This window comes from Streptomyces sp. NPDC104371 (assembly GCF_055583785.1).
The window spans coordinates 230,687-345,264 of sequence record NZ_JBVJNF010000005.1; the positions used below are offsets into that span (position 1 = coordinate 230,687).

General features: G+C 71.3%; 101 protein-coding genes and 1 pseudogene (2 of these 102 running past the window's edge). 44 read left to right on the forward strand and 58 right to left on the reverse strand.

The window, feature by feature from the left end; genetic code table 11:
- The 6 genes from ACZ60T_RS18080 to ACZ60T_RS18105 form a co-directional block, all read left to right on the forward strand.
- Positions 1–643, forward strand: partial view of an ROK family transcriptional regulator gene (locus ACZ60T_RS18080; RefSeq protein ID WP_365623608.1) — the 3' portion only. It extends 557 nt beyond the left edge of the window; the window shows 643 of its 1,200 coding nt (coding positions 558–1,200); the start codon falls outside the window, past its left edge; its stop codon occupies positions 641–643.
- Positions 644–776: 133 nt separating this feature from the next.
- The gene (locus ACZ60T_RS18085) at positions 777–1,880 is read left to right on the forward strand and encodes an ABC transporter substrate-binding protein (protein WP_469666969.1); all 1,104 of its coding nucleotides are present in this window, start codon (positions 777–779) and stop codon (positions 1,878–1,880) included.
- Between the two features lie 208 nt (positions 1,881–2,088).
- Entirely contained in the window at positions 2,089–2,880 is a 792-nt protein-coding gene (locus ACZ60T_RS18090; protein WP_252426241.1) for an ATP-binding cassette domain-containing protein, read from the forward strand.
- Complete coding sequence (locus ACZ60T_RS18095; RefSeq protein ID WP_365623606.1) at positions 2,877–4,172, forward strand: sugar ABC transporter permease; 1,296 nt, start codon at positions 2,877–2,879, stop codon at positions 4,170–4,172. Before ACZ60T_RS18090 ends, ACZ60T_RS18095 begins: the two co-directional genes overlap by 4 nt.
- 174 nt (positions 4,173–4,346) lie before the next feature.
- A complete protein-coding gene (gene dxs, locus ACZ60T_RS18100) occupies positions 4,347–6,281 on the forward strand; it encodes a 1-deoxy-D-xylulose-5-phosphate synthase (protein ID WP_469666753.1) in 1,935 nt (644 codons plus the stop codon).
- Positions 6,282–6,426: 145 nt separating this feature from the next.
- Positions 6,427–7,917 (forward strand): amino acid permease, encoded by a 1,491-nt coding sequence (locus ACZ60T_RS18105; protein WP_469666754.1) that lies wholly within the window; start codon positions 6,427–6,429, stop codon positions 7,915–7,917.
- A gap of 17 nt (positions 7,918–7,934) precedes the next feature.
- Here ACZ60T_RS18105 and ACZ60T_RS18110 read toward each other — a convergent pair whose 3' ends face one another.
- Positions 7,935–8,339, reverse strand: coding sequence for an NTP pyrophosphohydrolase (locus tag ACZ60T_RS18110; protein WP_469666755.1), 405 nt, complete (start codon positions 8,337–8,339; stop codon positions 7,935–7,937).
- Positions 8,340–8,529: 190 nt separating this feature from the next.
- Here ACZ60T_RS18110 and ACZ60T_RS18115 point away from each other — a divergent pair, with 190 nt between their 5' ends.
- Positions 8,530–9,621, forward strand: coding sequence for a PLL family lectin (locus tag ACZ60T_RS18115; RefSeq protein WP_469666756.1), 1,092 nt, complete (start codon positions 8,530–8,532; stop codon positions 9,619–9,621).
- A 14-nt stretch (positions 9,622–9,635) separates the two neighbouring features.
- Here the strand turns inward: ACZ60T_RS18115 and ACZ60T_RS18120 are convergent, their stop codons facing one another.
- A complete protein-coding gene (locus ACZ60T_RS18120; RefSeq protein WP_365623596.1) occupies positions 9,636–10,724 on the reverse strand; it encodes an LCP family protein in 1,089 nt (362 codons plus the stop codon).
- Positions 10,725–11,096: 372 nt separating this feature from the next.
- Between ACZ60T_RS18120 and ACZ60T_RS18125 the strand changes: the two genes are divergently transcribed.
- Positions 11,097–15,014 carry a bifunctional glycosyltransferase/CDP-glycerol:glycerophosphate glycerophosphotransferase gene (locus ACZ60T_RS18125; protein WP_469666757.1) on the forward strand — a complete coding sequence of 1,306 codons (3,918 nt, stop codon included), beginning with the start codon at positions 11,097–11,099 and terminating at the stop codon, positions 15,012–15,014.
- A gap of 166 nt (positions 15,015–15,180) precedes the next feature.
- Here the strand turns inward: ACZ60T_RS18125 and ACZ60T_RS18130 are convergent, their stop codons facing one another.
- The gene (locus tag ACZ60T_RS18130; RefSeq protein ID WP_469666758.1) at positions 15,181–16,092 is read right to left on the reverse strand and encodes an endonuclease/exonuclease/phosphatase family protein; all 912 of its coding nucleotides are present in this window, start codon (positions 16,090–16,092) and stop codon (positions 15,181–15,183) included.
- Between the two features lie 127 nt (positions 16,093–16,219).
- On the opposite strand from ACZ60T_RS18130, the gene ACZ60T_RS18135 reads away from it, so the two are divergent.
- Positions 16,220–17,749, forward strand: a complete 1,530-nt coding sequence (locus ACZ60T_RS18135; protein WP_469666760.1) for a hypothetical protein — start codon at positions 16,220–16,222, stop codon at positions 17,747–17,749.
- A gap of 81 nt (positions 17,750–17,830) precedes the next feature.
- On the opposite strand, the gene ACZ60T_RS18140 is transcribed toward ACZ60T_RS18135, so the two are convergent.
- The 5 genes from ACZ60T_RS18140 to ACZ60T_RS18160 form a co-directional block, all read right to left on the reverse strand.
- The gene (locus ACZ60T_RS18140; RefSeq protein WP_469666761.1) at positions 17,831–19,960 is read right to left on the reverse strand and encodes a 3-hydroxyacyl-CoA dehydrogenase NAD-binding domain-containing protein; all 2,130 of its coding nucleotides are present in this window, start codon (positions 19,958–19,960) and stop codon (positions 17,831–17,833) included.
- The gene (locus ACZ60T_RS18145) at positions 19,957–21,174 is read right to left on the reverse strand and encodes a thiolase family protein (RefSeq protein ID WP_365623586.1); all 1,218 of its coding nucleotides are present in this window, start codon (positions 21,172–21,174) and stop codon (positions 19,957–19,959) included. Before ACZ60T_RS18145 ends, ACZ60T_RS18140 begins: the two co-directional genes overlap by 4 nt.
- Before the next feature lie 164 nt (positions 21,175–21,338).
- Entirely contained in the window at positions 21,339–22,616 is a 1,278-nt protein-coding gene (locus tag ACZ60T_RS18150) for an HRDC domain-containing protein (RefSeq protein ID WP_469666762.1), read from the reverse strand.
- 170 nt (positions 22,617–22,786) lie between these two features.
- Positions 22,787–23,449: a response regulator transcription factor gene (locus ACZ60T_RS18155; RefSeq protein WP_043444816.1), complete on the reverse strand. Its 663-nt coding sequence runs from the start codon at positions 23,447–23,449 to the stop codon at positions 22,787–22,789.
- Between the two features lie 364 nt (positions 23,450–23,813).
- Positions 23,814–24,482 (reverse strand): DUF3000 domain-containing protein, encoded by a 669-nt coding sequence (locus tag ACZ60T_RS18160; RefSeq protein ID WP_365623581.1) that lies wholly within the window; start codon positions 24,480–24,482, stop codon positions 23,814–23,816.
- A 120-nt stretch (positions 24,483–24,602) separates the two neighbouring features.
- Between ACZ60T_RS18160 and hemE the strand changes: the two genes are divergently transcribed.
- On the forward strand, positions 24,603–25,670 hold the full coding sequence (hemE, locus tag ACZ60T_RS18165; protein WP_365623579.1) for a uroporphyrinogen decarboxylase: 1,068 nt from the start codon (positions 24,603–24,605) through the stop codon (positions 25,668–25,670).
- 36 nt (positions 25,671–25,706) lie between these two features.
- Here hemE and ACZ60T_RS18170 read toward each other — a convergent pair whose 3' ends face one another.
- From ACZ60T_RS18170 to ACZ60T_RS18200, 7 genes are all read right to left on the reverse strand, one after another.
- Complete coding sequence (locus ACZ60T_RS18170) at positions 25,707–26,450, reverse strand: DUF6182 family protein (RefSeq protein WP_469666763.1); 744 nt, start codon at positions 26,448–26,450, stop codon at positions 25,707–25,709.
- Positions 26,447–27,637: a hypothetical protein gene (locus tag ACZ60T_RS18175; protein WP_469666764.1), complete on the reverse strand. Its 1,191-nt coding sequence runs from the start codon at positions 27,635–27,637 to the stop codon at positions 26,447–26,449. The genes ACZ60T_RS18170 and ACZ60T_RS18175 overlap by 4 nt, the downstream gene beginning before the upstream one ends.
- Position 27,638: 1 nt before the next feature.
- Positions 27,639–28,496, reverse strand: a complete 858-nt coding sequence (locus tag ACZ60T_RS18180) for a class I SAM-dependent methyltransferase (RefSeq protein ID WP_469666765.1) — start codon at positions 28,494–28,496, stop codon at positions 27,639–27,641.
- Entirely contained in the window at positions 28,493–30,160 is a 1,668-nt protein-coding gene (locus tag ACZ60T_RS18185; RefSeq protein WP_469666766.1) for a GH3 family acyl-acid amido synthetase, read from the reverse strand. The genes ACZ60T_RS18180 and ACZ60T_RS18185 overlap by 4 nt, the downstream gene beginning before the upstream one ends.
- Positions 30,161–30,182: 22 nt before the next feature.
- The gene (locus ACZ60T_RS18190) at positions 30,183–30,878 is read right to left on the reverse strand and encodes a hypothetical protein (RefSeq protein ID WP_469666768.1); all 696 of its coding nucleotides are present in this window, start codon (positions 30,876–30,878) and stop codon (positions 30,183–30,185) included.
- Between the two features lie 469 nt (positions 30,879–31,347).
- Complete coding sequence (locus ACZ60T_RS18195; protein WP_365623510.1) at positions 31,348–32,175, reverse strand: rhomboid family intramembrane serine protease; 828 nt, start codon at positions 32,173–32,175, stop codon at positions 31,348–31,350.
- Positions 32,176–32,223: 48 nt separating this feature from the next.
- Positions 32,224–33,234, reverse strand: coding sequence for a DUF4349 domain-containing protein (locus tag ACZ60T_RS18200; RefSeq protein WP_469666769.1), 1,011 nt, complete (start codon positions 33,232–33,234; stop codon positions 32,224–32,226).
- Between the two features lie 215 nt (positions 33,235–33,449).
- Between ACZ60T_RS18200 and hemG the strand changes: the two genes are divergently transcribed.
- On the forward strand, positions 33,450–34,907 hold the full coding sequence (gene hemG / locus ACZ60T_RS18205; protein WP_469666770.1) for a protoporphyrinogen oxidase: 1,458 nt from the start codon (positions 33,450–33,452) through the stop codon (positions 34,905–34,907).
- A 4-nt stretch (positions 34,908–34,911) separates the two neighbouring features.
- Positions 34,912–35,643 (forward strand): hydrogen peroxide-dependent heme synthase, encoded by a 732-nt coding sequence (gene hemQ / locus ACZ60T_RS18210; RefSeq protein ID WP_365623504.1) that lies wholly within the window; start codon positions 34,912–34,914, stop codon positions 35,641–35,643.
- An 81-nt stretch (positions 35,644–35,724) separates the two neighbouring features.
- Here the strand turns inward: hemQ and ACZ60T_RS18215 are convergent, their stop codons facing one another.
- The 6 genes from ACZ60T_RS18215 to zapE form a co-directional block, all read right to left on the reverse strand.
- Complete coding sequence (locus tag ACZ60T_RS18215; protein WP_469666970.1) at positions 35,725–36,981, reverse strand: MbnB/TglH/ChrH family RiPP precursor modification enzyme; 1,257 nt, start codon at positions 36,979–36,981, stop codon at positions 35,725–35,727.
- 183 nt (positions 36,982–37,164) lie between these two features.
- Positions 37,165–37,887, reverse strand: coding sequence for an aminoacyl-tRNA hydrolase (locus ACZ60T_RS18220; protein WP_469666771.1), 723 nt, complete (start codon positions 37,885–37,887; stop codon positions 37,165–37,167).
- 79 nt (positions 37,888–37,966) lie between these two features.
- Positions 37,967–38,803, reverse strand: a complete 837-nt coding sequence (locus ACZ60T_RS18225) for a polysaccharide deacetylase family protein (RefSeq protein WP_365624011.1) — start codon at positions 38,801–38,803, stop codon at positions 37,967–37,969.
- A 136-nt stretch (positions 38,804–38,939) separates the two neighbouring features.
- On the reverse strand, positions 38,940–39,854 hold the full coding sequence (locus ACZ60T_RS18230; RefSeq protein ID WP_469666772.1) for a slipin family protein: 915 nt from the start codon (positions 39,852–39,854) through the stop codon (positions 38,940–38,942).
- Between the two features lie 198 nt (positions 39,855–40,052).
- Complete coding sequence (locus ACZ60T_RS18235; RefSeq protein WP_469666773.1) at positions 40,053–41,522, reverse strand: SulP family inorganic anion transporter; 1,470 nt, start codon at positions 41,520–41,522, stop codon at positions 40,053–40,055.
- 546 nt (positions 41,523–42,068) lie between these two features.
- Positions 42,069–43,211, reverse strand: coding sequence for a cell division protein ZapE (gene zapE, locus ACZ60T_RS18240; RefSeq protein ID WP_469666774.1), 1,143 nt, complete (start codon positions 43,209–43,211; stop codon positions 42,069–42,071).
- On the opposite strand from zapE, the gene ACZ60T_RS18245 reads away from it, so the two are divergent.
- From ACZ60T_RS18245 to msrB, 4 genes are all read left to right on the forward strand, one after another.
- Positions 43,210–44,034, forward strand: coding sequence for a pyrimidine reductase family protein (locus tag ACZ60T_RS18245; protein WP_469666776.1), 825 nt, complete (start codon positions 43,210–43,212; stop codon positions 44,032–44,034). The genes zapE and ACZ60T_RS18245 overlap by 2 nt on opposite strands.
- Positions 44,035–44,124: 90 nt before the next feature.
- A complete protein-coding gene (locus ACZ60T_RS18250; protein WP_252426211.1) occupies positions 44,125–44,598 on the forward strand; it encodes an indole-3-glycerol phosphate synthase in 474 nt (157 codons plus the stop codon).
- Between the two features lie 81 nt (positions 44,599–44,679).
- The gene (gene murC / locus ACZ60T_RS18255; protein WP_469666777.1) at positions 44,680–46,065 is read left to right on the forward strand and encodes a UDP-N-acetylmuramate--L-alanine ligase; all 1,386 of its coding nucleotides are present in this window, start codon (positions 44,680–44,682) and stop codon (positions 46,063–46,065) included.
- A 50-nt stretch (positions 46,066–46,115) separates the two neighbouring features.
- Entirely contained in the window at positions 46,116–46,523 is a 408-nt protein-coding gene (msrB, locus tag ACZ60T_RS18260) for a peptide-methionine (R)-S-oxide reductase MsrB (protein WP_469666779.1), read from the forward strand.
- Positions 46,524–46,536: 13 nt separating this feature from the next.
- Here msrB and ACZ60T_RS18265 read toward each other — a convergent pair whose 3' ends face one another.
- Positions 46,537–47,154 (reverse strand): hypothetical protein, encoded by a 618-nt coding sequence (locus ACZ60T_RS18265; protein ID WP_469666781.1) that lies wholly within the window; start codon positions 47,152–47,154, stop codon positions 46,537–46,539.
- Positions 47,155–47,174: 20 nt separating this feature from the next.
- On the opposite strand from ACZ60T_RS18265, the gene ACZ60T_RS18270 reads away from it, so the two are divergent.
- From ACZ60T_RS18270 to ACZ60T_RS18285, 4 genes are read left to right on the forward strand one after another with little or no spacing between them, the layout of a single operon-like run.
- Complete coding sequence (locus tag ACZ60T_RS18270; protein ID WP_469666783.1) at positions 47,175–47,366, forward strand: hypothetical protein; 192 nt, start codon at positions 47,175–47,177, stop codon at positions 47,364–47,366.
- 38 nt (positions 47,367–47,404) lie between these two features.
- Positions 47,405–48,535 (forward strand): ABC transporter ATP-binding protein, encoded by a 1,131-nt coding sequence (locus tag ACZ60T_RS18275; RefSeq protein WP_469666784.1) that lies wholly within the window; start codon positions 47,405–47,407, stop codon positions 48,533–48,535.
- A complete protein-coding gene (locus ACZ60T_RS18280) occupies positions 48,532–49,239 on the forward strand; it encodes an ABC transporter permease (protein WP_469666785.1) in 708 nt (235 codons plus the stop codon). Before ACZ60T_RS18275 ends, ACZ60T_RS18280 begins: the two co-directional genes overlap by 4 nt.
- On the forward strand, positions 49,236–49,904 hold the full coding sequence (locus ACZ60T_RS18285; RefSeq protein ID WP_469666787.1) for an ABC transporter permease: 669 nt from the start codon (positions 49,236–49,238) through the stop codon (positions 49,902–49,904). The genes ACZ60T_RS18280 and ACZ60T_RS18285 overlap by 4 nt, the downstream gene beginning before the upstream one ends.
- 98 nt (positions 49,905–50,002) lie before the next feature.
- Here the strand turns inward: ACZ60T_RS18285 and ACZ60T_RS18290 are convergent, their stop codons facing one another.
- The 4 genes from ACZ60T_RS18290 to ACZ60T_RS18305 are packed head-to-tail and all read right to left on the reverse strand — an operon-like array spanning position 50,003 to position 54,127.
- Positions 50,003–50,644: a GTP-binding protein gene (locus ACZ60T_RS18290; protein ID WP_469666788.1), complete on the reverse strand. Its 642-nt coding sequence runs from the start codon at positions 50,642–50,644 to the stop codon at positions 50,003–50,005.
- Positions 50,631–51,071, reverse strand: a complete 441-nt coding sequence (locus tag ACZ60T_RS18295; protein WP_469666789.1) for a DUF742 domain-containing protein — start codon at positions 51,069–51,071, stop codon at positions 50,631–50,633. The genes ACZ60T_RS18290 and ACZ60T_RS18295 overlap by 14 nt, the downstream gene beginning before the upstream one ends.
- A 36-nt stretch (positions 51,072–51,107) precedes the next feature.
- Positions 51,108–51,584 (reverse strand): roadblock/LC7 domain-containing protein, encoded by a 477-nt coding sequence (locus tag ACZ60T_RS18300; protein ID WP_365623473.1) that lies wholly within the window; start codon positions 51,582–51,584, stop codon positions 51,108–51,110.
- Complete coding sequence (locus tag ACZ60T_RS18305) at positions 51,581–54,127, reverse strand: ATP-binding protein (RefSeq protein ID WP_469666790.1); 2,547 nt, start codon at positions 54,125–54,127, stop codon at positions 51,581–51,583. The genes ACZ60T_RS18300 and ACZ60T_RS18305 overlap by 4 nt, the downstream gene beginning before the upstream one ends.
- Positions 54,128–54,525: 398 nt before the next feature.
- On the opposite strand from ACZ60T_RS18305, the gene ACZ60T_RS18310 reads away from it, so the two are divergent.
- The 3 genes from ACZ60T_RS18310 to ACZ60T_RS18320 all read left to right on the forward strand — a co-directional run bounded on the left by ACZ60T_RS18310 (position 54,526) and on the right by ACZ60T_RS18320 (position 58,213).
- On the forward strand, positions 54,526–55,518 hold the full coding sequence (locus tag ACZ60T_RS18310) for an ABC transporter substrate-binding protein (protein WP_469666792.1): 993 nt from the start codon (positions 54,526–54,528) through the stop codon (positions 55,516–55,518).
- Between the two features lie 5 nt (positions 55,519–55,523).
- On the forward strand, positions 55,524–57,020 hold the full coding sequence (locus tag ACZ60T_RS18315) for an aromatic amino acid ammonia-lyase (RefSeq protein WP_469666793.1): 1,497 nt from the start codon (positions 55,524–55,526) through the stop codon (positions 57,018–57,020).
- Positions 57,021–57,415: 395 nt separating this feature from the next.
- Entirely contained in the window at positions 57,416–58,213 is a 798-nt protein-coding gene (locus ACZ60T_RS18320) for a VOC family protein (protein ID WP_365623465.1), read from the forward strand.
- Positions 58,214–58,317: 104 nt separating this feature from the next.
- On the opposite strand, the gene ACZ60T_RS18325 is transcribed toward ACZ60T_RS18320, so the two are convergent.
- Entirely contained in the window at positions 58,318–58,761 is a 444-nt protein-coding gene (locus tag ACZ60T_RS18325; RefSeq protein ID WP_469666794.1) for a DUF6114 domain-containing protein, read from the reverse strand.
- Positions 58,761–59,438, reverse strand: coding sequence for a DUF6230 family protein (locus ACZ60T_RS18330; protein ID WP_365623461.1), 678 nt, complete (start codon positions 59,436–59,438; stop codon positions 58,761–58,763). Before ACZ60T_RS18330 ends, ACZ60T_RS18325 begins: the two co-directional genes overlap by 1 nt.
- A gap of 569 nt (positions 59,439–60,007) precedes the next feature.
- Between ACZ60T_RS18330 and ACZ60T_RS18335 the strand changes: the two genes are divergently transcribed.
- Both ACZ60T_RS18335 and ACZ60T_RS18340 read left to right on the forward strand, forming a co-directional pair.
- Positions 60,008–60,664, forward strand: a complete 657-nt coding sequence (locus ACZ60T_RS18335; protein ID WP_469666795.1) for a Tat pathway signal sequence domain protein — start codon at positions 60,008–60,010, stop codon at positions 60,662–60,664.
- A 191-nt stretch (positions 60,665–60,855) separates the two neighbouring features.
- On the forward strand, positions 60,856–61,872 hold the full coding sequence (locus ACZ60T_RS18340) for an alcohol dehydrogenase (protein WP_469666796.1): 1,017 nt from the start codon (positions 60,856–60,858) through the stop codon (positions 61,870–61,872).
- Between the two features lie 7 nt (positions 61,873–61,879).
- On the opposite strand, the gene ACZ60T_RS18345 is transcribed toward ACZ60T_RS18340, so the two are convergent.
- Together ACZ60T_RS18345 and ACZ60T_RS18350 are read right to left on the reverse strand one after the other, a co-directional pair.
- A complete protein-coding gene (locus ACZ60T_RS18345; protein ID WP_469666797.1) occupies positions 61,880–63,142 on the reverse strand; it encodes a cytochrome P450 in 1,263 nt (420 codons plus the stop codon).
- Complete coding sequence (locus ACZ60T_RS18350) at positions 63,139–63,915, reverse strand: alpha/beta fold hydrolase (RefSeq protein WP_365623453.1); 777 nt, start codon at positions 63,913–63,915, stop codon at positions 63,139–63,141. Before ACZ60T_RS18350 ends, ACZ60T_RS18345 begins: the two co-directional genes overlap by 4 nt.
- Positions 63,916–64,103: 188 nt before the next feature.
- Between ACZ60T_RS18350 and cyc2 the strand changes: the two genes are divergently transcribed.
- A complete protein-coding gene (gene cyc2 / locus ACZ60T_RS18355) occupies positions 64,104–66,287 on the forward strand; it encodes a germacradienol/geosmin synthase Cyc2 (protein ID WP_469666798.1) in 2,184 nt (727 codons plus the stop codon).
- A gap of 233 nt (positions 66,288–66,520) precedes the next feature.
- Positions 66,521–68,428 carry an O-aminophenol oxidase PhsA gene (phsA, locus tag ACZ60T_RS18360; RefSeq protein WP_469666799.1) on the forward strand — a complete coding sequence of 636 codons (1,908 nt, stop codon included), beginning with the start codon at positions 66,521–66,523 and terminating at the stop codon, positions 68,426–68,428.
- Between the two features lie 37 nt (positions 68,429–68,465).
- Here phsA and ACZ60T_RS18365 read toward each other — a convergent pair.
- A pseudogene (locus tag ACZ60T_RS18365) lies at positions 68,466–68,969 on the reverse strand (CTP synthase); the annotation flags it as partial.
- Here ACZ60T_RS18365 and ACZ60T_RS18370 point away from each other — a divergent pair.
- The 3 genes from ACZ60T_RS18370 to ACZ60T_RS18380 all read left to right on the forward strand — a co-directional run bounded on the left by ACZ60T_RS18370 (position 68,895) and on the right by ACZ60T_RS18380 (position 71,256).
- Positions 68,895–69,053 (forward strand): hypothetical protein, encoded by a 159-nt coding sequence (locus ACZ60T_RS18370; RefSeq protein WP_469666800.1) that lies wholly within the window; start codon positions 68,895–68,897, stop codon positions 69,051–69,053. The pseudogene ACZ60T_RS18365 and the gene ACZ60T_RS18370 sit on opposite strands and share 75 nt — an antisense overlap.
- A 108-nt stretch (positions 69,054–69,161) precedes the next feature.
- Entirely contained in the window at positions 69,162–70,298 is a 1,137-nt protein-coding gene (locus ACZ60T_RS18375) for a M24 family metallopeptidase (protein ID WP_469666801.1), read from the forward strand.
- A gap of 19 nt (positions 70,299–70,317) precedes the next feature.
- Positions 70,318–71,256 (forward strand): phosphotransferase, encoded by a 939-nt coding sequence (locus tag ACZ60T_RS18380; protein ID WP_469666802.1) that lies wholly within the window; start codon positions 70,318–70,320, stop codon positions 71,254–71,256.
- Positions 71,257–71,272: 16 nt separating this feature from the next.
- On the opposite strand, the gene treZ is transcribed toward ACZ60T_RS18380, so the two are convergent.
- Positions 71,273–73,015, reverse strand: a complete 1,743-nt coding sequence (gene treZ / locus ACZ60T_RS18385) for a malto-oligosyltrehalose trehalohydrolase (protein ID WP_469666803.1) — start codon at positions 73,013–73,015, stop codon at positions 71,273–71,275.
- A gap of 232 nt (positions 73,016–73,247) precedes the next feature.
- Between treZ and ACZ60T_RS18390 the strand changes: the two genes are divergently transcribed.
- Positions 73,248–73,799, forward strand: coding sequence for a DUF1707 and FHA domain-containing protein (locus ACZ60T_RS18390; protein ID WP_365623441.1), 552 nt, complete (start codon positions 73,248–73,250; stop codon positions 73,797–73,799).
- Between the two features lie 53 nt (positions 73,800–73,852).
- Here the strand turns inward: ACZ60T_RS18390 and lpdA are convergent, their stop codons facing one another.
- Positions 73,853–75,286, reverse strand: a complete 1,434-nt coding sequence (gene lpdA / locus ACZ60T_RS18395) for a dihydrolipoyl dehydrogenase (protein WP_469666804.1) — start codon at positions 75,284–75,286, stop codon at positions 73,853–73,855.
- Between the two features lie 131 nt (positions 75,287–75,417).
- Here lpdA and ACZ60T_RS18400 point away from each other — a divergent pair, with 131 nt between their 5' ends.
- Positions 75,418–76,317: a LysR family transcriptional regulator gene (locus ACZ60T_RS18400; protein WP_469666805.1), complete on the forward strand. Its 900-nt coding sequence runs from the start codon at positions 75,418–75,420 to the stop codon at positions 76,315–76,317.
- An 11-nt stretch (positions 76,318–76,328) separates the two neighbouring features.
- Here ACZ60T_RS18400 and treY read toward each other — a convergent pair whose 3' ends face one another.
- Positions 76,329–78,701, reverse strand: a complete 2,373-nt coding sequence (gene treY, locus ACZ60T_RS18405; RefSeq protein ID WP_469666806.1) for a malto-oligosyltrehalose synthase — start codon at positions 78,699–78,701, stop codon at positions 76,329–76,331.
- The gene (gene glgX / locus ACZ60T_RS18410; protein WP_469666807.1) at positions 78,698–80,857 is read right to left on the reverse strand and encodes a glycogen debranching protein GlgX; all 2,160 of its coding nucleotides are present in this window, start codon (positions 80,855–80,857) and stop codon (positions 78,698–78,700) included. Before glgX ends, treY begins: the two co-directional genes overlap by 4 nt.
- Before the next feature lie 408 nt (positions 80,858–81,265).
- Here glgX and ACZ60T_RS18415 point away from each other — a divergent pair, with 408 nt between their 5' ends.
- On the forward strand, positions 81,266–82,504 hold the full coding sequence (locus ACZ60T_RS18415; protein ID WP_469666808.1) for an SAV2148 family HEPN domain-containing protein: 1,239 nt from the start codon (positions 81,266–81,268) through the stop codon (positions 82,502–82,504).
- 100 nt (positions 82,505–82,604) lie between these two features.
- Complete coding sequence (locus tag ACZ60T_RS18420; RefSeq protein ID WP_469666809.1) at positions 82,605–83,327, forward strand: exonuclease domain-containing protein; 723 nt, start codon at positions 82,605–82,607, stop codon at positions 83,325–83,327.
- A gap of 44 nt (positions 83,328–83,371) precedes the next feature.
- On the opposite strand, the gene ACZ60T_RS18425 is transcribed toward ACZ60T_RS18420, so the two are convergent.
- Complete coding sequence (locus ACZ60T_RS18425) at positions 83,372–84,235, reverse strand: phosphotransferase enzyme family protein (RefSeq protein ID WP_365623427.1); 864 nt, start codon at positions 84,233–84,235, stop codon at positions 83,372–83,374.
- Positions 84,236–84,445: 210 nt separating this feature from the next.
- On the opposite strand from ACZ60T_RS18425, the gene mgt reads away from it, so the two are divergent.
- On the forward strand, positions 84,446–85,648 hold the full coding sequence (mgt, locus tag ACZ60T_RS18430; RefSeq protein WP_469666810.1) for a macrolide-inactivating glycosyltransferase: 1,203 nt from the start codon (positions 84,446–84,448) through the stop codon (positions 85,646–85,648).
- 80 nt (positions 85,649–85,728) lie between these two features.
- Here mgt and ACZ60T_RS18435 read toward each other — a convergent pair whose 3' ends face one another.
- Complete coding sequence (locus ACZ60T_RS18435) at positions 85,729–87,996, reverse strand: MMPL family transporter (RefSeq protein ID WP_365623423.1); 2,268 nt, start codon at positions 87,994–87,996, stop codon at positions 85,729–85,731.
- Between the two features lie 277 nt (positions 87,997–88,273).
- Between ACZ60T_RS18435 and ACZ60T_RS18440 the strand changes: the two genes are divergently transcribed.
- The 3 genes from ACZ60T_RS18440 to ACZ60T_RS18450 all read left to right on the forward strand — a co-directional run bounded on the left by ACZ60T_RS18440 (position 88,274) and on the right by ACZ60T_RS18450 (position 90,201).
- Positions 88,274–88,822 (forward strand): DUF1697 domain-containing protein, encoded by a 549-nt coding sequence (locus ACZ60T_RS18440; protein ID WP_469666811.1) that lies wholly within the window; start codon positions 88,274–88,276, stop codon positions 88,820–88,822.
- 97 nt (positions 88,823–88,919) lie between these two features.
- A complete protein-coding gene (locus ACZ60T_RS18445) occupies positions 88,920–89,528 on the forward strand; it encodes a TIGR03086 family metal-binding protein (RefSeq protein WP_469666813.1) in 609 nt (202 codons plus the stop codon).
- Positions 89,529–89,583: 55 nt separating this feature from the next.
- Positions 89,584–90,201 (forward strand): mycothiol-dependent nitroreductase Rv2466c family protein, encoded by a 618-nt coding sequence (locus ACZ60T_RS18450; protein ID WP_469666814.1) that lies wholly within the window; start codon positions 89,584–89,586, stop codon positions 90,199–90,201.
- Here the strand turns inward: ACZ60T_RS18450 and ACZ60T_RS18455 are convergent.
- The 13 genes from ACZ60T_RS18455 to ACZ60T_RS18515 all read right to left on the reverse strand — a co-directional run bounded on the left by ACZ60T_RS18455 (position 90,164) and on the right by ACZ60T_RS18515 (position 103,274).
- Positions 90,164–90,937, reverse strand: coding sequence for a sirohydrochlorin chelatase (locus ACZ60T_RS18455; RefSeq protein ID WP_469666815.1), 774 nt, complete (start codon positions 90,935–90,937; stop codon positions 90,164–90,166). The two genes, ACZ60T_RS18450 and ACZ60T_RS18455, sit on opposite strands and share 38 nt — an antisense overlap.
- A 15-nt stretch (positions 90,938–90,952) precedes the next feature.
- Positions 90,953–91,855: an ABC transporter permease gene (locus ACZ60T_RS18460; RefSeq protein WP_469666817.1), complete on the reverse strand. Its 903-nt coding sequence runs from the start codon at positions 91,853–91,855 to the stop codon at positions 90,953–90,955.
- Positions 91,848–92,666, reverse strand: a complete 819-nt coding sequence (locus ACZ60T_RS18465; protein ID WP_469666818.1) for an ABC transporter ATP-binding protein — start codon at positions 92,664–92,666, stop codon at positions 91,848–91,850. The genes ACZ60T_RS18460 and ACZ60T_RS18465 overlap by 8 nt, the downstream gene beginning before the upstream one ends.
- Positions 92,667–92,693: 27 nt before the next feature.
- Entirely contained in the window at positions 92,694–93,809 is a 1,116-nt protein-coding gene (locus ACZ60T_RS18470; protein ID WP_469666819.1) for an aliphatic sulfonate ABC transporter substrate-binding protein, read from the reverse strand.
- A gap of 266 nt (positions 93,810–94,075) precedes the next feature.
- Positions 94,076–95,419, reverse strand: coding sequence for a sulfate adenylyltransferase subunit 1 (locus ACZ60T_RS18475; protein ID WP_469666820.1), 1,344 nt, complete (start codon positions 95,417–95,419; stop codon positions 94,076–94,078).
- A 2-nt stretch (positions 95,420–95,421) separates the two neighbouring features.
- Positions 95,422–96,360, reverse strand: coding sequence for a sulfate adenylyltransferase subunit CysD (cysD, locus tag ACZ60T_RS18480; RefSeq protein ID WP_469666821.1), 939 nt, complete (start codon positions 96,358–96,360; stop codon positions 95,422–95,424).
- A gap of 92 nt (positions 96,361–96,452) precedes the next feature.
- Positions 96,453–97,163 carry a phosphoadenylyl-sulfate reductase gene (locus ACZ60T_RS18485; protein ID WP_469666822.1) on the reverse strand — a complete coding sequence of 237 codons (711 nt, stop codon included), beginning with the start codon at positions 97,161–97,163 and terminating at the stop codon, positions 96,453–96,455.
- A complete protein-coding gene (locus tag ACZ60T_RS18490) occupies positions 97,160–97,339 on the reverse strand; it encodes a hypothetical protein (RefSeq protein ID WP_365623401.1) in 180 nt (59 codons plus the stop codon). The genes ACZ60T_RS18485 and ACZ60T_RS18490 overlap by 4 nt, the downstream gene beginning before the upstream one ends.
- Positions 97,336–99,027, reverse strand: a complete 1,692-nt coding sequence (locus ACZ60T_RS18495) for a nitrite/sulfite reductase (protein ID WP_469666824.1) — start codon at positions 99,025–99,027, stop codon at positions 97,336–97,338. Before ACZ60T_RS18495 ends, ACZ60T_RS18490 begins: the two co-directional genes overlap by 4 nt.
- Before the next feature lie 127 nt (positions 99,028–99,154).
- The gene (locus ACZ60T_RS18500) at positions 99,155–99,238 is read right to left on the reverse strand and encodes a putative leader peptide (protein ID WP_365624005.1); all 84 of its coding nucleotides are present in this window, start codon (positions 99,236–99,238) and stop codon (positions 99,155–99,157) included.
- A 106-nt stretch (positions 99,239–99,344) separates the two neighbouring features.
- A complete protein-coding gene (locus ACZ60T_RS18505) occupies positions 99,345–99,914 on the reverse strand; it encodes a GNAT family N-acetyltransferase (RefSeq protein ID WP_469666826.1) in 570 nt (189 codons plus the stop codon).
- Positions 99,915–100,000: 86 nt separating this feature from the next.
- A complete protein-coding gene (locus tag ACZ60T_RS18510; RefSeq protein ID WP_365623395.1) occupies positions 100,001–101,380 on the reverse strand; it encodes a hypothetical protein in 1,380 nt (459 codons plus the stop codon).
- A gap of 241 nt (positions 101,381–101,621) precedes the next feature.
- A complete protein-coding gene (locus ACZ60T_RS18515; protein WP_469666827.1) occupies positions 101,622–103,274 on the reverse strand; it encodes an acyl-CoA dehydrogenase family protein in 1,653 nt (550 codons plus the stop codon).
- Between the two features lie 123 nt (positions 103,275–103,397).
- Here ACZ60T_RS18515 and ACZ60T_RS18520 point away from each other — a divergent pair, with 123 nt between their 5' ends.
- Positions 103,398–104,573 (forward strand): YihY/virulence factor BrkB family protein, encoded by a 1,176-nt coding sequence (locus tag ACZ60T_RS18520; protein ID WP_365623391.1) that lies wholly within the window; start codon positions 103,398–103,400, stop codon positions 104,571–104,573.
- Between the two features lie 7 nt (positions 104,574–104,580).
- On the forward strand, positions 104,581–105,324 hold the full coding sequence (locus ACZ60T_RS18525; protein ID WP_469666828.1) for a helix-turn-helix domain-containing protein: 744 nt from the start codon (positions 104,581–104,583) through the stop codon (positions 105,322–105,324).
- Here ACZ60T_RS18525 and ACZ60T_RS18530 read toward each other — a convergent pair.
- The 3 genes from ACZ60T_RS18530 to ACZ60T_RS18540 all read right to left on the reverse strand — a co-directional run bounded on the left by ACZ60T_RS18530 (position 105,307) and on the right by ACZ60T_RS18540 (position 107,709).
- Positions 105,307–105,738: a VOC family protein gene (locus ACZ60T_RS18530; RefSeq protein WP_469666829.1), complete on the reverse strand. Its 432-nt coding sequence runs from the start codon at positions 105,736–105,738 to the stop codon at positions 105,307–105,309. The genes ACZ60T_RS18525 and ACZ60T_RS18530 overlap by 18 nt on opposite strands.
- Before the next feature lie 67 nt (positions 105,739–105,805).
- On the reverse strand, positions 105,806–106,729 hold the full coding sequence (gene mmuM / locus ACZ60T_RS18535; RefSeq protein ID WP_469666830.1) for a homocysteine S-methyltransferase: 924 nt from the start codon (positions 106,727–106,729) through the stop codon (positions 105,806–105,808).
- 146 nt (positions 106,730–106,875) lie between these two features.
- Entirely contained in the window at positions 106,876–107,709 is an 834-nt protein-coding gene (locus tag ACZ60T_RS18540; protein ID WP_469666831.1) for an alpha/beta fold hydrolase, read from the reverse strand.
- 59 nt (positions 107,710–107,768) lie between these two features.
- Here ACZ60T_RS18540 and ACZ60T_RS18545 point away from each other — a divergent pair, with 59 nt between their 5' ends.
- On the forward strand, positions 107,769–108,152 hold the full coding sequence (locus tag ACZ60T_RS18545) for a MerR family transcriptional regulator (protein ID WP_469666832.1): 384 nt from the start codon (positions 107,769–107,771) through the stop codon (positions 108,150–108,152).
- Positions 108,153–108,173: 21 nt separating this feature from the next.
- Here the strand turns inward: ACZ60T_RS18545 and ACZ60T_RS18550 are convergent, their stop codons facing one another.
- A complete protein-coding gene (locus ACZ60T_RS18550) occupies positions 108,174–108,896 on the reverse strand; it encodes a TetR/AcrR family transcriptional regulator (protein ID WP_469666833.1) in 723 nt (240 codons plus the stop codon).
- A gap of 62 nt (positions 108,897–108,958) precedes the next feature.
- On the opposite strand from ACZ60T_RS18550, the gene ACZ60T_RS18555 reads away from it, so the two are divergent.
- The 3 genes from ACZ60T_RS18555 (at position 108,959) to ACZ60T_RS18565 (ending at position 111,193) form a co-directional block, all read left to right on the forward strand.
- On the forward strand, positions 108,959–109,588 hold the full coding sequence (locus ACZ60T_RS18555; protein ID WP_469666834.1) for a class I SAM-dependent methyltransferase: 630 nt from the start codon (positions 108,959–108,961) through the stop codon (positions 109,586–109,588).
- A gap of 388 nt (positions 109,589–109,976) precedes the next feature.
- Positions 109,977–110,390 carry a hypothetical protein gene (locus ACZ60T_RS18560; RefSeq protein ID WP_365624003.1) on the forward strand — a complete coding sequence of 138 codons (414 nt, stop codon included), beginning with the start codon at positions 109,977–109,979 and terminating at the stop codon, positions 110,388–110,390.
- Positions 110,387–111,193 carry an isocitrate lyase/PEP mutase family protein gene (locus ACZ60T_RS18565; protein WP_469666835.1) on the forward strand — a complete coding sequence of 269 codons (807 nt, stop codon included), beginning with the start codon at positions 110,387–110,389 and terminating at the stop codon, positions 111,191–111,193. The genes ACZ60T_RS18560 and ACZ60T_RS18565 overlap by 4 nt, the downstream gene beginning before the upstream one ends.
- Before the next feature lie 70 nt (positions 111,194–111,263).
- Here the strand turns inward: ACZ60T_RS18565 and ACZ60T_RS18570 are convergent, their stop codons facing one another.
- From ACZ60T_RS18570 to ACZ60T_RS18585, 4 genes are all read right to left on the reverse strand, one after another.
- Positions 111,264–112,346, reverse strand: coding sequence for a lytic polysaccharide monooxygenase (locus ACZ60T_RS18570; protein WP_469666837.1), 1,083 nt, complete (start codon positions 112,344–112,346; stop codon positions 111,264–111,266).
- Positions 112,347–112,381: 35 nt separating this feature from the next.
- A complete protein-coding gene (locus tag ACZ60T_RS18575; RefSeq protein ID WP_469666838.1) occupies positions 112,382–113,518 on the reverse strand; it encodes a glycoside hydrolase family 12 protein in 1,137 nt (378 codons plus the stop codon).
- A 216-nt stretch (positions 113,519–113,734) separates the two neighbouring features.
- Positions 113,735–114,529, reverse strand: a complete 795-nt coding sequence (locus ACZ60T_RS18580) for an alpha/beta fold hydrolase (protein WP_469666840.1) — start codon at positions 114,527–114,529, stop codon at positions 113,735–113,737.
- Positions 114,526–114,578: the end of a TetR/AcrR family transcriptional regulator gene (locus ACZ60T_RS18585; RefSeq protein ID WP_469666841.1), read on the reverse strand. 556 nt of this gene lie beyond the right edge of the window; only the last 53 of its 609 coding nucleotides appear in the window; the start codon falls outside the window, past its right edge; it ends in the stop codon at positions 114,526–114,528. The genes ACZ60T_RS18580 and ACZ60T_RS18585 overlap by 4 nt, the downstream gene beginning before the upstream one ends.

Below are 114,578 nucleotides of genomic sequence, written 5' to 3' on the forward strand. Positions count from 1 at the left end.
CGTGGACAACGACGCGAACCTCGGCGCCCTCGGTGAGCTGGTCTGGGGCAGCGGCCGAGGGGTCAAGGACCTCGCCTACATCAAGGTCGCGAGCGGGGTCGGCGCCGGGCTGGTGATCGACGGGAAGATCTACCGCGGCCCCGGCGGCACCGCCGGGGAGATCGGCCACATCACCCTGGACGAGTCCGGTCCCGTCTGCCGCTGCGGCAACCGCGGCTGCCTGGAGACGTTCACGGCGGCGGGGTACGTCCTGCCGCTGCTCAAGCCCGGTCACGGCCCCGATCTGACCATGGAGGGCGTCGTCCGGCTGGCGCGGGAGGGCGACCCGGGCTGCCGCCGGGTGATCGCCGACGTGGGCCGCCACATCGGCAGCGGCGTGGCCAACCTCTGCAATCTGCTCAACCCCAGCCGGGTGGTCCTCGGCGGAGACCTCGCCGAGGCCGGGGAGCTGGTGCTCGGCCCCATCCGCGAGTCGGTCGGGCGGTACGCGATCCCCAGCGCCGCCCGTCATGTCTCGGTGCTGCCGGGCGCGCTCGGAGGCCGCGCCGAAGTGCTCGGCGCACTCGCTCTCGCGCTCAGCGAGATGGGCGATTCGACCCTTTTGGACGGAACCCTGTCCCCCAATTCCCCTGCCTTCACTTAGAGAACGGATGGCATCGTTGCCATCTCGTTAAGGATTTACTTCTTGACGTCGTACGTATGGCCGACTTGACTTCCTGTCACCTCGGCCGCACCGTCGCGGCCTCGTCAGGGAGGTTTCTGAAGTGAACACGCGTATGCGTCGTGCCGCCGTTGCTGTTGCCGTGGGTGCGATGGCCGTCTCGCTGGCCGCCTGTGGCAGCGCCAAGGAGTCGGGTGGCGACTCTTCTTCTTCGTCGAGCGCGAAGAAGAAGGGTGACGCTATCAAGGTGGGCCTGCTGCTGCCGGAGAACAAGACCGCGCGGTACGAGAAGTTCGACAAGCCGTTGATCGAGAAGAAGATCAAGGAGCTGACGGGCGACAAGGCCACGCTGGAGTACAACAACGCCCGGCAGGACGCCAACCTCCAGGCGCAGCAGGTCGACACCATGATCACGAGCAAGGTCGACGTCCTGATCATCGACGCTGTCGACTCCAAGGCGATCGCCAACTCGATCAAGAAGGCCGATGACGCGGGCATCCCGGTCGTCGCGTACGACCGCCTGGCCGAGGGCCCGATCAAGGCCTACACCTCGTTCGACAACACCGAGGTCGGCAAGACGCAGGGCGCGGCTCTGCTCAAGGCCCTGGGCGGCGACGCCAAGAAGGGCAAGATCGTCATGATGAACGGCTCGCCCACCGACCCCAACGCCAAGCAGTTCAAGACGGGTGCCCACTCCGTCCTCGACGGCAACGTCACGATCGGCCGCGAGTACGACACCAAGGAGTGGTCGCCGGACAACGCCAACTCCAACATGGAGGCGGCGATCTCGGCGATCGGCAAGAAGAACATCGTCGGTGTCTACTCCGCCAACGACGGCATGGCCGGCGGCATCATCACCGCCCTCAAGGCCGCGGGCATCTCCGGTGTCCCGGTCACCGGCCAGGACGCCGAACTCGCGGGTGTGCAGCGCATCGTCACCGGTGAGCAGTTCATGAGCGTCTACAAGTCCTACCCGCAGGAGGCGGAGGTCGCCGCGGAGATGGCCGTCCTCCTCGCCCAGGGCAAGTCGCTGGACTCCATCGCCAAGGACAAGGTCGACAGCCCGACCGTCAAGCAGGTGCCCTCGCTCCTGGTCCCGGTCGTCGCGCTGACCAAGGAGAACATCAAGGACACGGTCCTCAAGGACGGCATCTACACCACCGCCGAGATCTGCACCGCGCAGTACAAGAAGGACTGCGACAAGATCGGTCTGAAGTAACCGGTCCAAGCCCCTATCCCCGTACGGGACTTCCCCTTTGAATTCCCGTACGGGACGGGTGCTCCGACAGGCGGCGTTCGCCCTGTCGCACCGAGACTCCCCCCGGCGCCCCGCATTCACCAGCCCCGCAAGCTCATGGCGGGGCGCCGGAGGGGAACCCTTCCCCCATACTCTGCACAACCTTCCGCCGGGTCAGGCGGCGAAGGAGATGGTTCACGTGTCCGCTACGCCCGTGCTGGCGTTGCGCGGGGTCTCCAAGCGGTTCGGTGCCGTTCAGGCGCTCACCGACGTAGAGCTTGAAGTCCACGCCGGTGAAGTGGTCGCCCTGGTCGGCGACAACGGCGCCGGAAAGTCCACGCTGGTCAAGACGATCGCCGGCGTGCACCCCATCGATGAAGGCGCCATCGAATGGGACGGCAAGACCGTCCAGATCAACAAGCCCAACGACGCCCAGCAGTTGGGCATCGCGACGGTCTACCAGGACCTCGCGCTGTGCGACAACATCGACGTCGTCGGCAATCTCTTCCTCGGCCGTGAGCTGACGCGGCGCGGCGTCCTCGACGAGGTCGAGATGGAGCGGCGCGCCCGCGAGCTGCTCACCACCTTGTCGATCCGCATCCCGAGCGTGCGCATCCCGATCGCCTCGCTCTCCGGCGGCCAGCGCCAGACCGTGGCCATCGCCCGCTCGATGCTCGGCGACCCCAAGCTGGTCATCCTCGACGAGCCCACCGCGGCCCTCGGTGTCGAGCAGACCGCCCAGGTCCTGGACCTGATCGAACGGCTGCGGGAGCGCGGCCACGCGGTGATCCTCATCAGCCACAACATGGCCGATGTGAAGGCCGTGGCGGACAAGGTCGCGGTGCTCCGCCTCGGCCGCAACAACGGCGTCTTCGAGGTGAAGACCACCTCGCAGGAGGAGATCATCTCCGCCATCACCGGCGCCACGGACAACGCGGTGACCCGCCGTGCGGCGCGCGCGAACGGGGAGGATTCCCAGTGAGTACCGACAAGACCTCCGAGGCACCGCAGGACGCGCGGACCGCCGAGAACCCCGAGGCCGCCGCTGCCGCGGTGACCGCGGTCGACCCCCGCCTCCTGGTGCGCGAGCAGGGACTCGCGGGCTATGTGGGGGAGTTCAAGCGCAAGATGCGCGCCGGTGACCTGGGCTCGCTGCCCGTCATCGTCGGCCTGATCGCCATCTGTGTGATCTTCCAGAGCCTGAACTCCGCCTTCCTGTCCGCCGAGAACATCAGCAACATCACCATCACGATGGTCGGCACGGGCATGATCTCGGTCGGCATCGTCTTCGTGCTGCTGCTCGGCGAGATCGACCTGTCGGTCGGTTCGGTCAGTGGTGCGGCCAGCGCCCTCACGGCCGTGTTCGCCGTCAACCAGGGCTGGCCCGAGTGGGTCGCCGTGCTCACGGCCGTCGCGGCCGGCGCGGCCATCGGCGCGGTGCACGGCTTCTTCTTCGCGGTGCTCGGCGCCCCCGCCTTCGCCGTGACCCTGGCCGGTCTGCTGTTCTGGCTGGGCTTCATGCTCCAGGTGCTGGGCGAGAACGGCACCATCAACCTCAAGAGCGACGGTCTCATCGGCCAGCTCACGACGTACTTCTTCGCCGACGTGGCAGCCGCCTACGGTCTGGCCGCGCTCGTGGTCGTCGTGTTCTTCGCCACCTCCTACCTGGGCAACCGCCGCCGTGAGGCCGCGGGCGTCCCGACCCGCCCGCTCAGCGAGACCGTCCTGCGTACGGTGCTGCTGGCGGTCGTCTCCTTCGCCGCGGCCTATATGTACAACCAGTACAAGGGCCTGCCGCTGGCCACGGTGATCTTCCTGGCCTTCCTGGTGCTCACCGACTTCCTGCTGCGCCGCACCACGTACGGCCGCAAGGTCTTCGCGCTCGGCGGCAGTGTCGAGGCCTCGCGCCGTGCCGGTATCAACGTCACGGCCATCCGGATCTCCTGCTTCGCGATCTCCGGACTCTTCGCGGCCATCGGCGGCCTCTTCCTGGCCTCCAAGATCGCCTCGGCCAACCAGAGCGCCGGTACCGGTGACCTGCTGATGAACGCGATCGCCGCCGCCGTCATCGGTGGCACCAGCCTCTTCGGCGGGCGCGGGCGCACCTGGAACGCCCTGCTGGGCGTGATGGTGATCGTCTCGATCCAGTACGGCCTCCAGTTGGAGTCCATCGCGGAGCCCGTGAAGTACATGATCACGGCGGGCGTGCTGCTCACCACGGTCGTGATCGACTCGATCACCCGCAAGACCCAGAAGACCGCGGGTCGCGCGTGACCCACCGGTCGTAAGGCCCTTGTCCGTGCCCGGTACCCCGAGCGGTACCGGGCACCGGCCTGTGCGGTCGGACGCGTGGCCTGGAATACGAGACCCGCCCGTGATCCGCGCAGGCGGAACATTAGACTCACCCCGGCGACAGCTCTATAACAGCTCGACTTCAAGGAGGCACGGGTGCCGCTGCTGACCCGCATCAGGGGACCGCGCGATCTGGACCGGCTCAACCTGGAGGAGCTGGACAAGCTGGCAGAGGAGATCCGGACCTTCCTCGTCGGCGCCGTCTCCAAGACCGGCGGCCACCTCGGCCCGAACCTCGGCGTCGTCGAACTCACCATCGCCCTCCACCGTGTCTTCGACTCCCCGCGGGACAAGGTCCTCTTCGACACCGGCCACCAGGCCTACGTCCACAAGCTGCTCACCGGCCGCCAGGACTTCTCCAAGCTGCGCAGCAAGGGCGGGCTGTCCGGCTACCCCTCGCGTGCCGAGTCCGAGCACGACATCATCGAGAACTCGCACGCCTCCACCGTCCTCGGCTGGGCCGACGGCCTCGCCAAGGCCAACCAGCTCCTCAAGAAGGACAGCCATGTCGCCGCCGTCATCGGCGACGGCGCCCTCACGGGCGGTATGGCCTGGGAGGCGCTCAACAACATCGCCGACGCCAAGGACCGTCCGCTGGTCATCGTCGTCAACGACAACGAGCGCTCGTATTCCCCCACCATCGGCGGCCTCGCCAACCACCTGGCCACCCTGCGCACCACCGACGGCTACGAGAAGTTCCTCGCCCGCACCAGGGAGGTGCTGGAGCGCACGCCCGTCGTCGGCCGCCCGCTCTACGAGACCCTGCACGGCGCCAAGAAGGGCCTGAAGGACTTCATCGCCCCGCAGGGCATGTTCGAGGACCTGGGCCTGAAGTACGTCGGCCCGATCGACGGCCATGACATCGAGGCCCTGGAGTCCGCGCTGGCCCGTGCCAAGCGGTTCGGCGGCCCGGTCATCGTGCACTGCCTGACCGAGAAGGGCCGCGGCTACAAGCCCGCCGAGCAGGACGAGGCCGACCGCTTCCACGGCATCGGCCCCATCCACCCCGACACGGGCCTGCCCATCAAGGCCGCCGCCGCGAGCTGGACCTCCGTCTTCGGCGACGAGATGGTCAAGCTCGGCCGTGAGCGCGACGACATCGTCGGCATCACCGCGGCGATGCTCCACCCGGTCGGCCTGAAGAAGTTCGCGGAGGCGTTCCCGAACCGCATCTACGACGTCGGCATCGCCGAGCAGCACGCCGCGGTCTCCGCCGCGGGCCTCGCCACCGGTGGACTGCACCCCGTCTTCGCGGTGTACGCGACCTTCCTCAACCGCGCCTTCGACCAGGTCCTCATGGACGTCGCCCTGCACAAGTGCGGAGTGACCTTCGTCCTCGACCGGGCCGGTGTCACGGGCGACGACGGCGCCTCCCACAACGGCATGTGGGACATGTCGATGCTCCAGGTGGTCCCGGGCCTCCGGATCGCCGCCCCGCGCGACGCCGAGCAGTTGCGCGCCCAACTGCGCGAGGCCGTCGACGTCGACGACGCGCCGACCGTGGTGCGCTACTCCAAGGGCGTCGTCGGTCCGGCCGTCCCCGCGGTCGGCACGGTCGGCGGCATGGACGTACTGCGCAAGGCCGACGCCCCTGTCCCGGACGTCCTGCTGGTCTCCGTCGGCGCGTTCGCTCCGATGTGCCTGGAGATCGCCGACCTCCTCGACAAGCAGGGCATCTCCACCACCGTCGTCGACCCGCGCTGGGTCAAGCCCGTCGACGAGGCCCTCGCCCCGCTCGCCGAGCGGCACCGCGTGGTCGTCACCGTCGAGGACAACTCCCGTGTCGGCGGCGTCGGTTCGGCGGTCGCGCAGGCGCTGCGCGACGCGGGCGTCGACGTCCCGCTGCGCGACTTCGGCATCCCGCCGCGCTTCCTCGACCACGCCCTGCGCAAGGAGATCCTCGCGGAGATCGGTCTGACCGCGCCGGACATCGCCCGCCAGGTCACCGGGCTGGTCTCCAAGCTCGACGGCCGGTTCGACCGCGCGGGCGCCGCGCGGACCGCGGACGCGGTCGAGTCCGCGCGCGACTGACCCGACCCACAGGTCTCCTCGGGCCGGTTCCGCCATCCTTTCCGGTGGCGGAACCGGCCCATTCGCGTGAATCCCCCTGCTTGAGGGCATATGGGGCACGCCCCCTCTCGATCATGTCGGGGACGACGAGCGTGGGAGGAAGCCCGTGAGCAGTGCCCTCTTCCGGACGAAGAACGTCGAGCAGTCGATCCAGGACACCGAGGAACCCGAGCACGCGCTCAGGAAGACCCTGTCCGCCCTGGATCTGACCGTCTTCGGCGTCGGGGTCATCATCGGCACCGGCATCTTCGTCCTGACCGGCAAGGTGGCCAAGGAGAACGCGGGCCCCGCGGTCTCCCTGGCCTTCGTCGTGGCCGGGGTCGTCTGCGCGCTGGCCGCGCTCTGCTACGCGGAGTTCGCCTCGACGGTCCCCGTCGCCGGTTCCGCGTACACGTTCTCGTACGCCACGCTGGGCGAACTGCCCGCCTGGATCATCGGCTGGGACCTGGTCCTGGAGTTCGCGCTGGGCACGGCGGTGGTGGCGGTCGGCTGGTCCGGGTACATCCGCTCGCTGCTCGACAACGCGGGCTGGCATCTTCCCGCCGCGCTCAGCAGCCGGGAGGGCGCGCACGGGTTCGGCTTCGACATCCTCGCCGCCGCGCTCGTCCTGGCGCTCACCGTCATCCTCGTCGTCGGTGTGAAGCTCTCGGCGCGGGTCACCCAACTCGTCGTCGCCGTCAAGGTGACCGTGGTGCTGATCGTGATCGTCGCGGGCGCGTTCTTCGTCAGCGGCGCCAACTACCGGCCGTTCATCCCCGCGCCCCAGCCGGTCCCGGCGGGCGGCAACCTCAAAGCCCCCCTGATCCAGCTCATGTTCGGCTGGGCGCCGTCCAACTTCGGGGTGATGGGCATCTTCACCGCCGCGTCCGTCGTCTTCTTCGCCTTCATCGGCTTCGACATCGTGGCCACGGCGGCGGAGGAGACCAGGAACCCGCAACGGGACATGCCGCGCGGCATCCTCGGCTCCCTGCTCATCTGCACCACGCTGTACGTGGCGGTGTCGATCGTCGTCACGGGGATGCAGCGCTACGCCGATCTGTCCGTGGACGCCCCGCTGGCCGACGCCTTCAAGTCCGCCGGGCACCCCTGGTACGCGGGCGTGATCAGCTTCGGCGCCGCCGTCGGTCTGACCTCCGTCTGCATGATCCTGCTGCTCGGCCAGACCCGTGTGTTCTTCGCGATGAGCCGTGACGGGCTGCTGCCGCGCTTCTTCTCCCATGTCCACCCGCGGTTCAAGACCCCGCACCGGCCGACCATCCTGCTCGGCGTGATCATCGCCATCGTCTCGGGCTTCACGAGCCTCAGCGAACTCGCCGAACTGGTCAACATCGGCACGCTCTTCGCGTTCATCGTGGTCGCGATCGGCGTGGTCATCCTGCGTCGGACCCGCCCCGACCTGCCCCGCTCGTTCCGCACACCGTTCGTGCCCTGGGTACCGATCCTGTCGGTGTGCGCCTCGCTGTGGCTGATGCTGAACCTGCCCGCCGAGACCTGGCTGCGGTTCGCGATCTGGCTGGTCATCGGCGTCTTCGTGTACGCCCTCTACGGCCGCTCGCACAGCCGCCTGGCCGAGCGGGAGGCGGCCCCGGCGAAGTAGGACTCAAGGCGGGGCCGTCAGTCGAGCACCGTACGCGGCCCGGCCACCTCCGCGCCCAACTCCCGTACGCGGCGGCGCAGTTCCCGGTCCGCCGTGATGACGAGGCAGGTTCGTCCCGCGGCGCGGGCGGTCACCGCGACGATGTGATCGTCCCCGCTGCCGGGCGCGTCCTCGACCCGTACACCGGGCACGGAGGCGACACCTCGGGCCGCGCCCTCGACCACGAGGACCACCTCCAGGGGCCCGGGATGTCCCGGCACCCCTGACTCCGCGCGGGGCACCAACCGGTCCCGCAGCCGCTCGGCGGCACCCCGCCGGTCCCGCCACCAGCCGTCCGGCACGGAGCCGACGACGTTCGCGCCGTCGACGACGAGCAGTGTCGGGGCCGCCTCGCCCCGCTCCACGCCTTCGGATCCGTCCATGCCCTCAGCCTGACACGGAGCGCGCGACCCCGGCGACGGCGTCCGTCACGCGCGCGTGAACGGATGAACGCCGCCTGGGGAACTCCTGAGCGAACGAATTATGATGTCCCGAGTCTCAGGGGTCCCGTGTTCGTGACGCGACGGGTTCAGGAAGGTGCACCAGGCTATGCGCAGAGGGTCGTCAGACCGCGTGGGTGCCGCGCACCCGACCGGGCTCACGGCCGCGGCACGCGAGCGGATCGCGTCCGGGGCCGCCCACGGCGACTGGCTCACGCTCGGCAAGTCCGGTCGGCTCAGCCTGTACGCCCCCACCGACGGGGGCTTGCTGCGCTGGACGGAGGTCACCGCCGGCGGCCCTGAGTGGAGCGGACCGCACTTCGTGGCCGCACCCGGGCTGACCCACCTGGCAGTGGCTCAGGGACCGGACACCTATGTCCACTTCCTCGGCCGCAGAGAGCGAGCCGCCGCCGACGGCGCGCGGAGCGTGGACCTCGTGCACGCCATCCAGTACCAGACGGGACTGGCCTTCACCGACTGGCGCTCGCTCGGCAATCCGGACAAGGACCGTGAGCGGGGGCGGCAGATGGGCGCACCGCTCGGAGCGATCGCGTCCGACGGCACGGTGCACGTCTTCGTACGGAACGCGCAACGCGGCTTGTCGCTGCGCCGGGAAGGGCCGGGCGGCAAGTGGAAGGCCTGGGAGGACCTGCACGGCGTCGGCATCGACGCGCTGTGCGCGCCGGTCGCCCTCGCCACCGGCCGGATCGAGGTCTGCGCCGCGGCCGAGACCGGCGTGTTCCTGTGGCGGCAACTCGAGCCGGGCGGTGACTTCACCGGGCCGCGCGGCTTCTCGCTGCGCCCGTCGCCGGGCACGGTCAGCGCTGTGGAGAGCGGACCGGAGCGCGCCACGTTCTTCTGGACGGACGCCGACAGCGGCGGTGCCGCGGCCTGGCGGGTGGGCCGCTGGCCGACCGCGCTGGGCGGCTCCCCGGCCGACCGTCCGTACGCGGCACTGCGTACCTCATTGGACGGCTACGACTGTGTCGTCCTCGCCTACCGGGACCGCGACGGCTCGGCGGTGCTCGGTGTGGGGGGTACCGAGGACGAGGACAACGGCTTCTGGTGGTACACGCTGGCGGAGTCCTGCCAGGGCGCGCCCGCCCTGGCGCGGGACGGGCACGGGCGGGTGGTCATGGCGCTGATCGATCCCGACGGCGTACCGAAGGTGGCCCGGCAGGAGAACGCCGCCGGGCTCACGTTCAGTCAGTGGCACAGACTCTGAGGAGTCCGCGGGCATCAACCACCCGTCGCCGGTGACTTCTTGGCCGACTCGGGGATCTGCTCGTCGGTGCGGAGCGCCTTCCACAGCGTCGTCGCCTGCGGCTCGGCGGCCACGACCCGGTTCGGGTCGATCTTGTCGTAGGCCACCGGGAGCATGATCGTCTCCATGGTGGACGGATCCACGCCGTTCATGCTCCGGCCGAACTCCGCCAGCTTGGTCAGGGAGGCCAGTTCCGAGTCCGTCGTGAGCGCCGTCGTCAGTTCGTCGGCGATCTTGTAGGTCTTGGTGGGGCTGCCCATCAGGTCCTGCTTCTTGATCTCGCTCAACAGCGCGAGCATGAACTGCTGTTGCAGGCCGATCCGGCCGAGGTCACTGCCGTCCCCGATGCCGTGCCGGGTCCGTACGAACTGAAGGGACTGGGTGCCGTCCAGGCGATGGGTGCCGGCGGTCAGATCCAGGCCGCTGGACTTGTCGTGGATGTCCTTGTCGACGGTGACGGTCACGCCGCCTATCGCGTCCACGAGACCCTTGAATCCCGCGAAGTCGATCTCCATGTAGTGGTCCATCCGTACCCCGGACATCTTCTCCACGGTTTTGACCACACACGCCGGACCGGCCTGGGAATAGATGGAATTGAACATCACGCGGTTCGCCGAGGGCACTTCGGTGCCGTCCGTCTTCGTGCACTCGGGGCGCGTCACCAGGGTGTCGCGCGGAATGCTGATGGCGACGGCCTGCTTACGGCCCTCGGGTATGTGCATCACCAGCGCGGTGTCGGAACGCGCCCCGGCGACATCGCCCGTGTGCAGCGCGGCGTTGGCACCCGCACGCGAGTCGGAGCCCAGGATCAGCACGTTCTGCCCCGAGGTGGGCAGCTTCTCCGGCCGGTCGTCGCCGAGCGCCTTGTCGATGTCGACGCCGTCGATGTTGCCGTCCAGGTTGCGGTACAGCCAGTAGGCGGTGCCACCCGCGGCCAGCAGCAGGACCAGAACCGTCAGGAGCACGATGCGTCCCCAGCGCCGCTTGCCGCGCTCGGGCGGCCGTCGCCTGCCGGTGGCGGACCCGCGAGTTCCTCGCGGCTCCGTGGTCGCGCTGTGCGTCATTGACTTCGGTCCTCTCCTCATGGGCTCCGCGCCTGCGGAGTTGCGGGGCCCGGGTGGGGGGTGACCGGCCCACTGATGCGATCGTCCAGCGGGAGAACTATAGGCCTACGTGTTGTCGCGTATTAAGGGCGGTTGACCACCGTACGAGACAGCGATGAAGGACACATTTACTCATCTTGACCAGACGTTATGTTCGAATAGTATGTGGAAAACCTGTGGTTGAAGGTTGGAGGGGGCTCACATCTTGGTCACAGGTTCGGATGATGCCAAGGCGGCAAGGGGGTTGGCCGGGCACGCCGAGTAGGGGTGGACGCCCGAGGTGGGATGTCTGTTGTCCCCATGGGTGAAATGTCTCGGTAGGAGTGCGCGTTGGTGGATCATCCGCGTCTGAGTGTTGTCGTTCCCTTTCAGGACGTCGAGGTCTACCTCGCCGAGTGCCTGGAGTCGATCGCACGTCAGTCGTTCCGTGACTTCGAGGTCATCCTCGTCGACGACGGTTCCACGGACGGGTCCACGCGGATCGCGGCCGACTTCTGCGCCGTCGACCCCCGTTTCCGACTGATCCGTCAGCACTCGCAGGGACCGGGTCACGCCCGGAACACCGGGCTGCGCGCCATGCATCCCCGAGGCGAGTTCCTCGCCTTCGTCGACGGCGACGACGTCATTCCCGAGTACGCCTACGACTTGCTGATCCGCACGCTGGACGAGTCCGGCTCGGACTTCGTCTCGGGCAACGTGCAGATGATGAACTCCACGAAGAAGTGGCAGTCTCCGCTGCACAAAGGCCCGATGCAGAAGAACCGGCGCGGAACGCACATCACGAAGTTCGACGCGCTGATCTACGACCGCACCGTCTGGAACAAGGTGTTCCGGAGGTTCTTCTGGGACCACAACTTCATCCAGTTCCCCGAAGGCGTCCTGTACGAGGACTCGTGGGTCAACATGTTCGCCCACTTCCGCGCCGCCAAGGTCGATGTCATCACGGACATCGTCTACTACTGGCGCCGCCGGGAAGGTGGAGCCGCCCCCTCCATCACCCAGCGCCACACCGAACTGTCGAACCTGCGCGACCGTGTCTCGGCGGTCCAGTCGGTCAGCCGATTCCTCGCGGAACGGCGCTCCCGGCTGTACGAGGAGAGCAAGCGCAAGTACGACCTCGCCTGTCTGAAGTCCGACCTGATGCTGCATCTCAAGGTGCTGCCCGACGCGGACGAGGAGTACCGGCAGGCCTTCATGGAGTGGGCCAACGAGTTCCTCGACGAGGCCGATGCCGACATCATCGACGAACTCCCCGCCGACGCCCGGGTCAAGTGGCTCCTGGTGCGTGACTGGCGGCTGCCCGAACTGCTCGAGGTCATCGAGTTCGAGCGCCGCGGCGGTCCGATGCCGGTCCAACGGCGGTTCCACCGCTATCTGAAGTACCCCTACCTGGGGGACCGGGAAGTCGGCATCAGCAAGAAGGCGTACCGGCTCGACAAGGAACTCTCCTTGCACGGCTCGCTGACCGGGGCGCGGTGGAGCACCAACTCCGACTCCTACCTGCTGACGCTCACGGGAACGGCGTACGTCCGCTTCATCAACGTGCACAAGAAGCACATGTCGGTGAAGGCCATCGCCCTGCGGAACAAGAAGCAGGGACGCATGGTGATCAGCACGGCGAAGACCACCTACGCGCCCCAGGCCACCGAGCACTCCAACCAGAATCGTTACTGCTACGACTGGGCGGGCTTCGAGTCCCGGCTCGACCTGACCCGCCTGAAGCGCAAGGGCCAGTGGGTCGAGGGGACCTGGGACGTCGCCGCGGGTGTCCTCAGCCGCGGGCTGTTCCGGTACCGGGGCATCGACCGGGGCGGCGCGGGAACCGCCGCCAATCCGCCGTACCGGTACGTCGACAAGAACACCCGTATCCTCCCGCTGTTCCTGCAGGGCAAGCTCAAGCTACGCGTGGAGACCGTGCGCTGCCGGATCACCGGTCACCGGGTGGCCGGGGACCAACTGGAGCTGCGTGGCGTCTATCTCGGCCCGAAGGTCCCGGAGTGGGGCAAGTTCCGGGTCACCAGCATGAGCGGGGCCGGGCGGCACGACGCCTGGGTCCGCTTCACCCCGGGCGGTGAGGGCTGGTGCACCTTCACCACCCGGCTTCCGCTGCGTTCGCTGGTGCCGGGATACCGCGCGGACATCCAGGCCGGGGCCCAGATCCCGGAGTCCTGGAGCATGGGCAGCAACGGCTGGAAGACCACCTTCCATGTCGAGGGCCGCAAGATGACCATCTATCCGGTCATGGCGGAGGAGACGACGGACGGGCACTACCGGATGCCCGATTCCCTGCAGACCCGCGAGGGCGACCGGGAGGTCGTGGTCCACCGCAACGGCTCGGGCTACCTCGTCCTCTTCGAGCGCGCGACGCTGCCCATGGCCACGAACTTCGCCTGGCAGCCGGACGGCTCACTGGACATCACCGGCCGCTACCTGGCCGCGGACCAACTGTCCGCGCAGGAGTACCGCAGCACGCACATGGTGGTGCGCTCGCGTGCGCACGGCGCGGAACGAAGCATCCCCCTCGCCTGGAGCGGCAATGAGTTCCGCTGCGTCCTGACCCCGGCCGGCATGAGCACACTCGCGGGCGAGATCCCGCTCGCGGCGGGCCGCTGGGACTTCTTCCTGCGTCGCCAGGACCTCTCGGCGGTGGCCCGCGAGGACCGTCTCGAAGACCTGATGGTGAAGATCGAGCAGGACCTCATCGAGGCCTGCCCGCAGGACTACGAGGAGAACGAACGCCGCTACGAGCTCCAGGCCGAGGCCTTCGACCGGCTGTCCCTCCTCGTCCACTCCGCCATGCCCGACGACGCCCGCGGCCCGTACCGCCAGAAGCTGCTGCGCACCAAGGCCTACCCCGCGGCACGTCGGCAGGCGGTACGGCCCGCGATCCTCTTCGACGCCTTCAAGGGCACCCAGTACTCCGACAGCCCCCGCGCCCTGCACGAGGAACTGGTACGTCGGGGCGTCGACCTCGACCATCTGTGGGTCGTGCGCGACGACCAGGTCCATGTGCCCCCGACCGCCACGCCGGTGCGTATGTGGTCCCCCCAGTGGTACGAGGCGCTGGCCACCAGCCGCTACGTCGTCGCCAACAACCACCTTCCCGACTGGTTCCAGAAGCGGGACGGCCAGACCGTCGTGCAGACCTGGCACGGCACCCCGCTGAAGAAGATCGGCCACGACATCGAGTCCATCCACTTCGCCGACCAGCGCTATCTGGAACGGGTCGAGAAGGAGGTGCAGAACTGGGACATGCTGGTCTCGCCCAACAGCTTCTCCACACCGATCCTCAAGCGCGCCTTCGGCTTCCCGGGCGAGATGGTGGAGTGCGGCTACCCGCGCAACGACATCCTGCGCCTGCCCGGTACGGAGGCGCGGGAGCAGGAGATACGCCGCCGTATCGGTCTGCCGGACGGCAAGCGCGTCGTCATGTACGCACCCACCTGGCGTGACGACCAGTTCTACGCCCCCGGCAAGTACAAGCTGGACTTCCGCATCGACCTGGAGGACGCCCTCGCCCGCCTCGGTGGCGACCATGTGCTCCTGGTCCGCCGTCACCCCAACGTGGTGGACCCGGTGCCAGGGGCCGGCGACGGCTTCGTGTTCGACGTCTCCGACTACCCGGACATGGCCGATCTGTCCCTGATCACCGACGTGATGATCACCGACTACTCGTCCCTGATGTTCGACTACGTCAACACCGGGCGTCCGATCCTCTTCTTCACCTACGACCTGGACCACTACCGCGACACCCTGCGCGGCTTCTACTTCGACTTCGAGGGCAGCGCTCCGGGTCCGCTGGTGTACACCTCGCAGGACCTGGTCACCGCGATCCGCGAGATCGACCGGATCCAGGACGCGTATACCGAGCGATACCGATGGTTCCAGCGCGAGTTCTGCGACCTCGACGACGGGTACGCCGCCGCACGCCTCGCGGACCGGATGCTGGTCGCGGGCGGGGACCTCGCACCCCAGCAGGCCATGGCTCCGGCGGTCGGCACCGTCGACACCCGCCACACCGGGCGCGCGCTCACGCCCATCCAGTGGAACTCCCCGGGCTGGTTCGCGTCGCGGCAGGGCCCGGCGCAGGCTCCTGCCGGGTCCGACGGGCTGGTGGGCGCGATCCCCGTACAGCCCGGCCCCGCCGACCGCGAGGTGTCGCCCGCCGCGCTGGGAGGTCCGCAGCAGGCTTACGCGCCCGCGGACCACCAGCAGGCTTACGCGCCCGCGGGCGAGGGCGTGATCGTATGACGGCGTCGGCCGGGTGTGGGGGCCGTGGCCGTAGCGCACCGCCGCATCCGGACCGGCCGGACGGTCGCGGCGCTCGATGACCGCGCCCCCGTACGTGCCCGAAGCGCTCACTGTCACCGTCACCGTCCCGGCGCGGCTGTCGGCCGAGCGCTTCTCCCGCGTCGCCTCAGTCGGTCCGTACGCGCAGGAGCAGGGCGAAGTGGTCGGAGGCGCCGGTGTCGTGCAGCGTGCACCGCGTCCTTCGCAGCCCGGTGAACAGATGGTCCAGCTTGTGACCGGAGACATGGGTCGCCCGGCCCGAGCGGGCGGACGCGGAGGCCTGATCGCACTCCCGGTGGACGGTGTAGGGCACGGAGGGCCACACCCACGCGAGGGGGTTGCGGGCCCCCGGCGGATCCACGTTCAGATCACCGCCGTACACCGTCCGCCGCATGGGCACCGCGGCGATCAGCGCCTTCAGTTGATCGTCGCGCAACTCCCAGCGCGGATGCGCCAGATCGCTTCCCCGCGGACTGAGATGGGCGTTGCACAGCCGGATGTCCCGCGCCGCGACGGAGGCGCACAGGATGCCGCGCCGCACGCCCACGGAGGGCTGTTCCGAGGGCACCGTGGCGATGTGGGACAGGGGGTACGCCGAGAGGATCGCGATACCGGCGGCACCCTGCCCGGCCTCGGCACACCGCACCGTGGTGTTGTGGCCCGCCTCGTCGCGTCGGCTGTAGGCCCGGAACGCCGTCTGCCAGGAGGACGGGCCGAGTTCCCCGCGTACCGCTTCGACATCGGCGGCACAGGCCTCCTGAAGGAAGACGACCCGGGCCCCGTACCGGGTGACGAGGCCCTTCAGCTCCCTTTGCTTGAGGGCACGGCTTCCGGTGCCTTCACAGTGCCACTGCCGTACGCCGCACATGTTCCAGGTCGCCACGGTCAGCGTCCGGTCCGAGGAGGCGGAAGCCGTCGGCCGGGCCGGATGCGCCACGGTCACCGCTGCCACGAGTCCCAGCAGGAGCACCACCGCGCTCACGACCCCGCGCCGCCGCCGGAATCGGCCGGACAGGGACAGGGATCGCACGGACAGCATCCCGCCATGATGACCGACCGGCCGAACCAACACCAAAGTTCCGATCTACCACCCCGCCTCGGGCCCCCGTCTCACGGGGGTACTGCACCGCCCGACGCCGAAGCACAGCACAGAGTGGAATACGCACATGGCCAAAGCACCCTCGAACGGGCGGCAGTTGCTCAACGGGATCGAAGCCTCCGGGACGTTCCCGGTCGAGTACCGGTTCACCCATGCCAAGAGCGGCAACCGGCATCTGGTCGTCGTCTTCGCCAACTTCTCGGCGCCCCACGACTACGGATGGTCGAACGGCGTCTTCGACAACGTCAGGGCCAACATCCTGTGGATCCGTGACCGGTTCGACGGCATGAACAGCTACTACCTCTGCAAGGAGATGGACTTCTCCCTGGAGAGATCCGTCGCCGGGCTCATCTTCAACGTCATGAAGGCACTGGAGCTCACCCCGAACGACGTCACCATGTGGGGCGGGTCGAAGGGCGGCAGCGCGGCCCTGTACTTCGGGCTGCGCTACGGCTTCCGTAACATCGTCGCCCTCGTGCCCCAGTTCCTGATCGGGACCTATGTGGCCACGATCCACCCGAAGGTGGCCCAGTACATGCTGGGAGAGGGCGTCCCGGAGGAGAACGTGCGGATCGTGGACGCGATCCTGCCCGACCTCGTCCGGTCGGAGACCAACCGTGGCGCCAACATCTATCTGCTGTCCTCGCCCCAGGACGAGCAGTACACGAACCAGGTGGAGCCCTTCCTGGGGCTCTTCCAGAACTACGAGAACTTCAACTTCATCTACAGCGAGTCCCCGTTCATCACCGACCACACGCAGGTCACCCGGCGTAATGTCCCCGCCCTCATGGGCATAGTGAACCTCCTCGCCGACGGCACCCCGCCGCGCCTGGGCTATGTCCGCAACGGCTACGAGGAGCCCGACCGCGACCGGTCCGCCATCAGCGCCTACCTTGACGCCACTTCGGTGGTGAGGGGAACGGAGTTCCCGGCGCCCGTGGTGACGGCACCGGCGTTCCAGGACGAGGTGCGCCGGGACGCCGTACGGTTCACGGGCTATGCCCAGGGCGCCGTCCGCGTCGTCGTCTGGGAGCACGGCAAGTACCTGGGGCGGACCGATGTCGCCGCCGACGGAAGCTGGTCCTGGGAGCTGGGCCGGGCCTGGAGCGTCGGCAAGCATCCCGTGAAGATCTACGCGGTGGACGCGGCGGGCTTCCAGACCGAGCGGACCGAGGTGCTCTTCACGGCGGTCGAGGGTGCGGCGGGGGCCGGGGCCGCCGTTCCGCCGGGAGCCGGGATGCCGGGCGCTGTTGTGCAGGGGGCCGTGCCGTCGACGGTCGGGGCCGACTCGGCCTCGCCCGTGGTGCTGGAGCCCGTGGCCCATGAACAGGTGATGGGCTCCCGGGTGGTCTTCACCGGGTCCGCCACGGGCGCCGCACAGGTGGGAATCCGGGAGAACGGCGTGTTGCTGGGCGCGGCCGCGGTCGCGCCCAACGGCAGTTGGTCCTGGGACTCGGGCTGGGCGTGGAGCGCCGGCATGCATGTCGTCGACGTCTTCGCCGTCGACGCCTCCGGCGGCGAGTCCCCGGTGACCCAGGTCCCCTTCACCGTCATGAACGCCCCGGCCGGGGCGGGGGCGCACCAGTACTACGGCTAGTGCCTCAACGGGCACCAGGAACGCGAAAGAGGGCCTCCGCACAGAGCGGAGGCCCTCTTCAGCAAGGGGAACGCAGGACGGTTACGCGGGAACCGACGCCACACCCGGCGCCAGGAACTTCTTGCCGTTCACCCGCTCCGAGACGCCCTCGCGGTCCAGGTACGGCGTGATGCCGCCCAGGTGGAAGGGCCAGCCGGCGCCCGTGATCAGGCAGAGGTCGATGTCCTGGGCCTCGGCGACGACACCCTCGTCGAGCATCAGGCCGATCTCCTGGGCGACCGCGTCCAGGACCCGGTCGCGGACCTGCTCCTCGGTCAGGACGGTGTCGCCCTGCTTCAGCAGCGCGGCGACCTCCGGGTCCAGCTCCGGCTTGCCGCTGTCGTAGACGTAGAAGCCGCGCTTGCCCGCCTCCACGACCGCCTTGAGGTTCGGGGAGACCGTGAAGCGCTCCGGGAACGCCTTGTTGAGCGTCTCCGACACATGCAGACCGATCGCCGGACCGACCAGCTCCAGCAGCACCAGCGGCGACATCGGCAGACCCAGCGGCTCGACCGCCTTCTCCGCGACGGCGACCGGGGTGCCCTCGTCGATGACGTTCTGGATCTCGCCCATGAAGCGGGTGAGGATGCGGTTGACGACGAACGCCGGGGCGTCCTTCACCAGAACCGCCGTCTTCTTCAGCTTCTTGGCGACACCGAACGCCGTGGCCAGCGAGGCGTCGTCGGTCTGCTCACCGCGGACGATCTCCAGCAGCGGCAGGATCGCGACCGGGTTGAAGAAGTGGAAGCCGACGACCCGCTCGGGGTGCTTCAGCTTCGAGGCCATCTCGGACACCGAGAGGGAGGAGGTGTTCGTCGCCAGGATCGCGTGCGCCGGGGCGACCGCCTCGACCTCCGCGAACACCTGCTGCTTGACGCTCATCTCCTCGAAGACCGCTTCGATGACGAAGTCGGCGTCCGAGAAGCCCTCGGCCTTGTCCAGCACACCGGACACCAGCGCCTTGAGGCGGTTGGCCTTGTCCTGGTTGACGCGGCCCTTGCCCAGCAGCTTGTCGATCTCGGCGTGGACGTAGCCCACACCCTTGTCGACGCGCGCCTGGTCGATGTCCGTGAGGACGACCGGGACCTCGAGGCGGCGCAGGAAGAGCAGCGCGAGCTGCGAGGCCATCAGACCGGCGCCGACCACGCCCACCTTCGTCACCGGGCGCGCCAGGCTCTTGTCCGGGGCACCCGCCGGGCGCTTGCCGCGCTTCTGGACGAGGTTGAACGAGTAGATACCGGCGCGCAGTTCGCCGCCCATGATCAGGTCCGCGAGGGCCTGGTCCTCGGCGTCGTAGCCCTGCTGCAGGTCGCCGTTCTTCGCCGCGGCGATGATGTCCAGGGCGCGGTAGGCGGCCGGGGCCGCGCCGTGCACCTTGGAGTCGGCGATGAACCGGCCGCGCGCGACGGCCTGGTCCCAGGCCTCGCCCCGGTCGATCTCCGGGCGGTCGACCACGGTCTCGCCCTTGAGGACGGAGGCCGTCCAGAGCAGCGACTGCTCCAGGAAGTCGGCGCCCTCGAAGATCGCGTCGGCGATGCCGAGTTCGTGGACCTGCTTGCCCTTGAGCTGCCGGTTCTGGTTCAGGCTGTTCTCGATGATGACCGAGACGGCCTTGTCGGCGCCGATCAGGTTCGGCAGCAGGGCGCAGCCGCCCCAGCCGGGGACCAGGCCCAGGAAGACCTCGGGGAGCGAGAACGCCGGCAGCGCCTTCGAGACGGTCCGGTACGTGCAGTGCAGACCGACCTCGACGCCGCCGCCCATCGCCGCGCCGTTGTAGTACGCGAAGGTGGGAACGGCCAGCTTCGACAGCCGCTTGAAGACCTCGTGGCCGCCCTTGCCGATGGCCAGCGCGTCCTCGTGCTTCTTCAGCAGCTCGACGCCCTTGAGGTCGGCGCCGACGGCGAAGATGAACGGCTTGCCGGTGATACCGACACCGACGATCTCACCGGCCGCGGCCTCCCGCTCGACCTGGTCGATCGCGGTGTTGAGGTTCGCGAGCGAGGCCGGGCCGAAGGTGGTCGGCTTGGTGTGGTCGAAGCCGTTGTCCAGGGTGATCAGGGCGAAACGGCCCGCCTGGAAGGGGAGTTCGAAGTGGCGTACGTGCGCCTGCGTGACGACCTCGTCGGGGAACAGCTCGGCCGCACCCTTCAACAGCTCAGCGGTGGTGCTCACTTGTCCCCCTCGAAGTGCGGGTTCTCCCAGATGACGGTCGCGCCCATGCCGAAGCCGACGCACATGGTGGTCAGGCCGTAGCGGACCTCCGGCTGCTCCTCGAACTGGCGGGCCAGTTGCGTCATCAGACGGACGCCGGAGGAGGCGAGCGGGTGGCCGAAGGCGATGGCGCCACCGTACTGGTTGACGCGCGCGTCGTCGTCCGCGATGCCGTAGTGGTCGAGGAAGGCCAGGACCTGGACGGCGAAGGCCTCGTTGATCTCGAACAGGCCGATGTCCGAGATGGACAGGCCCGCCTTGGCGAGGGCCTTCTCGGTCGCCGGGATCGGGCCGTAGCCCATGACCTCCGGCTCGACGCCCGCGAAGGCGTACGAGACGAGGCGCATCTTGACCGGCAGGCCGTTCTCGCGCGCGAAGTCCTCGGACGCGATGATCGACGCGGTGGCGCCGTCGTTCAGACCGGCCGCGTTGCCCGCGGTGACCCGGCCGTGGACGCGGAACGGCGTCTTGAGGCCCGCGAGGTTCTCCAGCGTGGTGCCCGGACGCATCGGCTCGTCGGCCGTGACCAGACCCCAGCCGGTCTCACCGGTCTCGGGGGTGGTGCGGCGCACGGAGATCGGCACCAGGTCCTGCTGGATCTTGCCGTCGGCGTACGCCTTGGCGGCCTTCTCCTGCGAGCGCACCGCGAATTCGTCGGCGCGCTGCTTGGTGATGTGCGGGTAGCGGTCGTGCAGGTTCTCCGCCGTCATGCCCATGAACAGGGCCGACTCGTCGACCAGCTTCTCGCTCACGAACCGCGGGTTGGGGTCGACGCCCTCGCCCATCGGGTGGCGGCCCATGTGCTCGACACCACCGGCGATGACGGCGTCGTACGCGCCGAACGCGATGGAGCCCGCGGTGGTCGTCACGGCCGTCAGCGCGCCCGCGCACATGCGGTCGATCGAGTAGCCGGGCACCGAGGTGGGCAGGCCCGCGAGGATGCCCGCGGTACGGCCGAGGGTCAGGCCCTGGTCGCCGATCTGCGTGGTCGCGGCGATGGCGACCTCGTCGATCTTCTTCGGGTCCAGACCCGGGTTGCGGCGCAGCAGCTCCCGGATCGCCTTCACGACGAGGTCGTCGGCGCGGGTCTCGTGGTAGATGCCCTTCGGGCCCGCCTTGCCGAACGGGGTGCGGACGCCGTCGACGAAGACGACGTCCCTGACGGTACGAGGCACGATGGCTCTCCTCCAGGGTGCGGGATGGCACTGCTGCGACACGCTGAGCGCGCGCTCAGGCCCATGCTACTCATGGGTAACCATGCTGCCCAGTCCCGCGGCCCCAAGCGGCGAAGGTCACACACCATCGGCGCACCCCGCGACCCCTGCCGCCGCAGTCGTCGCTAGACCCGCTTGATCGTCATCGCGGCGACAAGAGCCGGTGTCACGAGTTCGATCTGCCACGTACGGGCGCCGTACCCCAGCAGCGCGGACGCGACCGTCGTCTCGTCGGTCTGTGTCGGCGGCTGCCAGCACACCCGTCGCACCGTGTCCGGGGTGATCAGGTTCTCCTGCGGCAGGTTCAGCCGCTCGGCGAGCGCGGACACCGCGGCGCGCGCCGCGGTCAGTCGCGCGGCGGCGAGGGGGTTCTTGTCGGCCCACGCGCGCGGCGGCGGGGGCCCGGCGACCTGCTGCCCCGGCTGCGGCAGCTCGGCCTCGGGCAGCGCCCTCGCGCGGTCCACGGCGGCCTGCCACTGGTCGAGCTGGCGGCGGCCCATGCGGTTCCCGAAGCCGCTGAGGGAGGACAGGGCGTGGACGTTCGGCGGGATCGCGAGGGCGGCCTCGATGATCGCCGCGTCCCCGAGCACCTTGCCGGGGGAAACGTCACGGCGCTGGGCGATCCGGTCCCGGGTCTGCCACAGCTCCCGGACGACCGCCATCTGCCGACGGCGGCGCACCTTGTGCATGCCGGACGTACGGCGCCAGGGGTCCTTGCGGGGCTGCGCCGGCGGCGCGGAGGCGATCGCGGCGAACTCCTCCAGGGCCCATTCCAGCTTGCCCTGCCGGTCCAGGTCCTTCTCCAGCGCGTCGCGCAGATCGACGAGCAGCTCCACGTCCAGGGCGGCATAGCGCAGCCAGGGCTCGGGCAGGGGCCGGGTCGACCAGTCGACCGCGGAGTGCCCCTTCTCCAGGACGAACCCGAGGACGTTCTCCACCATGGCCCCGAGCCCCACGCGCGGGTACCCGGCCAGGCGCGCGGCCAGCTCGGTGTCGAACAGCCGCGTCGGCAGCATGCCTATCTCGCGCAGGCACGGCAGATCCTGGGTGGCGGCGTGCAGCACCCACTCCGTCCCGGCGATCGCCTCGCCGAGGCCCGACAGATCGGTGCAGGCCGCGGGGTCGATCAGGGCCGTACCGGCGCCCTGGCGGCGCAACTGCACCAGATAGGCGCGCTGGCCGTAGCGGTAGCCGGAGGCGCGTTCGGCGTCGACGGCGACGGGGCCGGTGCCGGCGGCGAAGGCGGCGATCACCTCGGCGAGCGAGGCGTCGTCGACGACCACGGGCGGGATGCCCTCCCGTGGAGCGAGCAAGGGGAGCGGCGCCGTTTCGACGTCGTCCGGAGGAGCGCCTCCGGTGGTACGCAGTGGGCTGTCTGCTGCGGTCTCTTGGGCGTCGGTCACATGTACCAGGGTATCCGTGGATGTGCCGCGCCCGCCGACGGAACGTTCCGTCGGCGGGCACGGGAAGGTCGTGAACCAGTCATACGACCACGGGTCGAGGGTGGATCGGGCGGTATCGGGGGCTATCAGGGGGTATCAGGTAGATCGGCGGGTCGGTGTCGGGATCAGGGTCAGTGGATGATGCCGGTGCGCAGGGCGACGGCCACCATCCCGGCGCGGTCGCCCGTGCCGAGCTTGCGGGCGATCCGGGCGAGGTGGCTCTTGACGGTCAGCGCGGACAGGCCCATGGAGACGCCGATCGCCTTGTTCGACTGGCCTTCGGCGACCAGGCGCAGCACCTCGACCTCACGGCCGGACAGTTCGCGGTAGCCGCCCGGGTGGCTCGGGGCACCCGGGGGGCGGCGGTGCAGACGGGCGGCGGCGGCACCGATGGGGGCGGCGCCGGGCCGGGTGGGGAGCCCGATGTTCGTGCGGGTGCCGGTGACGACATAGCCCTTCACACCGCCCGCGAGGGCGTTGCGCACGGCGCCGATGTCATCGGCGGCGGACAGGGCGAGCCCGTTGGGCCAGCCCGCCGCACGGGTCTCCGACAGAAGAGTGAGGCCGGAGCCGTCGGGAAGATGGACGTCGGCGACGCAGATGTCGCGCGGGTTGCCGATACGGGGACGGGCCTCCGCGATGGACGACGCCTCGATGACGTCGCGCACTCCGAGCGCCCAGAGGTGGCGGGTGACGGTGGAACGGACCCGAGGGTCGGCCACGACCACCATGGCGGTCGGCTTGTTCGGGCGGTAGGCGACCAGGCTTGCGGGCTGCTCGAGGAGAACGGACACCAGGCCTCCTGGGGGTGCGGGACGGGGCCGGCTCTGGGGGTGAAGCCGGGACGAACCGTGCTTTCAAGGTCACAGTCGTCTTCGGCATCACACACGTGCTCCTTTAGGGAATGATCACGATTTGGTGAGTAACAATCCGTGCAATTCGGACGAGCGAGCGATCAGGCGAAGATCGATCGGGAGCGTTCCTTTGTCGATATCGGGTCGAAAGTGGCCGTATCGACAAAGTGATGACAAGGATCGTCAAGATCGTCCGGTGGGTCGACGGGGGCGACCGGCGCGGGCACGGGCGGGTGTCGGCGCACGCGAGAGCGCGCCGTGGCGACATAGCGGCACGGCGTGTCCGAGACGGGGGAGCGGGGTGTCAGCGGGGGCGTGGGCCCCGGCGCTGGGGCAGCGTCACCACCGAGGTGTCGCCCGGAGCCGCCGGGGGCAGGCCCGCCACCTGGGACAGCAGATCGGACCAGGACGCCAGGTGCGCGGCCGTGTCCGGGGCGCCGCCGAGGCCCTCGTGGGGTGTCCAGGAGGCGCGGATCTCGATCTGGGAGGCGGCCGGGCGCGCGGAGAGCCCGCCGAAGTAGTGGGAACTCGCGCGCGTGACGGTCCCGCTCGCCTCGCCGTACGACAGCCCGCGGGCCTGGAGCGCGCCGGTCAGCCAGGACCAGCAGACGTCCGGCAGCAGCGGGTCGGCGGCCATCTCCGCCTCCAGCTCCGCGCGCACCAGCGTCACCAGACGGAAGGAACCCTGCCAGGCGGCGTGCCCGGCCGGGTCGTGCAGCAGGACGAGGCGGCCGTCGGCCAGGTCCTCGCCGTCCTGGACGACCGCGGCCTCCAGCGCGTACGCGTACGGGGCGAGCCGCTGCGGCGGACGGACGGCCTCGATCTCGACCTCCGGTCGCAGCCGTGTGGCCCGCAGCGCGTCGACCGCGGCACGGAAGGGCGGCGGAGTCGTATCCGTCGTATGCGCCTCCCCCTCCTGCGCTTCGTCCATTCCGTCAGCGTCGTCCGTCAGTCGTCCCTGAGCCGCAGCCATGCGGGGAAGATTAAGCGGAAGAAAGCGGCTTCGCAGGGATTGCCTGCGGCGGTTTGGCCGGGAACGGCCGGGGCCTTGCCCCTGATGTTCCCCGCCTGTGCGCCGTGCGAGACTTTCGGTGTGAGCGCGAACCTCCGCCCCGCGACGGGCCAGCCGACAGCGACGTACGACTCCGCCTTCCTCAAGGCGTGCAGACGCGAGCCTGTGCCGCACACCCCGGTGTGGTTCATGCGCCAGGCCGGACGCTCCCTGCCCGAGTACCACCGGGTGCGCGAGGGCATCCCCATGCTCGAGTCCTGCACGCGGCCCGACCTGATCGCGGAGATCACCATGCAGCCGGTCCGCCGGCACGGCGTGGACGCGGCGGTCTACTACAGCGACATCGTCGTCCCGCTCAAGGCCATCGGTATCGAGGTGGACATCAAGCCCGGCGTCGGCCCGGTCATCGCGCAGCCGATCCGCTCCCGCGCCGACCTGGCCCGGCTGCGCGAGCTGACCCCCGAGGACGTCTGGTACGTCACGGAGGCCATCGGCCTGCTCACCGCCGAGCTGGGCGCCACCCCGCTGATCGGCTTCGCGGGCGCCCCGTTCACGCTGGCCAGCTACCTCATCGAGGGCGGCCCCTCGCGCACGTACGAGAACACCAAGGCGATGATGCACGGCGACCCGCAGTTGTGGGCCGACCTGCTGGACCGGCTCGCGGAGATCACGACCGCCTTCCTCAAGGTCCAGCTCGACGCGGGCGCCTCCGCGGTGCAGCTCTTCGACTCCTGGGCCGGCGCGCTCGCCCCGGCCGACTACCGCCGCTCGGTCATGCCCGCCTCGGCCAAGGTCTTCAGCGCTGTCGAGGAGTACGGCGTCCCGCGCATCCACTTCGGTGTCGGCACCGGTGAGCTGCTCGGTCTGATGGGCGAGGCGGGCGCGGACGTCGTCGGCGTCGACTGGCGGGTGCCGCTGGACGAGGCCGCCCGCCGGGTCGGTCCCGGCAAGGCCCTCCAGGGCAACCTCGACTCGGCGATCCTCTTCGCCCCGCGGGAGGTCGTCGAGGCCAAGGCGCGCGAGGTGCTCGACGACGCCGCCGGGCTCGAGGGCCATGTCTTCAACCTCGGCCACGGTGTCATGCCCAACACCGACCCGGACGCCCTCACCCGCCTCACGGAGTACGTCCACACGCAGACGGCCCGCTGACCACCCCGCCACCGGCCCACCCGGCGGTGGGCCGGATCAGGCATCGTGGATCTCCTCGGTGAGAGCGGTGTAGGCGCGGAGGCGGTCCGGGTGGTCGGGCGTGCCGTCGATCCGCTGGGCCGCGAAGAGGCCGGGTGAGGTCGGCAGCCACGGTGCCTGGCGGACGACCAACTCGTCCCCGGGGCCGACGACTTCGTCCAGTACGGCCTCGACGAGCAGGTGGTTGAGGTGGACCAGGCAGTCGGCGACGGTCACCCCGGCGGTGGCCACATGCAGCTCCCGCCGGACGGGAGCGCGGCCTCGCGGGTCCTGGTCGGCCAGGACCCGTACCACCGCGGAGGGCCGGGTCGGCAGTTCGGCCGCCCCGTCGAAGAGCTTCAGCAGCCGCCGCAGGGTGGTGCTCTCCTCGGCCGGTGCCGGGCCCTGCCAGGCGGCTGACCCGTCGTCGGCCACGTAGTCGAAGGCGAACCGGTCCTTGAGGTTGTCCGGGTTTCCGGCGAGGAAGACGGTCCGGGTGAAGTCGCGGCGCCAGTCGACGGCCGCGGACGCGTCGACGCGCGCGGCGAACGCGCACGTGGCGCGCGCCCAGGACGGCAGGTCGAAGTCGCGCAGCACGCAGACCGCCTGCACCCTGGCGTCCTGCGCGGCCCCGGTGATCTCCCGCTGCGCGGCGAGCAGCCCGTCGGCGGTCAACAGGTCGAAGCGCGCGGCCAGTTCGGGCCGGGCGGTCGCGATGCGCCGCGCCACCTCCGCACGGAGCAGTTCCTGGGAAGTGGTCACAGGTAGACCGCCGACAGCAGGTCGTGACTCGGTGCGGGCCGGTGTCTGGCCAGCAGACTGGACGTCAGCCGGTACGGATTGACGTAGAGATGGTCACCGCGGTGCCGGGCGAGCACCTCCGGCAGTGGTGCGGGGTCGGTCGTCCTTGTGCCGGACAGCAGCCGGGCGGCACGCGCCAGACTCTGGCGCAGCGCCTCGTGACGGAAGGACTGCTGCTCGCCCTGGCCCAGCCCGGCGATGAAGTACAGCCGCATGCCCAGCCGGAGCACCGGCTCGTCGTACTCGGCCGCGGCCCTGCTCAGCAGCGCGCCGGTGGTGTGGTCGTGCCAGTCACCATGGCGCGCGGAGCGGATCCGCCCGTCGATGGGGACCCGGCCGAGCGTGATCCTGCGGATGGTTGCTCCGAACTCGGACAGGGTGCGCTCCAGCAGCAGGTAGTCGGGTTCCAGCTCGCGGTCGTAGAGCAGCACCGTCTCGTCGAACCGCGGTGCCAGCGGTATGAGTTCGCGCAGCGCGCAGGCCAGGTAGTTGGGCCGGCCCCGGGCATCGACGATCTGGCGCAGCGGCAGCCCGTACCGGGTGGCGTCGAGGAAGACTGGGCCGCCGTAGGCGCGTTGGTCGAGACACATGCCGAGGGTGCCGAGGCGGTCGATCGCCTCCTCCAGTCGCAGTCCGGGCGGCTGATGCGCGAGCAGCCCGGGGTCGTGCATGCCGAGGCGTGCGTAGTGCGCCGTCCACAGCTCCAGGACCCGGGCGCTCGCCGGGTGGACCCAGCCGTGCAGCTCGACCGCCTCCACGTACGGACGCAGGGCGGCGAGGCCGGCCCGCTGTCCTGCGGCCCGGTAGCCGACGTACAGCTCGCCGATGGCCTCCTCCGTGAGACCGGAGTAGTCGGTGTCCCCGGCGGTGCGGTCGAGGTACTCCCAGAACCCGAGGGTCTGCTCCGTGGGGTGGTAAGTGGTGGGGCTGTACCGATAGGTCACCTCGGCCAGGCGCGCGGTGGCCCGGTACATCACGTCGGTCCACAGCAGCCCCTTGAGATGGCTCGGGGTCAGGGGCTTGGACGGGGTCACGGTGATCGGGGCCAGCAGCACCCGGCGCCGCGCCGCACCGCGGGGCAGCGGCGCCGGGTCGTGTGCGGGCACCGGACCGGCGGTGTTCCCGCCGGTCACTGTCGCGCTCGTCATCTCAGCTCCGTCGCCCGTGGACGAAGAACACCCGGCGTACGGCGGTCACGGAGCGGTCCGGTACCGGGTCGGGCCAGCGTCCGTAGTCGGCCGCCGGTTCGCCCGGCTGCGTGGCCTCCACGGTGAAGCCGTGCGCGCCGAACAGCGCTTCCGGCTCGTCCGTGCCGGACACCCATGGGCAGCCCCAGTCGGCGAACACGTCGAGCAGGTCACGCATGTCCGGCAGGGTCAGCGAGGCCGCGTTGACGACGTCGGCGGCGATCCGGCTGCCCGGTTTCATGATCGCCGCAACGCGGTCGAGGACGCGGCGCGTGTCGTCGTCGGGGAGGTAGTAGAGCAGCCCCTCCAGCAGCCAGGTGGACGGTCGGTCCGGGTCGTAGCCGGCGGCCGTCAGCTCGCTCTCCCAGTCGGGCGAGGTGAGATCGAGGGCGATCGAGCGATGGTCGACCCGCGGTCGTACGTCCCGCAGCACCCCCTCCTTGTAGGCCAGGACCGCGGGCCGGTCGACCTCGAAGTAGCGGATACGGGAGGGCCAGTCGAGCCGGTAGGCGCGCGAGTCCAGCCCGGCGGGCGCGAGCACGATCTGGTTCATCGCCGGGTCCTCGGCCGCCTCCTGGAGGAAGTCGTCGAAGAACCGCGTGCGGATGGCGTTGTAGTCCGGGGTGCTCGGCACGGTGCGGTCCGCGTCCTTGGGGAAGGTGGCCTCGCGGACCGAGCGGAGCAGATCCGGGCCTCCCTCTCCGGCCAGTCGGGCCGCGTAGGGGTCGTCGTAGAGCCGGTCCTCCCGCGCGGTCTCCGCCGCGCGCAGCGCTGCCGTCAGGAGCGCGGTCCGCTCGACGGCGTCCAGCTTCTCGGTCATGCCGTGCCTCCCCCGCCGACCGGATCGGTGCCGGTCAGTCGCTCCCAGAGTTCGTGGTCCTGCCTGAACAGCCGGTCCTTGACCTGGGTCGGCCGGATGCCGGTGGCGACGCGGGCGTGCCAGTCCCGCAGGAAGGCGTCGCCGTCCAGGCGCCGTACGGTCACAGGGCCGAGGCGGCCGGTCGAACGCGCCGTCCGATACGCGGCCGACTCCCGGCCGATGGCCGTGTCCAGCTCGGAGGCGAAACGATTCGTCTCCTGCGCGCTCCACAGACCGCGGGCCGCGACGGCGAACTCGTAGTGCGCGACCGCGCCTTCGGGCCGGTCCGCCACCCGGCAGGCGGCGTTGCGGACATCGAGACCGGTCGCCCGAGCGGCCTCCGCGAGCGCGCGGATGACCTGGGCGTCGCGCAGCCGCTCGCCGACGGCGTCCGACCGGGTGCTCCGGCCCGCGTACTCCACCCGTGGGACGCCGCCGACCCGGTCGACGACCCGGACCACGTCGCCGACCGCGTAGCGGTACAGGCCGCCGATGTGGCTGAAGATCACGTGGTAGTCGCGGCCCGGCTCCAGCTCGTTCATGGTCAGGGTCGAGGAGTCGGGCCTGATGTCGGCCTCGGCGTCCAGGAACTCGTAGGCCGAGGCGGTCACCACCAGGGAACCGGCGGAGCCGTGCCGGTCGAGCGCGACACCGACGGGCCCCTCGGAGGCGGCCACGGGCGCGGGCAGCGCGGTCACACCGGGACCGAACTCCTCACGCAGCCGCTCCAGATAGAGCGACGCCATGCCCGTCGTCCAGAAGAACAGCGCCCGCATATGAGGCCAGACATGGGCCGGGCGCACCGTCCCGAAGTGGTCGGCCAGCCGCTCCAGCGTGGCCGCCCGCTCCGGGTCGGGACTGCCGTACGGCACCCCGCCGAGCGTGCCGTCGCGGATCTCCTTGACCAGCCGGGGCCACCAGAGCCCCAGCTGATACGGCAGGGCGGCGACCATCGCCGGGTTGATCCCGATGACGCAGCGGACATCGCTCTCCACCGCGAGACGCAGCCGCAGATAGGCCTTCTCCAGGTGGTCGTTCTCCTCGACGGCCACCGGGAGCGTGCCCCATGACGCGAACGTGCCGGGCTCGGCGGACAGCGGCTCGCCGAACTTGCTGCCGAGGTCGACCTGGCTGGCGCCGACATGGGGCCGGCCCGAGGCGGTGGTCGGAGGCGCGGGACGCGGGTCGTGCTTCAGGTTCAGGACGGCGTCCGGCCGGTCGAGCACATCGGGGAAGTGCTCGATCAGCGGGGCCCAGGCCGCGTAGTAGAAGGGGAAGAAGGTCCGGCGCATGAAGCCCGGGGTGACCGGGATCTTCTTGTGGGAGCCCGTGGTGCCGCTGCTGGTGAAGTACACCGCCGGGTCGTCCGCACTCAGCAGATTGCTCTCGCCCGCCGCCATCCGCTCGATCCAGGGTGCCAGCGCCGCGTAGTCGTTGATCGGCACCGCTTTGCGGAAGTCGTCCATGGAGCGGATCGCACCGAAGGAGTGGGCGCGGCCGTACTCGGTGTCGGCGTTGTGTTCCAACAGTTCGGACAGGACCCGGCGTTGGTGGTCGTCCGCGTTCGTGAGCGCGGCTTCGAGGGTCGCGCGTTCTTCGAGGACCCGCTTCCGGTAGTCACGCATCCTGGACGGGTCCGTCCATAACTCAGCCGATTTCACGGTCCATCACCTCTCCTAGTATCTGTACGGTCCGCGCGATGTGTTCCTGCTCCTCGACGACGGTGACCGGAAGGTGCCGGACCTCTTCCCACATGGCCGCGCGCAGGTCGGACTGGAACTTCTCGAACGATGTCTGGTCGGGCTGTTCGCCGTAGTACTCCAGGGAGTTGGTCCAGGCCCCTTCGCCGCAGCGCTGCCAGGCGGTGGCCGTCGACACCTCGAGGAAGACCACGCGGTGCGGCTGGGGAAAGGTGCGCCACCAGTCGAACACCGGATGACGGTCGACACCGGCCAGCCGGCACTTGGCGAGGATCTTGTAGTAGTACGAGTCGACCAGAACCGGTGCTCCGCCCGGACTCCGCTCGATGCTGTCGCGCAGATGGACCGTCGCTGTCTGCAACAGGCTGACCATGAAATCGAGGGAGTAGCCGTGGTGGAGATCGGGCAGGACATCGGCGACCAGGTTGCGGCGCAGCCGTCCGATCAGGGAGTGGCCGGACTCCAGGAAGTCGTCGTCGAGGGAGACGATGTGCCAGGACGGCGCGTGGTCGGCGAGTTCCGTCAGCGCGGACGACTTGCCGGCGTAGTCGGTGCCGAGCAGCACGACGAACGGGGGTGTGGTGCGCAGTGCGCCGGATGCGGGGTCGCGGGTGCCCGTGAGGGTCGTGGCATCCCGCGTCATCAGCGGGCCTCCGCGCCCGGACAGTGTTTCCCGGCGCCGTGAAATCCGCGGCGTACGGGGTATCCGGAAGCGGGCACCGGTCGGTGGACCGGAGGGCAGTGCCTTCTCCGTGTGGAATTACTCAATGAGTCAGGGACGGTGGATCGTAAACCGGAACCTGCCGAAGTCGACATGCTTTCCCCCAATTTCGATGTGCGGTTCCATCGGCTCGCGCGGTTCATCCCCCTGTGCCGAGCCAATGACTTGACCAACCGGGCAGACCATATTGCACGTCGCATTGTGGATCAAGACCCCGATAGTCCCCCGTCCGATGGGCCGAAAGGGATCGTTGCACGCTGAATGCGCCCCTGGTTATGGTTTCCACAAGGGGCGTTCCGCTTTCCGGAGATCGGACCCGAAGGCTCTTCACAGGAGCGGCTTTGCATCGCCTTCAGCGGCGTTTCTTCTTCGCCCTTACCGGGCCTCGCCCCTACCAGGACCCCCGCGCCTGCCTGCCCCATTGGGGGCCGGGCGGTCGGGCGGGCTGTGGTGGCGGTGGGGTGCCCCGGCGCAGCGGCCAGGCGATCAGCATGCCCACGATGAACCCGACGACATGCGCCGCGTACGCCACGGTCCCGGCCGAGGAGACGGCGCCCCCGGACGAGTAGATCGCCTGGAGCACGAACCAGAAGCCGAGCACGATCCACGCGGACAGCCGCAGCGGCAGGAACAGCAGGAACGGCACCAGGATCCAGACCTTGACCCGGGGATAGAGCACCAGATACGCGCCGAGCACGCCCGCGATGGCCCCCGAGGCGCCGATCAGCGGGTCGCGCGAGCCGGCGTTGAGGAGCGCGAAGCCGTACGCCGCCGCGTATCCGCAGGCCACGTAGAACACCAGGTACCGGATGTGGCCCATGCGGTCCTCGATGTTGTTGCCGAAGATCAGCAGGAACAGCATGTTGCCCAGCAGATGCAGCCAGCTTCCGTGCAGGAACATCGCCGTGAGGACGGAGACCGGCGGCGACTTGTCGTAGTCCGGCGGCGCGACCACACAGCCCGCGCCGTGCGGGCCGACGCCCACCTGGCCCGTGGGGACCAGGTGGGGTAGCTGGCCGTGGATCAGCTCGCGCGGCACCGCCGCGTACTGGTCCAGGAACGCCTGGAGATGACAGAGCTGCGCGAGGTTGCCCTGCCCCGCCACCGAGCCCGCGAGGCCCGGGGTGCGCAGGAAGACCACGACGTTGATCAGGATCAGCGCGTACGTCACGTAGGGCGTACGCCGCAGCGGATTCACATCTCGGACGGGGATGACCACAAGGAAGTACTGCCCGGGATGGACCGGGCGAATCGGTGAATCCGGCGATCAGGAGGGGCGTTCCTCGGGGGCGCGTTCCTCCGTGGGGGTGGCCGGTCCTCCTGGTCCGTGGCCGGGGTACTGGTGCAGCGCGGGGAATGCCGGGACCGCCGGGACCCTGCGCGCCGCTCGCCGGGGGCGTATCAGCCGTATCCACACCAGTACCAGCAGCCCGACCGGTACCAGGAAGGGCAGGGCCGCGGCGAGCGCGAGGCCGATCCACCGCAGCATCGTGGCCAGGACATGCCAGCCACCCGCCAGCGCGTCCAGGAAGCCCGTCTGCTCGTCGTCGTCCTTCGCCGCCTTGTGCACGGGCGTCTCGGCCAGCGAGAGGGTGATGGTGGCGAAGCCGATGCGGTTCTTCAGGGACGCCTGCTGGGCCAGCAGCGCCTCCAGACTGGCCTCGCGCGAACTCAGTTCCCCTTCCAGGGAGACCACATCGCTCAGCTCGGTCGCCTTGTCCATCAGGTCGCGCACGCGTGCCACGCTGGCGCGCTGCGACTTGATGCGGCTGTCCACGTCGACGACCTGCTCGGTGACGTCCTCGGCCTGGGCGGTGCGGTCGAGGAGCTTGCCCGTGCCCTGGAGATCGGCGAGCACCGCGTCGTACTTCTCGGTGGGCACCCGCAGGACGATCTGGGTGTGCTCACGGCCCCCGGAGTCGCGGCCGGTGTTCTCCTTGCCGACGTATCCGCCCGCGTTCTCGGCGGTCGTCCGTGCCGTGTCGAGCGCCTTGGGCACGTCCTTGACCTGCACGGTCAGTGACGCCGTACGGATGATGTCCTGCGTGGCGAGGTGAGGTGCGCCGGTAGCGCGCTTGCCGCTGCCGCCCTTGGCGTTGTCGGTGGCCCCCTGCTGCTCGGCGCCGGGCGCGGCGGCCCTGGCGTTGGAGCGGTCGGCGGAACTCTTGTCGCCGGAATCGGTGGCGGTGCCGCTGCAGCCCGCCAGCGCGAGCGTGGCGGCGAGCAGGGCCGCGGACAGTAACCGGACCGGCCGTATCCGGGACCGTGGAGCGTGCATGCGGTCATCCCCCGAGGGTTGTTGGTGACGGATGTTCCTTCGATCATTCGACGCACGGCCCGGCCGGAACGTTTGGCCGGATCCGGTCCCGATGCGGTCACGGTTGGGACTCGGCGGGGACACCCGGCCCATGCGGGACGGGGCCATGGTCGGGACGCGGCAGGGTCCACCCGGCCCATGCGAGCGCCGTCACGGGGTCTGAGAGGCTTGGGGTCATGAGCGCAGATCGGGCCCGCGCGGACGCGGGGCATGTCGTTGTCGTCGGAGGCGGGATCGCGGGACTGGCCGCGGCCCACCGGCTGCTGGACCGAGGCGCCCGGGTGACGGTTCTGGAGGCCTCGGACCGGGTCGGCGGGAAGCTGCTGCCCGGCGAGATCGCGGGCGTACGGGTGGACCTCGGGGCCGAGTCGATGCTGGCGCGGCGGCCCGAAGCGGTGGCGCTCGCGCGCGAGGTCGGTCTCGCGGACCGCCTCCAGCCCCCGGCCACCGCGACCGCCTCGATCTGGACCCGCGGCGCCCTGCGGCCGATGCCCAAGGGGCACGTCATGGGCGTGCCCGGCGCCGCGTCCGCGCTCTCCGGCGTGCTGTCCGACGACGGTCTGCGCCGTATCGAGCGCGACGCCGAGCTGCCGCGCACGGAGGTCGGCGACGACGTGGCCGTGGGCGAGTACGTGGCGGCGCGCCTCGGCTGCGAGGTCGTGGACCGCCTGGTGGAGCCGCTGCTCGGCGGGGTGTACGCGGGCGACGCGTACCGGATCTCGATGCGCTCGGCCGTCCCGCAGCTCTTCGAGGCCGCCAAGGAGCACGACTCGCTGACGGAAGCGGTCCGCGCGATCCAGGCCAAGGCCGCCGCGGCACCGCAGACCGGCCCGGTGTTCATGGGCGTCGCGGGCGGCGTGGGCCGGCTCCCGCTCGCCGTCGCGGAGTCCGTACGGGCGCGGGGCGGCGAGATCCTCACGGGGACCCGGGCGGACGCGCTGAACCGCACCCCGGAGGGATGGCAGGTCCTGATCGGGAACCGCGTGCTGGACGCGGACGCGGTGGTCGTCGCCGCGCCCGCCCAGGCAGCCGCCGAGCTGCTGCGCCCCACGTCCCCCGGCGCCGCCGACGAGCTGCGCGCCATCGAGTACGCCTCCATGGCCCTCGTCACGCTCGCCTACCGCCGTGCGGACATCGCGCTGCCCGAGGGCAGCGGCTTCCTGGTGCCGCCGGTCGACGGGCACACGATCAAGGCGTCGACGTTCGCCTCGCAGAAATGGGGCTGGCTCGCCGAGCAGGACCCGGACCTGGTCGTGCTGCGGACGTCCGTCGGCCGCTACGGCGAGACCGAGATCCTGCGGCGCGAGGACGCCGACCTCGTGGACGTCTCCCGGCGCGACCTGCGCGAGGCGACCGGCCTGGACGCCGCCCCGGTGGAGACCCGCGTGACGCGCTGGACCGACGGGCTGCCCCAGTACCCCGTCGGCCACCACGCGCGCGTGGCGCGCATCCGCGCGCGGGTCGCGGAACTTCCGGGTCTGGCCGTGTGCGGAGCGGCCTACGACGGCGTCGGCATCCCGGCCTGTGTCGCGAGCGCGTACGCGGCCGTGGACCAGCTCGGCGGTGACCTGCGCGGTGTGCAGCAGCTCACCGCACACCCGGTGCAGAGCCTTCACGGCGGAGCGGGAGAATAGGAACATGAGTGACGACGCCACCACCACCGAGACCGGCAGGATCCCGAACAAGGGCAAGTTGGCCAAGGACCTCAACGAGGTCATCCGCTACACCCTGTGGTCGGTTTTCAAGCTGAAGGACGTACTGCCCGAGGACCGCGCGGGGTACGCCGACGAGGTCCAGGAGCTGTTCGACCAGCTCTCCGCCAAGGACGTGACCATCCGCGGTACGTACGACCTGTCGGGCCTGCGTGCCGACGCCGACCTGATGATCTGGTGGCACGCGGAGGACAGCGACCAGCTCCAGGAGGCGTACAACCTCTTCCGCCGTACGAAGCTGGGCCGGGCCATGGAGCCGGTCTGGTCGAACATGGCGCTGCACCGCCCCGCCGAGTTCAACCGCTCGCACATCCCGGCGTTCCTCGCCGACGAGACGCCGCGCGACTACATCTGCGTCTACCCGTTCGTGCGCTCGTACGACTGGTACCTGCTGCCCGACGAGGACCGTCGCCGTATGCTCGCGGACCACGGCAAGATGGCCCGTGGCTTCCCGGACGTGCGCGCCAACACGGTCGCCTCGTTCGCCCTCGGCGACTACGAGTGGATGCTGGCCTTCGAGGCCAACGACCTGCACCGCATCGTGGACCTCATGCGTCATCTGCGCGGCTCCGAGGCTCGGATGCACGTCCGTGAGGAAGTGCCGTTCTTCACCGGCCGCCGCAAGTCGGTCGCGGACTTCGTCGCCGGGCTCGCCTGACGCTACCGGCCACGAGCCGCCCACTCCTCGACGACCCCGCCTCGGGCGGGGTCGTCGGTGTTCCGGGGCCGCCTTACCGGTTCACACCGGCTGTCGGAACAGGACCCGGCGTGTGGCGCGGGCCAGTCGGGTTGCGGGGTGGCGGGACGGCGGGGTCGGGCCCGAGCGGTCCAGCCACCAGGTGCGCAGCCGTCGCCGGGTGGCGGTGTCCGCCGACTGCCCGCTGAGCAGCACCTGTTCGGCGAAGTCGAGGGCGTCGCGGCGGTAACCGCCGGTCATGGGGTGGCCCTCGGCGTAGGCGAGGAAGGCGGGTCGGTACGACTCCCCGAGGATCGCGGGCAGTTCGGGCGCGACCTTCGCCACGACGCTCGCCCGCTTGGCGGCGAGCGCACGCGCCTGCACCCCGAGCCGCACCCGGTCGAACCCCTCCGGCGCGGGGGTACCGGCGACGAGCGTGGAGAGCAACGCGGCCTGCGCGAGCGCGAGTCGCTGCCGCACCGAGGTGGTGTCGGCGGCGGCCTCCCGTGCCGCCGTTCCGCGCGGCAGCGGGTCACGGGCCTGCACCGTCGCCCTCTCCGCCTTCTCCACCGTCTCCCGGATGACCGCCAACTCCCGCTCCAGCTCGGCCGGTTCGGGGAAGTTGTCGTCGCGTTCCAGGAGCACGCCGGGCGGGGTCGTCCGGGACGCGAGGTCGGCCAGGACGTCGAGGACCGGCTGCGTCACCGGGTGGGCGTGGCTGTCGTGCCAGACGCCGTCGCGTTCGAAGCCGCCCGCGACATGGACGTACGCGAGGGCCTCGACGGGCAGTTCGTCCAGTGCCCTCGCCGGGTCCTCGCCCCGGTTGACGTGGTTGGTGTGGAGGTTGGCGACATCGATCAGCAGCCGTACGCCGGTGCGGTCGGCCAGCTCGTACAGGAACTGACCCTCCGTCAACTCCTCGTCCGGCCAGGCGAAGAGCGCCGCGATGTTCTCCACGGCGAGCGGGACGGGCAGCGCGTCCTGCGCGATGCGGACGTTCTCGCACAGGGCGTCCAGCGCGTCGCGGGTGCGCGGGACCGGGAGCAGATGACCGGCCTCCAGGCGCGGCGAGGCGGTCAGCGCCCCGCCCGCCCGTACGAACGCGATGTGCTCGGTGACCAGCGGCGCGCCCAGCGCCCGCGCGCGCTCGGCGAGGGCGGCCAGCCGCGTCTCGTCGGGCCGCTCCGCGCCGCCGAGCCCGAGAGAGACGCCGTGCGGGACGACGGTCACGCCGCGCTCGCGCAGCCGGAGCAGCGACTCGGGGAGATGCCCCGGGCAGACGTTCTCGGCCACGGTCTCGACCCAGTCGATGCCCGGCATACGCTCCACCGCGTCGGCGATCTCCGGCCGCCACCCGATGCCCGTTCCCAGTCGCACCCTCGTCCCCCTCCTCCGCCGGACCGCCCCCTGTGTGACCACGTCATGGCCCCGGAGCGCGCGACCGAACCCTTCCGCGGGGACGTTCAGAGCAATACTTGAGGTTCCGGGCGTCGGTGCTGCGGCTCAGTCCCGCAGGGCCGGATGGTCCGCCACCACGGTGCAACTCCCGGGCGCGATCTCGGTGTAGCCCGCGTCCCTCACCAACGGCAGGCCGGACGCGGTCAGTTCGCTCCAGTGCAGTGGATCGGCGGTGCGGACAGCGAGGGGGAAGCCCGCGTCGCGCCAGGTCGCGCGCTCCTCGTCGGACAGGGCCCACCAGGCGAGTTGGGCGCCATGACCGGCCTGGGCCATCGCCTTGCCCGCCGACATCTCCAGGCCGGGGTTGAGCCACAGCACGGGGGTCACCCGGTCCGCGTCCAGGGGCGGCTCCGGGTCGTCGAGGTCCGTGCCCGACACCTGGAGCCGGGCCAGCTCCTTGGGCCAGCCGTCCAGCGGCACGGGCGGGTAGACCCGGACCTCCGCCGACTTGCCCGTGACCGTGATGCCCGGCAGCGCCTCGGCGCGCCGCCACTCCGCGCCGCGCGCCCGGCGCACCACCTTGCGGATCCGCGCGTCCTGCCAGTCCCGCATCGCCTCGGCCCACTCGCCCTCGCCCAGCGAGCGCTCGTCGCTCAGGATCACGAGGACGGCGCGCGCGGCGGTCTCCAGGGCGTCCGTGCGTGCCGGAGGGGCGGCGCGTTCGACGCGGACGACGAGCGGCAGGACGAACTGCCGTGCCTCGTCGGCGGCGGTGGTGGGCTCGGAAGGGGAGGCTCCCTGCGGGGCGGAGGTCTGGTCGCTGGTCACGTCGTCCAGTCTGCCAGGCGGGGGAGCGGCGCGACGTGGGGGAGAGCGGCCACCGTCCTCCGTATCGGCCCGCGGGGCCTCACGCCCGTCCGGCCGACGCGGCGATCGACTGGGAGACCTTGGTGAACCGGTAGCCCCGCGCGCGGAGTTGGGGCACGACCGTCCGGACCACCTGTTCGGTCAGCGGCGCCCCGGCGCGCGTGCAGTGCATGACGACCACGGAACCGGGCCGCACCCCGTCCAGCACCTGCCGTACGACCGTCCGCGCGTCCACCGCGAACGCGTCGCCGCTGGGCACGTCCCACTGGACGGCGGTGAGGCCGAGCGAGCCGATCACCCGCAGGGCGTCGTTGTCGTAGCAGCCACCGGGGAAGCGGAAGTACGGCATCGGACGGGGCACGCCCGCCCGGCGGATCGCGGTGTCGGCGTGCTCCACGTCCGCGCGCATCCGGTCCTCGGGCAGCGCGGGCATCCCGAAGCAGCCGCGGATGAAGGCGTAGTGGCTGTAGGAGTGGTTGGCCACCTCGAAGAGCGGGTCGTGCCCGATCGACCGGGCCTGCGCGGGGTACGCGTCGGCCCATCGGCCCGTCATGAACACGGTCGCGGGCACCTTCAACGCACGCAGCGCGTCGATCAGCCCGGGGTTGTCGAAGCGCTCCCCGGCCGCCGCGCGCGACTCGTCATCCGCGGTCATGTCGGCGTCGAAGGTGAGGGCGACGATCTTCTCGTGGGTGGTCGCGCGCTTGAAGACGGGCGTCAGCCCACCCGGTCCCGGAACGAGCGGGGGAGGCGCCGACGCCACCCCCGAGGGGATCGTCTCCAGTTGTACGGGCCGAGGGGCGTCGGAGGCGCCACAGGCGGCGAGCGCCGCGACGAGGGCACAGAGGGGGGCGATACGTCGTACAAGAGAGATCACCATACGAACGTAATGGCGGGAATGAGAGGGAATGCCCACCTGTCGCACGCGCCGGGCGCCACGGACCATGAAGTCACCCGCCCGGCTGCCCCGCTCAGGGCTTGTCCAGAGCTACTCCAGGTCTCGTCAGGGCTCGTCACGTCTCGCGGGTGAGGAACGTCGTCGTGGGGTCCAGTGGCGGGGTGGGGTCGGTGGTGTCCGGCAGGTCCGGTGGGGGCTCCGGTTCGGTCGGCAGGCCCGGGAGGGGTTCCTGGGTCGCGGTCTTGGGCGGTGGTGGCTGGGGTTCCTGTTGTTGGGCCGCTCGTTCGAGGAAGCGGAGGAGTTCCACCGGGAAGGGCAGGACGAGCGTGGAGTTCTTCTCGGCCGCGACCGCCACCACGGTCTGGAGCAGCCGCAGTTGGAGCGCGGCAGGCTGGTCGGCCATGACCCCGGCGGCCTCCGCCAGCTTCTTCGACGCCTGAAGCTCCGCGTCCGCGTTGATGACGCGCGCGCGGCGCTCGCGGTCCGCCTCGGCCTGGCGGGCCATGGACCGCTTCATGGTGTCCGGCAGCGACACGTCCTTGATCTCGACCCGGTCGATCTGCACACCCCAGCCCACGGCCGGGCTGTCGATCATCAGCTCCAGGCCCTGGTTGAGCTTCTCCCGGTTGGACAGCAGATCGTCCAGATCGCTCTTGCCGATGATCGAACGCAGCGAGGTCTGCGCCATCTGCGAGACCGCGAACCGGTAGTCCTCGACCTTGACCAGGGCGTTCGCCGCGTCGATCACCTTGAAGTAGACGACGGCGTCCACGCGCACGGTCACGTTGTCCCGGGTGATGCCCTCCTGTGCGGGGATCGGCAGCGTCACGATCTGCATATTGACCTTGTGCAGCCGGTCGACCACGGGGATCACCATGGTGAAGCCCGGCGACCGGGGCGTCTCCATGAGCCGTCCGAGACGGAAGACCACCCCGCGCTCGTACTGCTTCACGACCCGTGCCGCGGCGGTCAGATACACGAGCCCGCTCGCACCGGCCGCGACCAGCGCACCCACCAGCTCCGGGAGCATGGGACCTCCTCGTCGAGAGGTCGGATATGGCGATAGATCGGATGTGTCTGCTTCTGTCACGATAGTTCCGGCCGGGGACGCGAGGCGAGGGCAGTCCGGGCCGGTGACGGGTCGGTGAGGGGCCGGTGCGGCCGTGGAGCGAGGCCCCGCCGGTGCGGCGGCGGGACCCGGGAGAGCGCGGAGCCCACGGGCTCCGGGTCAGCCGCGGGCGGGCGTCACCCGTACCGGCTCCGTCCCCGCCGCGCTGTGCCGCTCCGCCCAGTGCGTCAGGGCCGTACGGCAGGCGTGGTCCAGATGGTGCAACCCGGACAGGTCCAGCTCGACGGGGCGGTCCTGCGGCAACGCCTCCAGGGTGCCGAGGAGCTTCGGCAGCCGCAGGAACGTCGCGTTGCCCGCCAGATGGACCTGCACCGGACCCGCGCCCTTGTCGACGACGTCCAGCCGGAGATGCGAGGCCTCCCACGCGGTCTTCACCACGGACAGCGCGAGACCGATGAGCACGCCCTCGAACATGCTGACCACCATGACCGAGACCGCCGTGACCACCAGGATCAACGCCTCGCCCGGATGCTCGCGCCACAGCGCGACCAGGCGCCGTACGGGCACGAGCTTGGCGCCCGAGTACACCAGGACGCCCGCCAGGGCCGGGATCGGAATGTATGCCAACAGGGACGGCAGCAGCGCCGCGAACAGCAGCAGCCACACCCCGTGCAGCACCCGCGAGGCCTTGGTCCGCCCCCCTGCCTGGACGTTGGCCGCGCTGCGGACGATCACCGCGGTCATCGGCAGCGCGCCGAGCAGCCCGCACACGGTGTTGCCCGCGCCCTGCGCGATCAGCTCGTGGTCGTACTGGGTGCGCGGACCGTCGTGCATCCGGTCCACGGCGGCGGCGCTGAACAGCGACTCGGCCGACGCGATCAGGGTGAAGGCGACGACCGTGCCGAGCATGCTCACGGTCGCCAGCTCGCCGAAGGCCTCCAGGGGCGGTGGCTGAAGGGACTCCAGCAGGCCCCGTACCTCGACGGTGGCCACCGGCAGGGCGAGCGCCGTGGCCGCGGCCGTGGCGAGGCCGACCGCCGCGAGCGGCGCCGGGACCGTACGGACCGCGGGTGGCAGGTGCTTCCAGAGCACGAGGACGGCGACGGTGCCCGCGCCGAGCGCGAGCGACGCCGGTGCGCGGCCGCTCTGCGCCGCGTCGACGAGCGCCTGCGGCAGCCCGGCTATCTTCGCCAGGCCCGAGGCCGGGGCCGTGGCGTCGGCCACCGGGTAGAGCTGTCCGGCGATCAGGACGAGCCCGATACCGGCCAGCATGCCCTCCACGACGGAGACCGAGATGGCCCGGAACCAGCGCCCCAGGCCGAGGGCGCCCAGGGCGAGCTGGAGCAGGCCGGTGGCGAGCACGACCGCGCCGAGCACGGGCAGCCCCGAGTCCCGGACCAGTTCGAAGACCAGCACGGTCAGCCCCGCCGCCGGTCCGGAGACCTGGAGGGTGCTGCCGCGCATCAGACCGGTGACGAGGCCGCCCACGATCCCGGTCACCAGACCGAGTTCGGCGGGCACACCGGAGGCGACGGCCACGCCCACGCACAGCGGGAGCGCGACCAGGAACACGACGAGGGAGGCGGCGAGGTCCTGCCGCAGACGAGGGAACCTCTTCGGCGCGGTCATCGGGTCCTCACCGCACCGGAGTCGGGCCGCGGACGCGATGACCGCGCGCGGGCATGAGCGTGATCGACAAGGGGCTGCATGTGTCAGTTCCTCCTGGCGCGCCTCGGTCGGCGCGTCGGTGTGACAGAACGGGCAGATGCGGGCACGACGACACGACCCACGTCGGGACGCTCGGCCGACGTGGCGTGGTGGGGGAGGTCGTGGTCTGCCCGTACCCGGAGAGCGGCTCAGCTCGGCCGCGACACCTGGGATGCCGCGAGGGGATGAGCGGCCCCGGGTCTGGAGACGCGCGGCGGGGCGGGCCGGGCGGCGGGCGCGGGGACGGCGGTCGTCAGGTCGGATGCCATGCGGACCCTCCCCGCGGCGTGCGTCCGTTCGGCGCGCCGTCGGCACGCCCTCACGGATACGGTACGTGAGGGCGCCGCCACGGTGTGATTCGGGTAAAGAAGAGCCCAAAAATCGAGGTGAGGATGGCTGGAACTCGCCGATGTCGTACGGCTGTTCGGTCCTGGCGCCGGTGCTGCCACGACATCGGCCGCGGCTCGGCTACGGCGTCACGAGGCCCTTCGCGTCACGGGCGAGGGCGGTGAGGCGGGAGATGGCGCGGAAGTACTTCTTGCGATAGCCGCCGTTCAGCATCTCCTCGCTGAACAGCCGGTCGAACGGCAGCCCGGAGGCGAGCACCGGCACCTCGCGGTCGTAGAGCCGGTCCGCGAGCACCACGAGCCGCAGCGCCGTCGACTGGTCCGGGACCGGCCGCACGTCGGTGAGGCAGACGGCCTTGAGGTCGTCGGTCAGGGCTCCGTACCGGCTGGGGTGGACGCGCGCGAGATGCTCCAGCAGCGACGGGAAGTCGTCGAGGGAGGCGCCCGGGGTGGCCTGCGCCGCCCTCGTCACCTGCTCGTCGCTGTACGGGGCCGGTGCCTCGGGCAGCCCCCGGTGGCGGTAGTCCTCGCCGTCGATGCGCAGCGTACGGAAGTGGGCGGACAGCCCCTGGATCTCGCGCAGGAAGTCCACGGCGGCGAACCGGCCCTCGCCGAGCTTGCCCGGCAGGGTGTTGGAGGTCGCGGCGAGCGCGACGCCCGCCTCGACGAGCTTGCCGAGCAGGCTGGAGACGAGGACTGTGTCGCCGGGGTCGTCCAGCTCGAACTCGTCGATGCACAGCAGCCGGTGGTCCGACAGCGTCCGCACCGTCTGCTGGAAGCCGAGCGCGCCGACCAGGTTCGTCAGCTCCACGAAGGTGCCGAAGGCCTTGAGCGAGGGCTCGGCCGGGGTCGCGTGCCACAGCGAGGCGAGCAGATGGGTCTTGCCGACGCCGTAGCCGCCGTCGAGGTAGACGCCACGGGGGACGGCGGGGGCCTTGGACGACTTCGCCTTCGCCTTGCCGAATCCGAAGAACGAGCGCCTGGCGGGGGCGGCTTCGGCCCCGAGCCCGGCGGCGAAGCCTTCGAGGACGCCCACGGCCTCGCTCTGGCTGGGCTGGTTCGGGTCCGGGAGGTACGTGGCGAACCGGACCGAGTCGAAGCGCGGCGGCGGCACCATCTCGGCGACGAGCCGGTCGGCGGGCACATGCGGCTCGCGGGCGCACAGGGACAGCGGGACCGCTTCGGCTATCGGATCGGCCGCGGGGACGGCAGTGGAGGACGACACGATCCCCCACTCTAATTGCCGTGCCACACTGCACGACATGCGACGCCTGTTCCCTGTGACCGACCAGACAGTGACCTCACCGCCGGGCGCGGCCCCGTGGAGCGGGGAGGTCCGGGGCGACGCGCGCACGGACCGCGAGTGGACCCTGGCGGAACTGGCCGACGCCTACGCCTACCCCGAGCCCCGCTCCGGCGCCCGGGAGCCCTGGCTGCGCGCCAACATGGTCTCCTCGCTCGACGGCGCGGCCCAGCACGACGGGCGCTCCCAACCGATCTCCTGCGCCGCCGACATGCGGATCTTCGGCACGCTTCGGGGTCTCGCGGACGCCGTGCTGGTGGGTGCCGAAACGGTACGGCAGGAGCAGTACCGCCCGGCTCGCGCGCGCGAGGCCTTCGCGGCGCGGCGCGCGGCGGCCGGACAGGGGCCCGCGCCCGCGATCGCCGTGGTGAGCCGGGGCCTCGACCTGGACCTCACCCTGCCGCTGTTCACCTCGCCCCTGGTGCCCACCCTCGTCCTGACCGGGGCGGGGGCGCCGCAGGACCGCGTGGCCGAGGCCGAGAAGGCGGGCGCCCGCGTGGTGATCGCCGGGGAGGGCGCGAGCGTGGACCCGGCGCGCGCGGTACGCGCCCTCGCGGACCTCGGCATGACGCGGCTGCTGACCGAGGGCGGCCCCCGGCTGCTGGGTCAGATCGTCGCGGCCGGGGTGCTGGATGAGATGTGTCTGACCCTCTCGCCTATGCTCACGGCGGGTGACGCGCAGCGGATCGCCTCGGGGCCCGCGGTGGCGGTGCCCGAGCGGTTCACCCTTGCCGCGTTGCTGGAGGAGGACGGATTTCTGTTCGGCCGGTACTGCCGGACCTGAGATCACGGGGCAGGATGGTTTCCGCAGGGCCTCGACGGCCCATGGAGGAACGAGGCCCCGCGGGGCCTCGAAGGAGAAGGGGCGCGTGGCGTGTTCACGAGCGTACTGATGATCGAGAAGGCCCTCACGTCCGCTGACGTCGAGTTCGTCACCACCTTGCACGGCGAGGAGCCGGTCTCCTTCCACGTCCTGCTGCAACCGCGCGGCGACCAGGCGGACCGGCTGCTGCGGGCCATCGACGACATCGCCCTCGGCGAGCTGGACGAGGCGGCGCACGAACGGGAGACCCCGGAGGGCAAGGACGCCGAGGCGCTCGGCCGCCAGGCCCTGGAGGTGTCGCTGTCCGCGCTCCACGCGGCGGGCAGCGAGGCGAAGGGCCACATCGTCGAGGACCATCCGCTGGAGGCGCTCAAGGCGCTGGTCGGCGAGAGCGGCGCGGACGAGGTGATCGTGCTGACCGACCCGCACTACGTGGAGGAGTTCTTCCACCGCGACTGGGCCTCGCGGGCCCGGCACAAGGTGGGCGTGCCCGTGCTCAAGCTGTTCTCGCACAGCAAGGCGTAGCGACACGGTGTACGGGGTCGCTCGCGTCACGGCATAGGCTGGGCCGCTGACCGCAGCCGTACCAGCACCCAGGAGACACGCATGGCACCCGGCCTCCCCACCGCCATGGACCGACCGCACTTCATCGGCATCGGCGGCGCCGGAATGTCGGGTATCGCGAAGATCCTCGCGCAGCGGGGCGCCAAGGTGACCGGCAGCGACGCGAAGGACTCCGCGACCGCCGAGGCGCTGCGCGCGCTGGGCGCGGTCGTCCACATCGGCCACGCGGCCGAGCACCTCGCCGACGACGCGACCTGCGTGGTCGTCTCCTCCGCGATCCGCGCGGACAACCCCGAGCTGGCCCGCGCGGCGGGGCTCGGCATCCCCGTCGTGCACCGCTCGGACGCGCTGGCCCGCCTGATGGACGGGCTCCGCCCGATCGCGGTCGCCGGTACCCACGGCAAGACGACCACGACGTCGATGCTCGCGGTGTCCCTGACCGAGCTGGGCCTCACGCCCTCGTACGCGATCGGCGGCGACCTGGACGCCCCGGGCTCCAACGCCGAGCACGGCGCGGGCGAGATCTTCGTCGCCGAGGCCGACGAAAGCGACCGCAGCTTCCACAAGTACGCGCCCGAGGTCGCGGTCGTCCTCAACGTCGAGCTGGACCACCACGCGAACTACGCGTCCATGGAGGAGATCTACGACTCCTTCCGTACCTTCGCGGACCGGATCGTGCCCGGCGGCACGCTGGTGATCTCGTCGGACCACGCGGGCGCGCGCGAGCTGACGCGGCGGCTGGACGGCGCGGTGCGCACGGTGACGTACGGCGAGGCGCCGGACGCCGACGTCCGTATCCTCTCGATCACCCCGCGGGGTCTGACGAGCGAGGTGACGGTCCTCCTGGACGGCGCCGAGCTGACCTTCGCGGTCTCCGTCCCCGGCAGCCACTACGCGCACAACGCCGTGGCCGCGCTGGCGGCGGGCGTCGCCCTCGGTATCCCGGCGGCCGAGCTGGCCCCGGCGCTGGCGGCGTACACGGGCGTCAAGCGCCGCCTCCAGCTCAAGGGCGAGGCGGCCGGGGTGCGGGTCATCGACTCCTACGCGCACCACCCCACCGAGATGACCGCCGACCTGGAGGCCATGCGGGCCGGGGCCGAGGGCCGCGTCCTCGTGGTCTTCCAGCCCCACCTCTTCTCCCGCACCCAGGAGCTGGGCAAGGAGATGGGCGAGGCGCTCGCCCTGGCGGACGCCTCGGTCGTCCTGGACATCTACCCGGCCCGTGAGGACCCGATCCCGGGCGTGACGAGCGAGCTGATCATCGAGTCGGCACGGGCCGCGGGCGCCGAGGTGCAGCCGGTGCACGACAAGGCGGGTGTCCCCGAGGCCGTGGCGGGAATGGTCAAGCCGGGGGACATGGTTCTCACCATGGGCGCGGGTGATGTCACGGAGCTGGGCCCGCGCATCCTGGACCGTCTGTCGAAGTAGTCGAAGTAGTCGAAGTAGTCGCAAGTAGTCGAACCAAGGGGCTGACACTCATGGCGTACGACGTCGAGAAGCCGGACGAGCAGTGGCGTGCGGAGCTGAGCCCGGCGGAGTACACGGTCCTGCGGCAGGCCGGCACGGAGCCCGCCTTCACGGGTGAGTACACGGACACCAAGACCAAGGGTGTCTACTCCTGCCGTGCCTGCGGCGCCGAACTCTTCACCTCGGACACGAAGTTCGCCTCGCACTGCGGCTGGCCGAGCTTCTACGACCCGCGCTCCTCGGACGCGGTGGAACTGATCGAGGACCGCTCGCACGGGATGATGCGCACGGAGGTCCGCTGCGCGAGGTGCGGCTCCCATCTGGGCCATGTCTTCGAGGGCGAGGGCTATCCGACGCCGACGGACCAGCGCTACTGCATCAACTCGATCTCGCTGCGGCTCAGTCCGGCGGAGGACTGAGGCTCCCGGCCCATCAGGGCATCGCCAGCAGGCCGACGATGCCGATCGCGCCGAGGGCGAGGAAGGCGATCCCGACCGCCTTGCACAGGCGGAACGTCACCAGACCGGCGCGCGGTGACCACACCGCCGCGCCGATCCGGCCGCCGGCGCGCGGCATCGCGACGTAGAAGCCCCGGCAGAAGGCGGCCAGGCCGATGGCGAGCGCCAACGCGCAGCCGCAGATCCCGGCCAGCCGCCCGGCCGTCGGGGCCACCCCGACCGTGTGGCAGTAGCCGTTCGCCTCCCGCTGCACCGGCAGTACCGTCCTCGGCTCGAAGGAGTCGCCGATGCGCGCCCACCGGTCCACGACCTGGTGATCGTCGGAGCGGAAGGTGCCGTAGCAGTGGGTGGTGCGCTGCTTGCCGATGCCCGAGGTGTTGCACAGCTCTATCGTCAGCAGCCCCGGGGTGCCGGAGGCGCGCGTGGAGTACTTCAGGCCGTCGGCGACATGCACGCCTTCGTAGCTCCCGAAGGCGCTGAACATCACCCCCATGAACAGCAGCGTCACCGCGAGACAGACGCGCCCCGGCAGCGACTTCGGCATGTTGTCCGCCCATGTCCGGCGTGTCGCCGCCGCCTTCGCCACCTTCACGTTCTCCCGCCTGACCGCACGTGACTTACCTGCCCGATGCCGATACGGTCGGCCATCATGCCATCGGCAGCTATGAGTCCGACGCGGCAGCCCCTGGGACGGGCGTCACGGGTGCGGTGGGCGAGGAGTGGGCTGCCGACCGGGTGCCCGGGTACCGTGACCCGATCGGTTTAGACTCTCCCGGCAACGGCCCGAACATCACGGCCGATTGAGGCCGCTCACTGCCCCACCCCGAAGGGTATTCGGCACTTTGATACGGATAGATTCAGTCACCAAGCGGTACCCGGACGGCACGGTGGCGGTCGACCGGTTGTCCTTGGAGATACCGGACCGCTCGATCACCGTTCTCGTCGGCCCCTCGGGCTGCGGCAAGACGACGACCCTGCGCATGATCAACCGGATGGTCGAGCCGAGCGAGGGCACGATCACCCTCGGCGGCGTCGACGTCAGCCGCCAGCCGGTGAACTCGCTGCGCCGGTCGATGGGTTACGTCATCCAGAACGCCGGGCTCTTCCAACACCGCACCATCGTCGACAACATCGCGACCGTGCCCCGGCTGCTCGGCCAGAGCAAGGCCCGGTCCCGCGCCCGCGCGCGGGAGTTGATGGAACGGGTCGGGCTGGACGCCTCGCTCGCCAAGCGGTATCCGTACCAGCTCTCGGGCGGACAGCAGCAGCGCGTCGGCGTGGCGCGTGCGCTCGCCGCGGACCCGCCGGTGCTGCTGATGGACGAGCCGTTCTCCGCCGTCGACCCGATCGTCCGCAAGGGCCTCCAGGAAGAACTCCTGCGGATCCAGGGCGAGTTGGGCAAGACCATCGTCTTCGTCACCCATGACATCGACGAGGCGATCCGGCTCGGCACCATGGTCGCCGTGTTGCGGACCGGCGGCCGGCTCGCCCAGTTCGCGCCGCCCGCCGAACTGCTCTCCTCGCCCGCCGACGCCTTCGTGGAGGACTTCCTCGGCGCGGACCGCGGCATCCGGCGGCTGTCGTTCTTCCCCGCTCAGGCCCTGGAGTTGAAGAAGACGCCGATCGTCGCCGTCGACTCCACCGCCGAGCAGATCGCCGCGCGGACGACGCCCGAGACGCCGTATCTGCTCGTCACCGGCCTCGACGGCAGGCCGCTGGGCTGGAGCGAGCCCGCGGACCTGGTCGCCGGTGACATCGACGTGGCCCGACTGCTGCCGTACGGACGGCCGTTCGCGTACGGCACGGACTCGCTGCGCGCCGCGCTCGACGGTGCCGTGCTCTCGCCCACCGGCTGGGCCGTGGCGGTGGACGACGCCGGGCGGGTCATCGGGGTCGTGTCCCAGCAGGCCGTCGGCGAGGCGATCCGGGCCGCCCACGCCGAGGGGCTCACCGCGGCGAAGGTCGCCGGATGAACGACTTCTTCCATATCCCGAGCGACCTCCAGAACACCTACTTCGGGCTGATCGTCCTGCACCTGAGGGAGGCCCTGATCCCCGTCCTGGCGGGGCTGGTCGTCTCGCTGCCGCTGGCCCAACTGTGCGTGCGCTTCCGCTGGTTGTATCCCCCCGTGCTGTGGTCGACGACCATCCTGTACGCGATCCCGTCGCTGGCCTTCTTCGTCGTCCTCATCGACTACACGGGCATGAGCGAGACCACCGTGATGATCCCGCTCTCCGTCTACAGTCTGGTCGTCCTCGTCCCGGCCATCGTGGACGCCGTCCGCTCGGTGCCGCAGGAGACGCTCGACGCCGCCACCGCGATGGGCTTCGGGCCCGTACGCCGGTATCTCCAGGTGCAGTTGCCGATCGCCGTGCCCACGATCATCGCCGGGCTGCGGGTGGCCACCGCGTCCAGCATCAGCCTCGTCAGCGTCGGCATGCTGATCGGCAACCAGGGCGCGCTCGGCAATCTGCTGCATGACGCGAACATCTACAACCGGCCCGTGTACGCGGTGAATTCGGTGGTCACGACGGCGGTCCTGGCGATCCTCGTCGACGCCGCGCTGGTCCTGATCCGCGTCCTGCTGACCCCCTGGATGCCGAGCGGTACGAACCGCGCGGGACGGAAGAACCGCGGCGGCGCGGCCGTACCAGCCCTCGAGGAGTCGGCCCGGTGAACGTCCTGACCTTCATCCACGCGTTCTTCAGCGACGGATCCCACTGGCACGGATACGACGGCATCCCCACCCGGCTGACGGAGCACCTCCACTACTCCCTCCAGGCCCTCGCGATCGCCGTCGTCATCGGACTCCCGATCGGGCTGATCACCGGCCACTACGGGCGCGGCGGCAACGCCATCGCCCTGGTCGCCACCGGCAGCCGGGCGCTGCCCACCTTCGGCCTGCTGGTGCTGATGGTCATGTGGCTCGGGTTCGGTCTGGGGCCCGTGATGATCCCGCTGGTCGTCCTCGCCGTCCCGCCGATCCTGGTCACCACCTACGAGGCGGTCCGCTCCGTCGACCCCTCACCCGTGGACGCCGCGCGCGGCATGGGGATGCCCGAGTCACGGATCCTCCTCCAAGTGGAGCTGCCCGGCGCCCTGCCGCTGATCCTCGGCGGCGTGCGCTCGGCGGCCATCCAGATCGTGTCGACCGCCACCATCGCCGCGTACGTCGGCCTCGGCGGGATCGGCCGGTACATCATCGACGGGCTCTATCAGCGGAACTACGAGAAGGTGGTCGGCGGCGCCACGCTGGTGGCCGTGCTGGCGCTCGTGACGCTCGGGGTGTTCTGGGCGGTCGCGCGGGTCGCGGTGTCGCCGGGCGTCCGCAGGAGCGGCTGACCACCGGATCACCGGTCGAAGCGACGACGGGCCCGGGACGGCTTCCACACCGTCCCGGGCCCGTCTTGTCCCGTCCGCGTATCCGCGGCCGTCGTCGGTCAACTGCCGCCGCTGCGGGCCAGCGCCTGCTCCAGAACGACGAGCAGCGCGTCACGGACCGAGCCGCGCTCACGGGCGTCGAAGACGATGACCGGGACGTGCTCGGAGACGTCCAGCGCCCAGCGGGCCTGGTCGATGTCGTACTCGACCTTGCCGTCGAAGGCGTTGAGCGCGACGGCGAACGGGATCTGCCGGTGCTCGAAGTAGTCCACGGCCGCGTAGCAGTCGTCCATGCGCCGGGTGTCGACGATGACGAGCCCGCCCACCGCGCCCTCGACGATGTCGTCCCACATGAAGCCGAACCGGTCCTGGCCCGGGGTGCCGAACAGATACAGCTTCAGCGTCGGGTCGATGGTGATGCAGCCGAAGTCCATCGCCACCGTGGTCGTCGTCTTGCCCGGGGTGTGCGTGAGGTCGTCCACGCCCGCCGCGACCTCGGTGATGGCCGCCTCGGTGGTCAGCGGCTCGATCTCGGAGATCGAGCCCACGGCGGTGGTCTTGCCCACGCCGAAGCCGCCCGAGATCACCATCTTGACCGGCAGCGGCGGCCGTACGGCGCCCCGCGCCGCCGCGCCGGGGCCCCGCCCCGGTCGGGCGGGACCGGGCGCACGGGGCGGGGAGGCCGGTTCAGTCGGTGTCACGGAGTACCCCCCGGGAGTCGGGGATGGCCCGCAGGCCATCGATAACCCTGCGCAGGACGGATGCGTCGTGTGTGACGTCGGCGTGCGGCACGTGCACCGTCAACTGCCCGGCCGCGCGCAGGTCCTCGGCGAGGACCCGGACCACGTTGAGATGCAGCCGCAGCCGGGCCGCGAGCTCCGCGATGGACTGCGGACGCCGGCACGCGGCGACGATGTCGTGCTGCTCGAAGGAGAGCAGGTCGAGCCCGTCGAGCCCCGCGGGGGTGGCCACCACCTGTGTCTCGACCGGGATCGGCCGGCCGGACGCGGTGGGCGCCACCCGGCCGGCGGTGAGCAGGAACGGCCGTACGGCGGAGGCGGGGCCCACCGCTTCCGGCGGAGGGGAGCCGTCTTCGCCGGCGCCGCGTGGCGTGCGGCCGTCCGCCATGGGTGTTCTGTCCTTCCTGGACCGGGTGGATACCGGTCACCCCGTTGACGCGGCGCCGACGCTGTTCTTCAGCTCCAGCACGAGCTGGGGGCTGAGCGCGGTACCGACCCGATTCGCGAACAGAGTCATCTCGTAGGCGACGTTGCCCAGTTTGGCCTCCTTGTCGGCGACCACGCCGAGCACGGCGCCGCTGCCGATCGCGGAGACCAGGACATGGCCGCCCTCCAGATCGATGATGACCTTGTTGAGCCCGCCGAGCCCGTAGTTGCCGGAGGCCCCGGCGGCCAGGCTGGTGATGCCGGAGACGATGGCGGCGAGCCGTTCCGAGTCGGCGTGCTCGCGCAGTTCGGAGACGGCGATGAGCAACCCGTCGGAGGAGACGGCTATGGCGTCGACGACACCCGCGGTCTCCGTCGCGAAACGATTGAGCAGCCAGGTGAAGTCGGCTGCGGCGGCCTGGAGTTCGGCCGGCGTGGTGGCTCCTGCCGGAGTCTCACCTGTCGACGTGCTCACTGTTCCGCTCCTTCCGGGAGGTGGTTCTGGTCGTGCTGGTCGTGCTCGTGCGGGGCGGTCCGCCGGGCGCTGTCCCGATGGGCGCGCTCCACGGCCGCCTCGAACTCCTCGAGTGCGGAACGGACTTCGTCCGCGTCGGCGAGCCGGGGGGCCTGTCGTTCCTGTCCGGCGGCATCGGCGCCGGTGGTCCGCAGGGTCGCGCCCCGGACGCGTCGGCGCAGGGGGCGGGCGCCGCCCGGTGCGTCCCCGGCGGGTGACGGCGCCGCGTCCCGCGTGGCCGGTTCCGGCTCCTCGGTCCGGGGCCGGGGGACCAACGGGGGCTCCTCGGCGCGGTCGTGGGAGGTCGTACGGTCGACGGGCGCCGTCTTCGCGGGAGTCGGGCTCGTCTCCGTACTCTGCCCTGCGTCCGGCTCCGTGCCCGGCCCCGCGTCCGGCTCCTGCTCGCGGCGGGGGACGCGCCGGGGCAGCGCGGCAGCCGCCGGGGTCTCACCCGCGGCGCGGGCCGACGACGGCACGGGGCCGCCGCTCGGCGCGGGCGCGGGCACCTGGCTCGGGCCCTGCGCGGCCACCGGGCTCATCGTCAGCAGCAGCGACGAGGGGATGCCGACGGTCGCCGTGACACCGCCACCGGCCGTCCGGGACAGCTCGACCACCACCTCCCAGCGGCGCGCCAGCGTGCCCACCACGAACAGGCCGAGCACCTTCGTCGGGACGACGTCCAGGCGCTCACGGCGGATCAGCCGGGCGTTCTCCTCGGTGAGCCGCTCGGCGCTCATGCCGAGGCCGTGGTCGACGACCTCGATCGCCGCGCCGTGGCCGGTCGTCCGTACGGTCACCTCGACGGGGCTGCCCGCGGGCGAGAACGAGACGGCGTTCTCCACGAGTTCGGCGATCATCAGCGTCAGGTCGCCGATGATGTCGGGCTCCACCATGACCTCGGTACCGGCGCGCAGCCGTACCCGCTGGAAGCCCTCGATCTGGCCGAGCGCGGCCCGTACGACGTTGGTGAGCGCGGTGGGACCGGCGTCCAGGACCGTCTCGCGGATACCCGCGAGCAGCATCAGGCTGTCGGCGTTGCGCCGCAGACGTACGGCGATGTGGTCGATGGAGTAGAGGCGTTCGAGCAGAGCCGGGTCGGTCTCCCCGCGCTCCACCGCGTCGATCAGGGCGAGCTGACGAGTCGTCAGGTTGCTGACCCGGCGCCCGACGTTGCCGAACATCTCGGCGACGTTGCGGCGGCTGAGCACCTGACGCTCCAGGAGCGCCGCCGCGGTGGTCTGCACATGGTTGAAGGCCTCGGCGAGTTCGCCGATCTCGTCCCGTACGGTGACCGGCACCTCGCGCAGCCGCGGCGGTCCCGCGTCCTCCGCGTCGTCGTCGGCCACGCGGGCCAGTTCGCGCCCGGCGACCTCGGCGACCTGCTGGGCGGCGTCGGTGAGCGCCTGCACCGGCTGGACGACCGAGCGGCGCACCGCCACCGAGAAGGCGAGCCAGAAGCCGAAGCCGAGGACCGCCACACCGAGCAGCAGACCCGCGCGCCACCAGGCGTCGCTGGAGGTGTCCTGCGCGCGGTCGGCGATCTGGCCGATGAGCGAGGCGGTGATGTGCAGTCGGCTCGCGGCCTGCTTCGGGTAGTCCGGGTAGTTGCTCAGGGCGTGCTCGAAGGCCCGGCGGATCTCGGCGGGGGTAGTCGCCTGCAACGCGCTGGGGTCGACCTGGAGTTCGGCGTAGGCCTGGGCGATCGACCGCTGGGCCGTGCTGCGTTCGATGCCGGACAGCTCGTCCGCCTGCGCCTCGGTGGCGAACCCCCCGAAACGGTCGGCCTGGTAGGTGTACAGCTCGTAGGAGCCGACGGCGTTCGTGAACTCGATGAGGGCGTTGCTGTCCCCGGTCGTCGCCGAGAACACGCTGGTCTCGAAGGCGCTGTGGGCGGCGTCGGCCCGCAGCAGGGAGTCCAGCAGATTGCCGGTGAAGGTGGCCGCGAGCCCGGCGTTGCGGTCGAGGCCGAGCCCGTCGAGCAGCCCCTTGGCGGCGTTGGTGTAGGCCGGGTCGATGTTGTCGGCGGGCAGATAGTCCCGCGCGATCGTCTCGCGCAGCGTCGTCAGGCCCTCGACCTCCTTGAGGGCCTGCGCCTCGGTCAGCGGCAGCCGGTCGCCGAAGGTGGCACGGACCTGCTGGACCTGCTTGTCCACGGCCTGTTGCGCCCGGCGGTAGGCGGTGAGCGAGGGCTTCTCGTCGCCGGCCGCCGCCTCGTACCGCACGGAGAGCAGGATGGCCTGCTGGTGTTCGCGTTCCACCCGGTCGACGAGGACCGCCACCTGTCCGCTGTCGCGCACCAGTTGGGCCGCCGACGCGGCTTCGCGCGCCTGCTGCACCTGGTCGACGATGACGAGCGCGAGCAGGACGCCGAGCATGGCGAGCGGAACGCCGACGAGGACGTTGAGCTTGCGCCGGAACGTCCAGCGGTCGGCGAAGCCGCGTATGCCACTCTGGGGCGGCGACGGCGCCGGCCGGGCCGGCGCGTCCACCTCGGTCGTGGACACCAAGCCTCCTTCGAGGGCGTGTCAGGGCGTGTTCAGGGCGTGCGAAGAGTGCGTGTGACCGTCGTCGGCCGACCGGGGGCACCGGTGAAGCCGGTGGTGCCGGGCGCGGAACAACGCACGAAGGACAGGGACTTCGCAGGTGCTCCGCAACGCGGCGCGCCGCCGGTTGCCCGGAGACTATCGCCTCTTCAGGCGCTTGATCGTGTCGCCCTAAGTCAAGAATCCATTACAAAGGGCGGGTGCTTCCCTTGTGGCCCGGTCCGCGCTCCACCACCACCCGATGTTCATAAGTGGCTACCCATTGAAGCCAATTGGTGATCAGAAGGCCCTTGACTGATCAAGAACGGGCTGGATTGGATCAGTAGGGTGCGATGCCTCGTGCTTCGCACCACTGCGCCATGCCCTGCCCAAGCCCTCAGCCCGGAACGGGAACCGTGACTTCTACGAACACCAGCACGTCCAGCAGGAGATTCCCCGGCGCGGCGGTCGTCGCGCTCGCCGCCACGTCGGCACTGCTCGCGGGGTGTGGCTCGTCCTCCGACGACAAGTCCGACCCGCTCAAGGAAGACAAGGCGGGCGGCAACTCCGTCGTCGTCGGCTCCAACAACTTCGCCGAGAGCATCCTGATCGCGGACATCTACGGCGAGGCGCTCAAGGCCAAGGGTGTCGACGTCACCTACAAGCCGAACATCGGCAGCCGTGAGACCACCTACGGCCTGCTGAAGAACGGCTCCGTCACCGTCCTGCCCGAGTACAACGGCGCGCTGCTGGCCTACCTGGACAAGGACGCCGCGCCGAAGACGCTCGCGGAGACGACGGCCGCTCTCAACGCCAAGCTCGACGCCAAGCTGACGCTCCTCGACCCGGCGCCCGCGCAGGACAAGGACGCCGTCACCATCAACGCGGCCACCGCGAAGAAGTACCACCTCACCAGCAAGTCCAGCATCGGGGACCTCAAGGGTGTCGCGAAGGACCTGGTCATCGGCGGCTCGCCGGAGTTCCAGACCCGTATGCAGGGCCTGGAGGGCCTGAAGAAGCTCTACGGCGTGGAGTTCAAGTCCTTCAAGGCGCTCGACGCCGGCGGCCCGCTGACCCAGGCCGCGCTGACGAAGAACACCGTGCAGGCCGCGGACCTCTTCACCACGGACCCCACCATCGCCAAGGAGAAGTTCGTGGTCCTCCAGGACCCGGAGAACCTCTTCGGGCTGGAGAACGTGCAGCCGCTGGTCTACAAGTCGGGGCTGCCCAAGAAGGGCGTCGACGCGCTCAACGCCGTCTCCGCCAAGCTGGACACGGCGACGCTGCTCGACCTCGACACCCAGGTCCAGCTCGGGAACAAGGACCCGCTGGACGTCGCCAAGGCCTGGCTGAAGTCGGCCGGTCTGGACTGACCCACGTGGACGTCACCGCGGACGGACCGACGCGGGTCCCCTCGCCCTCCGGGGCCCCGGGCACCCGCGTCGTCCTCAACGGCACCGGCCTCCGGGTCGACGGGGTGGTCGGCCTCGCCGACGGCACGGCCGCGCCCGCGGTGCCCGAGGCGGCGCTGGAGCGGGCCCGGCGCTCCTGGCACACGGCGGACCGGCTCGCCAGGACGGGCCGGCTCTACGGCCGCGGTACCGGCGTCGGCGCCCACCGCTCGGTGACGGTCACGGCGGGCGACGAGACCGACCACGGACGACGCCTGCTGCGCAGCCACGCGGGCGGCGCGGGCGCCCTGCTCCCGGCCCGCCAGGTCCGCGCGATGCTGGCCGTGCGCGCCAACCAGCTCCTGGCGGGCGGCTCCGGGATCCAGCCCGCGTTCATCACCGCCCTCACCGAAGCGCTGCGGCTCGGCGTCCATCCCGCCGTCCACGAGTACGGCGGTCTCGGCACCGGCGACCTGACCGCGCTGGCCGAGACCGGCCTCACCCTCATCGGGGAACGCCCCTGGCTCGGCGAACCCGAAGGCGGCCTGCCCGCGCCCGTCCCCCTGCGCCCCGGTGACGCGCTCGCGCTGCTCAGCAGCAACGCCCTCGTCCTCGGCCGGTCCGCGCTGGCCTGCCATGACCTTTCGGTGCTGCTGCGCGCCACGCATGCCGTGGCGGCCCTGTCGCTGGCCGCCGTCTCCGGCTCCCTGGAGGCGTACGCGGCACCCGTCCACGCCGTACGCCCCTATCCGGGACCGGCGCGCGCCGCCGCGGAGGTACGGCGCCTGCTCGGCGTCCCCGACCGGCCCGGTCCTTCGCAGGGGCGGATACAGGACCCGTACGGCTTCCGCGCGTTCCCGCAGGCGCACGGGCCCGCCCTGGAAGCCGCCGAGGCGCTGCGCCGCGTCGTGGAGGTGGAGGTCAACTGCCCCTCGGAGAACCCGCTGATCGGTGCGGACGGCACCGCTCACCACCACGGCGGCTTCTTCGCGGCCCCGCTCGGACTGGCCCTGGACGGGCTGTGCCTGGCCCTCCTCCAGACCGCCCAGCTCTCCGGCGCCCGGCTCGCCGCACTGGGCCGCCCGGATCTCACCGGACTGCCCGCCTTCCTCGCCTCGGGAGCCGCGAGCAGCTCGGGCACGATGATCCTGGAGTACACCGCCAACTCCGCGCTGGCGGAGCTGCGTTCGTGCGCGGTACCCGCGTCGGCGGGCCACGCGGTCCTCTCGCACGGCCTGGAGGACGCGGCACCCTTCGCCTCCCAGGCCGCGCGCCAGACCCTGCGCGCCGCCGAGGCCTACCGCACCGTCCTGGCCTGCGAACTCGTCACGGCCGTACGGGCGTTGCGCCTGCACCCGGACCCGCCGTCGGTCCCGGCGTTCACCGTGGCCACAGCGGCGCTCCCCGCGGACACCGAGGACCGGCCGCTGACGGGAGACGTGACCGTCGCGGCCGAACTCCTTCCGACGCTGGCCGAGTTGTAGGACGGGTCACCGCCTCGCCGGGGCGGGCGCCGAGCGCCCCCGCGTCATCACCGCTGTCGGTAAGGGCTTTCCGGTGCTTCCGGTACGGCGTAGGCGTACGTAGACGTAGTCACCTCACGTAGACACCCGTCACTCGGAACGGTGACTCTCCGTGCAAGCCCCACTCCGCCCTGCCGTCGAGTCGGCCATCCGGCCGGTACCATCCGGCACGGGTCGCCGGGCAACGGCGCCCACGGCGGGTTCGGGCCTCGAGAGTCCCGGCGACCGGTCTCCGGATGACGTCCGGCGCCTGGTGACGCATCCTTGCATGGGGTGTGTTCGGGGTACCCGGGAGTCCTGAGCGAGCGACGGAGGAGGCGTACGGCGGCTGCCTCCGGGAACCGGGCGGTGTGGTCATGGTCGAGAACGAGGTACGCGACTGGAGGGAAGACCCCGGGTGCTCGGTGTACGGCGCACCGTGCTGGGTCAGCCTCACCGCGCGCGATGTCGAGGTCGCGGAGAACTTCTACCGAGCGGTGTTCGGCTGGGAGTGGCAGCAGGACAGCCTCGGTGACCGCTTCCGCGTGGCGCTGGCCGACGGGGTCCCGGTCGCCGGGCTCGCCGCCGTGGCCTCGATGTGGCAGATGGCCGTCACCTGGACGCCGTACTTCGCGGTCCGCAGCGCCGACGAGGCCGTGTCCCGCAGCAGGGAGCGCGGCGGTACGACGGCCGTCGGGCCGATCTCCCTCCCGCCCGGCAGGGCGGCCGTGGTCGCGGACCGCGACGGAGCCGTCTTCGGCATCTGGGAGGGCCGGCTCGTGTCGGGCTGGCAGCAGTGGCGCGAGGACGCGCCCACCTTCATCCGGCTGCACACCCGCGACGCCTTCGACGCCGCCATCTTCTACGGGGAGGTCCTCGACTGGGCCTCCCCGCAGAGCAGTTGCGAGGTCGGCTACGACGGTGACGAGGTGGTCCTGCGCAGCGAGGGAACGGTGGTGGCGCGGATCCACTCGGGGGCGGTGGAGGCGGCGCCCGACCCGGCGGTCCGCCCGCACTGGGAGGTGCACTTCGCGGTCACCGACCTCGAGACCTGTATCGAGACCGCCCGCGCGAACGGCGGCGAGGTCGTCCAGTGGGAGCGGGGCGCGCAGGAGGCGCTGCTGGGCGATCCCGACGGGGCGCGGTTCACCGTGACCTCGAAGCGGGAGCCCTGAGCCGGAGGACGGCCGTACGCGGCGCACGGCCCCGGCGGACGGGAACCGGTGGATGAGCCCCGCAGGGATACGGGACCGGCGCCCGCCCGCCAAGGGCGCGGCGGTCAGGAGGTGGCCGACTCGGCGGGGGCGACGGGAGGTGTGGCCGACTTGGCGGCCGACCGCTCGCGGCGGCGGCGCAGGAGGCCGCGGCGCGGCTCCTGGTCCGGCAGCCAGCCGAAGGCCAGACAACTGCCCGTCACGCCCAGCAGCAGCCCGATCATGAAGCCGCCCAGGTTGGACGTGAGCCAAGTGCCCAGGGAGAGCAGGACGCCGATGATCGAGTAGAACAGCCGCTGGGCGGGGTTGAAGAGGATCAGCAGCCCGCACAGCAGCATCACGGTCGGCAGCAGATACCCCGCGAGGCCCTGCATACCGACGTGCAGCACCACCTTCAGCGACGCCTTCTCGGTGAGCAGGACCTCCCCACCGCCCAGCGTCAGCAGCAGCCCGCCCCAGAAGGGACGCTTCGCCCGCCACTGCCGGAACGCGACTTTGGGCCGGGCCATCAGCACCCCGAGCTGCTGAAGCGGAGCTTGAGTCCGGGCAGCTTGAACACCCCTGCCGTGGTGGCGTAGTTGGTCTGCCGGAGGTTGCCGATGTGCACGGTGTCGGCCTGCTGGCTGAACACACCCTTGTTGCCCCGGGCGTTGGCCTTGTTCAGCGTGCTCGCGTCGTTGCCGATCTCGATGTTGTTGAACGCGGCGTCACCGGACAGCTCGGTCGAGTCGGTGGTCAGATCCTTCGCGGTCACCGGAGTCGAGCCGGTGCCCGCGGTGATCAGGAGGTTCGTGCCACCGAGGTCGACGCTCTGACACAGCTTGGTGAGCGTCGCGTTCTTGATCGCGGAGGTGACGACCAGCACCTGGCCACCGGTGTCGCCGGCGTTCGGGCTGTCCTCCGCCATGTTGTCGAGGTTGCCGAACTGCTCGAAGCCGGTGCCGTCGAGGTTCGTGGCGGTGACCGTGAACGGCATCCCGGAGATGGCGAACTGGACGCCCAGCGCGCCCTGGGCGGTCATGATCGCGAGAGTCGCGGCGACCGCGGTGGCGGGCACCGCCATGATCGCGGTACGGCGCAGGCGGACCCGCCCGCGTCTTTCGGGTGCCACCGGGGCGGTCGTGCCGCCTTCCGGGGGCTCAGGGGTCGAGCCGGTGGACGCCAAGGCGTCCGAGGACGAGGCCATGTCTGCTCCTGGGCATAGTCAATGCGAGTAGGGCTTCCTGGCACGTTGTCCTGGCGCGGACAGCGCCTGCCGTACACGCTTCCTCGCACCTCCCGGCGTATGCGAGGCCTTCTCGTGGTAGGGCAGTGGCCGCCGAAGTTACCCGTGGTTACACCCACGGTCAAGGGAGTTGTGAGACAAAGGTGTTGATTGTACGGCGCGCGCGTGAACACGGTTCGTCGAAGACCAACTTCCGTGCCGCGCCTTGACATTGACGGAGCGTCAGGTCTACAACAACCCCTGCGTTCCCATGGATCCGTGGCGCCGGATCCCTCGCACGGCGCACCTCGCACTCCCGGCCCCGCCCCGCTGGGGCGTCGGTGACCTCTCTGTGTGCGCGGTGCGATGCACGGATCTCTCGCATGGCCGCGATCCACCGCTCTGCCGCGGCACCGGCACGGCCGCCACGCCCCTTCCCCGGCCCGCCCGGCGCCGCTCGTCGCTGCCGACCCGTCACGCACGGAGAAGGCGTCATGGGTCGGCAGCGTCGTACCCCACCTCCAGCCCCCACTTCGGAGAAGAGGCTCCCCATGCGTACGACCCGAACCCTGCTCGCTCTCGCCGGTGCCGCCGCCCTCGGCGTGGCCCTGGCGTCCCCCGCCTCCGCGAGCGGCGAGGTGCTCACCACGACCGACGGCACCGCCGTCGCCGTCGGGGACGTCCTCAACGCCTCGCTCGCGAGCGGCACCGCCGCCACGCTCTACTCCAGCGCCACCGGCACCAGCGGTATCTCCTGTACCGGGTCCACGTTCACCGCCAAGGTCACCGGCAACCCGGCCGCGCCCGGCACCGCCACCGAGTCGCTCACCGGCCACACCTTCGACAGCGCGACCTGCTCCAGCAACGTCGTCGGTGTGACGGGGGTCAGCAGCATCACCGTCGACCACCTGCCGTACACCACCACGGTCGGCTCCGGCGGCACGGTCACCGTCACCCCGGCGGCCGGGTCCACCATCCAGACCACGGCGACGCTGAAGACCCTGCTCGGCACGATCACCTGTGTCTACCAGGCCCCCAGCCTGACCGGTTCGGTGAACCCCTCCACCCATGGCATCGAGTTCAGCGCCCAGCACTTCACCAAGGCCTCCGGCTCGACCCTGTGCTTCGGCGACGGCTACTTCACCGCGAAGTACGCGCCGGTCGTCGACACCAGCCAGGCGGGCAGCCCGGTGGTCCAGGTCAACTGATCGGTGATCGACGGACGCGTCCGTCGGTGGCAGCCCGCACGACCCAGGGCCGCCACCGCCGGACGCGCCCGGCTTCCGGGCCGCCAGCGGCTTCGCGCGGTTTACTGATCACTCAGCGTGCCCACGAAGCGATCCCCGACGGGGCCTCCTCGGTGCCCGGGGATCGCGTCAACCGCGAGAAGAGGGAAGCCATGTCCGTCATGCGAGTGGCGCAGGTGACCGAGCCCGGGGGAAGGTTCGAGATCGTCGACCGGGAACTGCCCGAGCCGGGACCGGGGCATGTGCGGATCGCGGTGGAGGCTTCCGGTATCTGCCACAGCGACGCGATGTTCGTACAGGCTTCCTTCCCCGGCACCACGTTCCCGCTGGTGGCGGGGCACGAGGTGGCCGGCCGGATCGACGCGGTGGGAGAGGGAACGGCCGACTGGAAGGTCGGCGACCGGGTCGGGGTGGGGTGGTTCGGAGGACAGTGCGGCCACTGCCCGCCCTGTCGTCAGGGCGACTTCGTGAGCTGCTTCAACCTGAAGGTCCCCGGCCTGTCCTACGACGGTGGGTACGCCACCCACATGGTCGCCCCCGTCGAGGCCCTGGCCCGTATCCCCGAAGGCCTGGACGCTGCCGACGCCGCCCCGCTCGGGTGCGCGGGGGTGACGACGTTCATGGGGCTGCGCAACAGCCCCGCGCGCGCCGGTGACCTCGTCGCGATCCTGGGCGTCGGCGGCCTCGGGCACCTGGGCGTCCAGTACGCGGCCAAGATGGGCTTCGAGACCGTGGCGATCGCCCGCGGCCAGGACAAGGAGCCGCTGGCGCGGCGGTTGGGCGCGGACCACTACATCGACAGCACGGCCGCGGACCCCGCGCGGGCGCTGAAGGACCTGGGCGGCGCGAAGGTGGTCCTCGCCACCGCGGCCAACTCCGACGCCATGGCGGCGACGATCGACGGGCTCGCGCCGCGCGGCCGGTTGGTCGTCATCGGGGTCACGGACCAGCCGATCAAGGTGACGCCGTTGCAGCTCATCACCGGCAGCCAGTCCGTGGCCGGACACGCGTCGGGAACGGTGCGGGACGTGGAGGAGACCATGGCCTTCAGCGCGCACGCCGGTATCCGCCCGATGGTCGAGGCCGCACCGCTGGACGAGATCAACACCGCCTTCGCCCGGATGCTCTCGGGCGCGGCGCGCTTCCGTATGGTGCTGAGGACGACCTGACGCACCATCAAGTCATCATCAGTCGCAGCGACTTGATGCCGTTGATGAAGTTCGAGACGAGTCGCTCGGGTGGCGCGGCGAGCCGGGGACGGGGCAGCGCCCGCAGCATCTCCTCGTGGAGCACCCGCAGTTGCAGCCGTGCGAAGTGCGCGCCGAGGCAGACATGCGGGCCGTCGCCGAAGGAGACGTGCGGGTTCGGCGCGCGGGTCAGGTCGAGTCGGTCGGGCGCGGTGAAGGCGCGCTCGTCGCGGTTGGCGGACGCGTGGAAGACCACCACCTTGTCGCCCTCGCGGATGCGCTGACCGGCCAGCTCGGTGTCGACGGCGGCGGTCCGCCGGAAGCTGAGGACCGGCGGATGCCAGCGCAGCAACTCCTCGACGGCGGAAGGGAGTTGCTCTGGGCGGCGGCGTAGGTCCTGGTACGCCGACGGGTGTTCGGCGAGCGCCAGGAGGCCGCCCGGCGCCGCCGAGCGCACCGTGTCGTTGCCCGCGATCGTCAGCAGGAAGAAGAACATCTCCAGCTCGGGGCCGGTGAGTTCGGGGTCGGTGGCGAGGGTGGTCATGATGTCGTCGGCCGGGTGCTCCCGCTTGTACGCGGCCAGGTGCCCGGCGTAGGCGAACATGTCGCGCAGGGCGCCCGGCGAGCGCGGGTTCACCGGTCTGCCCTCCGCGTCCACCTGCGGCTCCCCGGCCTCGTCCGGGTCCTGGTAGCCGATCACCCGGTGTGTCCAGTGCAGCAGCAGATCCCGGTCGGACGCGGGAACGCCCAGCAGATCGGTGAGGTTGAGGACGGCGTAGTCGTCGGTGACGGCGGCGACGACATCGCAGGTCCCGTCCCCGGTGCGGGCCTGTTCGAGGGCGTCCGCGACCAGGGCGCGGGCGCGTTCCCGGGCGGTGGCCGCGAAGCGGTCGATACGGCGCGGGGTGAAGGCACGGCTGACCAGTCGCCGCAACCGGCCGTGGTCCGGCGGGTCCTGATTGAGCATCATGCGTCGGATGAACGGCAGGTCGTCCGGGTCCGGGTCGCGGATCTGCGTGGCGCCGAGACAGGAGGAGTAGGTCCGCGCGTCCTTGAGCACGCGCACCACGTCCGCGTGCCGCGTCACCGCCCAGAACCCGGGCCCCGCGGGCCAGCCGAGCACCTCCGGCTCGTCCTGCCAGGCGACCGGGTGGTGGTCGCGCAGGGTGCGGTACGCGGCATGGGGGACACCTTCGGCGTACCGGCGCGGGTCGAAGACGTCCGGGACGGGCGGCGCGTCCCGGACGCTCACGCGACCTCCTCGGCCCGCAGGAAGTCCTCGACCGTGCGCAGCAGTTCGAGGGGTGTCTCGTCCATCGCGTAGTGCCCGGCGGCGGGCAACTCGCGCAGCGCGCCCTGCGGATACCAGCGCAGCCAGGTCTCGCGCATCAGGGCCGCGGACAGCGCGGGGTCCAGCGCGCCCGTGACGGCCAGCGCGGGCACGCGCGAACCCGTGACCTCCGTGTGGAAGTCCTCCAGGGCCCAGGAGTCCAGCCACGTACGGAAGGCCTTCGCGTCACTGCGCGCCAGCGAGCGCGCGACCATCCGGTCCAGCCACGCGGCAGGGCGCCGTCCGCCCGTGGTGACATCGAGGATGGCGCGCCGGTGGTCCGGGCGGTGCGCGGCGCCCGCGAACAACTCCCACTGGTCGGCGGGCAGTCGCAGGCCCGAGGCCGGGACGGGGGAGACCCCGACGATCCGGCGCAGCCGCGCGGGCGCGAGCGCCAGCAGCCGTTGGGCGACCGCGCCGCCCATCGAGTGCCCGATCACGGAGAACCGCTCCCAGCCCAGCCGGTCGGCCAGCGCCACGAGGTCCGCGGCGGCCTCGGCGGTACTGAACGCGCCGGCCGCGTCCTTCGCCGCCCCGTACCCGCGCAGGTCCACCAGCGCGTAGGTGAACTCCCGGCGATCGAGGTCCGGGAGCACCGCCGCGTACGCGGCCCGGTCGGCGAACCAGCCGTGCACCGCGAACACCTTGTGGGCGCCGTCGCCGTGCACTTCGTGAGGCAGTACGAAGGAGGTCATGCGACCACGGTGGCGTGGGGGAGTGGGCTCGGCAAGGGGGCGTGCACAGCGAGAAGCCGCCGTGGACGGCCCCGCGGAGCTGCCACGACCGGCACCGTCGCGAGGCCTCCGCGCCCCGAATGCACACGATGGTGTGATCATGTTCTGCCCCGCGGATGCCCCCGACGGGCCCTGGGTAGGGCCGGGCCATGACGCAGCCGTTCGAACTCCCTCACTTCTACATGCCGTACGCCGCGCGGCTGAACCCCCATGTCGACGAGGCGCGGGCCCACACCACTCAATGGGCGCGCGCCATGGGCATGTTGGAGGGGTCCGGCATCTGGGACCAGGCCGACCTCGACGCCCACGACTACGGCCTGCTGTGCGCGTACACCCACCCTGACTGCGACGGCCCGGCCCTCTCGCTCATCACCGACTGGTACGTGTGGGTGTTCTTCTTCGACGACCACTTCCTGGAGACCTTCAAGCGCACCCAGGACCGCGCGGGTGGCAAGGCCTATCTGGACCGGCTGCCGTTGTTCATGCCGCTCGACCTCACGACCCCGGTGCCCGAGCCGCAGAACCCCGTCGAGGCCGGACTCGCGGATCTGTGGGCGCGTACGGTGCCGTCGATGTCCCTGGACTGGCGCAGGCGGTTCGCGCTCGCCACCGAGCATCTCCTCAACGAGTCCCTGTGGGAGCTGTCCAACATCAACGAGGGCCGGATCGCCAACCCGGTCGAGTACATCGAGATGCGCCGTAAGGTCGGCGGCGCCCCCTGGTCCGCCGGGCTCGTCGAGTTCGCGACCGCCGAAGTGCCCGCCGTCGTCGCGGAGTCGAGGCCGCTGCGCGTGCTCATGGAGACGTTCTCCGACGCGGTCCATCTGCGCAACGACCTCTTCTCCTACCAGCGCGAGGTCGAGGAGGAGGGCGAACTCAGCAACGGCGTTCTCGTCCTGGAGACGTTCTTCGACTGTGCCACGCAGCAGGCCGCCGACACCGTCAACGACATCCTCACCTCGCGCCTGCACCAGTTCGAACACACCGCGCTCACCGAAGTGCCCGCACTGGCCCTGGACAAGGGCCTGACCCCGGACCAGGTCGCGGCCGTCGCCGCCTACGCCCAGGGGCTTCAGGACTGGCAGTCCGGCGGCCATGAATGGCACCTGAGGTCCAGCCGCTACATGAACCAGGGCGCCCGTGAGAAGCGGCGGCCCCTCGGGCTGTCGGGCATCGGGATGTCCGCCACCGATGTGCGCGCCCTGCTCGCCGACGCCGGGGCCGAGCGGATGCGCGCGTACACGCACGTCCCCTTCCAGCCGGTGGGGCCCTCGCTGATCCCCGATCTCCCCATGCCCTACGAGGTGCGGCTCAGCCCCCATCTCGACGGCGCCCGACGCCGCCTCGTCCCCTGGATGCACGGGACGGGCATGCTCCAGGAAGGCGTCTGGGACGAGGACAAGCTCGCGGCGTACGACCTTCCGCTGTGCGCGGCGGGCCTGGACCCCGACGCCACCCCCGAGGCGCTCGACCTCAGCTCCCGCTGGCTCGCCTGGGGCACCTACGGCGACGACTACTACCCGCTGGTCTTCGGCAACCGACGCGACCTCGCGGCGGCCAAGCTGTGCACCGAACGGCTGTCGTCGTGCATGCCGCTCGACGGCGAGACGCCGCCCGTGCCCGTCAACGCCATGGAGCGCGGACTGCTCGATCTGTGGACGCACAGCACGGCCGCGATGACGCGTGAGCAACGGCGCTCGCTGCGCGCCGCCGTGGACACGATGACGGAGAGCTGGCTGTGGGAGCTGTCCAACCAGCTCCAGCACCGCGTCCCGGACCCCGTCGACTACCTGGAGATGCGCCGCGCCACCTTCGGCGCCGACCTCACCAAGAACCTGTGCCGCATGGGGCACGGCCCCGAGGTCCCGGCCGAGGTGTACAACAGCGGCCCGGTCCGCGCGTTGGAGAACGCGGCCATCGACTACGCGATGCTGATCAACGACGTGTTCTCGTACCAGAAGGAGATCGAGTACGAGGGCGAGGTGCACAACGCCGTCCTCGTCGTGCAGAACTTCTTCGGCTGCGACTACCCGACGGCCACGCGCGTCGTGGGCGACCTGATGAACCAGCGCCTGGAGCAGTTCCAGCATGTCGCCGCGCACGAACTGCCCGTGCTCTACGACGACTTCGACCTGTCCGGCGAGGCACGCGCGACCATGGACGGCTATGTCGGGGAACTGCAGAACTACATGTCCGGCATCCTGAACTGGCACCGCGGCTGCCACCGCTACGGCGCGGCCGACCTGGCCCGCCGCGCCCACGGCTTCGTACCGGACCTCGCACCGGCCGTCATCAAGTGGGCGACTCCGACGGCCCACTTGGCCGCCCGCTGACGGCGACCGCCGCTGACCATGACCGCTACCGACCGCCGCTGACCGCCCACCGGGCGAACGTCGCCTGTCCGGTGCCGTCCGCATCGGGCACCGGGCAGGACGACCGAAAGTAATCGCCCGGAATGGGGCATTCAGGGAACTATGGCGTGGCGACAGGAGTCCTTGGATGTGACGGCGGCTGGACCAGGCTGCCGAGACGAATGAACACAAGGGAACACGGGGGGTGTTCGACCTTGACCGACATCATCGAGCGGGCCATCGGCACAGGGGCGGGGGAGCAGGACGGAGCGCCGGGCCGACCGGCGCCGGGCGAACTGACGCCGTACGCGGCGCCGTTGACGATCCCGCCCGTCCTGCGCCCGTACGCGGGCGACGTCCTGCGGGAGACCGAGATCGCCCTGCGCCCCACGTGGGTGCGCCTGCATCCGCAGTTGCCGCCCACGCTCATGTGGGGGTACGACGGCTCGGTGCCGGGCCCGACCATCGAGGTGCGCCGTGGTCAGCGCACCCGCATCGCCTGGACCAACCGCATCCCGAAGGAGAGCGAGTATCCCGTCACGGCCGTCCAGGTCAAGTCGCGCGAGCGGGGCGCCCCGGCGAGCACGGAGCCGGGCCGTGAGGGCGTCGAACCGGACAAGGACGTGGCGGCCCTGCCCGCCTGGTCGGTGACGCATCTGCACGGCGCCCAGACCGGCGGCGGCAACGACGGCTGGGCGGACAACGCCGTGGGATTCGGTGACGCCCAGCTCTCGGAGTACCCGAACGACCACCAGGCGACGCAGTACTGGTACCACGACCACGCCATGAACATCACGCGCTGGAACGTGCAGACGGGGCTGTTCGGTACGTATCTGATCCGCGACGACGAGGAGGACGCGCTCCGACTCCCCTCGGGGGAGCGGGAGATCCCGCTGCTGCTCGCCGACCGGAACCTGGACACGGACGAGGACGGCCGCCTCAACGGTCGCCTGCTGCACAAGACCGTCATGGTCGAGGAGCGGAACGCCGAGACGGGCAAGCCGGTGACCCTGCCCTTCACCGGCCCCTACACCACGGTCAACGGCCGTATCTGGCCGTATGCCGAAGTGGCCCCGGCCTGGTACCGCTTCCGGCTGCTGAACGCGTCCAACGCGCGCATCTACGACCTCGTCCTCGTGGACGAGGAGAACACCCCGGTGCCGGGTGTGGTGCATCAGATCGGCAGTGACGGCGGGCTGCTGCCGCGCCCCGTGCCGATCGACTTCGACGACGCGCTGCCGACGCTGACCGCCGCCCCGGCCGAGCGGTTCGATCTCCTGGTCGACTTCCGGCAGTTGGCCGGGCGCACGCTGCGCCTGGTCGACAAGGGCCCGAACCAGCCCGCGGGGGTGGCGGACCCGGAGGGCGACGTGCGCTACCCGCACGTGCTGGAGTTCCGCGTCGGCGGGTGCGACGACGAGACCGCGAAGGGGGAGACAGGGGAAGACGCCTTCGAGTTGCCCGAGGTGCTCTCGGGCTCCTTCCGCCGCCTCACGCACGACATCGACCACGGCCACCGGCTGATCGTGCTCACCCCACCGGCCACCAAGGGCGCCGGTGGCCACCCGGAGATCTGGGAGATGACCGAGGTGGCGGACGCGAGGGGCCTCCGGCTCCCCGCCGAGGGTGTCATCCAACTCACCGGCGCGGACGGGAAGACGAAGACGTACCGGCGTACGGCCCGGACGTTCAACGACGCCCTCGGCTTCACCCTCGCCGAGGGCAGCTACGAACAGTGGAGCTTCCTCAACCTCGCCCCGATCGTCCACCCCATGCACATCCATCTGGCCGACTTCCAGATCCTCGGGCGCGACGCGTACGACATCTCGAGCTTCGACCCGGCGATCGGCGGCACCCGCGCCCCGATCGCGTTCGCCGCGGACACGTCGATTCCCCTCGCTCCCAACGAGCGTGGCCACAAGGACGTGTTCCGGGTGCCGGGCGGCCAGATCCTGCGCGTGATGGGCCGGTTCGACGGCGCGTACGGCCGGTTCATGTACCACTGCCACCTCCTCGAACACGAGGACATGGGCATGATGCGGCCGTTCGTCGTCATGCCGAGCGAGGCGATGAAGTTCAGCCATGAGATGGGACACGGCGGGCACGAGGGTCACATGGGCTGACCGACCGCGGGCGAGCGGCAGTTCGGCCAGCGGAGGTTCAGCGGAGCCCCGCCCGCTCGCCCGCGTGCTCCACCGCGGCTCGCGCCGGCGCCCGGACGATCGGGTGCGGGCGCGAGCCGTCGCCCGCCAGCTCCGGCTGGGAGAGGGTGGCCAGGAAGAAGGGATGGCCGGGGAGTTCGGCGACCCGGACGGCACCGTCCTCGTCATGACCACTGAACCGCGGCCCGTGCGCGCGCAGCGTGTCGAGGTGCCGGGTGGGGCCGTACGCGCAGAAGTACTGCTCGACGGTCCGCTCGGCGCCGATCACCGACCGGGCCAGCGAGTCCGGCTCGACACGGACCGCGGCCTCGTGGCCGAGCAGGGCGCAGGCGAGCGGTTCGATGAGCGGGTCGTCGGCGTCGGGGTCGTTCTCGGCGTGCGCGACCCGGGTCAGACCGCAGACCGTACGGGTGTACTCCAACAGGGTGTGCTGGAAGCCGCCGCACGTACCGAGGAACGGGATGCCCTGCTCGCGGGCGGTACGGATCGCGGTGACGCCGCCGGTGGCTGGTTCTCCTTCCTGGTGGCACCGCGTGACCCGTTGATCATCGTTGTGCGCATCGTGCCTCCGTTCGACGCGCTGTAGACGTCACTCCGAGAATCCTGCGCCCCGGCAATGGGCTCGCGTCGGCCCCCGGCGCGGGGCAGGATGCTGCCCGGAGAACTCGGCCTGCTCGACCTGTGGAGGACATGGATGACCGCGCTGCCCGACGACGACGGACCCGTGCGCTTCACCGCCGAGGACTACGCGGCCCGGATGCGGCGTGCCGCCGAGAGCGCGGCCGGGGCCGGGCTCGACGGGCTGCTGATCGCGCCCGGACCCGACCTGGTGTGGCTGACGGGGTACCGGCCGGTCGAGACCGAGCGGCTCACCCTTCTGGTGCTGCGGGCCGGGCAGGACCCCGTCCTCGTCGTACCGACCCTGGAGGCCCCCGACGCCGCCGCGGCGGTCGGCGCGCCCGCGCTGACCCTGCGCGACTGGACCGACGGCCAGGACCCGTACCAGGCGGCCGGCTCCCTGCTCGACGCCACCGGCCGCTACGGCATCAGCGACAACGCCTGGGCCCTGCACCTGCTCGGCCTGCGCGACCGGCTCCCGGACAGCGACCACCTCGCCCTCACCCGCGCCCTGCCGATGCTGCGGGCCGTCAAGGACGCCGCGGAACTCGACCGGCTCGCGGCGGCCGGCGCGGCGGCGGACGCGACGTACGAGGAGATCCGGAAGGTCTCCTTCGGGGGACGCCGCGAGCGCGAGGTCGCCGCGGATCTCGCCGATCTGCTGCGGCAGTTCGGGCACGAGCAGGTCGACTTCACCATCGTCGCCTCGGGCCCCAACGGCGCCAACCCGCACCACGAGGCGGGCGAACGCGTCATCGAGCGCGGTGACATGGTCGTCCTCGACTTCGGCGGTCTCAAGCACGGCTACGGTTCGGACACCTCCCGCACGGTCCACGTCGGCGAACCGACCGACGAGGAGCGCAGGGTCCACGCACTGGTGCACGCCGCCCAGGAAGCGGGCTGCCGGGCGGTCCGGCCGGGCGCGGCCTGCCAGGACGTGGACCGGGCGGCCCGCGCGGTCATCGCCGACGCCGGATACGGCGAGTACTTCATCCACCGCACCGGGCACGGGATCGGCGTCACCACCCACGAACCGCCCTACATGATCGAGGGCGAGGAACAGCCCCTCGTCCCCGGCATGTGCTTCTCCGTGGAGCCCGGCATCTACCTGCCGGGCCGCTTCGGGGTCCGTATCGAGGACATCGTGACGGTGACCGACGACGGCGGACGCCGCCTCAACACCACGGCCCGCGAGATGGCGTTGGTCGACTGACCGGGCCGACGGCACGCTCATGAACCAGCCACCGACACCCACGGCGGAGACCGTACGCCGACTCGCCCGCTCCCACCTTCACGACGGCGGAGGCGAGGGCGAAGGACCGGCTGTGTCACCCGCCGGTGAGGGCGGCGGCCCCCTCTCCACCTGGTGGGTCGGCACGCGCCACGTGCTGCGCCTGGCCACCGACCGCGACGCCTCCGGGCGCCAGCGCCGCGAACTGCGGCTGCGCGCCCTGGTGCGGTCCCACGTCCGGATCGCGGTCCCGACGAGCGTCGCGCGCGGAGAGTGGGCCGATGGCCTCGGCTACACCCTCGACACCCGGCTGCCCGGCGCCGCGGGCGAGGGGCAGAGCGTCTCGGCGGTCGGCGAGGCGGACCTCGCGGGGCTGCTCGCCGGGCTGCGCGAGGTGCCCGTACGACAGGCCGAGGCGCTCGGCGTCCCGCGCGTGCCGCCCCGCTCCCTGGAGACCCTGCGGACGGACGCCGCGCGCGCCGCCGGACGCCTCGCCGAGGCCGACGAGTTCGACCCCGCCCGGCTCGCCCAGTTCACCGCGCCCGCCGCCCGCCAACTCGCGACACAGCCCGGCGCCTCCGTCCTGGTGCACCACAACCTCCGCGGCGACCACCTCGTGGTGAGCGGCGACGGACGCGTGCGCGGTGTGCTCGGCTGGACCGACGCGATCGTCGGCGACCCGGCCGAGGACATCGCCCAGCTCGCCGTCACCCTCGGCGCGCCCGCCGCCGTACGCGCCGCCACCCTCGCCGGGTACGGCGCCCGCCCCTGCCTGCGCGGCCTGTGGCTCGCCCGCTGCGACACGCTCGTCCGCCTCGCCGACGGGCTGGAGGGCCGCGACCGCACCCCGCTCCCGGTCCTGCGCGAGCGGTCGCGGCGCGCCTGGGAGGCGATCCTGCTGGAGCGGCTCGCCGAACTGCCGGACGACGACACGCCGTAGGACCGCAAGCCGTGTGTCACACCTGCGTCAGCACCACGCACGACTCGCCCGGCAGGTGCAACACCCCGTCCTCGTCCGGAGGCGCCACCGGCTCCCACGCGGCCAGCACGCGCGCGTGGACGCCGAGCGGGATCCGGGCCGGCTGCCGGGAGAGGTTCACGGCGACCCGTACGTCCCCGCGGCGGAAGGCGAACCACCGGGCGTCCTCGTCGTAGGCGACCTTCACGTCCGCGAGGTCGGGTCCGGAGAGGTCCGGCTGGGCGTGGCGCAGGGCGATCAGCTCGCGGTACCAGGCCAGCACGCGCGCGTGCGGGGCGCGTTCCGGCTCGGACCAGTCGAGGCAGGAGCGCTCGCGTGTCGCCGGGTCCTGCGGGTCGGGCACATCCTCCTCCGCCCAGCCGTGCGCCGCGAACTCCCGGCGCCTGCCGTGCCGTACGGCGTCGGCGAGGCCGGGGTCGGTGTGGTCGGTGAAGAACTGCCAGGGGGTTCCCGCGGCCCACTCCTCGCCCATGAACAGCATCGGTGTGAACGGAGCGGTGAGCACCAGCGCCGCCGCGCACGCCAGCAGCCCCGGGGAGAGGGACGCGGCGAGCCGGTCGCCCTGCGCGCGGTTGCCGATCTGGTCATGGGTCTGGGCGTAGCCGAGCAGCCGGTGCGCGGGGACGCGGGTACGGTCCAGCGGGCGGCCGTGGTGGCGGCCCCGGAACGTCGAGTAGCTGCCGTCGTGGAAGAAGCCGCCGGTCAGGGTCTTGGCGAGGGCCGCGAAGGGAGCGCGTGCGAAGTCCTCGTAGTAGCCCTGCGATTCGCCGGTGAGCGCCGTGTGCAGGGCGTGGTGGAAGTCGTCGTTCCACTGCGCGTGCACGCCGAGACCCGACTGCGCGCGGGGGGTGATGACACGCGGGTCGTTCAGGTCCGACTCGGCGATCAGGAACAGCGGCCGGTCGACCTCGGCCGCCAACGCGTCCACCGCCTGCGACAGTTCCTCCAGGAAGTGGATCGCGCGCGTGTCGCGCAGCGCGTGCACCGCGTCCAGCCGCAGCCCGTCGAGCCGGTAGTCGCGCAGCCAGGCCAGCGCGCTGTCGACGAGATACGCGCGTACCTCGTCCGAGCCCGGCCCGTCCAGGTTCACGGCCGCGCCCCAGGGAGTGCGATACGTATCCGTGAAGTACGGTCCGAACGCCGGGAGATGGTTGCCCGAGGGGCCGAGATGGTTGTGCACCACGTCCAGGACGACACCGAGGCCGAGTTCATGGGCGCGGTCGACGAATCGCTTCAGGGCCTCGGGCCCGCCGTACGGCTCGTGCACCGCCCAGAGGGACACGCCGTCGTACCCCCAGCCATGACGGCCCGGGACCGGACAGAGCGGCATCAACTCGACGTGCGTGACGCCCAGTTCCGCCAGATGCCCGAGCCGCTCGGTGGCCGCGTCCAGCGTGCCCTCGCGCGTGTACGTCCCCACGTGCAGCTCGTACAGCACCGCACCCGGCAGCGCCCGCCCCGACCACGCGGCACGCCAGGGGTACCGCCCCTGGTCGACGACCGCGCTGAGCCCGTCGGGGCCGTCCGGCTGACGGCGCGAGCGCGGGTCGGGCAGCACGGGGCCGTCGTCCAGGGCGAACCCGTACCGGGTACCGTCCTCGGCCTCCGCCACGCCGGTCCACCACCCCGCGCGCTCCGGATCACGTACCGACGCGCGCGTGGCGCCACCGCAGTGGAGCGTCACCCGGGCGGCCTGCGGCGCCCACACCTCGAACTGCACGGACAGTTCCCCCTTGTCTGCTCATGTGACTGCTCATGTGATGCTCATGTGTGTCTGCTCATGGCGATCCCGTGGGCCCTCATGGGCGTCCTCCTGGGATCCCTCATGACGCACAGGAGATCAATTCCCCGGGGAACCCTCCCCCTTGACACACCGATGCAAGCGCACGGCCCCAAGTGCGGCCCTTCCGTTTTCTGGACACCTCCACCCGCTCTGACCCACAATCACCTGTGTGACGTCGTCCTTCGAGTTCCACACGTACCCCGCGCGGCTGTCGGACGCCGAGCGTGACAGGGCGCTGAAGGTGCTGCGTGACGGCGTCGCCCTCGGGCGTCTGTCGCACGACACGTTCATGCGGCGCATGGAGTTGGCGCTGGCCGCCCGGCAGCCGCATGAACTGGTCGCCCTCACCGCGGATCTGCCGCCCGAGAAGCGCTGGTCCCGGCTCGTCTTCGGGACCGTCGAGGCGGTGTCGGGGTTCGGCGTGCGGCTGCGCAGGGCCTGGCAGGCCGAGCGGCTGCCCAAGCTGCTGCTGCCGCACCCCGGCAGCCCGCACCCGCTGCGGATAGGCCGTGACCCCGCCAGCGGCCTCAGACTCAGCCACGACACGGTCTCCCGCGTGCACGCCGAACTGACCCACCAGGGCGGCCTGTGGGTGCTGCGCGACCTCGGCTCGACCAACGGCACGACCGTCAACGGCCGCCGCGTGATCGGCGCGGCGGTCGTCCGCGACGGCGACCAGGTGGGCTTCGGCGACATGACGTTCCGGCTGGCGACGGAGTAGCCCCGCGCGGGTGCCTATGGGCGGCGCCTGCTGACGGCGTCCACCGGCGGTGCCTACTGCTGGTGCAGCCCGCGCCCCGCGAGCGTCAGGAACGTCTCGCCGACCGCCTCCGACAGCGTGGGGTGCGCGTGGATGTGCCGGGCCACGTCGGACGGCTGCGCGTCCCAGCCGACGATGAGCTGGCTCTCCGCGATCATCTCGGAGACATGCGGGCCCACCAGATGGACACCGAGCACCTGCCCGCCGTCCTGCTCCGCGACGACCTTCACCACGCCGCCCTGCCCGTGCACCATGCCCTTGGCGATCGCGGTCAGCGGCATCGTGTTGACGTCCACCTCGTGCCCACGCGCGCGTGCGTCCGCCTCGCTCAGCCCGACGGACGCGGTCTGCGGCGACGAGTACGTGACCCGGGGCACGGCCGCGTAGTCGACCGGCGCCGACGCCACCCCGGCCAGTGTCTCGGCCACCAGCAGGCCCTCCGCGAACGACGCGTGGGCGAGGCCGAGGGACGGGGGCGGCAGCAGATCGCCCACGACGTGGATGCCGGGCACGGCCGTCTCCAGACGGGCCCAGTCGGCGGGCGCCACGAACCCCCGTTCGTCCGCCGTCAGCCCCGCCGAGGCCAGGTCGAGGCCGTCGGTCACCGGCGCCCGGCCGACGGCCACCAGCAGCCGCTCGGCCTCGACGGTACGGGTCTCGCCGCGGGCGGTGCGTATCCGCGCGCGTACCCCGTCGGCCAGGAGTTCCGCGTCCAGCAGCCGCGCACCCGTCTGCACATCGATGCGGCGCTTCTTCAGACCGCGCGTCAGATGGCGGCTCACATCGGAGTCCTCCAGCGGCACGATCCGGTCCGCCGCCTCCACGAGGGTCACCTCCGCGCCCAGGGAGCGGTGGAAGGAGGCGTACTCGACCCCGATCGCGCCGCCGCCGAGCACCAGCACCGACGCCGGCAGCCCCGGCGCGAACAGCGCGTCGTCGCTCGTGACCACCCGCCGCCCGTCCGGGGCGAGCCCCGGGAGAGTACGCGGCCGTGACCCGGTGGCCAGCACGATCCCGCGACGCGCGGTGAAGTCCTGGACGGTGCCGGTCGGCGCGCCCCCGTCGTGAACTCCCGCCACCCGCACCCCGCGTGCGCCCGTCAGCCGCGCGCTGCCTCGTACGACCCGCACGCCCGCGTGCGCGAGATGCGCCTGCACGCCCCGGTGGTTGCGCCCCACGATGTCATCGCGGGTGGCGACGAGCGCGCCCCAGTCGACCGCGTCCAGCGTGGCCTTCACACCCCAGCGCTCGCGCGCCTCGGCGATCCCGTCGACCAACTCGGCGGCGTGCAGCATCGCCTTGCTCGGGATGCAGCCCCGGTGCAGACAGGTCCCGCCGACCTTGTCCCGCTCGACCAGGACGACGGTCAGCCCCAGGGCGGCGGCGCGCAGGGCGGTGCTGTATCCGCCCGTGCCGCCGCCGATGACGATCACATCAGGTGTGCTCATGGCGTTCATGTCCCCACCCTCGTCCGCCCCTTGCCATGAGTCCAAGGCAATGTTCTTGTGGGATCCATGCACAACGCTTATGGCATGCACCGTGCTTGTGGCATGCGTGACGCGTGCGGGAAGAGCCCCCGATGAGCCTGCGCCAGATGGAGTACTTCCTCACGGTCGTCGAGGAGGCCTCGTTCACCCGCGCGGCGGAGGCCCTGCACGTCACCCAGCCCGCGCTCTCGCACCAGATCAAGGCCCTGGAGAAGGCGGTGGGCGGCGCCCTGCTCGAACGCATGCCGCGCGGGGTGCGCCTCACGCCCATGGGCCGCGCCTACCTCCCGCACGCCGAACTCGCCGTCCGCAGCGCCGCGCAGGCCCGGCGCGCGGCCCGCGCGGCAGGCGCCGCCGAGGGCGGGGAGCTGCACGTCGCGGCCGTCCACCAGGTCGCCGTGGGCTTCCTCCCCGAGGTCTTCGCCCGCTGGCACGCCGCCCACCCCCGCGTCCGACTGCGGTTGCACGAGTACGCGACCTCCGAGGCCCTCCAGGAGCAGGTCGAGCGCGGCACCGCGGACCTCGGCGTCGGGCCCGTGCCGAAGGAGTGGCCCGGCAGCGTCGTCCCGGTCGGCGAGGAGGAGATCGTCCTCGTGGTGCCGTTCGACGACCGCTTCGCGGGCCGCAGGACCGTGGCCCTGTCCGAACTCGCCGACCGCCCCTGGGTGCGCTGCGCGATGGAGCCCGTCGTGCACGGCGAGCGCTTCCTCGACCTGGTCTGCGGCCGGGCGGGGTTCCGGCCGCGTACGGCCGTCCTCACCGAACACACGTCGACGGCCGTGCGGATGGCGGCGGCCGGGGTCGGCGTCACCACCGCGCCCTCCCACGTCGTACGGGGTGCGGTGGGTGAGGACTGCGTCGTGCTCTCCGTCGACCCGCCCTGGAAGCGCCCCGTGGCGGTCTTCTCGCGCGTGCCGCCGACGGGCGCCGCCGAGGCGTTCGTCGACCTGCTGCGCCGCTACGGAGGACTGTCGGCACCCGACAGCGCATAGCCGCGGGCGCGTCACGGCCGCTCGACGCTCCCGTCGGCCCGTTCCAGCAGGGCCACCGGCAGCCGGGCGAAGAGGTCCGCCACGCGCGTGCCGCCCTCGAACTCCCGGTCGGGGGCGAGCACGTCGGTCCAGCGGCCCGTCGGCAGCGTGAGCGAGGTGTCGCGCCAGCCGCCCGCCTCCGCCAGCCGCAGCGACAGTCGCGTGACCGCTGTGAGCGCCCAGTCGGAGCGTACGAACGCCACACAGTGCGCGGCGCCCGGTCCCTCGGCGGACAGGGGCGTGTACGTCGCCGACGTGCCGAAGACCTCCGGGCGTCGGCGGCGTAGTCGCAGAGCCGCCGTGGTGAGGTCCCGCTTGTCGCAGGCGCGGGCTCGCGGTGCGAACGGGGCCCGGTTGTCCGGGTCGACCAGCGCCCGGTACTCGCCCTCCGTGCCCTGGTAGACGTCCGGCACGCCCGGCATCGTCAGGTGGATCAGGGCGGCCCCCAGGACGTTCGCGCGGATGTGCGGCGCCAGCGTGTCGCGGAACCCCGTCACCAGCCGCCCCGGCGCCCCGCACGGGCCGCCCGCGACGAATGCCGCCACGGCCTCCTCGTAGGCGGGATCCGGCTCGGTCCACGAGGTGCGCAGCCCCGCCTCGCGGACGTGCTTGAGCAGCGCCCCCTGAAGGCGCTCCGCGTCCGCCCGCCCCAGTCCGAAGAACGTCTGCCACCCGGCCCACACCACCTGCGCGTCGGGCGCCTCGTGGCCCGCGCGGGCCACCTCGGCCAGCACGTCGGCCCAGCGCTCGGGGACCTGGGTGAGCACCGAGACCGCCGCGCGTACGTCCGCGCTGCGCTTCGTGTCGTGCGTCGACAGGGCGGTGCCGGTGGCGGGCCAGTCGCGCTGCACGCGCGCGCAGTACGCGTGGAAGTCCTCGGCCTTCACGGCCGGGGCTCCGGGATCGCCGCCCACCTCGTTCGCCGACAGCAGCGGCACATAGCGGTAGAACGCCGCGTCCTCCACGGACTTGGCGCGCAGCGCCGACGCCGTCTGCGCGAACCGGGCCCGGAACTCCGCGTGCCCGGGGCCGTCCCCGGCCCGGCCCAGCACCAGATCCCGTACGACGTCCACCGCGTGCGCCTCCTCGGGCACCGTGAACGCGGTACGGGCCTCGGCGGCGGCCTTCTCGGTGAGCACCGCGGCGGCGTCCGTGGAGGCGTACGGACGGTACACCTCCAGCCGGACGAGGAGTTCCCGCAGCGCGGTGCGCAGCGCCCACGGGGCGTGATCGCGCAGGGCGGGGTCCTCGGCACACACGCGGCTCGCCACACGCGTGAGGCGGTCCGTCTCGGCGGCCAGTGCGTGCGTGACGACCCGGTACGCGGCCCGGCGCACCGTCGGGGCCCACGCGCCGCCCCCGTCGTCGGACGACGCCGTGAACCGCCGGTAGAGGCCGAGCAGTTCCTCCGCGCCCGCGGGGTCGATGAAGAGCCCGTCCACCCGGCGCAGCGCGTCGTAGCCGGTGGTGCCCGCGACCGGCCAGCTCGCGGGCAGCCGCTCGTCCGCCGCGAGGATCTTCTCGACCACCGTCCAGCGGCCCCCGGTGGCCTCGCGCAGACGGCGCAGATACGCGTCCGGGTCGGCGAGGCCGTCCGGATGGTCCACGCGCAGCCCGTCGATCACGCCCTCCTCCACGAGCCGCAGCAGCGTTCCGTGCGTCGCCGTGAAGACCTCCGGGTCCTCGACGCGCACCCCGATGAGGTCGGAGACGGTGAAGAACCGCCGGTAGTTCAGCTCGGTACGGGCCAGCCGCCACCACGCCAGGCGGTACCACTGGGCGTCGAGCAGCCGGGGCAGCGGCAGCGACTCGGTGCCCTCGCGCAGCGGGAACTCCTGGTCGCGACAGCGCAGCACGGCCCCGTCGACCTTCAGCTCCCCGAGCTCCTCGCCGAGCCGCCGCCCCAGCACCGGCAGCAGCAGTCGCCCGCCCTGCGCGTCCCAGTCGATGTCGAACCAGCGCGCGTACGGCGACGCCGGGCCCTCGCGCAGCACCTCCCACAGGGCGCGGTTGTGGCGCGGCGAGAGCGCCATGTGGTTCGGGACGATGTCCACGATCAAGCCGAGGCCGTGCTCACGCGCGGTGCGTGCCAGGGAGCGCAGCCCCGCCTCGCCGCCCAACTCGTCGCGCACACGCGCGGGGTCGACGACGTCGTAGCCGTGGGCCGAGCCCGGCACGGCCTCCAGCACGGGGGACAGATGCAGATGCGAGACGCCCAGCCCGGCCAGGTACGGCACGGCCGCCTCCGCCGCCGCGAACGGGAACCGCGGCTGCGCCTGGAGCCGGTAGGTGGCCGTGGGCACGGCCCGGTCGGGGTGCTCCGTACGGTCATTCCGTACGGTCATGAGGTGCCCCGCGCCCGCTCGGCGCCGGATCCCGCCCCGTCCCCCGCGCCCGGCGGGCGCCGCAGCACCGTCAGGCTCCGGTCCAGCAGGGTCAGCCGGTCCCCGGCCGCGACCTCCGGGCCCGCGCCCGGCGCCACCGCCTTCGCGAGCGCGGTGTCGGCGACCACCTGCCACGGCCCCCCGAGCCCGAGCGGCACCACGAACTCCAGCGTCTTCGGGGAGGCGTTGAACAGCAGCAGGAACGAGTCGTCCACGATCCGCTCCCCGTGCGGGCCCGGCTCGGAGATCGCGCTGCCGTTGAGGAACACGGTCAACGCGCCGACCTGCGCCGAGGTCCAGTCCCGCGGGGTCATCTCCGCGCCCCGCGGGGTGAACCACGCGATGTCGGACAGCTCGTCGCGCGCGCCCGCGGCCGAGGGGCCGTGGAAGAAGCGGCGGCGGCGGAAGACCGGGTGGTCGCGGCGCAGCCACACCATCGCGCGCGTGAACTCCAGCAGATCGCTGCCGTCCTTCGGCCACTCCACCCAGGACACCTCGCTGTCCTGGCAGTACGCGTTGTTGTTGCCCCGCTGCGTGCGCGCGAACTCGTCGCCGTGGCTGAGCATCGGAACCCCTTGGGAGAGCATCAGCGTGGCGACGAAGTTGCGCATCTGGCGCGCCCGCAGCTCCAGCACCGCCGGGTCGGTGCTCTCGCCCTCGGCGCCGCAGTTCCAGGAGCGGTTGTGGCTCTCGCCGTCGCGGTTGTCCTCGCCGTTGGCCTCGTTGTGCTTGGTGTCGTACGCGACGAGGTCGTGCAGCGTGAAGCCGTCGTGGCAGGTCACGAAGTTGATGGAGGCCAGAGGGCGGCGCCCGTCGTCCTGGTAGAGGTCCGAGGAGCCGGTCAGCCGGGACGCGAACTCCGCGAGCGTACGCGGCTCGCCGCGCCACAGGTCCCGTACGGTGTCGCGGTACTTGCCGTTCCACTCGGTCCACAGCGGCGGGAAGTTGCCCACCTGGTAGCCGCCCTCGCCCACGTCCCACGGCTCGGCGATCAGCTTCACCTGGGAGACCACCGGGTCCTGCTGGACCAGGTCGAAGAACGACGACAGCCGGTCCACCTCGTGGAACTGCCGCGCCAGCGTCGCCGCCAGATCGAAGCGGAAGCCGTCCACATGCATCTCGGAGACCCAGTAGCGCAGCGAGTCCATGATGAGCTGGAGGACGTGCGGGGAGCGCATCAGCAGGGAGTTGCCGGTGCCCGTGGTGTCCGTGTAGTACCGCGGATCGTCCGCGAGGCGGTAGTACGAGGGGTTGTCCAGGCCCCGGAAGGAGAGCGTGGGGCCCAGGTGGTTGCCCTCGGCGGTGTGGTTGTAGACGACGTCCAGGATGACCTCGATGCCCGCCTCGTGCAGCGCCCGCACGGCCGACTTGAACTCGAGCACCTGCTGGCCGCGCTCGCCCCAGGACGCGTAGGCGTTGTGCGGCGCGAAGAAGCCGATGGTGTTGTAGCCCCAGTAGTTGGTCAGGCCCATGTCCACCAGACGGTGGTCGTTGACGAACTGGTGTACGGGCATCAGTTCCAGTGCGGTGACACCGAGTTCGGCCAGATGTTCGATGACCGCCGGATGCGCGAGGGCCGCGTAGGTGCCGCGCAGCTCTCCGGGCAGCGCCGGGTGACGCATCGTCAAGCCCTTCACATGGGCTTCGTAGATCACCGTGCGGTGGTACTCGGTGCGCGGTGGCCGGTCCTCGCCCCAGTCGAAGTACGGGTTGATCACCACGGAGGTCATGGTGTGCGCCGCCGAGTCGAGATCGCTCCGCTTCTCGGGCGCCCCGAAGGGATAGCCGTACACCTCCTCGCCCCACCGCACACTGCCGCAGACGGCACGCGCGTACGGGTCGAGCAGCAGCTTCGCCGCGTTGCAGCGCAGCCCGCGCTCGGGGGCGTACGGGCCGTGCACCCGGAAGCCGTAGCGCTGCCCCGGCATCACCCCCGGCAGATACGCGTGCCGCACGAACGCGTCGTTCTCCCGCAGTTCCACGGCCGTCTCCGAGCCGTCGTCGTGCAGCAGACACAGCTCGATCCGGTCGGCGGCCTCCGAGAAGACCGCGAAGTTGGTCCCGGCACCGTCATAGGTGGCGCCGAGCGGATACGCCTCTCCAGGCCAGACCTGCATGGAGAAGACCTTCCCAGGTCCGTCGGCCTTCGCGGGGTGTCCTGGTGTCGAGTCTCCCGGAATGGACGTGTCAACAGATATCCACCGACTCACCCTGTGGGGTGAGCGAAGTGCTGTCGGCGCGGCGAGCGGCCGCGGGCCGTCGCCGTCTCGCGCGGGACGCGGACCGAACAGGCTCGCGACACTGCCCTCACCGGGCTTCTCTCCCGCCCCACGCGACGTCAACGCTATGAATCCGCTCACTTCGTCCGCTGCTGTCAACGGGAACACGCTTGTGATGAAAGGGAGTTGGGAAACGACCCTGTCCATCCGGCTGCATCGCGCGGCGATCCCGGAGTACCCTTCCTTGATCGTTGGCTGGGGCCCTGGCCCCTGGGGAGGCTCGGGGGAGCGGAAGGCGGTGCGCGGGTGGGCTCGGGAGGGCTGGAGCTGCCCCCTGGTGGCGAGGGTCATGAGGGGAACTCCACGGATGTCCCGCCCGGGGCGGTGTCCCTGACACGGCCGATGGACATGGGCTCCATCGGACCGGAGCTGGACTGGGACGCCGACGCCTGGCACGAGGTGCGCACGCGCGCCCAGCGGGCGGGTCGGGCCTACATCTGGCTGAACCTCGTCGAACAGCGGCTGCGCGCCGTCGTGGCCGCGGTCCTGCGCCCCGTCTACGAACCCGTGCACGGCGACGACTGGGTGGTCGCCGCCGCCGGTCCGGCCGGTCAGGAGTGGGTGCAGCGCGCGGTCGCGGTACGCGAGGTCAGCCGCCGCAAGGGCTATCTGCTCGACCCCGCCGACGACAACGTCCTGAGCTTCCTCACCCTGCCGCAGTTGCGCGAGCTGATGGTGCAGCACTGGCCGTGCTTCGAGCCGTACGTCGACGAGCGGCGCGATGTCGAACTCGTCCTGGACGAGCTGGAAGTGACCCGGAACGTGGTCTCGCGCAACCGCGCCCTGTCGGAGGCCGTCCTCGCCCAGGCCGAGCGCGCCTCGGCCCGGCTGCTGGAGATCCTCGGCGCGGGCAGCGACGTGCCCTCCGCGCGGCGGCTGCCCGTCGACGCCGTGGAGGACCTGGTGGGCGACCGGTACGCGGACGTGGTCGCCGTCCACCCCGACCGGGTACGGCTGCTGCGGCAGTTCCCCGCCGAGGACATCTTCGGCGGCTCCCGGCGCCTGGACGCCGTCGGCATAGGCCTCAACCTGCTGGTGCAGAACTTCTCCGGCCGCCGGCTGGTGCGGCTGGCCGAGTCGGGCTGCCGGGTGCGCGTGCTGTTCCTCAACCCCGCCTCCAGCGCGGTCAAGCGGCGTGAGCGGGAACTGGGCATCAAGAAGGGTGAGCTGAGCCGCGCCGTCGAGATGAACATCCTGCACATACGCCGGGTCCGCTCGAAGCTGCGCGACCCGGGCGCCTTCGAGATCCGGGTCTTCGACGAGACCCCCCGCTTCACCGCGTACCTGGTCGACGGGGACGGCTCGGACGGCATAGCGGTCGTGCAGTCGTATCTGCGGCGCACCCGCGGCATGGAGGCGCCGGTGCTGGTGCTGCGCGGCGGCAGCAAGGTGGTCAAGTCGCAGGACATCGACGAGGGCGGACTCTTCCCGACCTATCGCGAGGAGTTCGAGATGATGTGGGCGGATTCGCGCCCGGTGTCCTGAACTGTCCGGTGGGGCAAGCGGAACGCGATCCTCGGATTGTCAGTGGCGCATGCGAGGGTGAAGTCACTGGGGGAACGCACCACTGAGAAGGGGGGCCGCCATGGCCTGGCACCAAGAGCTGCTGATCGGCTTCGACCTGGAGACCACCGGGACGGATCCGTTCGAGGCGCGCATCGTCACGGGGGCGGTGATCGAGGTCGAGGACGGACGGCCGCGAGGACGCCGGGAGTGGCTGGCGGACCCGGGTGTCACGATCCCGGACGAGGCGGTCGCGGTCCATGGCATCAGCAATGAACGCGCGACCGCCGAGGGCAGCCCGGCCGACCGGGTCGCGGACGCCCTCGCCGACGTCCTGGTGGGGTACTGGAAGACGGGCGTCCCGGTCGTCGCCTACAACGCCGCCTTCGATCTGACCCTGCTCTCCGCCGAGTTGCGGCGGCACGGTCTGCCGTCCCTGCGCGACCGCCTGGGCGGCACGGACCCCGCGCCCGTCATCGATCCGTACACGATCGACCGCTGGGCCGACCGCTACCGCCGCGGCAAGCGCACGCTCGAAGCGGTCTGCGCGGAGTACGGGGTCGAGCTGGAGAAGGCGCATGACGCCGGGGCGGACGCCCTGGCCGCGGCCCGCCTCGCCGGGGCCATAGCGCGCCGCCACCCGAAGGTCGCGGCCCTCGGCCCGGCGGAGCTGCACCGCCGTCAGATCGAGTGGTACGCGGCCTGGGCGGCGGACTTCCAGAGCTTCCTGCGCCGCAAGGGCGACGCGGACGCCGTGGTGGACGGCGCCTGGCCGATGAGGCGGGCGGTGGAGCGGACGGCCTGACGGGGGCCGCGAGAACGGGGATCGGGGGACTGGGGGACCGGGGTTCAGAAGGGGTACCAGCGGACGGACTCGTCCCCGTCCCGCAGTGACGCCACCCGGCGCTCGAACTCGGCCAGCGCCTTGGGGTTGCTCGGCGCGTGCTGGGAGACCCAGGCGCAACTGGCGGTCTCGCGCGCCCCGCGGAGCACCGAGCAGCCCTCCCACTCGCGCACATCCCAGCCGTAGGTCCGGGTGAAGGACTCGTACGCCTTCGTCGGCAGCCCGTAGCGGTCGTGGGAGAGCGCCATCACCACCAGGTCGTGCTCGCGCAGATCGGCGGCGAAGGTCTCCAGATCGACCAGCACCGGGCCGTCCGGACCGATGTGCACATTGCGGGGCAGCGCGTCGCCATGGATCGGACCCGGCGGCAGATGCGGCGTCAGCGCGGCAGCGGCGGCGGCGAACCCGTCGCGGCGCTCGCGCAGATACGCCGCGTCCGCCGGGTCGATGGCGTCGCCCGCGAGCCGCAGCCAGCGCTCCACACCGCTCAGCAGATCGCGGGCGGGCAGCGCGAAGGAGGGGGAGGGCAGGGCGTGCACGATCCTCAGCAGCTCCGCCAGATCCCGCGGCTCGGCGGGGCGTACGGCATCGGGCAGCCGATGCCACACCGTCACCGGGTGGCCGCCCACCAGCAGCGCCTCGGGCTCGGCGGCGCGCACCGCGGGGACCTCCGCTTCGGCCAGCCAGCGGGCGATGTCCAGCTCCCGCCGCGCGCGGTCGAGGAGTTCGGCGTCGCGGCCCACCTTGATCACCAGGTCACCGGCGGCGAACACCGCGTTCTCGCCCAGGGCGAGGAGCCGCGCGTCGCTCGCCGGGCCGGGCAGTACGCCCGCCGCGGCCAGTACGTCGCGTGCCGTCGCCTCGTCCATCGTCCGCCTCCGTGTACTCGACGCGTCGCCGTCGTCCTCGGTGTCCTGTCGGTCGTCGGTCAGTGTCGCATTCGCACAGGTGGGGCCGTACGGGCGGTGCCCTGATGGCCGGTGCGCGCGGGGGTGCGGGCCCGGTCGCGCACAGGGGTGTGGGCCGGGTTGCCCGTAATAACATTGCACGAGACGTATCGTCTCGCCTACGGTCGGGGCATGCCTACCACCCCGCATCCCGCCCATATCGCCATGTTCTCCATCGCCGCGCACGGCCATGTGAACCCGAACCTGGAGGTGATCCGTGAACTCGTCGCGCGGGGACACCGGGTCACCTACGCGATCCCGCCCGCGCTCGCGGACAAGGTCGCCGAGACCGGAGCCGAGCCCGTCCTCTACCGCACGACACTGCCCTCCCCCGACGACGACCCCGCCGCCTGGGGCACCACCCTCCTCGACAACGTCGAACCCTTCCTGGACGACGCGATCCAGGCGCTGCCCCAACTCATCGAGGCGTACGAGGGCGACGAGCCGGACCTCGTGCTGCATGACACCGCCTCCTACCCGGCCCGCGTCCTCGCCCACCGCTGGGACGTCCCGGCGATCTCCCTCGCCCCCCACTACGTCGCCTGGAAGGGATACGAGGAGGAGGTCGCCGAACCCCTGTGGGCCGAGCCCAGGAAGACCGAGCGCGGACAGGCGTACTACGCGCGCTTCGCGGCCTGGCTCGCCGAGAACGGCATCAGCGAGCACCCCGACCGGTTCGCCGGATACCCCACGCGCTCGCTCGTCCTGGTCCCGCGGGCCCTCCAGCCCAACGCCGACCGTGTCGACGACAGCGTCTACACCTTCGTCGGCGCCTGCCAGGGCGACCGCACGGCGCAGGGCGACTGGCACCGACCGGCCGACGCCGACAAGGTGCTGCTGGTCTCCCTGGGATCCAGCTTCACCAAGCAGCCCGCCTTCTACCGCGCCTGCGTGGAGGCGTTCGGCGGACTGCCGGGCTGGCACATGGTGCTCCAGATCGGCCGGCACGTCGACCCGGCGGAACTCGGGACCGTGCCGGACAACGTCGAGGTACGGGACTGGGTGCCGCAGCTCGCCATCCTGAGGCAGGCCGACGCCTTCGTCACGCACGCCGGAGCGGGCGGCAGCCAGGAAGGCCTCGCGACCGCCACCCCGATGGTCGCGGTGCCGCAGGCGGCCGACCAGTTCGGCAACGCGGCGACCCTCGAGTCGCTGGGCGTCGCCCGCCGGTTGCCGACCGAGGAGGCGACGGCCGAGGCGCTGCGGGAGGCGGTGCTGACCCTCGTCGACGACCCCGAGGTGGCGCGCCGGTCGGGCGAGATCCAGGCGCAGATGGCACAGGAAGGCGGCACCCGGCGGGCCGCGGACCTGATCGAGGCCGAACTGCGCGCGTGACACGGCCCGTTGTGGGTCCCCACAGGACAGCGACGGCCGGGGCGAGTGCCCCGGCCGTCGCCGTCAGTATCGGCGGAAGGTCAGACCCCGACCCGCTCGCCCTCCGGCGCCTGCCGCGGCGGCACCGTGGGCGACTCGTCGTGGGTGAGGTCCGGCAGCCGGTGCAGCCACTTCGGCAGATACCAGTTGCGCTCGCCGAGCAGTGACATCACCGCCGGGAGCAGGACGCCCCGGATGACCGTCGCGTCGATCAGGACGGCGGCGGCGAGGCCCACGCCCATCTGCTTCATGGACTGCATGGACAGCGTGCCGAAGATCGCGAAGACGGCGACCATGATCACCGCGGCGCTGGTCACGACACCCGCCGTGGTCACCACACCGTGGGTGATCGCCTCCTTGGTCGTACGGCCCCGCAGCCGCGCCTCACGGATCCGGGAGACCACGAACACGTGGTAGTCCATCGAGAGTCCGAACAGGATGACGAAGAGGAACAGCGGCAGCCAGGTGACGATCGCGCCCACGCCCTCGGCGCCCACCAAAGACGCGCCCCAGCCGTGCTGGAAGACCGCGACCAGGATGCCGTACGCGGCACCGACCGACAGCAGGTTCAACGCGATCGAGGTGATCGCCACCGTCAGCGAGCGGAACGACAGGAGCATCAGCAGGAAGGCGAAGACGACGACGAACGCGAAGACCGGGACCACCGATCCGACGAGCTGGTCGTTGAAGTCGTGCGACCCCGCGACCTCTCCGGTGATCGGCGCCTGGACGCCCTCGACCTTGCCGAGCGTGTTCGGCCGCACCGTGTCCCGCAGCAACTCCAGGCTCTTGCCCGCCTTGTCCTGGTCGGAGCCGCCGACCAGCGGGACGGACACCAGGGCGATGTTCTGCGCGTCGTGCAGCTTCACGGTGACCGGGCCGCGCGACGCCCCCGAACTGACCGCCTGGGCACGGAACGCGGCGAGCGCGTCCTTCATCTCCGGGGCGTTGATGTCCTTCGCCTTGACGACGACCTGGGCCGGTTCGGAGCCGCCCGGGAAGGCGTCGTTGACGCGGTTGTAGGTGGCCACGATGGGCAGCCGGTCGCCGAACTCCTGGTCCAGTGTGAGGTTCTCGGTCTTCATGCCGAGCGCGGGCGACGCGATCGCCAGCAGCGCACCGGCCGCGACCACCAGCGAGAGGGCGGGCTTGGCGAGGACGACCTTCAGCACGGCACGCCACGTACGGCTGCCCTCCACCGCGGCGCGGCCCCGACGGGCGTTGCGCGCCCGCCGCTTGTCCGGGTGCAGGAACGGGATGCGGCCCTTCTCGACCCGCTCGCCGAGCAGCGACAGCAGCGCGGGCAGCACGGTCACCGAACCGACCATGGCGACCGCCACGACCATCAGCGAGGCCAGACCCATCGCCTCGAAGGTGGCGAGCCCGGTGAACAGCATGCCCGCCATCGCGACGCACACCGTGACACCGGAGACGATGACGGCGCGTCCGCTGGTCGCGGCGGCGATCCGCAGCGCGGTGGCCGGGTCGTGCCCGGCGGCCCGCTCCTCACGCTCGCGGCGCAGATAGAAGAGGCAGTAGTCGACACCGACGGCCAGACCCACCAGCAGCATCACGGAGTTGGCGGTGTCGTCCATCGGCTGGAGATGGCTGACGATGCCCATCAGACCCATCGTCGCGATGATCGCGGTGAGGGCGAGCGCCACCGGCAGCAGCGCCGCGACCAGCGCCCCGAACGCGATCAGCAGGATGCCGAGCGCCACCGGCACCGCGGAGTACTCGGCCTTCTTGAAGTCGTCGCCGAACGCGTCGGAGAACGTCTTCTGCATGCTGGCGCCGCCGATCTCCTCGATCCGCAGCCCCGCGTGCTTCTTCTCGACGTCGGCGACGGCCTTCAGCACCGGCTCGACCCGGTCGCCCGCGGTGTCCGAGTCACCGCGCATCTCGAACTGCACGAGGGCGCTGCGCCCGTCCTTCGAGATGGTCCTGGTGTCGTACGGCGAGGTCACGCCGGTCACCCGGCCGGTGCCCTCGACGGTCCGTACGACCTCGGTGACGGCGGCGCGGAACCGCTCGTCCGTGGCCGTGGTGTGCCCGTCCTCCGCCTGGATCAGCACCATCTCGCTCGCCGGCCGCTTGATCCCGGCGTCCTCGATGATCGTGGCGGCGGTGCGCGTCTCCCCCTTGAGCTGGTCGGCGTTGTTGACATCGACCCGGCCCGCCGCCGAGCCGACGGCCATCGCCAGGACCACGAACACCACCCAGATACCGACGGCGGCCCAGCGATGCCGGGCGCTCCAGCCACCCGCCCGCGCGGCGATCCCCCGCACCCGCTTGTCTCCACTCCCCATGCCGGGTCTGCCCCCTCGTCCGCGGGCGACGACTTCCTGCCGTCACCGTTCGATACGAAGGTAGGGGCGGTATAAGCGCGACTCGTCGTACTGGTCGGTGAATCGTGAGCGCCCCGGCTCCTCCCGGCGGACCGCGCCGGTCTACCCATCCGGGAGGACCCGTCCCTTACATCTACTCAGGGTTGTCGGGGGTCGGTATCAGGGTCCGGCCGCCGTCCCCCGAGCCGCGCCAACAGGTCAACCCCCAGATCGCTGACGGTCGTTCTAGGGTGAACGGATGACGACGACGTACGCGGCGCTGCTGCGCGGGATCAACGTGGGCGGCCACCGGAAGCTCCCGATGGCACGGTTGCGCACGCTGCTGACCGGGCTCGGACACACCGGGGTGACCACGTATCTCCAGAGCGGCAACGCGGTCTTCACGGCGGCCCACGGTGACGAGGAGAGCCTGGCGCTGGAGGTGAGCCGCGCGATCGAGGAGCAGCTCGGCTTCGCCGTCGACGTCCTCGTACGCGATCACGCGTATCTGACGGCGGTACGGGACGCCTGCCCGTTCCCGGCGGACGAACTGGAGGGACGGCAACTGCACGTCACGTACTTCTCGGCCCCCGTGGACACCGAGCGGTACGCGGAGATCGACCCGGCCGCGTATCTGCCCGAGGACTTCCGGCTCGGCGAACGCGCGCTCTACCTCTACGCGCCCGACGGACTCGGCCGCTCCAGGCTGGCCGAGCAACTGGCCAGGCCCCGGCGGACCAAGGGGCTGATCGCCACGACCCGCAACTGGAACACGGTCGTCAAACTGGCGGAGCTGACGGCTCCTTGAGCGCACCGCCGCGTGAGCACATCGTCCCCGGAGCCCAACTCCCGGTCCTGTCGCGTTTGTTCAAGAGACCCCCGTCGTCCCTCCCTAGCGTGGAGGCATGAACGACGCCTACAAGAACGTGCATCCCTTCCTGATCGAATGCGCCGCCGAGGCGGCCCGCGTGGCCCGCGGTGTCACGGCGGAGCGGTTGTCCGACCCCACCCACTGCCCCGGATGGGATGTCCGTGCGCTGGTGAACCACTGGGTCCTCTACACCTCCCACGGCCTGGAGCACCGCGCCCGGCGCATGACGCTCCCCGAGGAGCTGACCGCCCGCGACTTCACCGCGGACCCGGACTGGGCGCAGGCGTACGCCGACCAGCTCGACCGCGCCGTCGCCGCCTGGGACGACCCCGCCGTGTGGGAGGGCGAGATCGACCTGGGCATGGCGAAGACGCCCGCGGCCGAGCTGGCGCCGATGCTCGTCAAGGAGTTGGCGGTCCACGGCTGGGACGTGGCCGTGGCCACCGGCCAGGAGTACCGCGTCTCCGAGGCGGCGGCCCGGCTGATCCTGGACGTCGTCGAGACCCACGGCGACCTCTACCGCCAGTACGACGGCTTCGCCGCCCCGGTGCCCGTCCCCGCCGACACCCCTGTCTTCGCGCGGGCGTTGGCGGCCAGCGGGCGCAATCCGCGACAGGGCCGGGCCGGAGAAGTGGATCACTGAAACGGGCGTCGATTGGCCCACGGCCCCGGGCCGGTCGGCGGCTAGCGTCGACGGCATGCCGACTACTCCTGCCGTGCGCGTCGACGCCTACTTCGACCCCGCCTGCCCCTTCGCCTGGATCACCTCCCGCTGGCTGCTGGAGGTCGAGCGGGAACGCCCGCTCGACCTCCGCTTCCATGTGATGAGCCTGTATCTGCACAACCTCGGCAACGAACTGCCGGACTGGTACCGCACGTTGGTCGACAAGTCGATCGGCCCGGTCCGGGTCGCCGTCGCCGCCGCCGAGCACCACGGCGAGAAGGTGCTGCGGGATCTGTACACCGCGTTCGGGACCCGGATACACGAGCGCGAGGAAGAGGACTTCGACGCGGTGATTGCCGAGTCCCTCGCCGAACTCGGGCTGCCGGCCGACCTCGCCGCCGCCGCGCACGACCCCGCCTACGACGACGCCGTCCGCCGCAGCCATGACGCGGGCGCCGAGCCGGACTCGGGCGGCTATGTGGGCACGCCCACCCTCCATGTCGACGGAACCGCGTGGTTCGGTCCCGTGCTGCGGGCCATCCCGAGAGGCGCGGCCGCGGCCGAACTCTTCGACAGCTTCCGGGTGTTGGCCGCGCACCCCGACTTCTTCGAGCTCAAGAGGACAAGGACGGGATCGCTGCGCTTCGACTGAGGCGACACGAGGGAGCGCGGGCGGGCAGCGGGGCCCGCGCCGCGTCGTAGCGCTCAAGGACCACCCGCGCCATCTCCGGTGCCGGGCCCAGGACTTCGGCGCGGATGTCCGCGTGTGCCGCGCCCCGTGCGATGCGGTCCGGCAGCAGGCCGGGCGCCAGGACGTACGGGGCCACGGCCACGCGGGCGCAGCCCAGGGCGCGCAGTTCGCGTACCGCGTCCTCGGTGCGCGGAAGGGCGGCGGAGGCGAACGCAGGCCGCACGGCGCACCAACCGGTGTGCCGCCACTCCCGCGCGATGTCAGCGATCACTGCGATCGCCTCCGGGTCGGAGGAGCCCGCCGAGGCCAGGACGACCCCGGTCGAGGGCTTGTCGGCGGGCGTCAACCCCGCCTCGTACAGGCGCCGTTCCAGCGCCTGGAGCAGCAGCGGAGACGGGCCGAGCACGTCGGCCTGCCGGACCCGCAGCGACGGCGGGGCGTCCCGCAGCACCGCCGGGATGTCCGCCTTGGCATGGAAGGCGCGGGTCAGCAGCAGCGGCGCGGCGACGACATCCCGTACGCCTTCCGCCGCCAGCGACTTCAACACCCCAGTGACGGAAGGTGCGTTGAAGTCGAGGAAGCCCGTCTCCACGCGCAGTCCCGGCCGCAGCGACCGTACCCGCCGCACCAGGGCGTGCACGGTCGCCGCGTGCCGCGCGTCGCGGCTGCCGTGGGCGACGACCAGGAGAACCGGCATAGGACGCACGGGACTTCAGCCCTTCACCAGCAGGCCGCGACTACGCAGCACACGCCGCTCCAGCGGGCTGAACACCAGCAGGTCGACGGCGACTCCGACGAACAGGATGAGAAGGATGGCCTCGAAGACCATGGCCATCGAGCTGGCGTTGCGGCCGTTCTCCAGCAGTGCGCCCAGGCCGATACCGAGGTCCGGCGAGGAGGCGATGATCTCCGCCGCCATCAGCGAGCGCCAGGAGAACGCCCACCCCTGCTTCAGGCCCGCCAGATAGCCCGGCAGCGCGGCGGGCAGGACGATGTGCCAGGCGCCCCGCAGCCCCGTCGCACCCATCGTGCGGCCCGCCCGCAGGAACAGCGGGGGCACCTGGTCGATACCGGAGACCAGGCCGCCCGCGATCGAGGGGACCGCGCCGAGCAGGATCACCGCGTACATCATCGAGTTGTCCAGGCCGAGCCAGATCACGGCGGGCGGCACCCACGCCACCGACGGCAGTGACTGAAGACCGGACAGGACCGGCTTGACGGCCGCGCGCACGAACTTCACGCGGGCCACCAGCAGTCCGAGCGGGGTGCCGATGGCGAGCGCGAGCAGGAAGCCGAGCAGGCCGCGCGAGACACTGGTCCAGATGTAGCCGAGCAGCCTGCCCTCGAGCCAGGCGTTCTCGAACTCGCGCCCCACGTCGGCGGGCGACGGCAGCTTCGCCGGGTCGTCGACGATCTTCAGGGAGATCAGGGCCTGCCAGACCACCAGGACCAGGGCGACGGCGATCAGCGGCGGCAGGATCTTGTGGACGACGGTCTGCCGCAGCGGCGGACGGTTCGTGGCCAGGGCCTCCAGAGCGTCAAGTCCCGCCTCGACACTGCCCTGTTCGGCGCCCTGGGTCGGCCTCGTCGCTGTCGTCGTGTCGATGTCAGCCATGACGGCGGATCTCCCCCCGCAGTACTTCGGTGATCTCCAGGGACAGTTCGGCCACCGGCGCGTCCTCGATACGGCGTGGCTGGGGGATGTCGACTGTCCACTCACGGGCCACCCGGCCCGGTCGGGAGGACAGCAGCACCACGCGCTGCGCGAGCCGTACCGCCTCGCGCACGTTGTGCGTGACGAACAGCACCGAAAGACCCGTCTCCTGCCAGATCCGGGTGAGTTCGTCGTGCAGGGTGTCGCGGGTGATGGCGTCGAGCGCGGCGAACGGCTCGTCCATCAGCAGCAGTCGGCTGTCCTGCGCGAGCGCCCGTGCCATGGCGACGCGCTGCCGCATGCCACCCGACAGTTCGTGCACCCGCTTGCCGTACGCCCCTCGCAGCCGTACGAGTTCGAGCAGCTCCTCCACCCGCCCGCGCCGCTCGGACGCGGGAACTCCCCTGAGCCGCAAGGCGAGTTCGATGTTCTTGCCTGCCGTCAGCCAGGGGAACAGGGCGTGTTCCTGGAACATCAGGGCCGGGCGGCCGTCCGTCGTGAGGGACCCCGCGCTGGGCCGGTCGAGCCCCGCCACCAGGTTCAGCAGCGTGGACTTGCCGCAGCCCGAGGCGCCCAGGAGGGTGACGAACTCGCCCGGCGCGACATCGAGATCGATGTCGTCCAGGACGAGCTGCTCCCCGCCCGGCCCCGCGAAGGACTTCGAGACATGCCGAAGGCGAGCCGCGTACGGGACCGTCTCGGTGGCCCCGGCAGCCGCGGCGGCTTCGGTGGTCTTCTCGGCTTTGGCGTACGTCGTGGCCATGGTCGTCATCTCCTGGGAACGCATCGCGTACGGCGGCTACTTGACGCCGAGACCGGCGTCGTCGGCCGGACTCCCGCCCGCGGCCTTGAGCACCTTGTCGAGAAGGGTGAGGTCGTAGATGCCGTCCAGCCTCGGGTTCTTCAGCAGGCCGGCCTTGACCGCGTGCCGCGCCTGGGCGTCCAGGGTCGAGGCCAGCGGGTCGTCGGTGAACTGGATGGACTTCCACGCCGGGTCGAGGACGTTCGCGGGGAGCGCCTTGCCGGAGTCCACGGCGAGTCGGTCGTTCGCCGCCTTCTTCGCCGCGTCCGGATGGGCCTTGATCCACTTGTTGGTGTCGACCGAGGCCTTCAGCACGGCCTCGACGGCCTTCGGGTGCTCCTTGAGGAAGCTCTGGGACACGATGATGTTCGTGATCACGAACGTGTGGTCCGGCCACAGCGTCGACTCGTCCAGCAGGACCTTGCCGCCCTCGGCGACCAGCTTGGACGCGGTCGGCTCCGGCACCCACGCGCCGTCGATGGAACCGGACTTGAAGGCGTCCGGGGTCACCTTGTTGTCGGTCCGGACGACCGAGACGTCGCCCTTGCCGCTCTGCGCGTCGATCTTCCAGCCTTGCTCCGTCGCCCAGTTGAGGAGTGCCACGTCCTGGGTGTTGCCGAGCTGAGGCGTCGCTATCTTCTTGCCCCTGACGTCCTTCAAGGAGCTGATCTTCTTCGGGTTCACGACCAGCTTCACACCCCCGGCCGCCGAACCGCCGACGATGCGCAGGCTCTTGCCGCCGGACTGCGTGTAGCCGTTGATCGCCGGGGACGGGCCGATCCACCCGATGTCGATGGCACCGGAGTTCAGGGCCTCGATCTCGGAGGGACCCGCGTTGAAGACCTGGTACTTGGCCTGAGTGCCGCCAAGTGCCTTCTGGAAGAAGCCCTTTCGCGCGCCCACGAGCGCGGTCCCATGGGTCAGGTTGCCGAAGTAGCCGATCTTCACGGAGTCGAGCCCGTCGATCTTCTTCGCCCCGGCGGCGACCTGCTGGGTGGCCGGGTCGTCCTTGGCCTGGGAGCCGTAGCCGCAGGCGGCGAGCGTGAGGAGCGGGAGGGCGACGAGCGCGGTGAGGCGGCGGCGAAGCCGGGACGGGGGGAGGGTGGCAGACACGGGAGGTGGTCCTCTCGTCGGCCCGGCGGTCACGGGTCTCAGGTCGTGGCCGGGAGATCGGCAGGTCTTCGGTCCCGCGAAGCGCGGGAGGTGCGGGCGCGCGGGCGGTGCGCGTACGTCATCACGCACATCGCGCCACTCCGCCCTGTCCGCTGCCGAGGGCACCGCTGCCGACGCGGCCACCCTCCTTCGCGAACGTGGAGTAGACGTCGGCAGGAGTCATGAAGGGGGTCCTGGAGGGGGCCGGGGTCATGGTGGGGGCCATCTCAGAAGTCCCACCCGTCCTCGGTGGCCGGGTCCGTCACCGGCTCGGGCGTGGCGAACGACTCGCCGACCATGCCCGCGGTCAGTGTGGTGCCGTCGGCCGGGTCGATCAGGATGAACGCGCCGGTGCGGCGGGAGTCGGCGTAGGCGTCCACGGGCAGTGGTTCGGCGGTGCGGAGTGTCACGCGTCCGATGTCGTTGGCGGTGAGCCGCCCCGGCCGTGGGTGCGGGGAGAGGTCGTCGAGGGTGAGCCGGGAGGGGATGTCCTGGACGAGGGCCTTGACGGTGCGGGTGCCGTGCTTGAGCAGGACCCGGTGGCCGACGGTCAGCGGCTGGTCGGCGACATGGCAGACCGTCGCCTCGATGTCCTGCGTGGTCGCGGGTGCGTGCTCGGTCGGCACGATCAGATCGCCGCGGGAGATGTCGATGTCGTCCGCGAGGAGCAGCGTCACCGACTGCGGGGTCCGGGCGGCGTCGACCGGGCGGCCCAGCAGATCGATGCCGGAGATCGTCGTCGTGTGCCCGGACGGCAGGACCGTGACCGGCTCCCCGACCCGGAACGTACCGGCGGCGATCTGGCCCGCGTACCCCCGGTAGTCCGGGTGCTCGGCGGTCTGCGGGCGGATCACGTACTGCACGGGCAGCCGCGCGTGGCCGTGCGCCGAGTCGTGGCCGGCCGGCACGGTCTCCAGGTGTTCCAGGACGGTCGGGCCGCCGTACCAGTCCATGGTGGCGGACGGTTCCACGACGTTGTCACCGGCCAGCGCGGAGATCGGGATCGCGGTGACCTCCGGGACGCCCAGCTTGGTCGCGTACGCCGTGAACTCCTTCGCGATCGCCGCGAAGACGGGCTCCCGGTAGTCGACGAGGTCCATCTTGTTGACGGCGAGGACGACGTGCGGCACGCGCAGCAGGGCCGCGATCGCCGCGTGGCGGCGGGTCTGCTCGACCACGCCGTGGCGCGCGTCGACCAGGATCACCGTCAGCTCGGCCGTGGAGGCGCCCGTGACCATGTTGCGGGTGTACTGCACATGGCCGGGCGTGTCGGCGAGGATGAACCGGCGCCTGGGCGTGGCGAAGTAGCGGTAGGCCACGTCGATGGTGATGCCCTGCTCGCGCTCCGCGCGCAGTCCGTCGGTGAGCAGCGCCAGGTCGGGGCCGTCCTGGCCGCGGCTCGCCGAAGCGCGCTCCACGGCCTCCAACTGGTCGGCGAGGACCGACTTGGAGTCGTGCAGCAGCCGTCCGACGAGCGTGGACTTGCCGTCGTCGACGGAACCGGCGGTGGCGAACCGCAGGAGGGTGGTGGCGGACAGGCCGGCCGTCGTGGTCGAAGTCGTCGTGGTCATGCTTAGAAGTACCCCTCGCGCTTGCGGTCCTCCATGGCGGCCTCGGAGAGCTTGTCGTCGGCGCGGGTGGCGCCGCGCTCGGTCAGCCGGGAGGCGGCGATCTCGGCGATGACCTGGTCCAGCGTCACCGCGTCCGAGTCGACGGCGCCGGTGCAGGACATGTCGCCGACGGTGCGGTAGCGCACCAGCCGCCGCGCGACTCGCTCGTCCTCCGCCGGGCCGCCCCACGCGCCCGCCGTCAGCCACATGCCGGACCGCTGGAAGACGTCCCGCTCATGGGCGAAGTAGATCCCGGGAAGCTCGATGCCCTCCCGGGCGATGTACTGCCAGACGTCCAGCTCGGTCCAGTTGGACAGCGGGAAGACGCGGACATGTTCGCCGGGCGCGTGGCGGCCGTTGTAGAGCTGCCACAGCTCGGGGCGCTGGCGGCGCGGGTCCCACTGGGAGAACGCGTCGCGCAGGGAGAAGACGCGCTCCTTGGCGCGGGCCTTCTCCTCGTCGCGGCGCCCGCCGCCGAAGACGGCGTCGAACCGCTCGGACCGGATCCTCTCCGTCAGCGGCAGCGTCTGGAGCGGATTACGGGTGCCGTCGGGACGTTCCCTCAGCACACCCCGGTCGATGTAGTCCTGTACGGAGGCCACATGGAGGCGCAGCCCATGGGCCGCCACCACACGGTCGCGGAACTCCAGCACCTCGGGGAAGTTGTGTCCCGTGTCCACATGCAGCAGCGAGAAGGGCACCGCGGCGGGCGCGAACGCCTTCAACGCCAGGTGCAGCATGACGATGGAGTCCTTGCCGCCGGAGAAGAGGATCACCGGCCGCTCGAACTCGCCCGCCACCTCACGGAGGATGTGCACGGCCTCGGACTCGAGGGCATCGAGATGGGAGAGGGCGTAGGGGGTGTCCGTCCCCTCCCGCGCCGTGACGACGGGTGGCGTCATCCGGGTCTCCTTGGTGGTCGCAGTGTTCACGCTGGTCGTGCTCGTCGTGCTCGTCGTGTTGTTGGCGCTGGTCGCGGAAGTCGCCGTCATCGTCAGCCGTGCAGCCCGCACTCGGTCTTGGCGCGGCCCGCCCAGCGGCCGGCGCGCGGGTCCTCGCCCGCCAGCACCCTGCGGGTGCACGGGGCGCAGCCGATGGAGGGGTAGCCGTCCTGGAGCAACGGGTTGGTGAGCACGCCGTGTTCGGCGGCGTACGCGTCCACGTCGTCCTGCGTCCAGCGGGCGATCGGCGAGATCTTGACCTTGCCGCGCCTCGCGTCCCAGGCGACGACCGGGGTGTCCGCCCGCGTCGGGGAGTTGTCGCGGCGCAGCCCGGTCACCCAGGCGTCATAGCCCTTCAGCCCCTCCTCCAGCGGCTCGACCTTGCGCAGCGCGCAGCACAGGTCGGGGTCGCGGTCGTGCAGTCGGGGGCCGTGCTCGGCGTCCTGCTCGGCGACCGTCCGGCGCGGGGTGAGCGTGACGACGTTGACGTCCATCACGGCCTCGACCGCGTCGCGGGTGCCGATGGTCTCCGGGAAGTGGTAGCCGGTGTCAAGGAACACGACGTCCACGCCGGGCAGCGCGCGGGAGGCGAGATGGGCGACCACCGCCTCCTCCATGGAGGAGGTCACGCACCAGCGCGTACCGAAGGTGCCGGCGGCCCACCGGAGGACGTCCAGCGCCGAGGCGTCCTCCAGCTCACGGCCCGCCTGCTCGGCAACTGCCTTGAGATCCACGGATGTTCGCTGTTCCTGACGGTACGTCATATCTGGTCCTCTCCGCTGTCGGTGCGCCGAAGCCCTCGGCTCAGCAGGCCGAGGAACGCGAGCCGGAAGGCCCGGTTGCACGACGCGCACTCCCAAGCGCCGTGCCCCTCCTCGCTGGGCCGCAGATCCTCGTCGCCGCAGTAAGGGCAGTAGAAGGGTGCCGCTCGCCCGCTCACGACAGCGCCTCCTCGTCGGCGCGCGCGACCCAGGCGGCGAACCGCTCGCCGTCCGCTCGTTCGGCCTGGAACCGGGTGAGCACGCGCTCGATGTAGTCCGGCAGGTCCCGCGAAGTGACCTTCAGACCACGGACCTTGCGGCCGAAGCCCGCCTCCAGGCCGAGCGCGCCGCCGAGGTGCACCTGGAAGCCCTCGACCTGCTCACCGTCGTCGTCCAGGACCAGTTGACCCTTGAGGCCGATGTCGGCGACCTGGATACGGGCGCAGGCGTTCGGGCAGCCGTTGAGGTTGATGGTGATCGGCTCGTCGAAGTCCGGGAGGCGGCGCTCCAGTTCGTCGATCAGCGAGGAGCCGCGCGCCTTGGTCTCGACGATGGCCAGCTTGCAGAACTCGATACCGGTGCAGGCCATGGTGCCGCGCCGGAACGGCGAGGGCCGTACGACGAGGTCCAGCGCCCCGAGGCCCTCGACGAGCGCGTCCACCTCCGACTCCGCCACATCCAGCACGATCATCTTCTGCTCGGCCGTCGTACGGACCCGGCCCGAGCCGTGCGCTTCCGCGAGGTCCGCGATCTTCGCCAGCGTGCTGCCGTCGACACGGCCCACACGCGGCGCGAAGCCGACGTAGAAGCGGCCGTCCCGTTGCCGGTGCACGCCGACGTGGTCGCGCCAGCGCGTCACGGGCTGCTCGGGCGCCGGACCGTCGGTCAGCGCGCGCTTCAGATACTCGTCCTCCAGGACCTGGCGGAACCGCTCGGTACCCCAGTCGGCGAGCAGGAACTTCAGGCGGGCGCGGTTGCGCAGCCGCCGGTAGCCGTAGTCGCGGAAGAGGGAGATGACGCCCTCGAAGACATCCGGGACCTGGTCCAGCGGCACCCAGGCGCCGAGCCGCTGTCCGAGCCTCGGGTTGGTGGACAGGCCGCCGCCGACCCACAGATCGAAGCCGGGGCCGTGTTCGGGGTGGCGCACCCCGACGAAGGCCACGTCATTGATCTCGTGCGCCACGTCCAGCGACGGCGAACCGGAGATCGCGGCCTTGAACTTGCGGGGCAGGTTCGAGTACGCCGGGTTGCCGATGACCCTGCGGTGGATCTCCTCGATGGCCGGGGTGCCGTCGATGATCTCGTCCTCGGCGATCCCGGCGACGGGCGAGCCGAGGATCACGCGGGGCGTGTCGCCACAGGCCTCGGTGGTGGACAGCCCGACGGCCTCCAGCCGGTTCCAGATCTCGGGCACGTTCTCGATCCGGATCCAGTGGAACTGGATGTTCTGCCGGTCGGTGATGTCGGCGGTGCCGCGCGCGAACTCCTGGGAGACCTCGCCGATGACGCGCAACTGCCGCGTGGTGAGACGCCCGCCGTCGATCCGGACGCGCAGCATGAAGTACTCGTCGTCCAGCTCCTCGGGCGCCAGGACCGCGGTCTTGCCCCCGTCGATCCCGGGCTTGCGCTGGGTGTAGAGACCCCACCAACGCATGCGCCCCCGCAGGTCGTTGGGGTCGATCGAGGCGAAGCCCCGCCGGGAGTAGATCGTCTCAATACGTGTCCGTACTGCGAGACCGTCGTCATCCTTCTTGAACTGTTCGTTGGCGTTGAGCGGAGTGAAGTGCCCCGCCGCCCACTGTCCCTCGCCACGGTGACGACTCACCTTGCGGCGGGACACGGCAGGGTTCTGTGGCGTGGCGGCCATGGGGAACACGTCCTTCGAGGCAGGCAGACGGAACCGCTCGGACCTGCGGAAACGGGCGCGCGTCAAGATGCGCGCGGCAGGGCGCGAGAGCGAAAGAGAGGGGGGAGAACGGGGCTGGCTCGGGCGCTCAGCTCGCCGGACAGATGGCGCTGGACATGCGGCCGAGATCGACGTGCCGTCGACTCACCAAGGCAATTCCAGCTCCAGACATGACGGAAGGGTGGCACGGCACTTTGGACGCAGTCCAGCTTCATCCGACATGCGGACACCCTTGTCTCGTAGGGTGAGACAAGGGTGTCCAGGAGGGCGCGTGGAGGTCAGGCGTGGGCGCCCGGCCAGGGGCCCGGCGTGGCGACCTCCGGCTCCTCCTCGACCGCGGTGTCGAACAGCCGGAAGCCGCGCCGCTGGTAGTTGGCCATGGCGTGCTCACCGTCCTTGCTGCACGTGTGCAGCCACACCCGCTTCGTCTCCGCCGGCCCCGGCCACCGGTCCGCGAGGTCCCAGGCGCGGGCGACCCCGTACGACAGCAGATGCCCGCCGATGCGCCGCCCGCGGAAGGCCGGGAGCAGCCCGAAGTAGACGATCTCCACGACCCCGTCGTCCTGCGACTCCAGCTCGACGTACCCCGCGGGCGTGCCCCGGTCGTAGGCGACCCAGGTCTCCACGCCCGGCCGGTCCAGGTACTCCTGCCACCGCGCGTACGTCCAGCCCAGCCGGTCGGTCCAGCGGATGTCGCCGCCCACCGAGGCGTACAGGAAGCGGCTGAACTCCGGCGACGGCTCCTGCGCGCGGACGACGCGGACATCGCCCTCGGGTGCCTCGGCGGGTCGCAGGTCGGCCGGGGACGTCTGCTCCAGCGACCAGGTGGTCACGATCAGGGTGCTCATGCGGTCAGGGAATCACGCGGTCACACGGTACGACAATGGCCGTCCGCCGCCATGCCTGAACGTGCCTGCACGTGCCCGACCAGGCCCTACTCCAGCGACTCGGTCACGGACTCCAGGGGAACCGCGTACAGCACCCGCCCCGTGGCCTGCCCGTCCGTGTCCGCCACGCCCTCGGTCAGCGTCCACAGTTCGTCCGTCGTGCGCGCGTACGACAGGGACGCGGTGTGCCGTCCCCAGCAGGCGTAGGTTCCGTCGGCCGCGCAGGTCGCGGCCTTCGCTCCCGAGGTGTTCTGCCGCCAGAGCGTGCCGGGCCTGCCGCCGACCGTCGGCGTCCGGTCGATGTACCAGTCGGGCTGCGCGGCCGGTGTGCGCCGGTACGAGACCACGCCCCGGACCCGGGACGCCTCCGTCTCGTACGCCTCGGTCGCCCGGACGTCGCCGCGCTCGTCCGTGGCCAGCAGACCGCCGCGGCCGGGCTCGGCGCTGTACGCGTAGCGCCACACGCGAGCCGTGCGGCTGGGGTTCGTACGGGTCACCTGCTCGCCCGCGACCAGGCTGCCGCTGCTCGGCGTGGTGGTGCTGTCGAGCGAGAGGGCGGCGAAGCAGGGGGCCGCGCGGTCGTCGGTTCGCGAACAGGGGCCCTGCGTCAGCCGGTAGGAGCCGACCGCGGGCAGCACATAGCGGTTGCCGTGGGCCGCGTAGCCGCCCTCGACGCGGCCGACCGCGGCGCTGTCGACGTTCGCCCGCAGGATGCGGCGCAGGTCGAAGACCAGCAGGGAGTCGCGGGCGGTGACGAGCAGCTTGTCCTGGCGCCAGACCATGCCGGACATGCGGGTGCGGACGGGGGTGAAGTCCTTGCCGCCCGCGCGCGGGACGACCAGCAGGACCCAGCGGTAGGCGAGGCGCGCCGGGTCGTTCGCGTCGATGAAGGCGATCCGGGCGAGGCCCTGGTCGGCGTCCGGGCCGCCGGAGCGGTGGTGGGGGTGCGTCCAGCCGGACAGGATGACCCGGTCCGGGCCCCAGCGGCCGTCGGTGCCCGCGCCGTCGGAGGTGGTGACGGACCGGGGCATCCACTGCGTGGTCGTCGCGTCGTCGCGGTCCCAGCAGTAGGCGCGCGCGGCCGTCGGCTTGACGGGCAGCGCGGCCGTCTCGGAGCTGTCGCAGCCGGACCGGTCGCGCAGCGTGTGGTCGGCGGACGCGAGGACGTCGTGCACGCCGACGCCGCCGCCGAGCGAGCGGGTGAGCGTGTCGAGGGTGCCGCGGTCGGTGAGGTTCTCGTGGAGGCGGAACTGCGCCATCCGGTGCGCGGAGGTGATCCGGGTCAGGCCTCCTGGGTTGTCCCCGCCCGCGGCCTGTGAGGTGCTGATCAGCGTGGCGGCTCCGGTGAGCGCCAGCGCGGCCCCGGTCAGTGCCGCCCGCAGCGCACGGCCTCTGTGCCTGCGTCGATGCCTGCCACGGTGCTTCATACAACCTCCTGGCATGGGCCAACTGCTCCTCGTGGTGTGCGCGTTGACCGGGGAGCAGGTGGGGTGGCCTGTGAGAGGGATGCTACGACAGCCGGATACGGGAGCGATCGAAGACCCGGGAAAACGAGGGCAATCCCTACCGAGGGGTGCTATGGGCGCTATGTGTGCCGGAGGGGCGGAACAGGGAAGGGGCGCGCGACTGTCCTGCGCGCCCCTGTCACAGAGCCTTCTTGACGGAGCGTCAGGAGACCGGCCGCGCCCGCTCCACCACCGAGGCCAGGTCCAGCGTGTGCGGCAGCGTGCCGAACGCCCCGCCCCAGTCGCCGCCGAGGCGGGAGGCGCAGAACGCGTCGGCGACCGCCGACGGCGCGTGACGGACGAGCAGTGACCCCTGGAGCACCAGTGCGATCCGCTCCGTCAGCCGCCGCGCCCGCGCCTCGATGCCCTCCAGATCGGCGAGTTCGGTGAGCAGGTCCTTGATCGCGCCGTCCAGGCGGTGGTCGGCGCCGCGCGCCTGGCCGACCTCCCGCAAGAAGGCGTCGAGCACGCCCGGTTCACGCTGGAGCGCCCGCAGCACATCGAGCGACTGGACGTTGCCCGCGCCCTCCCAGACGGAGTTGAGCGGCGACTCGCGCAGCAGCCGGGGCATGCCGGACTCCTCCACATAGCCATTGCCGCCGAGGCACTCCGAGGCCTCCGTCACCAGCGGCGTACAGCGCTTGGTCACCCAGTACTTGGCGGCCGGCACCGCGAGCCGCAGCAGCGCCCGCTCCTGCTCGCTCCCGTCGTCGTACGCCGCCGCGAGCCGCAGCGCCAGCGTCGTCGCCGCCTCCGACTCCAGCGCCAAGTCGGCCAGGACGTTGCGCATCAGCGGCTTGTCGACGAGCCTGCCGCCGAACGCCTCCCGGTATGTGCAGTGGTGGATCGCCTGCGCCACGGCCTGCCGCATCAGCGAGGCCGAACCGAGGACGCAGTCGAGCCGCGTCGCCGCGACCATCTCGATGATGGTGCGCACCCCGCGCCCCTCGTCACCCACCCGGCGCGCCCAGGTGCCGTCGAACTCGACCTCGCCGGAAGCGTTCGAGCGGTTGCCGAGCTTGTCCTTGAGCCGCTGGATCATGAACACGTTGCGGGTGCCGTCCTCCAGCACGCGCGGCACGAGGAAGCAGGTGAGGCCCCCGTTGCCCGTCGCCGAAGGAGCCGCCTGCGCGAGGACCAGGAACCCGTCCGACATCGGGGCCGAGCAGAACCACTTGTGGCCCGTCAGCGCGTACGTCCCGTCCTCGGCGAGCGGCTGGGCCACCGTGGTGTTCGCCCGTACGTCGCTGCCGCCCTGCTTCTCCGTCATGCCCATACCGAAGACGACGCCGGCCTTGCGGGACGCCGGGCGCAGCTCACGGTCGTAGACCATCGAGGTCAGCCGCGGCTCCCACTCGGCGGCGAGCGCCGGGTCCGACCGCAGGGCGGGCACCGCGGCATGGGTCATCGACAGCGGACAGCCGGTGCCCGCCTCCACCTGCGTCCACACCAGGAAGGCCGCCGCGCGGCGCACATGCCCGCCCGGCCGCGCCCAGGCCGCCGTCAGCCCCGCGCCGACGGCCTTGCCCATCAGCCGGTGCCAGGACGGATGGAACTCCACCTCGTCGATGCGGTTGCCGTAGCGGTCGTGCGTCTTCAGCTTCGGGGGGTTCTCGTTGGCCTCCACCCCCCACTCCTGCACCTGGGCGGAGCCCGCGCCACGCCCGAGCTCCGACAGCTCGTCGCGGGCCTCGTCCAGGAGCGTGGGGTCGAGATGCCGTTCGACGGCCTCGGTGAGGGCCCGGTCGGCACGGAAGACGTCGTAGGCGACCAGCGGCGGGGCCTGATTGGTCACGGTGTGCGTGCGCGCTGCCATGTCTGCGAACTTACCGCCCGGTACGCCATCGGTCACCCCCATCACCCGGGTGCGACCACCGCACCGTGCGGGGGCGTTCGCCACCGGGACCGGTGGGCCGCACGGCGGCGATACCGTAAGGGCGTGCAGCCAGCAGCAAGTGACACCCCCGAGCCGACGTCCGGCCGCCTCCGTCGAGCGCGCGCCCTCTACCGGAACGTCTCCATGCGCAGGACCACCTGGCTGTTGCTGAAGGACACGGTGAACTCGTGCATGGAGTACCGCATCCTCGGCCTCGCCGCCGAGGCGGCGTTCTTCACCCTGCTCTCCGTGCCGCCGCTGCTGCTGAGCCTGATCGGCCTGCTCGGGTACGTCGACGTCTGGACCGGCGCCGACACCATCCACAGCCTGGAGAACAACCTGCTGGAGGCCTCGCGGACCGTCCTGTCCGACCGGGGCGTCAAGGAGATCGCCCAGCCGATCCTGCACGACGTGATGAAGGGCGGCCGGCCGGACGTCATCTCCATCGGCTTCCTGATCGCCCTGTGGTCCGGATCGCGGGCGGTGAACGTCTTCGTGGACACGATCACGGTGATGTACGGGCTCGACGGCGCCCGGGGCATCGTGAAGACCCGGCTGCTCGCGTTCGGCCTGTTCATCGTGGCGCTGCTGATCGGCTCGGTGGCGCTGCCGCTGATGGTGGCGGGACCGGACGCGATGGTGAAGGTCCTGCCGTGGTCGACGACCGTGGTCCAGGTCCTGTACTGGCCGGTGGTCATCCTGCTGTCGGTCGTGTTCCTGACCACGCTGTACCACGTGTCCGTACCGGCGCGGTCGCGCTGGGCCGAGGACGTGCCCGGCGCGCTGGTGGCGCTGGCGATGTGGGTCCTCGGCAGCTTCCTGCTGCGGATCTATCTGACGCACACGGTCGAGGGCCCGACGATCTACGGCTCGCTCGCCGCGCCCGTCGCCGTGCTGCTGTGGATCGGCGTGTCGGCCTTCGCGGTACTCGTCGGCGCGGCCGTCAACGCGGCGATCGACCGGGTGTGGCCGGCCGCGGCGACGGCGGCGGCCCGCGAGGCGAACGAGCGGCAGCGGCACGAACAGGCGACGGAGTACGCGGCGCGGGCCGCCGCCGCCCGCGCGGCCGACGTCGACCCCGACGACCCGGACATGCCCTCCGAGTTCCCCGAGCGCTGGTCCCGCTTCCTGCCCCCGGAGGACGTGACGTCACGCCTGCGGATGCAGACGCGCAGTACGCCCGGCGCCCCCAGCGCGTCCGCTCCGTCGCAGAACGGGCGAGGGACGGCGGGGGACTGAGCCGCGCGTGGCCGCCGACGAGGACACCGCCGCTGACGCTTCCGCCGGGTACGCGGAGCGGGCGTCGCGGCTCGCGGGTGCCGTCGTGTGGACCAGCACACCGTCGACCGTCGTGCCCGTCGTGCCCGCAGCGGGGCGGCCGGTCCTGCCCGACGGCTGTATGGACCTGCTGTGGACCGAGGGCCGCCTCCTGGTCGCCGGACCGGACACCCGCGCGTACCACCCCGAGGGCCCGCCCGCGCGCTGGGCCGGTATCCGTTTCGCGCCCGGCGCCGCACCGGCCTTCCTGGGCGTCCCGGCCCACGAACTGCGTGACCGCCGCGTCGAGTTGGCCGATCTGTGGCCTGCCGCACGGGTACGTCGGCTGACCGGGCGCGTGGACGCGGCCACCGACCCCCCGAGCGCACTGGAGGAGATCGCGCTGGACCGGGCGCGGGAGCTGCCCGCCGTGGACCCGCTGCCCCGCGCGGTGGTCGCGGCGCTCACCGCGGGCCGCTCGGTCGCCGCCACCGCCGACGAACTGGGCCTCGGCTCCCGGCAGTTGCACCGCCGCTCGCTCGCCGCGTTCGGCTATGGACCGAAGACGCTGGCCCGAGTACTGCGGCTCCAGCGGGCGCTGGCCCTGGCGCGGTCCGATGTCCCGTACGCGGAGACGGCGTTCCGCGCGGGCTTCGCCGACCAGGCGCATCTGGCCCGGGACGTGAAGGAGCTGACGGGGATGCCGCTGGGCGCGCTACTGGCCCGCGGGTAGGTCCGCGCCGCCCTCCTGTCCCGTGGGCAGGTCCGCGAACAGATCGACGCCGTTGCCGTCCGGGTCGTGCACGACCGCGTACCGCATCCCCCACACCGCGTCCCACGGCTTGAGTTCACCATGGTGTCCGGCGTCGACCAGCTCCTCGTACACCCCGTCCACCTCGGCGGGAGAGTCGCAGCGGAAGGCCGGCCCGACCCGGCCACCGCCGGTCGACGGCCGCCATCCGGGGTGGAAGGAACGGACGACCTCCTCGGTGTCCAGGGCGAGCCGCAGCCCGCCGGGCAGCGCCGCCTCGACATGCGGGTGCCGCGCAGCATCTTCGGGGAAGACGAGCCCGAGACGGCGGTAGAAGGCGAGGGACGCGGCCATGTCGGAGACGACGAGGCCGATCACTTCGAAGCGTGGAGTCATGCCGTCACCGTAGAAGCCGCCCGGAGACCGGGTCTTGAAGGAATCGGACACGACCGGCCCCGGGGGTTCAGTCCGTCGCCCGCAGTGTCGCGGCGATCGACGCGATCGTCTCCGGTCCCACCCGGCAGCAGCCGCCGATCAGCCGTGCCCCGGCGTCGCGCCAGCCCGTGACCCGCGCGGCGGCGAAGGTGGCGCGGCCGTCCCACGCGTGGGTCCGGGCGTCCCAGGACTCGCCGCTGTTCGGGTAGGCCACCACCGGCTTGCCGGTGACCCGCGCGGCCGTGGCGACCGCGCCGTCCACGTCTTCCGGCGCACAGCAGTTGACGCCCACCGCGATCACCTCGTCCACCTCGGCGGCCAGCGAGAACGCCGCCGCCAACGGCTGCCCGGCGCGCGTACGGTCACCCGAGACGGTGTACGACAGCCAGGCGGGAAAGCCGAGTTCACGGACCACGCGCAGCAGAGCGGTGGCCTCGTCCGTGTCCGGGACCGTCTCCAGCGCGAGCACGTCGGGCCCGGCGGCGGCCAGCACCTCCAGCCGGGGGCGGTGGAAGGCCGCCAACTCTGCGACCGTGAGACCGTAGCGCCCCCGGTACTCGGAACCGTCGGCGAGCATCGCTCCGTAGGGCCCGGCGGACGCCGCCACCCACAGCGGCCGGGCGACCCCCTCGGCCCGCGCCCGCGCCGCCGCCTCGCGGCCCAAGTCCACGCTGAGCGCGAGGAGTTCGGCCGCGCGTTGGTGACCGATGCCGCGCCGCGCGAACCCTTCGAACGTCGCCTGGTAGCTGGAGGTGATCGCCACGTCCGCGCCCGCCGTGAAGTACGCGAGGTGCGCCTCGGTGATCGCCCCCGGCCGCTCGGCGAGCAGCCGCGCCGACCACAGGGAGTCGCTCAGGTCGTACCCGGCCGATTCGAGCTGGTTCGACAGCCCGCCGTCGAGGACGAGCGGTCCGGCGACAAGGGCTTCGGCGAGGGTGGGAACGGCGCGCATGGGACGACGCTAGTACCGATGCCGACACCTCGCGCGCACCAGGCCCGAGCCCCGCTCTGCCGGCCGATCGCGGGATCGAGGTGACCGACATGAGCGGACCGCTGGTCACGTCTGTTTCGTGTTCCTCGCGCGCCGTCCCGATGCTGTCAGGAGCGGCTCTCGGCGAGGAAGTCGCTGATGAGGGCGCCCCATTCGGCCGGGCGCTCGACGAAGGGAAGATGACCGGTCGCGATCTCGGCGTAGCGCGCCCCGGGGATGGCGTCGGCGAGTTGCCGGTGGTGGTGCGGGGTGACGAGTCCGTCGAGCGTGGTGGAGATGACGAGGGTCGGCACGTCGAGCGTGGCGAGGTCGGCCCGGACGTCGAGGTTGAGCACCAGGTCGAGGTGTTCCGGTGTGCCGGGCGGGACGTCCGCCGCGGCCATGTCGAGGGCGGCGTCCAGGTCGTCCTGGGTGAAGGCTTCCAGGGCCGGGGCGCTGAAGGCGAGCAGGGCGGTGAAGGCGGCCACCTGTCGCGGGTCGGCGTCGAGCAGGTCGCGCCACAGCCGGACGGCGAGCAGGAACCGCGGGTCGGGATGAGCGAAGCCCGCGGTGAGGACGAGGGCGGTGACGCGGTCGGGGTGACGGGTGGCGGCCCGGACAGCCACGGGGCTGCCCAGGGAGTACCCGGCGACGGCGAAGGTGTCGAGGCCCTCCTCGACGGCGGTGGCGACCAGTTCGTCGGCCAGGGTGTCGAGGTCGAGCGGTGCCGTGGCGCGTGGAGTGCGGCCGGTGCCGGGGTAGTCCGGGCCGACCACGGTGTGCCGTGCGGCCAACGTGTCCAGAACGGGGCCGTAGTTGGCGTCGATGCCGCCACCGGCACCATGGGCGAGCAACAGCCCCGGACCGCTGCCGCGCACGGTACGGCCGAGGGTCGAGACGGGCAGGGAAGTGGTGGCAGGGGCAAGGGAGTTGATCGGCGAGGACGCCTCGTTGCTGGTCATGCTCGGACGCTACAGTCTGACATCGATGTGAGAGTCAAGGGGAGCGAGGGGCGGGGCACATGCGCATGGGGGAGATGGTTCGGCGTACCGGAGTGAGTGAACGGTTGCTGCGCTACTACGAGGAGCAAGGACTGCTGGCGCCCGAGCGGCTGCCGAGCGGCTACCGGGTCTACGGCGACGCGGACGTGGACACGGTCCGGCGTATCCGCGCCCTGCTCGCGGCAGGACTGCCGACCGCGACCATCGCCCAGGTGCTGCCGTGCGTCCGCGACGACGGTGCCGGGCTCGCGCCTGTGTGCCCCGACCTGGTGGCGCAACTGCGCGGTGAGCGCGAGCGCATCACGCACGCGATCAAGGATCTCCAGGCGTCGCAGGGCATGCTCGACACCATCATCGCCGCAGGCCCCACCGGCATCGACGACACGAACCAGCAGGCGGCGTAGGACAGTTGACGTCGACGGGCCTCACGCGTCCTCGGTGCACAGGTGCGCCGTCAAGGCCGTGCGGGCCCACTCCTCCCAGGCGTCGGGGGTCCAGCCGCGATCGCGGACGAAGATCAGGTACAGCTCCGGGCTGAGCAGCCCGTACAGCAGGTCCGCGGCGCGGTCGGTGTCGATGTCGGGGCGGGCGTCGGCCTTGGTGACCAGGGCCTTCGCCGCGGCGTGCTGGACGATGTAGCGGGGGTCGGGGCCCGTGGACCACCGCGCGGCGATCTCCGGGTCGGTGGCCGCGGCTGCCGCGACCATCGGAATGATCGGGGCGACCCGGCCGAGGATCTCGCCCACGCCCCGTACGTGCACCCGCAGTTGACCGGCGGCCGTCGGCTCGGCGCACGCGGTGCGGAACCACTCGCGGTCCATGGTGGCGACCGGCTCCGCGTCCCCGGCGATGGAGGTGTCCACCACGTCCTTGAACAGCGCGCGTTTGGTGCCGAACGCGAAGTAGACGGTCTGGACGGCCACGCCCGCGCGGTCCGCGACCTCCTGAAGACTCGTCGCCCCGTACCCCTGCGCGACGAACAACTCCCGCGCCGCCGCGACGATCTTCTCGCGCGTGCGCCGCGAGCGCTCGGCCCGCTTGTCGGGCCGTCGCCTGCCTGATCGCTCACCCGGTTCCCCGTCGGACCGCTGGCCCAACTGCCCCGGTCGCTCGCTGAATTGCTCGTCGGATCGCTTGACCGCAGCCATGCCAGGAGTCTATCTCTAGAGTTGGTCACTAGAGTTCGACTCTAGAATCTTGGAGGGCAACGATGAGCAAGACTCGGACGGCCGCGGAACTCGACCAAGAGGCGGCCGTACGCCGTCTGATGGAGGACTACTACCGAGAGGGCAAGCCGCCCTGGGACACCGACGTCACACCGCCCGAGCTGGTGGCCCTGGTGGAGGGCCCCGCCGCGCTGACGCCCGGTCGCGCCCTCGAACTCGGCTGCGGCACCGGCACCAACGCCGTGTACCTGGCCCGGCACGGCTGGCGGGTGGCGGCCGTCGATCTGATCGACCGCGCGGTGCGCCGGGCCCGGGAGAAGGCCGACGCGGCGGGCGTGGACGTCACGGTGCTCTGCGCCGACGCCACCCGGCTCGACGAGGCGGGCGTCCTCGGCCCGTACGACCTGTTCTTCGACCTGAGTTGCTACTGCGGCATCCCGGCGCACCGCCGCGACGGCTACGTCACCGGCCTCACGCGCCGTGCCGCCCCCGGCGCGCTGCTGCTGATGTTCGGGTACGCGCCCGAGGCGTTCGACGACCCGATCTCCGGCGTCACCGCGGACGAACTCCGCGCCAGGTTCACCGGGTGGCGACTGGTCGAGGTGACGCCCGGTACGAACGACGTTCCGACCGCTTGGTTCACCCTGCGCCGCGACGCCGCCGCGGCGATGTGAGAGGGGAGGAAATACGCCCGCGATACGAGGCATACGTCACACCACGGATCCGAGGGGAGGACCGTGGGTCTGGTGTGCGGCGCGCTCGTGGCGCAAGATCTGACATCGAAGGAACACGCGTGTCCTTCCCAGGGGTGAGCGCCGGGCGCATCCCCCGCCATGAAGCCCCTGGGGCGTCCCGACCGGAACCGGGGCGCCCCAGGTCCCGGCCTGTGGGCCATGGGCCGGGCCGCGGCCCGCACCGCGTGACAACGACGTGGCCAACACTTCGGCGAGCACCGAAGCGATCCGCGCCTAGCGTGCACGTATGGCCGAAACGCAGTACGCAACCGGAACCCCGCACCGCAGCACGACCGAGCAGGAAGCCCTCGCCGCGGGCGTCGTCGCCATGGTGGAGCACGTCCTCGCTCTCGCGGCCACCTGGACCGCATGGGACGGCCACCCCCGCCACACCGACGACCGCGTCTACACCCCGCACAAGGCGATCCGCCGGGTCGCCGACCACCTGGTGGACCATCTCGCCGAGTTCGAGGCGAGGCTGGCGGGCGAGGAGCCGCTGCCCGACCACTGGCACGCGTCGGCCTCCACCACACCGGCCGACCTCGCGCGGTTCACACCGGAGGATCTGGACGAGGCGCGCAGCAGGCTGACCCGGCTGGCGCTGATCTGGTCCGTCCGGCTCCGCTCACTCGCCGACGGGCAACTCGACCACTCACCGGGGGAGGGCTGGACCTTCCGCCAACTGGCCGAGCACGTACAGGAGTCGGCGTACTACGCGGACGCGATCGGTGACCTGTCATGACCGCCTTCGCCGACCTCCACCGGGCAGGCGCGCCCCTGGTGCTGCCGAACGCCTGGGACCAGGCCTCCGCGCTGTCCCTCGCCGCCCGTGGCTTCCCGGCCATCGGCACCACCAGCCTCGGCGTCGCGGCCTCCGCCGGACTGCCCGACGGCGCCGCCGCCACCCGCGACCTCACCCTCCACCTCGCGGAAGCCCTCGGCGCGCGGCCCTTCCTGCTCTCCGTCGACGCGGAGGCCGGGTTCAGCGACGACCCGGACGAAGTAGCCGAGTTCGCCCGACAGTTGTGGGCGGCGGGGGCCTGTGGCATCAACCTGGAGGACGGGCTCGGGTCTCCCGGCCTGCTCGCCGCGAAGATCGCCGCCGTCAAGTCCGTGGTGCCCGGCTTGTTCGTCAACGCGCGCACGGACACCCACTGGCTGGGAGACGGCGACATGACGGAGACGCTGCGCCGACTCGACCGCTACCAACAGGCGGGCGCTGACGGCGTGTTCGTACCCGGGCTGACCGAACCCACGGAGATCGCCACCCTGGTGAAGCGGCTCGGCGCACCCCTCAACATCCTCTGCTCCCCGGCCGGTCCCACCGTCCCGCACCTCGCCGACCTCGGCGTCCGCCGGATCAGCGTCGGCTCCCTGCTGTACCGGCGGGCGTTGGGCGCGGCCGTGGACGCGATGGCCGCCATCGCGGACGGACGTACTCCGCAGGGCACCGTTCCCTCGTACGCGGACGTCCAGGCGCTCAACACGCGTGCGGCGTCCACGAGTTCACCGGCAGGAGAGGAACAGACAGCGTCGCGAGGGTGAGCGAGTACGTGACGACCGGGCGCGCCGGCAGTGTGCCGACGCGCCCGGCAGGTCACGGACGGTGCGGACGTCAGGTGGCGTCGCAGCCGATCGAGCCGATCGGATAGTCGTTGCCCGTGGAGGTGGCGGTGAACCCGAAGGTGACACTGCCGTCGGCCGGCACACCTCCGTTGTACGCGGTGTTCTTGACCTTGACCGTGTCACCTGTCGTGGACAGGGAACCGTTCCAGATGTTGTCGATCTGCGTCCCGGTACCGGGCTTCCAGGTCACGGTCCAGCCGTTCAGCGGTGCCGTGCCGTGGTTCATGACCTGCACGGAGCCCTGGAAGCCGCCGCTCCAGGAGCTGTCCACGGTGTACGCGGCCATGCAGGTGCCGGTGGACGGGTCGGTCGGAGTGGGCGTGGGGGTCGGGGTGGGGGTGGGCGTCGAGGAGCCGGAGCCCCGGATGCCCGTCACCTCGCCGTGGCCGCCGTCGAAGGCGATGTCCGAGCAGGAGAAGAAGTTCTCCTGACTGTCGGAGCGCACCCACTGGATGAAGACCAGCGCGTTGCCCGAACGGCCCGAGGGAAGGTTCAGGTCCCAGTAGTAGTGGCCGCCGTCGGTGCCCGGCGAACCCTGCGCGGAGGGGTTGGTGACCGTCTGGATCAAGTCCAGGTCGGCCCAGCGCAGTTGCGAGGTGGGTGACCAGCCCTGCTTGGTCACGTAGACACGGAAGTCACCTGGGTGCGCGGCCCAGTTGCTGTACTGGACCTGCATCGAGGCACCCGAGGTCAGGTGGGTCCGGGGCCAGTCGCCGCGGGCGGCGTTGTAGGCGGAGAAGTCGTACGGCGACTTGTTCCCGGCGCTGCACAGGGTGCCGTCCGGCACGTAACCCGAGCCCCGGCCACCGGCGTTGGAGTCGAGCACGGCGAACCAGTTGTACAGAGGCGTGGTGCCGCTCTGGGCCACCGCGTCCTTGCAGGCGGGGTTCGTCGGGTCGAGGCCACCGCTGGGGGTCTTGGCGTCCTGGTAGCACAGGTAGGTACGCGAACCGGGCATCATCGCCACGCCGTGCGCTTCGGCGCGGCCCTGACCGAGGAACGTCAGGCCCAGTGCCGCGAGGAGGGTGGCGAAGGCCGCCGCCACCGTCAGAAGTCTGTTGCGTCGAGCCACGATCGTCCTGCCTTCCTGATGGGGGTTGGAGGGAATCAGGCCTTGGTGCAGGCGGTGCCGTTGAGAGTGAAGTCGCTCGGTGCGGCGAAGGTGCCGCTGTAACTGCCCTGGAAGCCGAACGACTGGCTGCCGCCCGCCGCTATCTGCGCGTTGTGCGACTGAGCGGTCGCGGTGACGGCACCGGAGGCAGGGGACACCGTGGCGTTCCAGGAGTTGGTGACGCGCTGCCCGGAGGGCAGGGTGAAGGCGAGCTTCCAGTTGTCCACCGGGGTCGAACCGGTGTTGCGGATGGCGACGTCGGCGGTGAATCCGTCGGTCCAGACGCTCGTCCCGTACGTCACCTGGCAGGAGCTCTGGCCGGGGGGAGTGGTGCCGCCCCCGCCACCGCCGCTACCCGTGTTGACCGTCGAGGAGAACGACGTCACCGCGAGGCCCGCACCGTTCTGCCACGGCTCGAAGCCAGCCTGAACGCTCGTCAGATACCAGTCGGCGGACGCCATTTGGCGGGAGATCGCCTGCTGGACGAAGTCCATCACGTCGAAGTTCCAGCTCGTGATCGCCGACGGGGCGACGAAGGACAGCACGTTGTTGGAGCCGTTGTTGCCCGACCACACCTGCCAGGTACGGCCGCCGACCGTGGCCGTACCGCTCTGCGAGCCCACCGGCTGGATCGAGCCGACCTTGTTGAACCAGACCATGATCTCGGTCTGGTTCACGCCGTCCTTGCGGGCCGTCGGGTCCAGCCAGATGTCGTAGGCGGCGTCGTAGACCGCGTCGTTGACGTAGCTGTACGAGATGCCGGTGGGGGCGCTGGAGATGGTGTTGAGCTTGGCCGGAAGCGCGGTACCCGGCGAACAGTTGGTGTAGTGACAGCCGTTGTAGACGGACGGGTACGACTTCGGGGCGCCGTTCGTCGGCACCGACCCGTCGGCCTGACTGATCCGGAAGCCGGAGTCCGTCACGGTGATGCACTGGGTGGCGTCCGTGCCCCAGCGGTTGTTCTGGACGACATAGCGGCTCTGGATCGTGGTCGATCCGAAGGTGTCGCAGATCTGGGTGTCGGCATGGGCCGCCGAAGCGGTCGACAGAACGGCGGCGACCAGGGCGAACACGGTGAGGAGCGCGCCCAGTAAGCCGCGCGTCGTATCGAGCCGGTGGGGCAGCAATCGCATGGGAGGCCTCTTCGGGGGATGAGGTCGGAGGGAGGAGTGCTCCCGCTTGCGCATCTATGGGAGCGCTCCCATCATTGGAAGGGACTATAGGAGTGGAGCATGTGCATGACAAGATGCCGCGCATGTCGGAATTCCCTTGAGCGCGCGGGGAGTTGAGCGGGAGCGGTGGGTGTCGTGGGGGCGCGGGGGTGCTACTGGTCTCCGGGGCTGGGGGTGCTACTGGTCCCCGAGGCCCCGCAGCGCCTTCAAGAGCCGTGCCCCGAACTCTCGCGGATGCTCGAGCGCCCCGACATGCCCGCCCGGGAACTCGGCGAAGCGGCTGCCGGTCAGCTCGGCGGTGACGGAGGCGGTGCGGTGGAGGAGCCCGCCGCGCGAGTCGACGCCCGCGGCGAGGGTGAGCGGGGCGGCCTTGAGGGCCGAGAGATCCGGCTTGTGGGAGCTGAAGGGTTGGAGAACGCGGCTGAGGAAGACGGCCATGGGCGTGGCCAACGCCTCTTCCTCGGACGGCGGTTGACCCTCAGCGGGCAGCGGCGACGGTTCCTTCTCCTCCAGCCCGGCGGCCATCCGTGCCCCGGCCGCCTGGAGGCCCGCCCTGCGATACGTGTCGCACACGTCGGCGAACATCGCGTGCTGCCGTGCCGCGTCCGGCAGTACGTCCACGACCGGCGGCTCGTGCGCGACCACGTGCCGCAGCCGCTCGGGGTGGCGCGCGAGCAGGTCCAGCGCGGTGATGCCGCCCGAACTGGCCCCGAAGACATACGCCGACTCGCCGTCCGGCAGCACCTCTTGGAGCACGCGCCACGCACCCTCGCTCCACCTCTCGACCCGCTGCTCCTCGACGGGCAGACCGAGTCGTCCGTGGGCGAGGCCGAGCGGGTCGTAGGTGACGACGGTGAAGTGAGCGGTGAGGGGTTCCGTCATCGCGTCGAGACCGCCGGGGTGGCCCGCGCCGCCGGGGATGACCAGCAGAACCGGGCCGTCGCCGCGTACGTCGTAGTGGAGGCGGGTCATGACGTGCTCTTCTCCTTGCGCTGAGCTTCGCGCCGCTCTTCGCGGGGCC

Coding starts and splice junctions, on each gene's coding strand:
- ACZ60T_RS18085 (WP_469666969.1), top strand. CDS start 777: ATGCGTCGTGCCGCCGTTGCTGTTGCCGTGGGTGCGATGGCCGTCTCG.
- ACZ60T_RS18090 (WP_252426241.1), top strand. CDS start 2,089: ATGGTTCACGTGTCCGCTACGCCCGTGCTGGCGTTGCGCGGGGTCTCC.
- ACZ60T_RS18110 (WP_469666755.1), bottom strand. CDS start 8,339: ATGGACGGATCCGAAGGCGTGGAGCGGGGCGAGGCGGCCCCGACACTG.
- ACZ60T_RS18120 (WP_365623596.1), bottom strand. CDS start 10,724: ATGACGCACAGCGCGACCACGGAGCCGCGAGGAACTCGCGGGTCCGCC.
- ACZ60T_RS18130 (WP_469666758.1), bottom strand. CDS start 16,092: ATGCTGTCCGTGCGATCCCTGTCCCTGTCCGGCCGATTCCGGCGGCGG.
- ACZ60T_RS18135 (WP_469666760.1), top strand. CDS start 16,220: ATGGCCAAAGCACCCTCGAACGGGCGGCAGTTGCTCAACGGGATCGAA.
- ACZ60T_RS18160 (WP_365623581.1), bottom strand. CDS start 24,482: ATGGCTGCGGCTCAGGGACGACTGACGGACGACGCTGACGGAATGGAC.
- ACZ60T_RS18175 (WP_469666764.1), bottom strand. CDS start 27,637: ATGACGAGCGCGACAGTGACCGGCGGGAACACCGCCGGTCCGGTGCCC.
- ACZ60T_RS18180 (WP_469666765.1), bottom strand. CDS start 28,496: ATGACCGAGAAGCTGGACGCCGTCGAGCGGACCGCGCTCCTGACGGCA.
- ACZ60T_RS18185 (WP_469666766.1), bottom strand. CDS start 30,160: ATGCGTGACTACCGGAAGCGGGTCCTCGAAGAACGCGCGACCCTCGAA.
- ACZ60T_RS18190 (WP_469666768.1), bottom strand. CDS start 30,878: ATGACGCGGGATGCCACGACCCTCACGGGCACCCGCGACCCCGCATCC.
- ACZ60T_RS18200 (WP_469666769.1), bottom strand. CDS start 33,234: ATGCACGCTCCACGGTCCCGGATACGGCCGGTCCGGTTACTGTCCGCG.
- hemG (WP_469666770.1), top strand. CDS start 33,450: ATGAGCGCAGATCGGGCCCGCGCGGACGCGGGGCATGTCGTTGTCGTC.
- hemQ (WP_365623504.1), top strand. CDS start 34,912: ATGAGTGACGACGCCACCACCACCGAGACCGGCAGGATCCCGAACAAG.
- ACZ60T_RS18215 (WP_469666970.1), bottom strand. CDS start 36,981: ATGCCGGGCATCGACTGGGTCGAGACCGTGGCCGAGAACGTCTGCCCG.
- ACZ60T_RS18230 (WP_469666772.1), bottom strand. CDS start 39,854: ATGCTCCCGGAGCTGGTGGGTGCGCTGGTCGCGGCCGGTGCGAGCGGG.
- ACZ60T_RS18235 (WP_469666773.1), bottom strand. CDS start 41,522: ATGACCGCGCCGAAGAGGTTCCCTCGTCTGCGGCAGGACCTCGCCGCC.
- ACZ60T_RS18245 (WP_469666776.1), top strand. CDS start 43,210: ATGCGACGCCTGTTCCCTGTGACCGACCAGACAGTGACCTCACCGCCG.
- zapE (WP_469666774.1), bottom strand. CDS start 43,211: ATGTCGTGCAGTGTGGCACGGCAATTAGAGTGGGGGATCGTGTCGTCC.
- murC (WP_469666777.1), top strand. CDS start 44,680: ATGGCACCCGGCCTCCCCACCGCCATGGACCGACCGCACTTCATCGGC.
- msrB (WP_469666779.1), top strand. CDS start 46,116: ATGGCGTACGACGTCGAGAAGCCGGACGAGCAGTGGCGTGCGGAGCTG.
- ACZ60T_RS18280 (WP_469666785.1), top strand. CDS start 48,532: ATGAACGACTTCTTCCATATCCCGAGCGACCTCCAGAACACCTACTTC.
- ACZ60T_RS18295 (WP_469666789.1), bottom strand. CDS start 51,071: ATGGCGGACGGCCGCACGCCACGCGGCGCCGGCGAAGACGGCTCCCCT.
- ACZ60T_RS18310 (WP_469666792.1), top strand. CDS start 54,526: ATGCCCTGCCCAAGCCCTCAGCCCGGAACGGGAACCGTGACTTCTACG.
- ACZ60T_RS18320 (WP_365623465.1), top strand. CDS start 57,416: ATGGTCGAGAACGAGGTACGCGACTGGAGGGAAGACCCCGGGTGCTCG.
- ACZ60T_RS18325 (WP_469666794.1), bottom strand. CDS start 58,761: ATGGCCCGGCCCAAAGTCGCGTTCCGGCAGTGGCGGGCGAAGCGTCCC.
- ACZ60T_RS18330 (WP_365623461.1), bottom strand. CDS start 59,438: ATGGCCTCGTCCTCGGACGCCTTGGCGTCCACCGGCTCGACCCCTGAG.
- ACZ60T_RS18335 (WP_469666795.1), top strand. CDS start 60,008: ATGCGTACGACCCGAACCCTGCTCGCTCTCGCCGGTGCCGCCGCCCTC.
- ACZ60T_RS18340 (WP_469666796.1), top strand. CDS start 60,856: ATGTCCGTCATGCGAGTGGCGCAGGTGACCGAGCCCGGGGGAAGGTTC.
- ACZ60T_RS18350 (WP_365623453.1), bottom strand. CDS start 63,915: ATGACCTCCTTCGTACTGCCTCACGAAGTGCACGGCGACGGCGCCCAC.
- cyc2 (WP_469666798.1), top strand. CDS start 64,104: ATGACGCAGCCGTTCGAACTCCCTCACTTCTACATGCCGTACGCCGCG.
- ACZ60T_RS18375 (WP_469666801.1), top strand. CDS start 69,162: ATGACCGCGCTGCCCGACGACGACGGACCCGTGCGCTTCACCGCCGAG.
- ACZ60T_RS18380 (WP_469666802.1), top strand. CDS start 70,318: ATGAACCAGCCACCGACACCCACGGCGGAGACCGTACGCCGACTCGCC.
- lpdA (WP_469666804.1), bottom strand. CDS start 75,286: ATGAGCACACCTGATGTGATCGTCATCGGCGGCGGCACGGGCGGATAC.
- ACZ60T_RS18400 (WP_469666805.1), top strand. CDS start 75,418: ATGAGCCTGCGCCAGATGGAGTACTTCCTCACGGTCGTCGAGGAGGCC.
- treY (WP_469666806.1), bottom strand. CDS start 78,701: ATGACCGTACGGAATGACCGTACGGAGCACCCCGACCGGGCCGTGCCC.
- glgX (WP_469666807.1), bottom strand. CDS start 80,857: ATGCAGGTCTGGCCTGGAGAGGCGTATCCGCTCGGCGCCACCTATGAC.
- ACZ60T_RS18420 (WP_469666809.1), top strand. CDS start 82,605: ATGGCCTGGCACCAAGAGCTGCTGATCGGCTTCGACCTGGAGACCACC.
- ACZ60T_RS18425 (WP_365623427.1), bottom strand. CDS start 84,235: ATGGACGAGGCGACGGCACGCGACGTACTGGCCGCGGCGGGCGTACTG.
- mgt (WP_469666810.1), top strand. CDS start 84,446: ATGCCTACCACCCCGCATCCCGCCCATATCGCCATGTTCTCCATCGCC.
- ACZ60T_RS18435 (WP_365623423.1), bottom strand. CDS start 87,996: ATGGGGAGTGGAGACAAGCGGGTGCGGGGGATCGCCGCGCGGGCGGGT.
- ACZ60T_RS18440 (WP_469666811.1), top strand. CDS start 88,274: ATGACGACGACGTACGCGGCGCTGCTGCGCGGGATCAACGTGGGCGGC.
- ACZ60T_RS18445 (WP_469666813.1), top strand. CDS start 88,920: ATGAACGACGCCTACAAGAACGTGCATCCCTTCCTGATCGAATGCGCC.
- ACZ60T_RS18450 (WP_469666814.1), top strand. CDS start 89,584: ATGCCGACTACTCCTGCCGTGCGCGTCGACGCCTACTTCGACCCCGCC.
- ACZ60T_RS18455 (WP_469666815.1), bottom strand. CDS start 90,937: ATGCCGGTTCTCCTGGTCGTCGCCCACGGCAGCCGCGACGCGCGGCAC.
- ACZ60T_RS18460 (WP_469666817.1), bottom strand. CDS start 91,855: ATGGCTGACATCGACACGACGACAGCGACGAGGCCGACCCAGGGCGCC.
- ACZ60T_RS18465 (WP_469666818.1), bottom strand. CDS start 92,666: ATGACGACCATGGCCACGACGTACGCCAAAGCCGAGAAGACCACCGAA.
- ACZ60T_RS18475 (WP_469666820.1), bottom strand. CDS start 95,419: ATGACCACGACGACTTCGACCACGACGGCCGGCCTGTCCGCCACCACC.
- cysD (WP_469666821.1), bottom strand. CDS start 96,360: ATGACGCCACCCGTCGTCACGGCGCGGGAGGGGACGGACACCCCCTAC.
- ACZ60T_RS18485 (WP_469666822.1), bottom strand. CDS start 97,163: ATGACGTACCGTCAGGAACAGCGAACATCCGTGGATCTCAAGGCAGTT.
- ACZ60T_RS18495 (WP_469666824.1), bottom strand. CDS start 99,027: ATGGCCGCCACGCCACAGAACCCTGCCGTGTCCCGCCGCAAGGTGAGT.
- ACZ60T_RS18500 (WP_365624005.1), bottom strand. CDS start 99,238: ATGTCTGGAGCTGGAATTGCCTTGGTGAGTCGACGGCACGTCGATCTC.
- ACZ60T_RS18505 (WP_469666826.1), bottom strand. CDS start 99,914: ATGAGCACCCTGATCGTGACCACCTGGTCGCTGGAGCAGACGTCCCCG.
- ACZ60T_RS18510 (WP_365623395.1), bottom strand. CDS start 101,380: ATGAAGCACCGTGGCAGGCATCGACGCAGGCACAGAGGCCGTGCGCTG.
- ACZ60T_RS18515 (WP_469666827.1), bottom strand. CDS start 103,274: ATGGCAGCGCGCACGCACACCGTGACCAATCAGGCCCCGCCGCTGGTC.
- ACZ60T_RS18530 (WP_469666829.1), bottom strand. CDS start 105,738: ATGACTCCACGCTTCGAAGTGATCGGCCTCGTCGTCTCCGACATGGCC.
- mmuM (WP_469666830.1), bottom strand. CDS start 106,729: ATGCGCGCCGTTCCCACCCTCGCCGAAGCCCTTGTCGCCGGACCGCTC.
- ACZ60T_RS18540 (WP_469666831.1), bottom strand. CDS start 107,709: ATGACCAGCAACGAGGCGTCCTCGCCGATCAACTCCCTTGCCCCTGCC.
- ACZ60T_RS18545 (WP_469666832.1), top strand. CDS start 107,769: ATGCGCATGGGGGAGATGGTTCGGCGTACCGGAGTGAGTGAACGGTTG.
- ACZ60T_RS18550 (WP_469666833.1), bottom strand. CDS start 108,896: ATGGCTGCGGTCAAGCGATCCGACGAGCAATTCAGCGAGCGACCGGGG.
- ACZ60T_RS18555 (WP_469666834.1), top strand. CDS start 108,959: ATGAGCAAGACTCGGACGGCCGCGGAACTCGACCAAGAGGCGGCCGTA.
- ACZ60T_RS18560 (WP_365624003.1), top strand. CDS start 109,977: ATGGTGGAGCACGTCCTCGCTCTCGCGGCCACCTGGACCGCATGGGAC.
- ACZ60T_RS18565 (WP_469666835.1), top strand. CDS start 110,387: ATGACCGCCTTCGCCGACCTCCACCGGGCAGGCGCGCCCCTGGTGCTG.
- ACZ60T_RS18575 (WP_469666838.1), bottom strand. CDS start 113,518: ATGCGATTGCTGCCCCACCGGCTCGATACGACGCGCGGCTTACTGGGC.
- ACZ60T_RS18580 (WP_469666840.1), bottom strand. CDS start 114,529: ATGACCCGCCTCCACTACGACGTACGCGGCGACGGCCCGGTTCTGCTG.